This is a genomic window from Campylobacter armoricus, assembly GCF_013372105.1.
Lineage (GTDB): Bacteria > Campylobacterota > Campylobacteria > Campylobacterales > Campylobacteraceae > Campylobacter_D > Campylobacter_D armoricus.
Map to the genome: position 1 here is coordinate 1,382,115 of NZ_CP053825.1, position 115,343 is coordinate 1,497,457.

Below are 115,343 nucleotides of genomic sequence, written 5' to 3' on the forward strand. Positions count from 1 at the left end.
ATTTGCCAAGTTATCTTCAATTGTTTCAAATAAAATAGGAACATTATAAAGCTTTGCTGCAATTTTAGAACAAATTGCAGCTGAAGAAATATCTTGTGAAGCAAGGTAAGCTGCATGAGCTGTCGATTTACTTGCTACAAATTCAACTTCACTTAAATCATGACTTTCTAAAAAATTTCTACATTGATTATAACCTTGAGGGTGAGAATATATGCGTTTAATATCTTTTAAGTTCTCACTCATACTTATAAAAGAATGATGTATATCCATATAAATTTCAGCAAAAATCTTTACATCTTCGTATTTTCCAAGACAATCAAGCGTAACACCGACTGCACCTGCTGTATTGTTTTCTATAGGCACCACTCCATACTTTGCTTCTTTGTGAGACAATTCTTTAAAAACATCTTCTATGTTTGCAAGTGGAATATAACGACTCATTGCACCAAAACGAGTTCTTGCTACTTGGTGTGTATAACTTCCTTCAGGTCCTAAATAAGCTATACTTTGAGGCATTTCTAGATTTCTTGATACGGCAAATATTTCTTGATAAATCGCTTCAATAGCATTTTGATCTAATAAACCATGGTTGTAATTTTTAAGTCTATTTATAATAGCTCTTTCGCGCTCAGGTCTATAAATACTCCCACCTAAATTTTGTTTTATCACCCCTATGTCTTTAACATGGAGCATTCTTTCATTAAGCAAAGTCAAAATTTTATCATCAATAGTATCGATTTTATTGCGTAATTTTTCTATCTCTTTCATTTAAACCTCGATATATAGTAATCTTTAATACTATCATATACAAAATTAAGTTTAGCTATATCTAAACCTTGGGTGTTAGAAATTTTACCACTTAAAACTAAGGCCGTTTGCATACCAAGCTCATAAGCACCAAGCAAATCTCCTTTAAAATCATCACTAACAATCAAAGTTTTTTCAAAATTTGCATTTATATCTTGCCGTTTTAATAATTTTAAAGCACTTTCATAAAAAGCCTTGCTAGGTTTTCCTATTACCTTATAATTAAACTCATATGCATTTTTAAGCATAGCCATAATACTCCCAACACCTGGATAAAGCCTCGAGTTTTTCTTGTAAATACTGCTTTCATGCATTGCTATAGCTTGCACACCATCTTTAATATATTCTATCATGCTAGCAAAATCTTGAAATTTAAAATCATCATAACTTGCTATTAAAAACGCCTTTGGAGATTTATAATCTAGCTCATAACCTAGCTCTTGAAGCGAATCTAGAAATTCTTTTGCTCCAAAAGCTGCTATTTTACAAGGCTTTAAATGATCTTTTAAAACACAAAAAGGATCAATATAAACTTTTTCATTAATTTCAAAACCCAAATTTTTCAAATAGTTTAAAAAATCTAACTTTTTAGTGTTATTAGTGATAATTACATAAGGAATTTTTTCTTTATTTAGAGCTTGTATAAGCTCTAATGCACCATCAATGGGTTTTTTATCATAATCTGAAATCAATGTCCCTTGTACATCTAAAAATAACATTTTAATCCTTTAAACACTCAAGTTCTAAAGCGATTTGCTCCTCATAACTTTCTCTTTTTCTAATCATTTTTACTTTACCATTTTCACAAGCTAATTCACAAACTCTATTGCGTGAGTTATAATTACTACTCATACTAAAACCATATGCACCAGCACTTTTAACTATAACCAAATCCCCCGCTTTAGTTTTACCTAGCATTCTATCTTTAGCTAAAAAATCTCCACTTTCACAAATTCCACCTACAATATCACAAAGACTTTTTTCGCTATCTTCATTTAAAAGTTTAATTTCATGATAAGCACCATATAAACTTGGTCGCAACAAGTCATTCATTGCTCCATCAACAACCACAAAACGCTTTTTATCATTAAATTTTTCATATAAAACTTTAGTTACAAATTCACCTGCATTTGCTACTAAAAATCTCCCAGGTTCCATACCTACACACACATCAAGACCTTGCAAGCTTGCTAAAATGCCTTGAGCAAATTCATATAAATTTGGCTCTTGTTCATCTTTATAGCAAACTCCTAAACCACCACCTATATCAAAAAATTTAATATTAATCTTTAAAGCTAAAAGTTCTTTTACTAATTTTGCTACAATTATCGAAGCTTCATGAATACTACTAATATCAAGAATTTGAGAACCTATATGAAAATGCACACCAACTGGTTCTAAAAATTGTGAATTTTTAGCATAAATATACATTTTCTTAGCACTTTCTATATCTACGCCAAATTTGTTTTCATGCAAACCCGTAGAAATATAAGGATGTGTTTTAGCATCAACATTAGGATTTACTCTAATGCTGATACGAGCAACTTTTTGATTTTCTTTAGCAATTTGTTCCAAAAGAAGCATTTCTTCTTGGCTTTCTAGATTTATATATAATATATTTTGATCTAAGGCATATTTCAACTCATCAGCGCTCTTACCCACCCCACTAAAAATAATTTTGTAATTTTTAGCACCTGCTTTTAAAGCTCTATAAATTTCTCCTGCACTAACACAATCAAATCCGCTATCCAAAGAAATTAAAAGCTTTAAAATACTCAAATTAGAATTTGCTTTAACTGCATAAAAAATTTGTGATTTTCTTGCCTTAAAGGCATCTTTTAGCATTATAAAACGCTCTTTGATTTTATCAAAATCATAAATATAAAAAGGTGTATTGTAGTCTTTTGCTAATTTCAAATAATCCATAAAAACCTCACTTGCAATTATTTGTGTTTAAAATAATAAAAACTTCCCATACTCATTAAAATAAATACTGGTAAAATTATACCAAGCTCTGGAAGTAAAATTTCATTTGAACTTAACTTTGTAAGTAAAAATAATAAACCCCAAACCAAAAGTATGCATACGAAAAATACAAATGCTAAAAGTGCGAGATTAAAAAATCTTGCTGTAATAGGAAAATAATAATAAATAATCAACATCAAAAAAGGTGCAAAAAAAGGCGTAAAAACTAGAGAATACAAACTACTCCTGAGTGTATTAGTGGAAATATTTTGCTTTGCAAAAATTGCTATACTTTCTAATGCATCTAAAATAGAATAAGAGGGATTACTCTCTATCAAAGAAATTCTTTCTAAGATTTTTGGAGAAAAATCTTCCAACCCCTTGATATTTTGAAATTCTTCTATACTTAAACCTTCTTTTGATACAATCAAATTTTGTGGGATATCGACAACAATTGCATTATTTAACTCCCACGAGACACCATTAAAATTAGCAGTTTTTGCATTTATCATATTTTTAATATCTAAATTATTAATATCAAATATTTTAACATTATATAAAACTTCATTTGTAGTTTTTTCTATATAAATAAATTTATCATTATATTTAATCAGAACTTCACTACCTTCTCTATCCACGGCTCCTCTTTTGATAATATTACTTTTATATTCATCTGCGTAAGCAAATGAAGTAAAATTTAAACCTATATATACAACACAAAAAAACATAGCCCAAATAAAAGGATAAAAAATTACTTGATTTTTACTTAAACCCAAAGCATATAAACTTACAAACTCATTTGATCTTATCATATTAAAAATACATAAAACCAAGGCAAGAACGATAGCCAAAGGTAAAATATAAGAAATTGCAGAGCAAGTTAAAAAAAATATATATAATAATTCTAAATTTGCACTTTTTGGTAATTTGTTAAAATTTACTAAAAAATCAATTGCTATAAAGAAAAATGTAAGAGAAAAAAATAAAATAAAAAAAGATTTTAAATATAAAGATGAAATATAGCGAAAAAATATATTCATTGCTTAACTTTTTAATGAATATTTTGAAGCGATTTTTTCTATATCAGAATTTAAAAGCTCAAATAAGGCTTTTTTGCTATGCTCTAAAACCTTAGTTAAACTTTCTTGCTCTTCTTGTTTAAATTTCCCCAAAACATGAGAAATCACATCTTGTCCTTTTCCTACTCCTATGCGTACTCTCTCATAAGCATTACCACAAAGATTATCTATACTTTTAAGCCCGTTATGTCCACCACTACTCCCACCTATTTTAAATTTCAAAGAACCTAAATTTAAATCAATATCATCATGAATTACAATAATTCTATCACATTTGTAATATTCACTAACAGCTTTTACACTTTCTCCAGACAAATTCATATAAGTGGAAGGTTTTAAAAAAAGAGTAGAAGAGCTTTTAAAAAGCTCTCCCTTAAATTTAGTATTTGAAAGCTTAGTTGTTTGCAAATCTTCTAAAAGTAAGTCAATCAACATAAACCCTATATTATGACGAGTTTGGGCGTATTCTTCTCCTATATTACCAAGTCCTACGACTAAGGTCATCTATCTTGCTTTTTCTACACCAACTACAGCCACTCTATCAGCATCTACCATAGTTACACCTTCAGGCACAACTACATCACGAACTAAAAGTGCATCGCCTACATCAAGTTTAGTTACATCTAATTCAAAATAATTTGGCAAGTTTTCAGCTGTACATTTTACTTTTAATCTTCTTTTTGATTGGATTAAAACACCTTTATTTTTAAGACCCATAGCTGTTCCTACGATTTTAACAGGAACCATGTATTTAGAAATTACACCTTTTTGTGCTACTTTTAAATCTACATGCTTTAACTCAGCAGTTACTGGATCTTTTTGATAATCAACTACTACAACATTTAATACTTTATCTCCAACTTTCACATCAAAAGCTAAAGTAGTTTTTTTACGCACTTCTTTAATAAAATCATTGATTTTAAAAGCAGCATTGATATTTTCCAATCCCTTTCCATAGATATTTGCGATTAGATAACCATCTCTTTTTAAAGCTTTAGCAGCTTTTCTACCGATACTCTCTCTAATGATACCTTCTAACATCTTTTTTCCCTTTTTTATAAAATAAAAAATTTAATAATATCAATTTCTGGCTTAGTAAAGTATAAATTTATTTAAAAAATCACAGATATCTATTTCAAAAATCTCAGCCATTTGAAATAAATGGTTTAAATTAAAATGTGTGCCCCCCTATAATGTCTTTTTGCATCTGCAACTATTGAAACACTTTTATGTTCCAATAATAATGATAATTCCAATTGAGAAATTCCTTTTTCTTTTCTTATTTTTACAACTATTTTACCTATTTCTCTATGTTTATCAGATATATCTTGTTTCATATAACCAAGCCTTATAATTCTTTATTTATAAGTCTAGTTTTTATATATTTTTTACAATCGTTTATAACACTAAGTGTTATAAAGCTATAATTAAAAACGAAAGGAATAATATGTCTACTATATTATTATAAAATTGGATTTAGAACCAATCATAGTAAAAATAATTGACAAAATAAAGGATTAGGGTGGAGTTTAGAATACACTAAATTCATTGAAACTAAATATAGAAAATTCTTCTTTTATGTCAAGAAAATAAAGAAGCTTCAATAGTACCACCAGCTGATGTTGATAAATTTTGTCATTATCATATTTAGATACATTAAAATATGCTTATACTCAAGATTGTGAAAATATTTTTGGCTACTTCTTGCATCATTTTCATTATTTTGGAATGAGAGGTGAGGAAGATTTCAAAAATCTTAATAAATCTTGGGAAGAAACATGTATTCTATACGAAAAAAGATTTGGAAAACCTTCAAAATATATAAAAGAAAATTTATTGAAAACAATAGCTAGATGTCCAAATTGCGGTAGAAATCTCCATCTAATGTTTTTTCACTAAAAAGACCAACTTTAGCAAGCATTAGTGCTTAATCTCTCTGAGATTAAGCCACATTATAAAGATTTTAAAATATCTTCATAAGCTATGCAAAATTGCTCTAAACCATCATCAAGTAAATCTTTGCAAGCTTTACTTAAAGCTTCTTTTGAGATATTTGCATTCAGTTTTTTCTCTATACACTCATCTTTTAAAGGCTCTTTAAATATAATTTGCTTACCCTTAAAAGCTTTGATAGCATCCAGTGGTGCAGTATTAATAGCTTTATCATAGAGTAATTCTTTAATATAATAATCTTTCTCTAAATCATCACCCTTAACACCAGTGCTAGCAAATAAAGCTCTAATATTTCCTTCGTTTTGTTTTACAATATAATTATAAGCCTTGGTCGCGGTAAGAATTCCTATATAGTTTTTATCCAAAACTTGATTATTTAAAAGCCTATCAAAGCGACTTACAAAAATGCTAATGACTGCTTGTGGTTCTTTTCTACCCAAAATATTATTTTTTCTAAATTCTTTTAAACCTAAATTTAAAGCTTCGAAGCATTTTTTAGTTTGTTCAAAATCAAAAATCAAAGTAGCATTAACACTAATGCCATTTTTCATTAATTCTTGCATTACCTCATAAGAAGCTTCTGTGGAAGGAATTTTCATCATAACATTTTCTTTTGAAATTTGAGTATATAGTCTTTTTGCTTCGGCCAAAGATAAGCTAGTATTATCTTTTAATCTTGGATCAATTTCTATGCTAATAAAACCATCGTTATTTTCATAATAATTAATGGCAAGTTTATCCGCTGCTTTAGCTATATCTTCTATAGCAAGATACTCATATAATGCTTTTTTCTCTTTAAGATTTGATTTTTTTATTTTTTCTTTATAAATATTTGAACTTAAAATTGCATTTTTAAAAATAGCAGGATTTGAAGTAGCACCATTAATTGTTTTTGAATAAATTAAATCTAAAAATTCATGATCTAAAAATACATTTTCTATAAAATCACACCATAGAGAAAATTTTTTCATTATATCACCTTTATTATTTCTTTTAAGTCTTTTTTGTCTATACAAATATCTGCATGAGATTTTAAAATTTCTTTGGCACAAAAAGCTATTTTCAATCCACACTCTTTAAACATAGAAATATCATTAGCTCCATCACCTACACACATTATCTCTTCTGTTTTTAAGTTTAAGAATTTCTTAAGTCTTTGTAGTATAATACCCTTTGAGTTATTAAACATAATCTCTCCGCCAACTTTTCCTGTTAATACACCATATTTACTATGTAAAAAGTTAGCAAACCCAAAATCAAAATGAAGTTTATTTTGTATTAAATCAATTCCTTCGTGAAAACCGCCACTAAAAACAATTATTTTTATATTTTTACTTTTTAAGTATTCGCATAATTCTTTAGCACCGTTCATCAAAGGTAAATTTTCACAGCATTTTTTTACTTGCTCAACAGACATACCTTCGAGCAAAGCTACCCTGGCACTTAAACTTTCAAAAAAATCAAGCTCACCATTCATTGCTTTGTTGGTGATTACTTTTACAGCATCACCAACATTATATTCATCTGCTAATATATCGATAGTTTCTCCATCCATTAGCGTAGAATCAAAATCAAAAGCACAAAGCTTTATCATTAAAACTCACGCTTTAATAAAGCTTCAGCTTTTAATATGGTTAAGATATTTTCTTCTCTTTTACCTATACCAAAAATCATACCTTTTTCTTTTAGTAAAGTTTCAGGTGGCGGATCAATTCTACTTCTATGAATTTTAATAGCTTCTGTTAATCTATCTATCACAAAACCTGCATTACCTGCAGGAGTTTGATTACCATTAGCCATACCTTTTAAAACAATATATCTTGTTTGAGGGGTCATTTTAGAACTACCTTGATTAAATCTTCTAGCAAGGTCAATCAAAGGCATAACATTACCCCTCATATTAAACACACCTAAAACATAATCAGGCACACTTGGCACCCTAGTGTATTCTATAGGTTTGATGATTTCTTGAATATTAAGAATTGGAATAGCATATTCCTCATCTCCCACCACAAAACCAACAAGCTGAATAATATCCTCTTCTTTATCCACATCTGGTTCTGCAATTTGTGATTGTTGTTTTTGCAAAACCTGGCTTAATTTATCATTCATCTTCTTATCCTAGTTTTAAATTTTTTCTAACTACATTTTCTAAGTACTCTGGAGAGTAAGGCTTAGTAATATATTCAGTCATTCCTACTTCCACACCTCTTAAACGATCTGATTTACTAGTTCTTGAAGTTACTGCAATAAGTGGAAGGTTTTTGTATTTAGAATACTTTCTAATTTCTCCTGCTAAAGTATAACCATCCATTCTTGGCATTTCAATATCAATTAATACTGCATCAATGTCATGCTCACCTGATTTTATAGTATTTAAAGCTTCAACACCATTTGTTGCTTCTATAACACTAACTCCTAATGGCTCTAAAGATTTTTGCATAATATTTCTATCCATCTTAGAATCATCCACTATAAGCACTGTATAATCACTTGGTTTTTCTTTTACATTTTTCTTAGATTGAGATTCTATTTGAGCTTTAATATCTACTTTAATTTCTTTAGCAATATCCATCATAGCTGCAACATCAATAATCAAAGTAACTCTACCATCACCTCTAATAGTTGCTCCAGCTATACCTTGAATGTTTTGTAAATACTCACCCATAGATTTAATAACAATTTCTTCTTGACCTATTAAAGTATCTACGATAATACCAAGCTTACTTTCAGCTACTCCAATAACAACTACATAAGTTTGATCTGTATTTTCAAGTACTTGTTTTACACCAAATACATCTGAAAGTCTTACCAAAGATAAGACTTCATCTCTTAATCTTAATACATTCTTACCTTCAATAGTATAAATATCATCAATTGGCACTCTAACTGTTTCAAGAACGCTTGCAAGTGGAATAGCATAAAATTCTTCTTGAGTTCCAACAAGTAGCGATTGAATAATTGCTAATGTGAGTGGGATTTTAAGCTTCATAACAGTGCCTTTTCCAAACTCACTATCAATTTCAATTACGCCATTTAGTTTTTCAATATTAGTTTTTACGACATCCATTCCAACGCCACGACCTGAAACATTGGTAATTTTTTTAGCGGTTGAAAAACCTGGTTTGAAAATCAATGCAAACGCTTCTTTGTCACTCATTTGATCGGCTTCACGCTCTGTGATAAGATTTTTCTCCATAGCTTTTGCTTTTAACACATCAGCATCCAAACCTTTACCATCATCAGCAATTTCTACAACGATATGATTTCCTTCATTGTATGCTTTAAGATTAACCGTTCCTTTTTCTGGTTTACCATTAGCTACACGCGTTGCTGGATCTTCTATACCATGATCACATGAGTTTCTAATCATATGCATGATTGGATCACCTATTTCTTCAACGATAGACTTATCAAGTTCAGTTTCTTCACCTGAAATTTCAAGTTCCATTTGCTTGCCAAGCTCTCGTCCTAAATCACGCACAACTCTTGGAAATTTATTAAATACTTTTGCAATAGGTTGCATTCTCGTCTTCATCACCGCAAGTTGAATATCTGTAGTAACAATACTAAGTTGGGATACAACTTGATTTAATTCTTCTAAGAATTTTTCACCATCATATCTTTCTTCAACATCATCATAAATTTTTAACAAGCGATTTTTGCCTAATACTAGCTCACCTATTAAGTTCATCAAGTGATCAAGTCTTTTTACCTCAACCCTAATAGTTTGATCCATATTAGCACCGCTACTTCCACCACCTGCTGCTGGAACTTTTTTCTCTGCAGAAGCTGGAGCTGTATTTTGAGTAGTAGCTGGTTTATTAGAAGCTGGGGTTGATTCTTGTGCTTTTTTCTTTTCAGCGCGTCTTGCTTGATCTTCGGCTTTTCTTACTTTTAAAAGTCTCTCAATCTCTGCTTCAACTTCATCATCACTTAGTTTATTAACATCAACATCTGGCTCTTCAACTTTTACTTCTTCTTGAACTTCTTCTTTTGATTCTTCTTGTTTAGCTGGTGCTACAGCTTCTAAACTTTCACCTTCTGAAATTGCTGTCAATCTTGCACAAATTGGAGCTATATCAAGACCAATTGCTGTATCATTTCCATTATCTCTAATAGAATTTAATAAAGTTTTCATCATATCAATTGATTCTAAAACCACATCCATTACTTCCGGAGTAATTTTAAGCTCATTATGTCTTGCTTTATTTAAAACATCTTCCATATGATGGGTAAGTTTTGTTAAAACATCAAAATTTAAAAAGCTTGATGAACCCTTAACTGTATGTGCAACACGGAAAATTCTATTTAGTAATTCTAAATCTTCAGGATTTGCTTCTAATTCAACCAAATCATGATCTATTTGTTCAACAAGTTCAAAGGCTTCAACTAAAAAATCCTCAAGTATTTCTTGAATATCTTCCATTTTTACTCCTCACCTTTTTCATGTTTTTTAATAACACGAGAAATTTCAGCAAAGAAATCACTTGCGTTAAATTTAACCAAATATCCCTCTCCACCTGCTTCTTTAACGCCTTTATCACTCATAAATTCATTCGATAAAGATGAATTAAATACGATAGGAATATTTCTAAATCTTTCATCATTTCTTACTTTTGCTGCAAAGTGAAAACCATCCATTTGAGGCATTTCAACATCACTAACAATAATTTTTAGATGCTTATGTAATTCTTCTGCTCCATAAGTATTATAAAGCTCTTCTAATTTTTGCAAGCCTTCAACACCATCTTTTGCCTCTACTACTTTTAAACCAATTTTGTTTAAAAGATCTTTAACAAGTTTTCTAGCAGTAGAACTATCATCAAGCGCCAATGCTATACCATCTATTTTTTGAATTTTATCATCTTCAATATCAGTTTGTGGAGTATAAATTCCAAGTTCTTGCACAATACTTTCTAAATCTAAGATAAGTAAAACTTCATCACCTTCAATTTTAGTTACACCCGTAATTTTACTCTTATCTAAACTACCTGCACTCGTTGCAAAAGTAGCTGGTTCGATATTTTTCCAATTAATTCTACGAATTCTTTTTGCCTCATGAACAATAAAACCAATCAAAACATTACTAAATTCTGTAATAATAACCCTAGGTTTTATATTAGTCATTTCTGGTTCTTGAATTTGCATCCATTTTGCTAGGTTGATTACAGGAATTACCACTCCACGAAGATCAAAAATACCTTCCACATAGTCAGGTACTCCTGGAATTTCAGTCAGAAAAGGAATTTTAATGATTTCTCTAACCTTAGAAACATTTACACCATAAATTCCCTCATAGACTTTATCCTGGCCTTGCTTAAAGATGCGAAAATCAACAAGTTCCATTTCATTTGAACCTGTTTTAACGACATTCTCATCAAACATTATGCCTCCTTAAGTTCTATTTTGTGAAATCTGATTTCTAGTCCGTATTTTACTATAAAAAAACTTTCCTTGTATGCAAAAGTAGCCAAATTTAAATATTTTGTATTTTCGTATTCTAAAAATACATCTTGATGATAATGCCCTTCTATTATAAAGTTTGTATTATAATGGCTTATACGCTCTTTTATCAAAATAGGAAAATAAGGAATTTTTCTAACAAGTTGTTTTTTGTTTTGATTTTTTAAAATTTTTTGTGTTATCTTAAAACCACAAAGATTATTGATAAAATCTAAAAAGCAAAGTAAATAATGATTCCTTAAACTTTTTAAGCAAAATTGCAAAAATGGCTTTAAAAAAATATCCCCATGAGCTAACTCTGCAAAAGTATGTGCATTATCTTCAAATTTGCAAAGTAAAGGTTGTTTATCTATGCTATAAACTTTTACTTTTTTAAAAAATTTAGCTAAATTAAAATCGTGATTTCCTTCTAAATAAATGATTTCAATTTCATTGGCAAGCTCTTCAAGTAAATCTATATATATTTTAGCAAAACTATGTGTAGCTTTTATCTCATAAATTAAAAGATCAAAAATATCACCCATTAAAAAAAGTTGTGGGGTTTGAATTTTACCATTTTTTAAAGCTTGTAAAAATTTCCAAAAACCGCGTCTATTTTCATTTTCATGAGCATCAGCTATAAAAATAGCATTTTCTTTAATACTAATCAATACTTAGCTTTCTCATATTTTAAAATTTTATCATAATCAATTTCACCATTAAAAATTCTCACTCTTTTCTCGTTAAAACCATCACTTAAAATATCTCTAGTTTCATTATAATCTTTTACTTTAATTCCTGCTATAGTTGTCATAGTATGAATTAAATCATCACTCATGAAAGGTTTATCTTTTGCTTTGATTATTTTATCTACTAATTTTGGATTATTTTTCTTAAATTTATCACTAATTATAATAAAAAATGGAATTTCAGCAGTAAATCTTGAAGTAACAAAATGTTCAGCTCTATCCCTAAATTCATAAACACTCTCTCCATGATCACTTATATACACTATAATCGCTTCCTTATCTTTAAACAAATTAAAAATTTCATTAATAAAATAATCATTATACAAAACTGCATTTGCATAATCAGCAACATTTTGTTTTTCTTTATTATTAAGAGTTCTATTAATATCTTTATTTTCAAATTTTGCAAACCCTTTCTCAAATCTTCTACTATATTTAAAATGAGTTCCCATAAGCTGAACAATAAAAAAATTTTTTGAATCAATGTTATCTTTTATAATAGGCAACATTACTCCATCTGTTTGTTTTGTAAAAATTTTATCATCAGTAGAAAACTGATCAATAAATATAGCTTTATTCGCCCTATTGGCTACAGCTGTTGTGATACTTGTGTGGCCGGATAAAGGTTCATGATTTGATATAAATATGCTTTTATAACCTGCCAAATTAAATAAATCAACCATATTTAATTGATTAAACCATTCTTCTTCATTTTCTATATTTGAAAAATTTAAAACCCTTCTTAAAGAAGCTTGAGTACTTGCAAAAGGAGCTATAACATCACTAAATTTAATCAAATATCCTTTTTTCTCTAACTCCTCTAGTTTTGGAGTTGTTTGAAGATTATATCCATATAAACTCATATAATTTCTTTGAGTACTTTCTCCAATAATAAATATTATATAAGGAATTTTCTTTTGAATACTTACCCCCCCCTTATATAAATTAAAAATACGCTCATAATTTTTCAAATAAAAATTATAACTTGCCCATATACCATTGTTAGCGTAATATCTTAAAAACTGCTCTGGAATATCAATAAAAAAACTAAAATTTATCTTATCAATAGAATTTATTCCATGTTTTTTAATAAAATATCTATTAGCACAATCTACAAATAATCCAAAAATACATAAGATATAAATGATTCCTATAGACTTTTTTATTATTTTATTTTCAATATTAAGTTTTTTTTGAATGGATTTAAAAATATAAAAAAACAAAAATACTATACAAAAAAATAAAAACAAATAAACAATATAGCTTTTATTGATATAAGTTTCTATAAATTCAAAAATTTCAATCCAAGTTGTTTGTAATAACACATCTATAAACAAAGGATTAAATTTGGCAGAATAATTTAACAATAAATAAGTTTGCAACAAAAAAACTAAAATAGCAAATAAGGTTAAAAAATAAACTATGAATTTTGTTTTGTCTTTAAAGAAAAGAAAAAATACTTGAATAATAAAAATATTTAAAACAAGCACTATAAAAATATTTTTTATAGCTTTAAATATAATCCATTCAAATATTTCTCTTTCAAAAGTTAAATAACTCCACCACAATGATATAATCGTATCTAAAATAAAAATTAATGCTATATAAGGAAAAAATTTAATGATAAAATCAAAAAAATTTTCTTTTTGCATTAAAATTCCAAAGTTTTATACTCTATAGAAATGATTTCAAATTCGCTCTCGCCTTTTGGCAAACGCACTTTAAAGTCATCTCCTTCTTTTTTACCAAGCATAGCTTTAGCAATAGGCGAACTAATAGAAATATAACCTTTTTCTAAATTTCCTTCATTCACTCCTACTAAAGTATAAGTACTTTGCTTTTCACTTTCTAAGTCTTCTACAACCACAGTAGAGCCAAATTTTACACTATCGTGCTCATAAGAAGATGGATCAATAATTTGTGCTCTTGAGATCAAACCGCCAAGCTCAGCAATCTTACCTTCTATAAAAGCTTGTTTTTCTCTAGCTGCGTGATATTCTGCATTTTCTTTTAAATCTCCATGGCTTCTTGCTATATCAATCTCTTCTACAACCTTTGGACGCTCAACTTTTTTTAAATGTTCTAATTCTTTTTCTAATTTTTCATAGCCATATTTACTCATAGGTTCTTTTTGCATTTTTATTCCTTTAAATTTCATATAATATTTTTGCAAGATTTTTAGCACTTGCAAATTTTAAATAAGATTTCAAAAAAGAAATTTTATCAAAAAATCCTTGATAATCATAATCTAAATAAGCATCATATAAATTTTTTACATTTACTTCATCTTGTAAAAATTCAGGATTAAGCTCATCTTTTCCTGCAAAATCTAAAAATATATTTGCAAGTCCTATATGTTTTAATTTTACAAAAATTTTAGCTATAAAAATATCTATAGCTTTTGCTTTATAAGCAAGCACAAAAGGAGTGCCAACTAAAGCTGCTTCAAGAGTAGCTGTGCCACTACAAATAAAAGCAAAATCAGAATTTTTAAGCACTTTTGGAGTATTGCTTTGAATTTCAAAGCCATTTATATCGCCATAAATTTCTAATCTTTTTAGATTAAACTCAGGCACGCAAAGGATTTTCTTACCACTAAATTTAGCACTTAAATCTTTAAAAATAGGCATCAAACGCTTTATCTCGCTTTTTCTTGAACCTGGCAAAAAAGCTATAATTTTTTCATTATCTTTTTTTGAAAGTGTGTCTTTTATATCATCTTCATTTTTAAATTCTTTTATCTCATCTAAAAGCGGATGTCCTACATAAGTGCTTTTGCCAAAAAATTTATCATCAAAAGGTAAAATAGAAGCTAACACATCAAAATGACTTTCTATGATGGGAATGCGTCCTTTTTTCCACGCCCAAACTTGAGGCAAGATATAATAAATTCTTTTTATTTTAGAATTTGCTTTTTTTAAAGCTTTTGCAAAAGGTATATTAAAAGCTGGAGAATCTATACATAAAATCGCATTTACATTTTTTTCAAAGCTTAAATTTACAAGCTCTTTTATAGCTTTTTTCGCTTTAAAAATAAGCGGTAAAATCTCTATAAAACCCATAGCACTAAATTCATGCGAGCTATAAAGTGGCTTAGAATTTAGACTAAATTCTTCACACAAACTCTCATCATAAATTCCAACTAAATCAAATTCTTTATACTCATCTTTATAAGCTTTTAAAACTTCTTTTAAATGTAAATTTGCTGAGGGCTCTAGGGCACAAACTAAAAATCTTTTCATTATCATTCTCTATAAAATTTAAAAAATATTACCTAAATTCTACTTAATTTTTTACTGATCTCAATATTTTTGATAAAATTGTTGTTTAAATATTTTTAGTAATTTTCACCATAATCTATTTATAAAATTTTCATTAATTTTAAAAAAATGATAATCTTAAAATACTTTTTTGTGTTTGATTTTTATACTAAAGTGGTGATATATTTCTTTTAAAAAATTTTATTCTCTTGCTTTTTATAGATTTAAACAATATTAAAAATTCAAATTACAATAATTTTATAGAGCTTTTATATTTTACATTGTAAATACATTTTAATATTGCTTATTAAATAAATACAATAATTTAATTCTAGCAATAACTTTTGCTATGTAACAATAAGAGTATGATATTTATCTTTTGATGAATTATTTCCTATGATAGAATTTGTAATAGTTTTTATATTAATCTTAAGAAATAATCATAAAGACTATAAGTCTCATTTTATTAAATTCTAAATTGAAATTTAAACTTATTGTAAAAATTAAAAAGCATGCAAAATTTTATTTCTTTAAAATAAAACCAATAATAGGATAAATTTTATCCTTAATTGTCGATATAAATACATATTTTACTAAAAAGGATAAAAAATGAAAAAAATATTTCTCATATTAATCATAGGATTATGTAGCTCTATAATGGCACAAAGCGAATTAAAAACTACAAGCACAAAACACGAAGAAACATATAAAAAATTTACTAGTGGAGAAGATGTAATCAATTGGTGGAGTGAATTGTATAATGGTTTGATATTATCAAAAGAAGAAAAAGATATTATTTATCAATATACTTTTGGAGATTTTGTAGTAATTAACGATAAATTAAGAAATGGATTTTCTGTATCTTCTTTAGATGAAAAACAAAAAAATATGGTATCAAGACTTGATAAAGCATTATCCAAAACTATAATTTTTGAAAATATTCAAGTATATAGATATGAAACTTTAGGATTTTTAACAAAATTGATAGACAAAAATTTATTACATAATATTTATAAAAATGGCAAATTCACAGACAAAGCTCAACACTACTTAGAAGCTTTAAATCATAAAAAATATAAAGACTATGGATTTATGTCAACAACTGCTATTCGTAATAGTGTATTTCAAAGTAGACCTATAGAACTTATCATAAAAGTTCCAAAATATTCTAGTACTACTTTTGTTTCACTTAAAGATTTAGCAGCTTTTCCAACACAATATGAGCTTTTATTTCCAAGAGATAGAGTCATAACCATTGAAAAATATGAAATCTCTAATGATAAAAACAAACTAACAATTTATACTAAAATGACTCCTCCTTGCTACATTAACCAAAAATGCGAGGAAGAAAAAGTAGATAATTTAAAACAACCAAAAAATTAAAGCACACATTTGTGTGCTTTATCAAAATTATTTTCTCCAGCCATACTTTGCAAAAATTTTACTAGCTTCATCAGTACTTAAGTAATTTATAAAATCTTGCACTTCCTTGCTTGAATTTTCTTTAGCAACGACATTTAAAGTTCTATAAACTACTAAATCTTTCTCTATAGCTACCGCTGTTCCTATATCAGGATTACTTTTTGACCAATCAATCCATGTGATCCAAGCATCAGCTTTATTTTCAGCAAAAAGTTTTCTAGCGCTACCGCTATTTGGTGTGAAAGCAACAATATTTGATCTAAAATTAACTATAGTTTGGATATCTTGAGTTCTTCCTATCATATCTTCCCAAACTCCCGTTCCTGAAGTATTGCTTTTTCCAGCACCTTCAGGTACTACTACTCTTACTTTTTTATTTGCCAAATCTTTCAACCCTTTAATATTTAAAGGATTACCTTTTTGTGTCAATATAATAGCTTCTCTAAAATATAAAGGTTTAATCTTAGACACATTAAAATCACTCCCAAAATCAGTTGCAATAGCTAATGCAGATTGATCTGAAGCACCAAATAAAATATCTGCATTCATTTTTGCTTTTTCAAACCAAGTTGCTTGAGGTCCAAAATTTACATTAATCTTAACTCCTGTCTTTTCGCTATATTTTACCGCAACATCTTTTAAAGCAGTATGAGGACCACCTGGACCATATAAATTAATTTCTGCATTTGCCAAGCTTAAAAACAAAGCACAAGCACCAAATAAACTAAGAATTTTTTTCATCATTTCTCCTAAAATTAAATTAAGAGTGAAATTATATGATTTAAAAATTAATCTACTAAAAACAAATACAAAAATTAACTTGTCTAACAACAGACAAGTTAATAAACCGGAGTAGCTTCTACTATAGCAGGAGTAAAAAACATAAGTTCATTCAAGTCTAAAAACAATCCAGGATCTAAAGTGCATTTTTGAATTCCAAAACGATTTTCTATAGGAACATTTGGATTAAAAAAAGTAACCATACATTCTTCTCCACCTTCCACTAAAGATCGAATTTGAACAGCTGGAGTTGTAGTTGGCATTATAGAAAAAACGGTTTCTAATTTACCATCTTTTAAATCTTCTTTACAAGATTTTCCACCAAAAAAACCACTTTCTAATATAGCAAGACATAAATCATCATCACTTGGATTTACAAATTGAACATAACCAAAAGGCAATCTTTCTGCCAACCTATCTTTCTTTTTAAGATCATCACTAAGTATTATTTCTCTTAAAATCCAATTTTGATCTTCTAATTTATCTGAAGTATCCCTAAAAGGACTTAAAGATATACCCGTTTCAACTGACCTAATAGCAAACATTGGTGTAAAATCAGATAAATCTCCTTTAGATGGAAGAGCGCTAAAAGCAACATTAAAAAGAAGTATATATAAAATTATAATTTTTTTCATTATATTTTCTCCTAAAATCTTCTAAAATTTACCGGAAAATGATCAGATGCTAAAAAAGTTCTAAGTCCTGCTAAAGCCAATACGGCAAGTATTGCAGGAGGATTATAAAGTCTTGTTGTATCTGAATTTCCTGTTATAGCATAATCAATAGTATTGCCACTAGCTTGTGTAAAAGATTGCGGAGCTACTATATTGATACGCGATCTTAATCCAGAATCTAATAAAGTAACAAGACTTCCTGGATTTCTATTAAAATCCCCCATTATCATCCAATTGATATTAGGCATATTTCTAAAATGCATATCTACAGCTGTTACTATAGCTCCAGCATCATTGCCACCTCTTGCAAGTGCATGGATTGAAAAAAATACATCATTCCCTATACGAATTCCAATTATAGGTCGAGATGCAACTGTTGGTGGTGGTAATACAATAACCTCATCAGCTTGCCTTCTACTTACTATAGCCATATTCACACGATTTGCCCCAACATCAACTCTAGAATAATAAACAAATACAGAGTTAGGTCGTGCCGAAGAACCTAAATTCCATGTATATTCGTGTATAGGTATACCCACTCCTGGTGGTTGAACTTGTCTTGGGGTCATTGTAGCTGTAGCAGGTAAAATCCCTGCTTCTTGAACTGCTAAAATATCTAAAGGATTATCTCCACTAATTAACTGCCTAACACTAATATTCCACTTACTTTCAGTAGCAGCAGACGAACCTTGCAAATTCCAAGTTCCAACATTATAATCTTCCAAAGCTCCAAAAACTAAGCTTGCACTTAAAATTAAATATAATATTTTTTTCATTTTACACCCCCAAATCCATAAGGTAAATTTGCTGAAAAAGCAGGTACTGTAATATACCATTGTCTATCCAAATTCTTCTCTCCTGATTTTAAACAACTTGTCAAATAAATATTGAAAAAACTAGTATTAAAATCCCTCATAACATCTACAACAGGTGTTTGTATGCATTGTTGAGTAGCAAAATTTTGAATTTGAAACGAACCATTACTCATAGGAAAAAGACTCCAAAATTGCGCATAATTACTTTGATCACAAGGATAATGCACTATACCTGCACCATAAGCATTTAAACAAGTATTAGTTTTTGCATTTTTAATCATTACCATATTGTTTGGAAATTCTATTAACTGCCATGCTCTTGCATCTCCAAAAGGTATACTATTAAATAAAGTATATCCCCATATCCAATTACCTGCTGCCAAAGCCCATACGGTCAATGCTGCACCATTTGGATTCATAATAGTTACAAAATCACTTGGAAAACCTCTATTTTCAAATACTGATACATCATTAAAATCACCATTAGATTTAAGTCTTGGCATAGGACCTTTTAGAGCATTATCACCTTTAAAGGTATTTGTTTTAACAAATGGAGGGTCTAAAGGTATAGCCGGAACTAAATTTTTACCTTCGACCAAAGCGGGAACTTTTTGCTTTGCTGGCGGAGTTGGATTCTTTCCTATTTTTAAAGGATCACTATCATTCATAGCGCCAAAAGAACGGCCCAAAGGATTAATATTTTGCTCTTTTGTAGAGCATGCTGTAAAAAATACAATAAAACCCAAAATAAAAAACAACCATCTTTTATCAAACAAACTCATTTTTATTCCTTATAAAATTAAAATAATTTTCAAAATTTCAAAGATTGTATCATAATATTTCTTTAAAACAAAGAGAAGTATAATTATTAATAAAATAGACCAATAAAAAGGAATTTTCATGGATATTATTCAAAGATTTATTAATTATACTAAAATAAACACTACCACAAGCAGAGAAAATGGAGCTGCTGGTATAATGCCCTCAAGTCCAAATCAAATGGAACTTGCAAAATTATTAGAAAAACAATTACAAGAATTAGGATTAAAAGACATTAAAAGAAGAGAAAATTCTATAACAACTGCTCTTTTACCTGCAAATACACAAAATGCACCAAAAATAGCTTTTTTTGCACATTTAGATACAAGTATGGAACAAACAAATGATACAAATGCAAAAATTACAAATTATAAAGGTGGGGATATTTGCTTAAATGAGAATTTGCAAATTTATTTAAAAGAAAGTGAATTTAAAGAGCTTAAAAACTATGTAGGAGATGATATTATCCACACTGATGGCACTAGTTTGCTTGGAGCTGATGATAAAGCTGCTATTGCTGCTATTATGGATATGCTTGAATTTTTTGTTAAAAATCCTGATATTAAGCATGGTGATATTTATGCTTGCTTTTTACCTGATGAAGAACAAGGCTTAAGAGGTGCTAAAGCTTTTGATATAAAAGAAATAGATGCTGATTTTGGGTATTGTTTAGATTGTTGTGGAATTGGTGAATTTATTTATGAAAATTGGAATGCTGGAGATTGCGAAGTCGAATTTATAGGCAAATCAGCTCATCCTATGAGTGCTAAAGGAAAATTAATAAATTCTTTAATATTAGCTCATAAATTTATCTCTATGCTTCCAAATGGAGAAGCTCCAGAATATACAGAAAATAAAGAAGGATATTTTTGGGTTAAAGAGCTCAAAGGAAATAGTGCTAAAACTATTTTAAAAATAGACATTAGGGAATTTGATGATGAAAAATATACTCAAAGAATGCAATTTTTACAAAATTTATGCGATAGTTTTAAAACTCTTTATGGAGAAGAAAGAATCAATATAAAATTAAGTAATAGATATAAAAATGTATTTAATTCTCTAAAAAGCACAGATTCTTTACCTATAAAACTTGCATTACAAGCTTATGAAAATTTAAACATACAAACAAAAATAATTCCTATGCGTGGTGGTTATGATGGAGCTGTTCTTTCACAAAAAGGATTGCCTTGTCCAAATATCTTTACCGGAGCACATAATTTTCACTCAATTTATGAGTATTTACCTGTTAAATCTTTAAAAGCAGCAAGCAAAGTTATACAAGAAATCATTATTTTAGCTGCAAAATAAATTTAAGCCTAAAAGGCTTAAATTTATAACAATACAAAAGCAATTATAACTACAGAAACTACACAGCCCAAAGCCGTTCTTTTAACAATTTCTAAAGGACTAACCCCTGCTATAGCTGAAACGATAATACAAGCTCCCAAAATAGGAGAAAGATATCTTCCAAGCACAGCTGACATTGCCACAGCTGTACCAAGTTTAACTTGATCAAAACCAAGATCTTGAGCATGAATTGTAACTGCCTTATTAAAAGCCATAGCAGCAGCATCTCCACTACCAGTAACCATAGCCATTAAAAATGGTATGAAAGTTCCACCAAAACGCACATAATGTTGTTCATTTTTTAACCATTCTATGATGATATCAATCACACCACAAGCTTTTAAACCGGCAACAAAAACACTAGCAGCTATGATAATCCCTATAATTTCTGCATAAGATTTTCCCATACCATTAAAAAATTCTTTAAAAATATTATCAGGCTTGCTCATAGTTACCACCAAAGCTATAATTGCTCCTAAAAGCATAGCTTCAGCAACCCCAACTTGTTTTGTCCATGTTAAAAACTCATAATTATGCAAAGGACTTGCACCTATAATTAACACAACTAAAGGAACTAAAGGCATAAGCGCATAAAATACATTCACTTTTTCAATATTATCTTCAACTTTATTTTGATTAGTCGCTTCAAAAACTTGTCCTTTTTGATAATCTTTAAAAACTATTGCCATAATCATTAAAGAAATCATCACTATCACTCCTGCTGTTAATGCATTTGGAGTTTGAGTTAAAACAATTTCTTGTATATTTTTTCCAGAAATTTCTGAAATCAAAGCCGTATGAGAAACACCTGGACTTAAAATTCCTCCTATAGTTCCACAAAGAACTGTTGCTGCTGCCATAGCAGGCTTTATACCCGAAGCCATTAAAAGCGGTATCAAAGTCGCACCAACTGCAGCTGCACATCCTGCTGCTGAAGGTATAGCTATGGCGATGAAAAAAGTCACCATAAAAGCAAGTGGGATTAAGAAAAATCCTACATTTTTTAAAGGTGTTGTAAGTAGTTTAACCAAATGCTTATCACATTTTGTAACTTTCATCACAAAAGCAAAACCCATACTTGCACAAATTGCTTTAATTAAAGCAGGTTGCACCATAGCATGCGTAAAAGCACTTAAAGCTTCAATGGGCTTAAGTGAAATCAAGCACAAAATAAAACCAACACTAATTAAAGCTGTTTTTGTTTCTACTTTTTTAATAAGCAAATAAACCACAGCCACAATACCAAAAATCGCAGCTAAAAGATAAAAAGTTTGCATTTTTCTCCTTTAGATTTTAGTTATTTGATTGACTTTTAAATACTCTATATTAAAAGGATAACTTAGTTTTAACACATCATGATGACCTATAATTTTTAAATTGTCATCTTGTATTTTTAAAGCCGAACCTTCAGGTATAGCATAAACAATATCTTTTGGATTAGTTAATAAAAACTCTTCCAAACGCTCCTCTCTGCTTTCTCCATTGTGTCCAGGAATTTTCCCGCTAATAAAATGCGGGTTGATTTGATAAGGAAAAACCCCTAAACTATCAAAGCTTTTTGGCATGATTATAGGCATATCATTAGTTGTTTTTATACTAAGTCCTGCTATGTTTGAGCCTGCACTCCAGCCTATATAGCAAGCTCCATTTTTAATACGCTCTTTTAAAATTTCAAGCAAATCTTCTTCATATAATTTATGCAAAAGCATAAAGCTATTGCCTCCACCCACTAAAAAAACCTTTGCGTTTAAAATTGCTTCTTTTAAATTCTTAAAATGATGCAAAGATTTAATATTGTCTTTTTTCAAACCTTCTTTTACCTTAGCTTCATAAGCATCATAAGTTCTTCTAACTCCAGCATAAGGTATAAAAAGAATTTCTTCATCATTCATAGCATTTTCTTTTAGAAAATCATCTATAAAATCTCGAGTATGGCTTAAATATAGACTATCTTTATAGCCTGAAGCACTAAAAAGTAAAAGTTTTGACATTTTTTTCCCTTTATAGTTTTTAGTTAAATTATAATTTTAATATTTAAAAAATGAAAAAACAATTTAAAAACAAAAAAATATTGTATTACTTGTGTTAAAATTTAAAAAAGGAATAAATATGAAAGAAATTTTATTAACAAACGATGATGGCTATGAGAGTAAAGGATTAAAAAAACTTATTAAAATGCTAAGAAAACATTTTAAAGCTAAAATCACCATAGTAGCCCCAGCTAATGAAAAATCAGCATGTTCGCATTCTATAACACTAACCAAGCCCTTAAAATTTCACAAGGTTGGCAAAAGATTTTATAAACTTGATGATGGCACACCTGCAGATTGTGTTTATCTAGCTTTACATGCTTTATATAAAAAGCGTTTGCCAGATCTTGTGATAAGCGGGATTAATAAAGGTGCTAATGTGGGTGAGGATATAACCTACTCAGGAACTTGTGCAGGTGCTATGGAAGCAGTTCTTCATGGAATTCCTGCTGTTGCTTTATCACAATTTTACAAAGATAACCAAAAAGAGCTTGATTATAAACTTGCTCTAAAACTTACTAAAAAAATAGTCAAAAATATCTTTGAAAAAGGTTTTCCTTTGGATAAAAAAGAATTTTTAAATATCAACTTTCCTTCTAGCAAAACAGCCTTTCAAGGTTTAAAAATTTGCAAAGCAGGTAAAAGAATTTACAGCTATGAAGCACATTCAAATACAAATCCAAGGGGAGTAGAATACTACTGGCTAGCTGCTGCTAATCTTGATCATGAAAATGAAAAAAACTCAGACATAGCACTTTTAAAACAAGGCTATGCCACAATAACCCCTATAATGCTTGATCTAACAGCATATAAGCAAATGAAAAACCTCAAAAAATGGATGAAAAATGGATAGATACACGCGTATAAAATGGCTTGTTAATGAAGAAAATTTTATCAAAATTCAAAATACCAAAGTTTTAGTTTGTGGCTTGGGTGGAGTTGGTGGAATTTGTGTTGATGCACTTTTTAGAAGTGGCTTTAGCAATCTAACCTTAATTGATGCAGATAGATTTGAAACTACTAATCAAAACCGCCAACTTCATAGCGAAAATGTAGGCGAAGAAAAAGCTAAGATTTTTGAACGCATTTATAACGCCAAAGGCATAGTTGGTAAAATCGATAATGAGTTTTTAAAAAGTTTTAATCTAAGCGAATTTGATCTAATAATTGATGCGATTGATGATATACCTGCTAAAGTTGCTTTGGCTAATTTGGTTGATTTAAAAAAGCAAATTTTTATCTCATCAACCGGTGGTGCTAGAAAGCTTGATCCAACGCGTATTAAAACGACAAGTATATTTAAAACACACGGTGATGCTTTAGCTAAAAAATTCCGCTATGAGCTTAGAAAATCAGGCTTTAAAGGGGATTTTGATGTGGTATTTTCAGATGAAGAAGCTCATTGTAAAGATCTTGGTTCCTTTATGGGCGTAACAGCTTCTTTTGGACTTGCTCTAGCTTCTTTGGCTCTAAGGAAAGTACTTGATAAGAAGGCTTGATATAAAAGACTTACCCTCTTGTATCGAGCTTTTTAAACAAAGTGTATCAATGCTTTGTAAAAATGATTACACAAAAGAACAAATTCATGCTTGGATTAATATAGACCAAGAAGTTTGGGAAGAAAAATTTCAAAATCAACTAGGCTTTGCCTATGAAGAAAAAGATAAAATCATATCTTTTATAAGTATAAATTTAAAAGAAAAAACACTCGATCTTTGCTTTACTCATGTAAATTTTGCATATCAAGGTTATGGCAAAGCTTTGTTGGAATTTGCTCTTAAAAGCTATCCTTATAGTGAAATTTATACTTTTGCTAGTCTTAGTGCTAAAAGCTTCTTTTTAAAAGCAGGATTTAAAATCATCAAAGAAAACATTGCTATAAGAGGCCAACAAGAATTAAAAAATTTTTTCATGAAAAAGGAAATAAATTGAAAATAATACTTTTACTTTTTAGTCTTTTTTGCTCTTTTACTTTGGCAAATGAAAATTTAAAAGATTTTTTTAAAGATTACAATGAAAGTGGAGTTTTTATAGCTTATGATGGTAAAAAGTATTATAGTAATGATTTTAAAAAAGCAAACAAACGCATTTTACCTGCCTCCACTTTTAAATTTTTTAATGCTCTAATCGCACTTAATGAAGGTATTGTGAAAAATACTAATGAGATTTTTTATCATTATAAAGGTGAAAAAGTATTTTTACCCTCTTGGGAAAACGATGCAAACTTAGCCCTAGCTATACAAAGATCTCAAGTTCTTGCTTTCAAAGAACTAGCTAAAAAAATCGGCTTAGAAAAAATGCAAAAAAACCTAAACAAACTTAACTATGGTAATAAAAAAATAAGTAAAATCGATGAATTTTGGCTTGATAATTCTTTACAAATTAGCCCTAAAGAGCAAGCCACCTTACTTTTTAAACTAGCAAATTTAACACTAGATTATCCTAAAAATATACAAAAAGAAATTATAAATATAATAAAACTTAGTGAAAATGATCGTTATGAGCTTTTTGCAAAAACAGGCTGGGGTTTAGATAAATATGGACAAATCGTAGGTTTTATAAAAGATAAAAAAACCTATCAAATTTATGCTTTTGCTTTATGTATGGATATAAGTGATTTTAACAAGCTTTATCTAAGAGAGGAGTTAGCAAAAAAATTCTTCGTGTTTTTCATAAAAAGAAATTATAAATATAATAAAACTTAATGAAAATGATAATTATGAATTTTATAAAAAACAGGATAGGTTTTAGATAAATATGGACTTATAGTTGGTTTTATAAAAACAAAAAAAGACAATAAAATCTTTTCTTTTGCTTTATACATGGATATAAAAATTTTAACAAGCTTTACTTAAGAAAAAATAGCTCCGTGTTTTTCATAATTTGTTATTTTTGTGGCAGTGTTATTTTCATCTACAAAAACAACTTTTGGTTTAAATGTTTTTGCTTCTTCTTCGTTAAAATCAGCATAAGACATGATAATAACTTTATCTCCCACTTCAGCAAGACGAGCAGCAGCGCCATTTAAGCATACAACCCCTTCTTCTTGTGTGGCGATGGTGTAAGTTTCAAATCTAGCACCATTATTGACATTAACTACTTGAACTTTTTCGTATTCTAAAATTCCACTAGCTTGCAATAATTTTTCATCTATACTTATGCTTCCTACATAATCAAGTCTAGCTTCTGTTACGCTTGCACGGTGTATTTTTGATTTGAGCAAAGTAATGTTCATTTTAATCCTTGTACTAAAAAATTATCAATAAGTCTTGTTTTTCCAACAAAAGCAGCCACCGCTCCTAAAACATTATCGGCGATATTTTCAATATTTTCCATAGTGTTAAAATCAACTAATTCTATATAATCGATTTTGATTAATTTTTCTTTTTCTAAAATATCTTTCATAGCTTGAATAATTTTAGAAGTATCTTTTTCTCCTTCTAGGACTAATTTTTCAGCTAAAAAAATACTTTGAGATATAGTTAGTGACGCTTTTCTTTCTTCTTTACTAAGATATACATTTCTAGAGCTTTTAGCTAAGCCATCTTCTTCTCTAATGATAGGACAAATTTTAATTTTTAAATCAAAATTTAAATCATCAACCATATGTCTAACGACTACACATTGCTGCGCGTCCTTTTGCCCCATATAGACTACATCAGGATTTAGGATATTAAAAAATTTAGCCAAAACCGTGCAAACGCCTCTAAAATGCCCTGGTCTTTTAGCCCCACAAAGTTTATCCGTGATCGTGTTCATATCCACATAGGTGCTAAAATTCTTAAGATACATTTGAGTTGCATCGGGGATAAAAACCATATCAACGCCATTATCTTGACACATTTTAATGTCGCGTTCTAAATCTCTTGGATAACTAGAAAAATCTTCATTAGGCCCAAATTGCATAGGATTTACAAAGATGCTTACTATAACTTTATCTTGTGTTTTGGCATTTTTGATTAAACTTAAATGCCCATCATGCAAAAAACCCATGGTTGGAACATAGCCTATGCTAAGATTATGTGATTTCCAATTTTTTGCAATTTGTTTTGCCTCTTTGACAGAAGTAATGACTTCCATATTTGTATCCTTAGTATAATTTATCTAATAATTCATCATCTAAATAATCAAAGCTGTGCTCTTCGGAAGGAAAAATGCCATTTTTTACTTCATGAATATATTCTTGAACTGCCATTTTAGGATTTATTGTATCAAAATGTTTTACAAATTTTGCTTTAAAGTCTTTATTTATACCTAAAAGATCATAATAAACTAAAACTTGTCCATCACAATATTTTCCAGAGCCTATACCAATTGTAGGAATTTCTAAAATAGAAGTTATTTTTTGTGCTAATTTTAAAGGTATGCATTCTAAAACCAACATACAAGCACCCGAATCTTGCACAGCTTTTGCATCATCTATAATTTTTTGTGCCGATTGTAAATTTCTTCCTTGAACTTTATATCCGCCTAACATATTTACAGCTTGTGGAGTTAATCCTAAATGAGCAACAACAGGTATTCCTGCTTGAGAAATTGATTTAATTTTGCTAGATACCTCAGCTCCACCTTCTAGTTTTACTCCATTTGCATGAGCTTCTTTAATAAATCTTGAAGCGTTTATAATAGCATCATAATCTGAACTTTGATAAGACATAAAGGGCATATCAGCTAAAATGAAAGATTTTTTAGCTCCACGCCAAACAGCTTTAGTAAAAATAAGCATTTCATCCATAGTAACACTTAAAGTATCTTGCATACCCAACATTACCATAGCTAATGAATCTCCTACTAAAATAATATCAACATCACTTTCATCTAAAATTTTTGCACTATGATAATCATATGCACTTACCATAGTTATTTTTTCATTTTTGGTCTTTTTTTCTAAAAAACTAAGAATATTTTTTCTCATAACATGCCTTATCTTCACTAATAATATATAATAAATAAAAAATTAACATACCATTATGCATAAAAAGTAAATAGGATGGTAAGTCAAAGTATTTTGAAATTCTTTTTCATAGTTTTTTAAAAATGTCTTGCTTATGAAAAATTTATCACCCAAGGCATTTACCCCACTTAGTTTTAAATGCCTAAATAAATCCAAAGTTTGATCAAATTTTAGATTTATTAAATCTTCTTTGGCTTTTATAATTTTAAATTTTTTAGAAAGTTTTTGCGAAATTTGCTCTAAATTAAAATAATCTAGTGATAAATTTGTGCTTTGCTTAATTTGAGCGAAATTTTTTTCTCCAAAAGTGGAAAAAAGTAAAATCCCATTTTTATTTAGCATATTTGCAAAATTATTCAAAGCATTATCAATATTTATCCACTGCATACAAGCATTTGAAGCTATAAGATCAAATTTTTTCGTATAAAAATGATGATTTTTAAGCTCATTCATATCAAAAACACCAAATTCATCAAATTTACAAGGATTTTTAAAAGGATAAATATCATTTAAAAAATAATGCTTAAATTTAATACACTCTTGCAAAGCCTTACTAAAAACCCCTACCCCACAGCCAAATTCAAATACCGCTTCAAAATCGCTCAAATCATTCTCACTAAGCATTTTGCAAAGTTCTTTAGCCATGTCTTTTTGCACAGGTGTATTTGCGCTATAAGTATCTTTTGCTCTTATGAAAGTTTGCAAAGCTCTTCCCAAGTATGGTATTTAAAAAATACAAAATGTGGTTCATCGATAAACATTGCCTTTTCTTTGAAAAAATTAAAAGCATGCTTTGGTGGAAAGATTTTATCATCTTTGCTAATTATGGCTTTATCCCAAGTGAAATTTTCATTTAAGTTTTTAGTACAAAACTCATACAAGCTTAAAAGCTCTGCTTTTAAATACTCGTTTTTTTCAAAATAAAATCCATCACTTAAACTCATTCTTTTTTCAAGCAAATTTGCCTTAAAATCCTCTAAAGCAAATCTTTTCATCGTAAGTTTAAAAATGGCTTTTTTAATCCCAAATTCATCATTTATAGGTAAATTTGTGCCATTTATGGCTATTTTTTTATCAAATTTTATATCTTTTAAAATTTTACTCGCTACACAAACTCCCATAGAAAAGCTAACAAGAGTGATTTTTTCAAATTTATTAAGATCAAATTCCCAACCAAAACTCGTATAATCATACACCATTAAAACATTTACATCACTTTTTAAATGCGTAAAATGGCTAAAATGCGAGCAAAATCCTGAAAAAAATAAAATCAACTCAGATGAATTTGCATTTTCATGTAAAAAATGAGTTTTCAAAGTACCTCCAAAACTTTTTCTAAGTCTTTTTTTACCAAACCAGCATGTAAAGAAAAGCGAATTCTAGCTGTATTTTTAGCCACGGTTGGCTCTTTAATAGCAGGTGCAAAAATGCCATTTTCTAAAAGTTTTTTAGAAATTTTACTAGCTAGTGCATTTTGCCCTAAAATAAAAGATATCACATAAGCCTCGCCTAAAACTGCACCTTTACTTGCCAAGGCATTTTTAAACCAAGCACTTAATTCTAAAAGCTTTTTTCTTTGAGTATTAAATTTGTGCAAATGCTTAAAAACATGTAAAGTCCAAGCTACATTGATAGGCGCAATAGCAGTTGAGTATATAAAAGCTCTTGCTTTGTTGATAAAAAAATCTTTTTCATTACTTATCATGCAAGCTCCCATAGAAGCTATGGCCTTACCAAAGGTAAAAACTAAAAAATCCACTTCCTTTTCTAAGCCTAAAAATTTCACATAACCCAAACCATCATCACTAAAACACCCTATGCTATGAGCTTCATCAATGTAAATTTTGATATTTTTAAACTCTTTTTTTAAATTTATGAATTCTTTTATAGGTGCAAAATCTCCATCCATACTAAATAAAGCTTCACTTATGATGATGATATTTTCAAATTCTTTATAATGCTTTTGCGCTAAGCTTTGTAAATGCTTTATATCATTATGCTTAAATCTTATAAATTTAGCCCCGCCAAGCCTTAAACCATCGATGATACTTGCATGCACTTGCTTATCTGCTAAAAACAAAGTATTTTTAATGCTTGCTAAAGCTTGCAAACAGCTTACATTTAAGGCGTAACCATTGTTAAAATGCAAGATTTTTTTGCCTAACTTAGCTTCTAAAAAGCTTTCAAATTCATCAAAAATCGCATAATTTCCACTCAAGCTTCTAGAACTTGAACTAGAAAATTCAAATTCTTTCAAATGCGTTAAAAAATCTTGCTTTAATACTTTTTCATTACTTAAATTTAAATAATCATTCCCCGCTAAATTCAGCAATTTTTGCCCATTATAAACGACATATTTTCCCTCATGTTTTAATGAGCGTAGAATTCTAAAATTATCTTGTTGTTTTAACTCATCTAAAATTTGTGCAATTTGCATATTTGAACCTAAAATTGTTCTTTAAAATTTGCATAAAGCATACACCCATCTTCATTTTTTAAGTCACAAGCTTTGCCAAAATACTCTAAAGCTTTGGAAATATCTTTTTTAACACCATTTCCAAATCCATACATAAATCCAAGGCGAATACAGCCTAATCCATCATTTAAAATACAAGCTTTTTGATATAATTTGACTGCTTTAAAATTATCTATTCTTACACCTTCTCCACTTACATACATAGCACCAAGATTGGTACAACCTATGCCTATATTTAAATCACAAGCCTTTTGATACAATTCTACCGCTTTAAAATTATCTTTTCTTATACCATAACCATTTCTATACATAGAGCCAAGATTAGAGCAACCCAAGCCTTCATTTAAATTACATGATTTTTGATACAATTCTACCGCTTTAAAATTATCCTTTTTTACACCAAATCCATTTTCATACGTAACTCCAAGATTAAAACAACCCAAACTACTATTCAAATCACAAGCTTTTCTAAATAATTCAGCTGCTTTAAAACTATCCTTTTTTACGCCGAATCCATTTTCATATATAATTCCAAGATTAGAACAGCCATTTCCACTATTTAAATCACAAGATTTTTTTAAGTATTTTAAAGCTGTTGGGTAATCGCCTCTATCATAGGCTTTAATTCCTTTTTCAACCAAATCCTCTTGTGCGTATGCAAAATTTAAAAATAAAATCGCTAAGATAATCAATACTTTTTTCATACTTTACCTTTAAATTTAAGATAAAAGCTAATTATATAAATATTTTCTAAATAATCCTTTTTCATTTTAAAGCATAAATTTGAGTAAAAATTGTAGTATCATTAGTAATAAAAATCAAAGAAGTAAAAATGAATTTAAAAGAACTAGACTTAAAACACATTTGGCACCCTTGCACACAAATGAGCGATCATGAGTTTTTACCTTTAATACCTATAAAAAAGGCTAAGGGAGTGTATTTGTATGATTTTGATGAAAAATCCTACATAGACTGCATTAGCTCTTGGTGGGTAAATATCTTTGGCCATTGTAATGAATACATCAATGAAAAAATCAAAGATCAGCTTCAAAATTTAGAGCATGTTTTACTTGCTGGTTTTTCGCATGAGCCTATCATAAAGCTTTCACAAAGACTTTGTGAGCTTTTACCTTTTGATAAATGCTTTTTTGCAGATAATGGTAGTTCAGCCATAGAAGTGGCTTTAAAAATGAGCTTTCAATACCACTTAAACAATGGCTCTAAAAAGGATAAATTCTTATCACTTAGCAATTCTTACCATGGAGAAACCTTAGGTGCATTAAGCGTTGGCGATGTAGCGCTTTATAAAAAAACCTATGAGCCTTTACTTTTAAAAAGTATCACAACGCCTGTGCCAACTAGCAAGGACTATGCAAAAGAACTTGAAATTTTAGAAAGTATTTTAAAAAATCATCATCATGAAATTTGTGCTTTTATACTTGAGCCTTTACTTCAATGTGCGGGCAATATGCATATATATGAGCTTGGGTATTTAAATGAGGCGGTTAAGCTTGCTAAAAGTCATGGCGTGCAAGTGATATTTGATGAGATAGCCACAGGTTTTGGACGCACTGGGGAGATGTTTGCGCTTGATTATTGCTCGCAAGGCATTGATTATATATGTCTTTCTAAGGCTATCACGGGTGGGTATTTGCCACTTTCAGTGGTGCTTACTAAAGATGAAATTTATGAGAAATTTTATGATAGCTATGAGAGCCAAAAGGCCTTTTTACACTCTCACTCTTATACGGGTAATGCCCTAGCTTGTGCAGCGGCTAATGCGACTTTGGATATTTTTGAAAAGGAAAATATCATCACAAAAAATAAAATCAAAAGCATTTTTATAAAAACGCAATGGGAGAGTTTAAAAGAATTTGATTTTTTAGGAAATTTTAGAAATTTAGGCATGGTGAGTGCATTTGATATACAAAAAAGCAAATACCAAAGAGCAGGACTTGAAGTCTTTCAAAGAGTCTTAGAAAAAGGCTTACTTTTAAGACCGCTTGGAAACACAATCTACTTCATGCCACCATATATTATAAATGAAGATGAGATTGCTTATGTAGTGCAGTCTTTAAGAGAGATTTTCAATGAATTCTAATTTTGATTAATGTTAAATTAATACAATAAAAGGACGATTAATGATGAGAAAAATTAATCAAAATGCTTTTTTTATGAACTACTTGCAATGTATCTTTATAAAAAAGGATCTATTAGTACGCTTGATATTGAAAACTTATTTGGCAATGAAGATGACTTTCAAAATTCTAACAATCCAGCTTCAAATCGGGATAACAAGGTAACTTATATAAATAAAGACTATATAGAATATGACGAAATTACAAGAGAATTGAAAATTATAGAAAAAGGTAAAGAATATATAAGAAATAAATTTCCACCAAAACCGAGAAGAAATTAATAAATAATTTTCAAAAGTTTTTCGCACACTTTATCATCAAATTCTATAATGGGAATTGAAGCATATTTGCTTATAAAATCTTTGCTAAAATTATCTTGGGTTTTTAAGATTAAAGCGAGGATTTTAATATCTCTTTGTTTTAGCGCTTCTATGCTTAAAAGCGTATGGTTGATACTTCCTAGATAATCTTTTGCTACTAAAATCGTAGGGTGCTTAAACGCACTCATATAATCAATCATCGTTTTTTCATCATCAAGTGGTGAAAAAAGCCCACCAGCTAGCTCGATGATGAGTTTATCGCTTTGTGGAATTTGTATATCAAAGGCTTTATAGCTTAAATTCTCTAAAATCCTGCCTTTGTGTGGGGAAGCAGGAGTTTTTAAAAATACGCCTTCTTTAAAAATCTTAGTTTTTGGACTAAATTTAGCTACTACATCACTATCTTTTGGCGTCCCTGCTTGGATAAGTTTAAAATAATCAAAACCTAATTCCTTACAAAGTCTAGCACTTAAGTAAGTTTTACCAACATCTGTATCTATACCACTAATATATATTTTCATTTTAAACCTATGAAAGTATTTTTAAACCCACAGTGCAAGCAATGATAAGTGCAATTAAAAAAAGTTTTAAAAAGCTTTTACTTTCTTTGTAAAAAAGCACACCTATGATAACCCCACCTGCAGTTCCAGCTCCTGTCCATATAGAATAAGCCACACTCATAGCAATGTTTTGCATACTAAGGCTTAAAAATCCAAATGAAAAACCAAAACACACTATCAAAGCTAAAAGATAAAGTTTATTTTTAGTGCTAACAAGTTGCTTCATAATAATCACACCAAAAATTTCAAAAGCAGTTGCTAAAAATAAAAAAAACCATTCCATTATTTAGCTTCCTTGCTAATGATTTTAAGACCTATAATGCTTAAAAGCAAAATAGCTATTAAAGCAAGCTTAGTAATAGAACTTGGTTCATCAAAAACAAACATTTCATTTAACACTACTCCAACCGTGCCAATACCTACAAAAACACTATAAGCAATGCTTACTTCAAGTCTTTCACAAGCTTTTAAAAAACAAGTAAAAGATATACAAACCCCAACAGCTGTTAAAGCATAATGCCAAATTTCAGTTGAATACTTTAAACCACTCACCCAAAAGCATTCAACCAAACCACCTAAAATAACCATAAACCAACCAAAATTAGAGCTTATTTTTGTTCTTTCTATCATAATCTACCTTTTTAAAAAGTGCAAATTATATCAAAAATTTACATTTATAATCAAAATATTTTTTAACTATATTTTATAAACAATTTAATAATATTAATTTATATTTAATTTATATTATTATAAAATTTCAATAAATATTACAAAACAAAAAGGAAGTAAAATGAATTTATTAACATGTAGCAAAAAAACTTTATTAGTTTTAGCTAGTTTAGCATTTTTAGCAAGTAATAATTTTGCAAAAGATTTTGAACCTATTATAGTCATACATGGTGGAACAAGTGGTCTAGGACTTACAAAAGAAGAATTTTCCAAAAGAGAAAAAGTGATGAAAGAATCACTAAAAGCTGGACAAAAAATACTCGAAAAAGGTGGAAGTTCAGTTGATGCAGTTATAGCTGCCATTAAAGTAATGGAAGATAGTCCTGAATTTAATGCTGGAAAAGGTGCTGTTTTTACATCTGATGGATTTAATGAACTTGATGCTTCTTTAATGGATGGAAAAAATTTAAAAGCAGGTGCAATTGCTATGGCTAGGACCATTAAAAATCCTATAGAAGCAGCAAGACTTGTTATGGAAAAAACACCTCACACTTTAATAGCAGGAGAAGGTGCTGATAAACTAGCTAAAAAACATGGTTTAGAAATAGTAGGACAAAAATATTTCTTTACAGAACACAGATATAAACAACTTCAAGAAGCTAAAAAAAGCAAAGAAGTGTTATTAGATAGTGATAAAGCAAAAGCTCATCTTGGTATAAGCACAGAGCCATACCTAGGAACAGTAGGTGCAATAGCTTTAGATAAAAATGGAAATTTGGCAGCAGGAACAAGTACAGGTGGAACTACAAATAAAATGACAGGTCGTATAGGTGATTCTCCTATCATAGGAGCAGGAAACTATGCAAATAACGACTCTGTAGCAGTTTCTTGCACAGGAACAGGGGATATTTATATAAGAGTAGCTGCAGCACATGAAGTAGCATCTTTATATGAGTATAAAAAACTTCCTATTCAAAAAGCAGCGCAAGAAACTATCAAGCAAGTTGCAAAGCTTGGTGGAACAGGTGGAATCATCTCAATAGATAAAAATGGAAAAGTTGGTTATGCTTGGACTAAAGATAAACTCGGAATGTATCATGGTCAAGCAAAAATTGGTGAAGAACCAAAAGTATTTTGGCCTGTTGAAAAATAATTAACGCAATTTAACTTTTTTTGTGCCTCGAAGTTTAAAAATTTTCGAGGCTCCACTTTCAAAAAATTTTTCATCTACTATTTCATCTACATTTTGTATAGCCCAATTTAAATCAAATTTTTTCCCATGAATATTTGCAGAAGTCGAATAAATCCAGTCAAATTGTTTTAAAAATTCCTCATGTTTGCAATTTTTTACAACACGAATTGCCTTAGCATTTGGATATAAAAAAGTAGTTTTTTTAGCTTTTCTTATGGTATTTTTGAATTTATTTGGCACTCTTGTAAGTTTTTTAAGCTCACTAAATTTAGCTGTAGTGATTAAACAATCTTGATTTTGCGGTCTTTTTTTTAAAACATTAAGGGCTTTTAAATCTTTACTTAAAAGCCCTGCTGTTGTATCAGTTTGGGCAAGATAAATCATACTTTCAAATATTCTTGCAAGCTCTTTACTTCAAGGAAAGATTGATCTTGTATAGCCTTAATGGCTTTAGCACCTGCATACGCTGCCCTTAGGTTTGTAAAATAAGGCGTTTTAAAGCGTAAAATATTAGCTCTAATTTTTTTAGTATCATCTTTAAAGCTATGCTCATCACTGGTATTTATGGCAAGTTGTATTTGAGAATTTTTTAACTTATCTTCCACATTCGGACGCCCTTCTGAAATTTTATGCACAAACTCACACTCTAAACCCGCTTCTTGTAAAATTTTATAAGTCCCGCTAGTTGCTATAATTTTAAATCCTAACTTAATATACTCATTTGCTAAATCCACTGCGTATTTTTTATCTTGTTCTCTTAAAGATAAAAACATATTTCCGCTTTTTGGTAAGAAATTTGAAGAGGCAATTTGACTTTTTGCATATGAATTTGCAAAATCTTTACTTACACCCATAACTTCACCAGTTGAACGCATTTCAGGTCCAAGCTCAAGATCACTTCCACTTAATTTTACAAAAGGAAATACAACAGATTTTACACTAATGTGTTTTGGTTTTCTAGGTTTTAAAATACCATTTTTTTCTTCTACCACCTTAAAGGTATCGTAAAATTTTAAACTCTCTCTTAAATTTCCTTGCCACATTATGCGTGTTGCAACTTTTGCTAAAGGAACTCCCGTGGCTTTACTTACAAAAGGAACGGTTCTACTAGCTCTTGGATTTACTTCTATCATATAAAGTTTATTTTCATGAATAGCAAATTGTATATTTAAAAGTCCTACTACGCCTAAATTTAAAGCAATATCTTTGGTTTTTTGCTCAATCATTTCAAGCATAGTCTCATCAATATTTACAGCAGGTAAAGAACAAGCGCTATCACCTGAGTGAATTCCTGCTTCTTCAATGTGCTCCATAATACCTGCTACATATACTTCTTTTCCATCACTTATCGCATCTATATCAAGCTCAGTTGCATTGTCTAAAAATTGATCTATTAATACTGGGGATTTATCACTTACATCAACTGCTTCTTGCATATAAAGTCTAAGCTCACTCTCATCATGCACAACACGCATTGCACGACCACCCAAAACATAACTTGGTCTAACAAGCACAGGATAACCTATCTCATTTGCTTTTACAATTGCTTCTTCTACACTTACCGCTGTGCCATTTTTAGGTTGATTTATCCCTAAATCTTCAATAAATTTAGCAAATTTCTTTCTATCTTCAGCTAAATCTATTACTCTTGCACTTGTTCCTATAATCTTAGCTCCAAAAGCACTAAGGCGTTTAGCAAATTTAAGTGGAGTTTGGCCACCAAAATGCACTATCACTCCATCTGGTTTTTCTTTATCAATAACCGCTCTTAAATGCTCAAAGTCAATAGGTTCAAAATATAAAATATCACTTGTATCATAATCGGTTGAAACCGTTTCTGGATTGCAATTATACATTATGGTTTTTACGCCCATATCTTTTAAGGCAAAAGAGGCATGCACACAAGCATAGTCAAACTCAATACCTTGTCCTATGCGGTTTGGTCCCCCGCCTATAATCATTACTTTTTTGTCTTTTTTATCTTTGCTTTCTTTTGTTTGGGTTAATTCACTTGCATTAATACTTGAGTATAAATATGGAGTTAGTGCTTCAAATTCTCCTGCACAAGTATCTACTTCACTATATTGGGCAATAATTTTGTGCTTAATTCTTGCATAATAAATATCATTTTGGCTTAACTCAAGATTGTCTTTTTGGTTAATCAAGCTAGCAATTTTTTTATCTGAAAAGCCTAAAGTCTTAGCTTTTCTTAATAGCTGTTTATTGCTTAAAATATCCATATCTATTTGATTTTCAAATTCCACTAGTTCTTTTATTTGATTTAAAAACCAAGGATCAATTTTACAAAGCTCAAAAAGCTCTTGTGTGCTAAAGCCTTCTCTAAAAGCTTGTGCTATATAAAGCAAGCGTTTTTCATTAGCATGGCGAACTTTTGCTATAAGCTCATTTTTATCACAATTTATTACATCAAAACCACTTAAATTTCTCTCAAGTGAGCAAAGTGCTTTTTGCAAACTTTCTTTAAAAGTGCGTCCTATAGCCATAACCTCACCCACACTTTTCATAGCAGTGCCAAGCTCAGTACTTGCATTTGGAAATTTTTCAAAAGTAAAACGAGGAATTTTAGTTACTATATAATCAATCACTGGTTCAAATGAAGCAGGAGTTCCTGTAATATCATTTTTGATTTCATTTAAACTAAAGCCAACTGCTAAAAGTGTAGCAACTTTGGCTATAGGATAACCCGTTGCTTTACTAGCCAATGCTGAAGATCTAGAAACTCTAGGATTCATCTCAATAACTATCATTCTACCATTAGTTGGATTGACAGCAAATTGAACATTTGATCCACCTGTATCAACGCCGATTTCTCTTAAAATTGCAAATGAAGCATTACGCATTGCTTGATATTCTTTATCAGTAAGCGTTAAAGCTGGTGCTATGGTTATGCTATCGCCCGTATGTACTCCCATAGGATCAACATTTTCAATAGAACAAACGATAATACAATTATCATTTCTATCTCTAATGACTTCCATTTCGTATTCTTTCCAACCAAGCAAGCTTTCTTCGATTAAAATTTCATGGATAGGGCTTAGTGCTAAAGCAGTATTTGCAAGTTCTGCAAATTCATCCATATTATACACCACACCGCTTCCTGCACCCCCAAGAGTAAATGAAGCTCTAATCATCAAAGGAAAACCTATCTCATCAACCGCTTTTAAAGCTTCTTCATAATTATATGCATACATAGATTTTGGCAAATCCATACCAATTTTTTTCATACATTCTTTAAAAACTTGTCTATCTTCACCTTTTTTAATAGCTTCTGGGTTGGCTCCTAAAAATTTGATATTCCCTAATTCTCCACTCTCATATACTTCCATAGCGACATTCAATGCTACTTGACCACCCATTGTAGGTAAAATCGCATCAATTTTTTCTTTTTTTATGATACTTAAAATACTTTCTTTAGTAATTGGTTCTATATAAGTTGCATCAGCAAATTCTGGATCTGTCATGATAGTAGCCGGATTAGAATTAATCAAAACTACCCTATAACCTAATTCTTTTAAAGTTTTAGCAGCTTGGGTTCCTGAGTAATCAAACTCACAAGCTTGACCTATAACTATGGGCCCACTGCCTATTAATAATATATTTTTTATATCTGTTCTTTTTGGCATATATTTTCCTAAGCTGAATTTTCAACTAAATTATAACAAATATAAGTTTTTTAGAAGTTAAAATTTACAAAAATAAATAGCTAAAAATTAATTTTCTACCATATAAAAATAACTTGGTACTTTCATTTTTACATAAGGCTTAACATAAGCATTTTGATAAGCACCTTCTTCTTCTATTTTAAAAATTTCCCCAACAGGAATTCCTGAAAAGAAAATCTCATCCAAACCACTTGTATAAACCTTTTCCCCCATTTTAAGCTCTAGCCATTTAGGGATATATTTAACTATTATATAATCATTTCTACCATGAGCAATACCTGGCACTTGTTCCCTACCTATAAAAACAGAAAATACACATTCTTCATCACCAAGCAAAAGACCTAAAGCTCTACCATTTTTTTCTATTACAATTCCTGCTGTATAGCCATTATAAATCAAACCTTTGATTTTTCCTTTATAATCAATATCAAGCCATACTTTATGATAATCACTAATTTGTGCATAAGAACTTGCTTTAACCAAACTAACATTAGGATAATAAAAACTTGAATTTTTATCACTTAAAAGATTATTTAATTCATTAGCAAAATTTTTCATATAGATATTATTTTTTTCAAGCTCAGCATTTCTTTCTCTTAAATTTCTAATTTCTTGAGCTTGATTAAAATGCTCATTGAATTTATTATCTAAAAGATCAATGCTTTGTGAGAAATAATTTACAATAATAGTATTTAAATTTAAGACATTTCGTTTTATTATATCTCCATAATAAAACGAAACAAATACCAAAAAAGATAAAATTAATACGCTAAAGATTTTACTCTTCATTCGTTAGCTGATGTAATAATGAAATTTCTTCTAAAGCTTTACCTGTGCCTTTTGCAACTGCTAAAAGTGGTTCATCTGCTACATATACTGGAAGTTTTACAACTTCTGATAAATATTTATCAAGTCCGCGTATCAAAGCTCCACCGCCTGTTAAAACAACACCATTTTCAACAATATCAGCCGCAAGATCAGGTGGCATCATCTCAAGAACAATTTTTAAAGCATCAGCAATTTCTTTTAAATGCTCACGCATAGCTTCTCTTACATCTTCACTAGTCAGTTCGATTCTATTTAATAAACCTGTTACTTGATCACGACCCTTAACTACCATAGAAAGTTCTTTTGGAAGCTGAACTGCTGAACCTATAGCTATTTTTATCTCTTCACCGGTTCGCTCACCTATTACAAGATTATATTTTTCTTTTACATAATTTACTATACTAGTATCAAGCTTATCACCAGCTGTGCGAATTGATTTTGATATTACAAGTCCGCCTAAAGAAGTAACACCAATTTCAGTTGTACCACCACCAATATCGACCACCAAACTCCCTTGAGGCTCTCTGATTGGTAAATTTGCACCAATAGCTGCTGCCATAGGTTCTTCTATCAAAAATACTTCTCTAGCACCTGCACTTAAAGCACTCTCTCTAACTGCTTTTCTTTCAACTTGAGTTAAACCATAAGGCACTGAAATAATAATTCTAGGTCTTAAAAAAGATTTTCTTCTATGAGTTTTTTCTATAAAATAACGGATCATTTTTTCAGTCATATCAAAATCTGCAATAACTCCATCTTTCATAGGACGGATTGCTTCGATATTACCTGGGGTTTTTCCTACCATTTCTTTAGCTTCTTTTCCAACTGCTAAGATTTTAACCCTTCCATATCTTTCGCGCTCTACTGCAACAACCGATGGTTCATCAATCACTATACCCTTATCTTTTACTAAAACTAAAGTATTTGCAGTACCTAAATCTATCCCCATATCACTTGAAAAGAATCCAATTATTTGATCTAAAATCATTATTTATCCTCAACTTTTCTTATTTTTTATAAATAAAGGCTTGGCACCTTCTTTAATCACTTCTTTTGTAATTACTATAGTATAACCATTATACTCTGGCAATTCAAACATTAAATCAACCATCAATTCTTCGATAATACTTCGCAATCCCCTAGCACCTGTTTTTCTCTCAAGTGATAATTTTGCGATTTCTCTTAAAGCATCATCTTCAAATTTTAATTCCACATTATCAATAGCAAAAAGTTTTTGATATTGTTTAATAATAGCATTTTTTGGCTCTGTTAAAATACGAACCATACTTTCTTCATCAAGCTCTTCTAAAGAAGCTAAAACATGCAATCTTCCTATAAGCTCTGGAATCAATCCAAAATGCACTAAATCATCAGGCTCTAATCTTTGAAGCAAGGCTTCTTTTTCATCTTTTTTATCATCAGTAAAAAAGCCCATGACATTATCGCCTAGTTTTCTTTTAATGATATCACTAATGCCATCAAAAGCCCCACCACATACAAATAAAATATTAGTAGTATCTATTTGTATAAAATCTTGATTTGGGTGTTTTCTACCACCTTTTGGTGGGATATTTACTAAAGATCCTTCGATGATTTTAAGTAAAGCTTGTTGCACACCCTCACCACTTACATCTCTTGTAATGGAGCGATTTTCACCCATTCTTGCGATTTTATCTATCTCATCAATAAATATAATCCCTTTTTGAGCTCTTTGCACATCTCCATCAGCAGCTTGTAAAAGACGAGTAAGGATATTCTCAACATCTTCTCCCACATAACCTGCTTCAGTTAAAGAAGTCGCATCACAAATTGCTATAGGAACATCTAAAAATCTTGCTAAAGTCTGCGCTAGTAAAGTTTTTCCACTTCCTGTTGGACCTACTAATAAAATATTTGATTTTGCTAATTCTGTATCATCATCTTCTAAGTCAGATCTAAAAAGTCTTTTATAGTGATTATAAACACCCACGCTAAAGATTTTTTTAGCTCTATCTTGACCGATGACATATTTATCTAAATATGCTTTTAACTCCTTAGGAGTAATATCTTTAAAATCTTCTTTATCTACTTCTTTATTTTTTAACTCTTTTTCTTCTCCAAAAAAAATATTACAAGCACTTTCAGCACAATATTCGCATATAAAAGCGTTATTATAATCATTTACTAAAATTCTTCTTTCACTTGTTTCTATTTCATTACAAAAACTACATCTTTTAACCATGGTTTTTTTCCTTGTATATAGGAATTCCTCTTTTTGTTTCTAAGATAAAATTACACATTTTTTTTACATTTTCACTAGAAGTACTTTCTAATAAACTTAAAGCATTATCTTTTAGATTTCCTTGTCTGAATAAAAATTTAAAAGCCTTACTTAAAGTATCTACTTCTTCTTTATCAAAGCGTCTTCTAATACCTACCAAATTTAAGCTTTTGATACTTGCACGATTTCCCTCAGCCAAACAAAATGGCACTATATCTTGAGAAAGTGCGCTAGCACCTGCTATCATACACCCCTCACCCACTTTTACAAATTGATGTATCGGAGTAAGCCCACCCACTACGGTATAATCTCCAAGTTCTACATGACCTGCTAAAGTAGCATTATTTGCTAAAATGATATTGTTTCCCAAAGTACAATCATGTGCAATATGTGAATAAGCCATGATAAAAGCATTATCACCTATTCTTGTAAAGCCATCTCCTTTTGCTGTGCCTGAATTTATTGTAACAAATTCTCGAATTACTGCATTTTTACCTATAATAACACCTGAGTTTATCTCATCTTTATAAGATATATCTTGCGGGATGTCTCCAACTATAGCATAAGAAAAAACTTTAGAATTTTCACCTATACTTACATTAGGTAAAATTCTTGCGCCTTGTTTGATAATAGTATTTGCACCTATATTTGCATTTTTTCCAACATAAGCATAAGCTTCCACTATAACATCATCTGCTATAATAGCACCATCTTCTATAACCGCACTTGGATGAATTTTACTCATTATTTATCTACTATCATAGCTTTAAGTTCAGCTTCTGCAACTAATTGTCCATCTACAAAAGCTTTTCCTTGGAAAATCCACATATTTCCGCGATTTTTTACCACACTCATTTCATAATCAAGCCTATCACCCGGACGCACAGGATTTCTAAATTTAGCATTATCGATTCCAGTAAAATAAACCACTTTAGTGCTTGGATCTACTTTATCATCCATACTTTCAAATGCTAAAACTCCTCCAGTTTGTGCCATACCCTCTAAAATTAATACACCTGGATAAATTGGATGACCTGGAAAATGTCCCATGAAAATATGATCACTTATACTAATATTTTTATAACCTCTAACAATTTCTTTATTTTTTAGTTCTACAATTTTATCTACAAGTAAAAATGGATACCTATGTGGTAAAATTTTTTGAATTTGCATTACATCTATCATAAATTTAGCCTTAAAATATATTCAAAATTTAGATTTTACAAAAAAAATATTAATAAATTAATTAAGTTTTATAACTTCACAATCTTTTCTTTTATATCAAAATAAATTTCACTTTTTGCCATGAATTCATAAGTGCCTTTAACAATATTTTTCACAATAATCACCGGAGAAAGATCATAAGCACCAAAATACTTTTGTCTTATTTTAATTTCTTGTCCTATTTTTAAAGGATTTTGTAAAAACTCATCAAAATCTTTAAATTTCATTTTACACAAAGCATTAAAATACTCAAAACTCCATAAATTAATCTCATCTTTTACACTTTTATAGTGTTTTAGTCCTTCATCTAAAATACTAAATTTAGTATAAGAATTTTTAAAATGTGAATAAAATAAAACATAAGCTTTTATAGCATTTTTATTTTCTTTTATTAATGCTTTTAGCAAACGATAATTTAAAAATTTCTCTCTTTGAATTTCAAATTTAATACCCTTTTTTTCTAAATTTTTTACTTGATTGTAAAAATTTATTTTTTCTTCTATACTTGAAGGTAATATTTGTTTATTTATAGGATTCATAAGTTCATCTATAAAAGCTTTTTGATTTTTTTGTTTAGAAAGTGCGTAGATACATCCGCAATAATTTTGATGATAAAGCATATCTTGCTTAGCTAAGGCAAATTGTCTTTGCGTGCCTCCATTTTTTCTAAAATCAGGTGCTAAAAACTCTATATCAAATTTATCACATTCTCTTTGCAATGCTAGTTTTAATTGCTCTAAATTTTTTTTAGGAGAAGTCAAAAGCGTTGTTGTTAGTTTTTTTTCTCCTATTTTTTGGGCAAATTCAACGCTTTTTTGTATTCTAAAATCAAAGCAAATTTGACATCTTGCACCTTTTTCAGGTTCATCTTCATAACCCTTTACACTCTCAAGCCATTTTTCATACTCATATTCACCCTTATAAAGTTTAATACCTAGTTTATCACAACTGCGTTTAACATCTAAAAATCTAAGCTCATATTCACTATATGGATGAATATTTGGATCATAAAAATAACCTATAATTTTCTCATTAGGGTAAGCCTTGCTTAATTCTTGTATAAAATAATGACTATCGACACTACAACAAATATGCACTAGCATAATTCTTTTAATACCCTAGTAGCATGATCTTTAACTTTTACATTTTTATAAATTTTTGTAATATTTCCATTTTCATCAATTACAAAAGTAGATCTTATAAGCCCTTCATACTCTTTTCCGTAATTTTTCTTTAAACCCCACACGCCATAGAGCTTACAAATTTCTTTTTCACTATCACTCAACAAAGTATGTTTTAAATCATATTTTTTTATAAAATTTTCATGTGATTTTACACTATCTGGGCTAATACCTATAATCACAGCATTTTGCTCTAAAAAATTTTCATAATTTTGACTAAATTCACAAGATTCTGTAGTGCAACCTGGAGTATTATCCTTTGGATAAAAATACAAGATAATCTTTTTGCCCAAAAAATCACTCAAAGAAATTTTTACGCTATCTTGATTTAAAAGTTCAAAAAATGGAGCTTTATCACCAATTTGCAATTCTTTCATTTTTTAACCTTTCGATCTTAATTTTTCTACATTTTCACCACCAAAAGCGATATTATAAGGTTCTATATCTTCAAGCATTATAACTATATTTTGTTTTGGCTTATTATATTTTATATGCAAAAGCTCTGTGATATCTGCTATCAACTCTTCTTTTTGTGCTTTACTAAATTCTGGTTTAGCTAATTTAATATTTACAATTGGCATTGTTTTTCCTTGCTTTAAATAAATAATTTTACTATATTCTAGCAATTATTAGTATATTTTTGATAAAATTAGTTTTATTTTTGATAAAGGCTTACTTATGATTAGGGCAAAAAAAATTTGGATGGATGGAAAAATCATTGATTTTGATGATGCAAAAATCCATGTTCTAACACATTCATTACACTATGCAAATGCGGTTTTTGAAGGAACAAGAGCTTATAAAACACAAAATGGTTTAGCAATTTTTAGATTAAAAGAGCACACCAAAAGACTTTTAGAGTCTGCAAAAATCACTTTAATCAACTCTCCTTTTTCTCAAGAAGAGCTTGAAAATGCACAAATTGAACTTTTGAAAGCAAATGATTTTCAAAACAACACCTATTTGCGCCCATTAATCTTTTTAGGCGATGGAACTATGGGGGTTTATCATGCCAAAGCTCCTGTTAGAGTGGCTATTGCTGCTTGGGAATGGGGTGCGTATTTAGGCGAAGAAGGCTTAGAAAAAGGTATTAAGGTTAAAATTTCTTCCTTTGCTAGAAATAGCATAAAATCTAGCCTCGGTAAGGCAAAAGTAAGTGCAAATTATCTAAATTCTCAAATGGCTAAGTATGAAGCTATCGAAGCAGGATATGAAGAAGCATTAATGCTTGATGAAGAAGGTTTTATAGCAGAAGGAACAGGTGAATGTTTTTTTATGGTTAAAGATGGTAAATTAATCACTCCGCCAAATGATTTTTCATTAAAAAGTATCACTCAAGATATGGTTTTAAAAATTGCACACGATCTAGGTATAAATGTGATGCGTCAAAGAATTTCAAGAGATGAAGTTTATGTAGCCGATGAAGCATTTTTCACAGGAACCGCAGCAGAAATAACACCGATTAATAATATAGATGCAAGGATTATAGGCAATGGAAAAAGAGGTGAGCTAACAACAAAGCTTCAAAATGCGTATTTTGATGTAGTTTATGGACGCAATGAAAAATACGCTTCAATGCTAACTTATATTTAACAAAGGAATTAAATGCCAGCTGATTTGAATGATTATTTTAATAAAAAAAACAATCAAAGCAATAATAAGCAAAACTTAAATTTTAAAACTCCAGAATTTAATTTTAAAGGTTTTGGAAAATTTTCTCCACTTATTTATAGTGCAATTACAATTATTTTAGTTTTTGTACTTTTTAAGCCATTTGCAATCGTTAATTCAGGTGAAATGGGGATAAAATCTACTACAGGTAAATATAGCCCTACTCCACTTGAACCAGGACTTCATTTTTTTATGCCAGTATTGCAAAAAATTACTATTATAGATACAAGAGTAAGACAAATTAATTATGCTTCCATTGAAGGTGTGAATGAAAATTTACAAATAGGATCTGGAGTTGTAAATAAAAATAGTATTTCAGTACTTGATTCAAGAGGTTTGCCTGTATCTATTGATGTAACAGTTCAATATAGATTAAATCCTTTACAAGTCCCTCAAACAATTGCTACATGGGGACTTAACTGGGAAAATAAAATTATTGATCCAGTAGTTAGAGATGTGGTTAGAAATGTTGTAGGTCAATATACCGCTGAAGAGCTTCCAACAAATCGCAATACCATAGCAGTACAAATTGATCAAGGCATTAGAAAAACTATAGAAAGCCAACCAAACGAACCTGCTGAACTTCAAGCTGTTCAACTTAGAGAAATTATCTTACCTATTAAAGTAAAAGAGCAAATAGAAAGAGTTCAAATTGCTAAACAAGAAGCTGAAAGAACTAAGTATGAGGTTGAAAGAGCTAACCAAGAAGCACTGAAAAAAGCAGCTTTAGCTGAAGGGGAGGCAAATGCAACCATTATTAGTGCTAAAGGTAGAGCAAGTGCTGTGAAAATTGAAGCTGATGCACAAGCCTATTCAAATAGAGAAATAGCAAAAAGCTTAAATAATCCTTTACTTGATTTAAAACAAATTGAAACCCAAAAACAATTTAACGAAGCTCTTAAAGTAAATAAAGATGCTAAAATTTTCTTAACACCTGGTGGAGCCGTTCCAAATATATGGGTAGATAGCAAGGATAGCAAAAGAACAAGTTCTATAGCAAATTAAATTTAAAGAGTGATAATGAATATTCAACATATTCGAGAGCAAATGATTTTTTATACCACTCATTTGCACTTAATTGATTTTTTACTAATGGCTTTAGTTATATTTTTTTTCATTATCACTTTATTTACCGCTTTAATCATTAGAAATAAACCAACTTTTGCCTTTATTGTTATTTTTTTAGGTATTTTATGTTCTGCAAGTATTGCTTATTTAGGATATTTTTTAATTGACACTAAAGTTAGATCTAGAATTGCAAGTTTAGATAGTGCACAATTTTTTGTATATGATAATTCGCTAAGTATTAATTACAGCTTGACAAATACTTCCAAAAAAAGCTTTAAATACTGCAAATTAAAAGTTGCAGTATTTAAAAAACTCGACAATAATAACACTTTGCAAAATATACTATACACTTTAAAACCCATAAGAACTAAATCAACTTTTATAGAAAAAACGATAAAGCCAGATCAAACTATCAATCTAAAAACAAAATTTTCCGATTTTAAAGATGGTCAAAATTTTGATATAAAAATAAATTCAAAGTGTTTCTGATGGGATATTTTACATTTTTTCATTTTTTAATTGTTTTTATCATGTTAGCTTCTACTGCATTAACTTGGGTTTTAATTTACTTAAAAGTTCAAAATAAAAAATATATGATTATATTTTGTATAGTTAGTTTTATACTTGCTTTGATTTTAACCATATCTCTATTACTAACCATAGATCAATATACAAAAAAAGCAAGTTTAAGTAATTTTTCAACCTATAGACGCCTAGCAAATGAAAGCATTATTATTAAAGGTAGGGTAACCAACGATACCAATTTTAAAATTTCTAAATGCTATTTGGAACTTAGAATTATAGATGATAATAAAAAACACGAAGTTAGTGGTGAAATTTTCAATCAACAAAATTTTAATAGTATAAAGAAAGCAAATCAACAACAAAGAGATGTTTCTTATAATATTAATATTGCGAGTCAATTACCAGGCCATACATATAAAGATTTTTCTTTTGAAGTAGCATTACCACCTCATTTCCAAAGTTATAAAATTTTTAAACAACTAAAATGCAAATAGAGATTATTTAATAAAATAATCTCCATCAAAACTAATTAAAGAATATTTTCTTTCATCGCCTATACTTGAAACTAGCTCATCAATATCCAAAAATGTTAAACTATCTGCACCAATATATTCTTTAACCTCTTCTATATTTTTATTTGCAGAGATTAATTCCTCGAATGTAGGTGTATCTATACCATATATATCAGGAAATTTAATCTCAGGACAAGCTATAGCTAAATGGATTTTTCTTGCGCCTGCTTGCTTTAAAAGTGTAATTATTTTTTTGGAAGTAGTTCCTCTTACTATACTATCATCAATTACCACTATGTCTTTACCCTCTAAAACTTTTTTCATAGGATTTAATTTGAGTTTTACTTTTAAATTTCTCATTTCTTGAGTTGGCTCTATAAAAGTTCTTCCCACATAATGATTTCTTACTATTGCCATTTCAAGCGGAATTTTTAAATGTTGTGCAAAGCCTATAGCAGCACTCACTCCACTATCAGGCACAGGAACCACAAAATCTACTTTTTCTTTAAATTTCTTAGCTAAAGTTTCACCCATTTTTTTGCGTATTTCATATACGCTTTTACCTTCTATAATACTATCTGGTCTAGCAAAATAAATATATTCAAACGCACAAATTCTCGGATCAACTTGATCAAAAACTTGAATACTTTCAAACTCATCACTACCTTGTGTAAAAATCAACATCTCACCTGGTTTTACATCACGAATAAATTCAGCCTCTATCAAATCAAAAGCACAAGTTTCACTTGCTACAATATATCCACCATCTTTTAATCTTCCCAAAGACAATGGTCTAACACCATATGGATCTCTTACCACAAAAAGTTGATTTTTGCTAGCTAGTATAAAGCAATATGCACCCTTATTTTGCTTTAAACTCTCTATAAATCTATTTTTCAAAGTTTCTTTTTTGCTTTTAGCTATTAAATGCACTACATTTTCTGTATCCATATTTGAGTGAAAAATTGCACCATTATCAATAAGCTCTTTTCTCACTTTTTCCTTGTTGATTAAATTACCATTATGCACCAAAGAAATATCACCCAAAGAACAAGTCGCAGCAATAGGTTGTGCATCATGTAAGGAAGAATTTCCAGCAGTAGAATAACGATTATGCCCAATGGCTATCTCACCTTTTAATCCTGCTAAAATTTGAGTATTAAAAATTTGTCCTACTTCGCCTTTAGCTTTATAAGTTTTTATATTCAAACCATCACTTACACTAATTCCACTTGCTTCTTGTCCACGATGTTGCATAGCAAATAAAGCATAATAAGCCACAGTACTTGCATTTTTTGAATTAATTACTCCAACTACTGCACACATTTAAATTCCTAAACAATCATCTATATCATATAAACCATTTTCTTGAGAAACTAACCATTTTGCACATTTAATTGCACCTTTTGCAAAAGTTGCCCTTGAAGTAGCCGTATGATTTAATTCTATAAATTCACCCTCATTATAAAAACCAACCCTATGAGAGCCTACTATATCACCGCCTCTTAAACTCATGACTGCAATTTCTTCCTTACTTCTTTGTCCAACCATTCCATCTCTACCACTAACTCTAACCTTTTCTAAATCCAAATTTCTAGCTTTAGCAACACTTTGGGCTAAAGTCATTGCGGTTCCACTTGGTGCGTCTTTTTTCTTATTATGGTGCATTTCTAGTATTTCTATATCAAAATCTTTTAAAGTCTGACTAGCTAAATAAGAAAGTTTTTTTAAAACAGCTATCCCTAAAGACATATTAGTCGCATAAAGAATGGGCATAGTAATACTTGCGCTTTGCATCAATTCATTTTGTTTAACATCTAAACCAGTTGTTCCTATTACTAATGGTTTTGGGTTACTCCTTGCATACAAAAGCAAATCTTCACAACCCTTTGGAGTTGAAAAATCTATAATCACATCACATTTATTAAAAAAATCTTCATAATCTGATCCTTGATCAAATAAAGAATTAATTTTTGCTTGTTCATCATTTTCTAGACAAAGTCTTATTTGCGTCCCCATACGCCCATTACTTCCATGAATTCCGATATTAATCATTATAAAACTCACCTTTTAGATTTTAAGAAATTGTAGCGTTAATTTATTTAAAAGCAAATAACAATTTTAAATAATCATTCCATTTTTAATCTAAAAATTTCCATTTCTATTAAAAAATCTTTTCATATTATTGTTTAATTAATTTTATATCCAAAGCATTCACAATCTACATCCATAATAAAAGCTCTAGAAAAGATTTTTGTTTTATCCATAATAACTTTTTTAGAAAGCTCATAAAGATTTTGTATAAGGATTATGTTAAGATATATTTTGTTGATATGAATTAACATTTTGCTGTGTAATATTTGCACTAGCTATTAGTGCTAAAGTTGTGCTTAGAATTAGTATCTTTTCATTTTAGATTCTCCTTAATTTTTCTAGGAGAATCTTAATTATTTTTTTGTGAAGTTTATATGAAAAATCAATGCAAGCTTTCAATATACGCTAAAGCACTAAGTGCTGCGACTGCTCCATCGCCTGCTGCACATATTACTTGTTTTGGTGCATCTTTTCTTAAATCACCTGCTGCAAATAATCCCGCGATGCTTGTTTGCATTTTAAGATCCACATTTACCTGACCACCTTCCTCCATTACACACAAAAACTCACCATTATCTTGTTTTAAAATTTCATTTCTAACATTTAAACCAACAAAAGTAAAAATCCCAGGTACATTAAGTTCTCTTTTAGAGCCATCGTTAAATACTATTTTAACTTTATTCACACCCATATTATCACCACATACCTCATCAACTATTGCATTGGTGATTAATTCTATTTTATTATTGTTTTTTACTTTTTCTACAGTTGAAGGTGCTGCCCTAAATTCATCTCTTCTGTGGATTAAATATACTTTTGAACAAATATTAGCTAGATACAATGCTTCTTCTAAAGCAGTATCACCACCACCTAAAACTGCCACTTCTTTATTTTTGTAAAAAAACCCATCACAAGTTGCACAAGTACTTACACCCTTACCAAAAAATTCATCTTCACCCTTAAAACCAGCACGACGCGGCGTAGATCCTGTACAAACAATAACAGCTTTTGCTTGTTCATTTTTTCCACCTTCAAGTTTTATAGTAAAACTACCATCTGAATTTTTAAAAACTTGTTCAACTCCAACCATTTCATGTTTTAAACCAAAACGCATACATTGTTCATTCCAAGGAGCCATAAAAGAAATTCCATCTAAAACTTGTGCAACTCCTGGATAATTTTCTATTTCAGAACTTGAAGTAATTTGTCCTCCTGGCATACCTTTTTCAAACATAACGACATTCTTCAAACCACCTCTTGTAGCATATAAACCAGCACTTAATCCAGCAGGACCACCACCTATAATAGCTAAATCTAACATAATATTTTTCCTTGATAATTTTATTTGCAGTTATTATACAAATTTTTCTTTAATTATAAATAATAAAAATTATTAAATAGTAAAAAATATAGTAAGAAGCCACCTTAGGTGGCTTTTTGAAATTACAAAAGCGAGTTTAATTTATCTGATAAGGCTTGTTTTGATTGAGCACCAACTAGCTGATCTACAATTTCACCATCTTTAAAGAAAATGATAGTAGGTATAGATCTTACACCAAATTGAGCTGCTAAATCACCTTGCTCATCTGTGTTTACTTTACAAATCTTGGCTTTACCATCAAAATCATTTGCAAGCTCATCAATAACAGGGGCAAGCATTCTACAAGGTCCACACCATGGAGCCCAAAAATCAACTAAAGCTACACCTTCTTTTGCTTGAGCAAAATTTTCAGTTGTTAAATCAATATATTTTCCCATTTTTTCTCCTTTATTTTTACAAATTTTATTGAATTAGAATAAATATTCTCTTAATAACTAATATTCTCTAAAAGTTTTATATCATCTTTATATACACAAAGTAAATCTAATTGATAATTTTCTTCACTTTCATGTTTCATAAAGTAATATTTTATAGCTTTAATAATTTTGTTATACTTTTTTAAATCAAGCCTATAAGCTACCTCATAATTTCCTTGTGTGCTTTTAACTTCTATAAAATGCAAAATCTTATCTTTTCTAGCAATAATATCAATTTCTCCAAATTTAGAATGAAAATTTCTTTTTAAAATTTCAAATCCTTGGTTTTTGAGATATTCACAAGCTAAATCCTCTCCTTTTTTGCCAAAAAGATACTCTATAAGCGCCATTAATCTTCTATTCTCATCATAAAAATATCACTTTTAATAAATTCTTGCTCTTTAAGTTTTTGAATTAAAATTTGTATATTTTTTTCATAAGTTTGATGAGTAATAAAAAACAAAGTGCTACAATCTTCTTTTTCTTTTTTGGATTTTTGTAAAAAAGTATCAATTGAAATTTGATGTTCGCTCATCAATTGTGTGATTTTTGATAAAACTCCAATTTTATCTAGTACTTTTAATCTTAAATAATATCTTGTATAAATTTCATCTTTATCTAAAAGTTTATAAGAAGTATCATTTAAATATCCAAAAATAGCACTATTTTTTTCTTTTCTTGCTATATCAATTAAATCTGCTATAACAGCACTTGCAGTTGCTTTTCCTCCAGCTCCTGCTCCATAATACAAACTTTCACCTAAAATATCTCCATAAACACTAATAGCATTCATTACTCCATCAACTTTTGCTAGCATTTTATCTTTATCTAGCATAGCAGGATGAACCCTTAATTCTATTTTTTCATCTTTAATTTTGGCAATACCCAAATGTTTTATGGTATATTCAAATTCTTTTGCAAAATAAATATCTTCATCGCTTACTCTGCTAATACCCTCAATTAAAATATCCTCAGGCTTTACTCTTAGTCCATAAGCAATATTTGCTAAAATCAAAAGTTTATGTGCGGCATCATAACCTTCTATATCAAAAGTTGGATCAGCCTCAGCATATCCTAATTCTTGAGCCTTCTTTAATACTTCTTGAAATTTAGCATTATCTTCTGCCATCTTGCTTAAAATATAATTACTCGTTCCGTTTAAAATACCTTTAATAGAAAAAATATTATTAGCACTTAAACCTTCTTTTAGAATTTTAATAATAGGAATTCCACCCGCCACACTTGCTTCATATCCAAAAGCTGTATCTTGTGCTAATTTTTCAAGTTCATCACGATGATAAGCTAACAAAGCTTTGTTAGCAGTAATTACAGCTTTTTTTCTTTTTAATATCTTTGAAATTAACTCAAAAGGCAAATCTATACCACCCATTAATTCTACAAATACATCAATATCTTCACGCTCTAAAATTTCATCAATATCACATACTACAGGAATCAAAGCATTTTTTTTTGGACTTCTTGCTAGAGCTATTACAGGAATGATTTCTTCATCACATCTTGCTTTAATTAAATCTTGATTTTTCAATAAAGTTTCTACAACAGCACTTCCTACAGTGCCATAACCTAAAATTGCAACTTTCATTTTATTCTCTTAAATATTTTTTAATATTTCTTGCAGCTTGGCGAATGCGATTTTCATTTTCTATTAAGGCTATTCTCACATATTCATTACCCGCTTCACCAAAACCAACTCCAGGACTTACCGCAACATTTGCTTTTTGTAAAAGTTGTTTGGAAAATTCCATACTACCAAGATGAATTTTATTTTGAGGTAATTTTGCCCAAACAAACATACTAGCATTTGGTCTTTTTAAATTCCATCCAGCTTGTCCAAAAGCTTCAATCAAAACATCTAATCTTTTGGCATAAACACTCTTAATTTCTTCAACACAAGTTTGATCTCCATCTAAAGCTATAGTAGCAGCTACTTGTATAGGCGTATACATACCATAATCAAACCAAGATTTGATTTTTTTCAAAGCTCCAATCAAGCGTTTATTTCCTACTACAAAGCCCACACGCCAACCTGCCATATTATAAGATTTTGAAAGTGTATAGGTCTCTACTGCTACATCTTTAGCACCTTCAACTTCAAGAATAGAAGGAGTTTTATAAGATCCAAAAGTCAAATCTGCATAAGCAATATCAGAAATAATATAAAATCTTTCTCTTTTTGCCATAGACACTAATCTTTCATAAAAACTTTTTTCCACCGTAATTGTTGTAGGATTATGTGGAAAATTTACCACTACATATTTTGGGCGAGGAATACTCTCATGTAATGTTTTTTGTAAATTTTCAAAAAATGTATTCTCGTTCAATTCATAATTTTCATTAAAATCAAATTTCATGGTCGCTACATTACCACCTGCTATAATAAAAGCTTGAGTGTGTATAGGGTAAGCAGGTGTTGGGACAATAGCTACATCGCCAGGATTTATCACAGCTCTTGCTAAATTTACAAAACCTTCTTTAGAACCCATAGTAGCAACAACTTCACTTTCGGGATCTAAATCAACATTATATTTTCTTTTATACCAATTGCAAATTGCAAGTCTTAATTTATAAATTCCACTAGAAGCAGAATAACCAGAAGTTTTGTCTTTATTGGCACTTTCACAAAGCTTATCTATAATATGTTGTGGGGTTTTTCCATCAGGATTTCCCATAGAAAAATCAATTATGTCCTCTCCAGCTCTTCTTGCTGCCATTTTAATCGCATTAACTTCGGCAAAAACATAATTTGGAAGTCTTTCTATAGTATTAAAATGAATTTCCTCAAACATTTTCCATCCTTTTTAGCGTCTTAAATAAATTTTTAAACCCCTTTTGATATTATCAAGGCTAAACATATCCCCTATAATAGCATATTTTGCACCTAGAGGAATACTTACACTTATTTCATTTTGTTTGTGTGTATTTTCTACACCTTGAATAAAATTTAAATTTTTATCTAAAAATTGTATTTTACAAAACCACGAATCAAGATTATGAGCACTTAGCTCTATACCTTTAGCACCTTGCAAATCAATAACATACTCTCTTAAAGGTTTATTAAGTTGAGTGATAGTATTTAAAGAAATTTGAGTGTTAATTTTTGGTTTTGCTTTTGAAAAATCTAATTCATATTCATAATTTAACTCTGAAATTTTAGAAATATCTTTGATAAACACGGAACTTGAAAGCAAAGCTTTGTAAAATATTCCTGGATCTAGCATATATTGAGAATCAACAGCTAATTTATAAGTAATGTAGTTTTCTCTTAATGTCAGCTCAATAGGTATAAAATATACATAACCTAATTCATTTAAAGTATCATTAATAGTTTTAAAAAACAAGACAGAGTCAGCTTGTGCTTTAAAACTAAAAGTCAAGGTTTTTGGTTCATTAAGTATAAAATTTGCCAAAGAGTTAGTTTTTAAAATTTGCGAAATAGTGTGAATATCCACATTGCCGCGTTCATCTTTATAATCATTTCTAGCAAACAAAAGTTCTAATTTTGTATCCTTAGAATTATCATTTACAATATGTTTTGCTACTTCTAAAGCACTTAAAGCAAATGCATTGAGAGATAAAAAAATAGAAAATATAAAAATTTTTACCATAATTTCCCTCTATTTTCTTTTATAAATTCAGCTTTTGTAATTTGTTTAATCTTACCATTTTTAATCATTAAAAACTTAGATATGCCATTTTTAAATTCCAAAGTTTTATTACTCTCATCGTTTAAAGTAAAGGCAGCATGTCCTGTAGTAATTAGCATATCTTTATCTAAAGGCAACACATAATCATTTTTTATAGTCATAGAATTTTTCTTAAAAGTTTTTAAATCTACCATACCAATCCAAAGTTCAGCATTTGGTTTTATAATACTTTCACTAACTACATTTTCATTATTATCAAAATCAAGCGTAGAATTACTTTCTGTAACTTCATTTAATTTTGTATTGTTTTCATCTAAGGGCATTAAGATCTCAATACTTGTATTTGTTTCATTATTATCATTTACAATAGAAACATCATCTGCGAAAAAATTAAGTGTTTTTGTACTATTTATATCATTTGTTTCTTCTAATATAATTTGTTCTTGATTTAAAACATTAGTAATATTTTCATCTATAGAGCTTTGAAAAAATCTTGAAACACCCCAAGCTAAAGCTACTATTAAAAGCGCTACTACTATGATCACAATATACCAAATACTAGAACCTTCTTTGGTATATGAATTCATCCTAGGTGAAATATGCACATGATTTTTCCTCTCTATACCATTTTCTTCTAAATATGTATGGTATTCTTCTAAAAAATTAGAAAAATCAAGCTCATATTCTCTTTGTAAAATTTTAATGAAACCATTTACATTAAAACGGGATAAAGACTTAAAATCTTTTTTGATGATATATTCAAGGCAAGCTATTTCTATTTGTGTTCTTTTTTGAACTTCTAATAAATTTAAATCTTCTAATTTTTTCCAACTATCCATTTTTCATCCTATCGCAAAGTATTGCAAATGCTGCACTAACATTTAAACTATCAAAATCATTGTGCATTTTTATACCTACACATTCATCACTTCTTTTAAGCACCTTTGGCGCTATGCCAAAACCTTCACTTCCCATAATCAAAACTTTTTTATCTTTGGCCTTGATAGTGTGTATATCACTACCTCCGCTTGCACTAGCATAGATATAAAAACCTTTTTGTTTTAACTCATTTATCATGCTTAAAATATCATCATTTAAAACTATCTTCATATCCAAAGCAGCAGCACTACTTGCTCGTATAACCCCGTCTATTGCAACATTTTTTGCTACTATAATCACTCCATCAACGCCCAAAGCATAAGCACTGCGAACAATAGCACCTATATTTCCCACATCACTAATGTTATATAAAATGGTTATAAAATCTTTATCTTTTAAACTTTCAAAAGAGCTAAATTCAAAATCTTTAATATCCATTAAAAAGCCCTGATGGTTTCCACCTCTTGCCAAACTTTGTGCAGCTTTAAAATCAAGCTTTTTAATCTTTTTGGATACTTTAGCTATCTTGGAAAATTCAGACTTTTCACATTCTTTTGCTAAATAAATTTCATTAATTTTATCTTTGTGTTTTTCTAAAATATAAAAAAACACTTGTTTTCCATATACTATCATTTTTTAATAATAGCCAAAATCAACTTAAAAGCAGTTTTTGATAATTTTCTTTTGGAGATTTTGCATTAATTTTTGAAAGCAACTTAGCTTTTATCTTCAAGGGCAAATCAAGCTCATAAATATCTTGCTCACATATAGTGTTTTGGATAAATTCTTTTTCCCTTGCATCAACTACTACACACCATTCTCCACGCAAATTCATTGTTTTTAATCTTTTTAATACTTTTAAAGCACTTGATCTAAATTTACTTTCAAATTTTTTTGTAGCTTCTTTTATGATAAAAATTTCTCTTAAAGGATCTATTTTAACAATTTCTTCTATCAAATTAAATATTCTTGTAGGTGCTTCATAAACTATACTAGGATAAGGATTAAGCATTAATCTCTCAACATCTTTTTGTCTTTGTGGATTTTTATTAGCCAAAAATCCCATAAAAATAAATTCTTTTTTACAAAGAGCACTTGAAACTAAAGCAAGTAAAGCAGCATTTGAACCAGATAAAATCTCATAACTAATATTATTTTTTATAGCATATTCGATTAAAAATTGTCCTGGATCGCTAATACCTGGCATACCAGCATCGCTTAAATACGCAATATCTTGTTCGAAAAAATTCTCATCTATATTAGCCAAAAAATCCTTTTCATTGTGAGTGTGTAAAGGTAAATATTTTTGAGGTGTAATTTCTAAATTAAATTTTTCATTAAGTAAGTGGATTAAAGTTTTGCAAACTCTTGTATCTTCACATAAAAAGAGTCTGCATTTTTGTAAAATTTCTAAAGAATGAAAAGAAATATCGTTTAAATTTCCTATAGGTGTAGGAATAAAATATAACATTATTGCATTGCGTATTTTTTCTTAAATTTCTCTACACGACCTGCCGCATCTACTATTTTTTCACTACCTGTGAAAAATGGATGGCAATTTGAGCAAATATCTACTTTAATTTCTGGTTTATTTGACTTAGTAGTAAAAGAATTTCCACAAGCACAACTAACTTTACATTCTACATATTCTGGGTGAATTTCTTTCTTCATTGTTTATCCTTTTTGAAAACATTAAGGCGTAATTATATAAATTTTTATATAAAAATTAGATAAATTTAAGCATTATTTTAAATTATAAATTTCGAAGCAACCCCTACAAGAGCTGTTTGTGCTTTAAGTATAAAATTAGCATGCAATTTTGCTTTTTTTATATTTTTTTGTTTTTCTTTTTGAGAAAATCCTCCTTCAGCACCTATCAAAAATACATATTTATTTGGATTAAAATTTGTTAGCTCATCCCCTTCAAAATCAATCAAAACTATATTATTGTATTTTTGTCCAAATTTGTCAAAATTTTCAAAAATTTCAAGCTCCATCAAAGAAGCACGGCCACATTGTTGAGATGATTCTATAAGAATTTTTTCCATTCTTTGAAAATCTAATTTAAAATTTTTTTGCGAATAATCCATATAAACAAGAGAAAGTTTTGCCACTCCAAGCTCATTGAGAAAAGGTAAAGTTTTTTCTATAATCTTTGGATCTATTACAGCTAAAGCTAGATGGATATATGATTTTAATTCTTGTTTTTCTTCTTTCTTATCTTGCAAATTCAACACACACGATCGTCTAGAAATTTCAATACATTTATAATAATAAGCAAAAGAATCTTTTAGATTTTTAAGCACCAATGTGTCGTTAATTTTAATCCTTCTAGCTCTTAAATGCAAAAAAGCTTCATTATCTATCACTAAGCTTGCATCACCACTTTTAGAATGATATAGAAATTGCATTAAAATAAAACCTTTGAAGTAAATAAGGCACAAAAAGTAAAAATATACCCAAACATAAAATAAAAAAGCTTAAGAATCTAAATTTAGCATAACGCTTAAATAATCTTGCTTTTTTAAATAATATAAATTGATAAATAGCTAAAGCAAAAATAAAAATCCAGCAAATCCACATAGAAATTATATATAGACTAAACTCAAAATGCTTTAAAGCCCAAAGCAAACTTCCAGTAAAAAGCGTGATCGCTAAAAATAAATAATAAATTGGTAAAAATAAACGAATTCTTTTTATAAATATAAATTCTTGAGAAAAACTACTTTGAGTTAAATATAAATAAAATAGCATCAAAAAACCACTTGTATATAGACTATATATATGCAATGCCAAAAAAAATTCATAACTTTGATCCATCACTATCCTTGTGTGCTATTTTCATCTTTTATATCATCATCTACGGGTATAGGAAGTGTTTCATCATCTATAATAACATTAGAATCGCTCTGTTCGATTTGAACTTGCTCAGTTTGCACTTCTTTTTTTATACTTTTGCTTTCTTCATTTGAGCAAGCAAAGAAAAACAAAATCGGAATAATCAATAAAACTTTCTTCATCATATCTCCTTTTTATTGATAAATACAAAACTTTCATCTTGCAATTTTTTAAAAAAATTTTTATCTTTCCATTCATCACAAATAGCTCTTGAAAATTCAATATCTGCTAAGGTAATTTTTGGCAACAAATCACTATAAGCATCTTCTTTAAAACCTTGTGCATATCCCGTTCTTGTTTCATGCACTATAATGCTTTTCAAGCTAACACCTTGTTCGCCATTAATCATTTTCGTTTTAGAAAGCAAAGCGTCGATAAGCACAAAAAATACTCTTACAAAATTTTCTGCACTTACATTTACAGGCAAAATCACCCATCTTTGTGAGTGCTTTTTCATATCTTCTAAATAAGCTTTATCATCATCCTTAAAAAGAGTGATGGCATGATCAAAACTATCAATAATTTGTTTTATTTCATCTTTCAATAAACCAAAATCATACACCATTCCAGCATTATCAAGATATTTACTCTCAAGCAAAATTTCTACTTTATAAGAATGACCATGTATGCTTGTTTTGCATCTTTTAGAACTACAAAATCTAACAATATGAGCATTTTCAAATTCAAATATTTTTCTAATAATCATACGCCTTCTTTGTCTCCCCAAATTCTAATATGCAATCTATCAGAGTAATTATATCCATTTTTTATACAAAATTCAGCAACACTTAAGGCATTTTTAGAAATTTCTAACTCATTTGCTCCCATAGGCATACAAAATACCTCATTTTCACAAATTTGTAAAATTTCATTAATTTCTTCTAAGGCTTTATTTTCTTGTAAAAAATTCTTATCTAAAACAAATTTATAAAAACTATCCTTGGCATAGTTTTTAAATGCTTTTAAAGCTTTTTCATTAATCCTTTTTTCTTTTTTTACACCACTATTACTAAGCTTTACGCCTAAAGCAAAATAGCATTCTTTATATAAAGGATATTTTTCAAAATCAACTTCAATACTTGCATTAGTTTCAAAATGCGTTTTAAATCCACTTTGCAAAAGCACATTAATAAAATTTAAAAATTCTTTATCTTTATAATACAACAAAGGCTCTCCACCGGTAATTACAACAATAGGTTTATACGCATTAGATAAGTTTAAAACCTCATCGAAAAGCTCTTTAGCCGTATATGTTTTATAGCAAGATTTAAATTCTTTAGTAAAAACAGCTCTAATAGTATCACAACCTAAAAGCATTTTAGAATTTTTTTCTTTTTTTACACCAAAACCCACACAATTAAAATTACATCCAGCAAATCTTATAAAAATAGCTAAATTCCCGCTATATTTTCCTTCGCCTTGTAAGCTTAAAAAAGTTTCAACAATATCCATTATCCACCTATTTGATAAAAGGCTCTTGTAGAACTTTGGTTATTTTCGTTTTCTGTCCATCTATTTTTTTCTGATTTATTTTTAATCACGGTTCTTAAAACTTCACAAGCTCCAGCTATATCTTTATTGCGTATAGCTTTTTTAATACTTAAAGCCTCATCATAATATAAACATGGGATCAAAAGCCCTTCAGCAGAAAGTCTTATACGATTACAGCTATCACAAAAATCATGACTATGTGGATCAATAATGCCAAATTTATATCCGTCTTCAAGCTCATAAATAGTTGCGGGAGCATTTGGAGTTTTTTCTCCTTCTTTGAAAGAATATTTTTGAGCAATTATTTTTAAAATTTCTACAGATTTTAATCCTTTTAATTCACCATAGGCATGATAATTTTCCATAAATTCTATAAAACGAATTTGAGAGTTTCTTTCCTTTGCAAAGTCCAAAAGTTCTATAAATTCACCATCGTTAATTCCTTTAAGTGCCACGGTATTAAATTTCACATTAAATCCCAATTTCAAAGCTTCTTCAATGCCACTTAATACATCTTTAAGTATATTCTTTTGGGCTAATTTAAAAGCTACTTCTTCTTTTAAAGTATCAAGTGAAATATTAATTCTTTTTAAGCCAGCTTGTCTTAAGTTTTTTGCTTGCTGTTTGAGCAAAGAAGCATTTGTAGTAAGTGCTAAATCTAAATTTTGCTTATACTCATTAACCATAGCAATAAATTTATATAAATCTTTTCGCACTAAAGGCTCACCTCCAGTAATTCGAATTTTATTAACCCCCTCATCAATACAAACTTTTACAAACATAAAAAGTTCTTCAAATGATAAAAGATTTTCTTTGGCACTCCATTCAAAAGGGGTTTTAGGCATACAATAAAGACAACGAAAATTACATCTTTGTGTTACAGAAATTCTTAAATAATCAATCACTCTCCCATAACTATCTATTAGCATTAAATACCTTTATATCAACTTATTAAATTTTAAAATAAGCTCAACTCTGCCCATACCTATGCGTAAGTCTTTTGCAATTTGTTCTATAGATTTTTTCTGATTAAAAAGCTCTATTACTTTTTGCTCTTCATTATCATAACTTGGACTTAGTTTTGTAATACTTTGGGTTTTTTGCTCTAAATTTAATAAACGATTTTTTTGTTCGTTTTGAAATTCTTCAATAACTTCTTCTACTTCTTTTAAAGCACTTAAAATAGGTAAGATATTTTGATTAATCTTTTGTTCTAATACTTGTAAAAGTTCTTCTTTTAATTCTTCTTTTATAACTTCAATATCTATTTCTTCTTTCTCTTGCTCTTGTTCATCTAAGCTTTCTTTTTTTAAATAATGATATTGCTTATTTAAATCTTCAATCATTTTACCAAGTTCATTAATTTTAGCAATACTTTCTTTTTCTTTAATCATCATATAAGCAAATATAGCAAAAATCAACAAAGCCACAACTAGCCATAACAACAAATCACTATTCATTTTCTTGCTCCTTTAAAATCTTAATCATTGTTCTTTGCATATTTGCTACAAAATTGTCATACACAAGCTCATCTTCAGCCTTTATCTGTATAATTTTTGCCTCGTTTTCATTTAAGGCTTTAAAAAAAATACTAATTTTTTGACCATTAATTTCAAATCTGGCATAATAATCTTCATCTTGCCTTAAACATTTATCTTTAAATTGAAGATGTGCAAAATTTACACCTATTACAAAAGCCTTGTATTTTAAATCTGTAAATAATTTTGTTTTATTAATATCATTTTTTATCAAATACAATTCTTGCTTTATATCCATAAGTAAATCAAAAATGATTTGCTCGCCTTCGCTAAATTCTACCCGTGATGCAAGTTTTTTCCATTTACTTAAATTAACATAATTATTGCTTGAAAGATACTCTTGCAAAAATTCCTCATATCTTTCCTTACTCTCTTCAAACTCAAGCTCTAAAGAACTTTTGAAAAATTTTATCTCCATAAAAGATCAACCCATATAAAAATAAAAAATACTATACTTAAATATCCATTTAAAGTAAAAAACGCTTTATCAATTTTTTCAAAATTTTTTCTAACAATGCGATGCTCAAAAAACAAAATTATAGCACTAACAATTACACCAAAAAAAGCAATATTTCCCGTTGGAGCTACCCAAACAAATAAAAGCCAAAAAAGCACAGCCAAAATATGACAAAACGCTGATATAAATAAAGTTGCTTCGAGTCCAAATTTAGCAGGTATAGAATGTAAGCCTGTTTTTTTATCATACTCCATATCTTGTAAAGCATAAAGCAAATCAAAACCAGCAGTCCAAAAAGTAACACCTAAACATAAAATAACACTATAAATTTCTATACTTCCCAAAACCACAATACTACCAGCAATAGGGGCAAGTCCCAAACAAAAACCAAGAACTAGATGCGCTAAAGAAGAAAATCTTTTAAAAGCTGAGTAAATAGTCAAAATAAACAATACCGGTAAAGAAAGAGCAAAAGCTAATTTATTGATAAAATAGCTTGTTAAAACAAAAACAATAGCATTTAAAATTATAAACAGCAAAATACTAACTTTTCCTATACGCCCATCAATATTAGGACGATTTGCACAACGGGGATTGTTTTTATCAATATCTTCATCCATTAAACGATTAATCGCCATAGCAAAATTTCTTGCACTTACTGCACAAATAATTCCTAAAAATAAAGCTTTAAAACCAAACCAAGTGCTATTGTTTAAAATAACAGAGGCGACCAACATCGAAACAAATAAAAATGGTAAGGCAAAAATAGAATGCTTAAAAACAATCAAATCTAAAATATCTTTTAATTTTTCTTTCAATAATAAAGGCATTTTTTCTCTTTATAATATATTTTTGTTATGATTTTACTAAAATAATTTTAAATTTAGGATATTTTTACGATGTTTTTCGAATTTGCTCTCATTGGAACCACCGCAAGTGGAAAAACAGAACTTGCAAATAAATTAGCTTATGAATTTAATGGGAGTATTTTAAGTCTTGATAGTCTTTGTGTGTATAAACAAATCAATATTGCTTCTGCAAAAACTGATAAAAAGACTTTAAATGAGCTTGATTATTTTGGTATAAATTTATTAAATGTTGATGAGCATTTTAATATTGCTTTATTTTTTGAAGAATACAAAAAAGCAAAAGATTTTGCTCAAAAAAATAATCAAATGCTCATTATCACCGGTGGCACTAGTTTTTATTTAAAAGCATTAATAGATGGATTAAGTATGGATTTTAAAGAAAGTCAAAGCACTTTAAGTAACGATGAAATTTATAATTTAATGATAGAAATTGATAAAAATGCCAAAATAGAAAAAAACGATACCTATCGTTTAAAAAAATGGCTTGGAATTTATGAGCAAACCCATAAAATTCCAAGTGAAGTCTTAAAAGAAACCAAACAAGAACCACTTATTAAAAAACTTGATATTTTTGAAATTTCTTGGCAAAAAGATATTTTAGAAAAACGCATTATTAAACGCACAAAAAATATGTTTAAAGAGGGTTTGTTAGACGAAGCCAAAATGCTATTTGAAAACTATGATAACAATTTAAAAGCATTAAATTCGATAGGTTTAAAAGAATGTAAAGATTTTTTAGATAAAAAAATTAATCAAAAAGAACTTGAAGAACTTATCATTATCCACACAAGACAACTTGCTAAAAGACAAAGAACTTTTAATAAAAAATTCACTAAAAAGATTCTAAGTCATGAAAATACTTATGAAAATTTAAAACAATTTATTTTAAATAACTATGGTTGAGTATTTAAAATATTTAATTTATCTTTACACAAACTTTGCCAATTACTTGTAGTATTAATATCAATACAATTTTGCAAGCTTTGCTTTTGATTTTTTACATCTTTTAAATCTTCATATACATCACTTTGTATATAAAAAGTTCTCGCGCGCTCATCATCTTTCAAAGGATTAGCTAATAAATCTTTAAACAATCCTAAGGCTTTTTGGGCTTGATTATTTTGTTTTAAAGCTTTAATATATATAAATTCAAGATCTGGTGTAAAAAGGTTTACCCCTTTTAAATTTTGATAATCAATCGCTTTTGGTGCATAAGTTAAAATACTTGTAGAAAAATTATTTTTCTCACAATATCGCAAAAACTCATAATATAACTCAACCATACGATAATTCATAGGGAATTGTTCTAATTTTTGTAAAGTTCTTATCATAGCGTTATAGTCTTCAAGTCCGAGTTCTGCAAAAAATTTAATATAATTTGCTTCAAATTTTTCATTATCACTAATAATAGTTCTTGTATTTAAAATATCATTTATAGTCTTAATTACAAAAGAATAACGCTTATCCTTTAAAGCCAAATCAGCGCTTTGAAGCTTATAAAAAATTAGATCATCTTTCTCATTTTCTACTATATATTTTTTAGCTTCTTCAATACGAGTTGTTCGTTTAAAACACTCAAGCATTTGCTTTTTATTGTGAATTTTACCCCCGACATTATAGGCTTTGAAATCATCATATATTTCAACTGCATCCAAACATTCATCGTTTTTTAATTTTTTTTCTAAGACAAAAATAGCAGATTGCTCTAAAAGATTTTTTACTTCTTTATTGGAGTATTTTTCTATATCTTTTTGATAACTTACAACTTTTTCATAATTTTTTTCTTGAAAATATAATTTTACATTGTCAGACAAAGCTTTACTAGAAATTTCACCTGCATATTTTCGCATAATTTCATCATATTTTTGATGCAAGAAGCTTGCATTAGCATCTTTTAAATATAAAAAATTTTCATCTTGTGCTTCTTTGATTAAATTTATATATTCACCCAAAGGAAAATCATCTGCATAAATATCAAGATATTTTTGAGCCTTAGTATATTCACCTGCATTTAATAAAGATAAAGCAAGATCTTTTAAAACTTTTTCATATTCTTTATCTACTTTAGAAAGATTTGAAAAAATATACTCATAAATTTTAGAACTCAAATCATAAATTCTATTATTGCTAAAAGCTTTTGCTAATAATAAAGAATTATCTAATTCACTTATAAAAAATTTAGGGTTTGATTCTAAAATTTTACTAGCCAATTCTTTAGCTTCTTTTGTATTTTTGGTTTCTAAATAATTTTTTGATAAAAACAAAGCAGCCCTACTAGCCAAATCTGGATTTAGCGTAGAATAATACACATCTTGATAAATATTATTAGCTGTGGTTTTTTTACCTAAATTATATAAATAATCTGCATAATCGAGCAAAGCCATTGTGGTAAATTTATCATTTTTATGCTCAGTAGTTAAAGTATTTATAACATATTCCACATTAGATCTTTGAGATAAACCCATATAAATTCTCATCATAATATACATCACTTCTGTATAATCTTTATCGTTAATATAAGTTCTTACCCATCTTTTAGCATCATCTAGCATTTGCTCTAAAATTTGCTGATCTTTATCTAATTCATAAGTGTATAATTTATTTTGTGCCCTTAGCTTATAAAGCTCAAATTCATTCATAAAGACACTACCTTGAAAACGCTTTATAGCATTATTTGAATCTCTTAAAACTTGATCGTATTTTTTTGCTTCATATTCTTGTTTAATATTAAAATAAGTATTAAAATCCGCACTTTTTGAAGTCTCCATAGGATTAGAATTTAAATCTAAAGCTCCAATATATGGCATCAGTGCATCTTCAAAATAAATATTAAAATCAAGACCATCGCTTGGTTTATAATATCTCAAATCTTCTGTAAAAATAAAAACAAAGTGCTTAGATGTATCACCATTTTGTGCTTGAATATCTTTAGCATTAAAGATATTCTGAGAGTAATTAAACATTTTTGCTAAAATTTTAGGATATATTTTGATTGTTAAAAAGGTTTGCTGTTTTTCAAAATAAAGAGAAAATGTATCGAATTCTTTATTTTGAAATTGCATATTACTCACACCTAAAATATTACACTCAAAATGAGTTTTTTCAAATTCAAAAACACTCTTACAAGTAAAGTCTTTATCATCTTTTAAGTGCAAAAGAGTAAATGGGCGTTTATTTTCTTCTCCCTTATTAACAACAATCTCAAAGGACAATGCGTATATTACACTTAAAAAAAATAAAACAATTATTCTTATCATAAGCGTGATTATAGCAATATTATTTTACAAAAGCAAAAATATGCAAAGAAAGACTTCCTATAAAACATATACTTAAAATAATTTTTTGCCTTATATTTAAATTAACACTTTCTATTGCCTGTTCTTGTTTAAAAAATATATAAATTAAAATTTTTAAATAAGCATAAAGCATAATCATAGAACTTAAAGCTACAGCAAATACAAGCACATAATAACCTGAATTTAAAATAGAAGCTAAGATCAAAATTTTACCCCAAAAAATTCCAAAAGGTGGAATACCTGCGATACATAAAATAAATATGGCAAGCATTATAGATAATACAGGTCTTTGATCGAATAGACCTGAAAAACTTTCAAATGAGCTTTTTTTAAATAAACTTAATATCAAGAAAACTCCATAATTTGCAAAAGCAAATGAAATCCAATATACAAACAAAGCAAAAACTGATAACAAATAAGAAGTACCATCACCTTGAGAACTTACACTCATACTAGAAACAATAGCTGCCAATATAAAAGAAGAATGAGTGATAGAGCTGTATGCGAGCATTTTTTTTACATCTTTTTGAATGAGCGCTACTATACTTACAGCTAACATAGAAAAAATTGCTAATAGCGCTACAATATATTCAAATTTTACCCCGCCACCTAAAGCAGAAAAAATTCTTAACACTACTATAATCATAGCAATTTTTGGCACTATAGAAATAAATGCTATAAAATTCGTATGCACCCCACAATATACATCTTTTAACCAAAAATGAAAAGGTGCGATAGAAAGTTTTACTCCAACAATAACCAAAAACATTACTCCAGCACAAAGCAAAATAGGGTCTGAAATATACTCTGAATGCAATAAAATATCCAAATCCAAAGATTTGATTTTTAAATACACAAAAGCACATGCAAAAACAAAAAATCCAGCGCCAACAGCTGCCAAAGCAAAATACTTTATACTAGAACTAATAGCATTGTGAGTTCCTCTTAAAGCAATAAGCGTATAAAGAGCCAAAGAAGAACCTTCTAAAGCCAAGAAAATCACGATTAGATTAGTGCTTGATACCATTAATATTAAAGAAGCTACCATAAACAAAAACAAAGAGAAAAATTCTGCCTTTTGTTCATCTTTATCCATTAACAAATAAAGCATAGAAAAAACTAAAATAACTATTTGAGTAAAAATAGCATAATTATCACTTACAAATAAACCAAAAAAAGCATGAGAGTCATTTAAAACAAAGCCATTGTAAAGCAATAAAAAACACAAGGCACTAAGCAAAGCTATAACACTTGCTCCTATATAAAAATTTCTAGAGAGTTTTTTAAACGCTCCTAATAAAAGCAATACAATAGCCCAAAAAAGCAATGACAACACAGGAAATAATAATACAAAATTTAATTTTTCTAGACTAAAACCACTCATTAAAAACCTCTTATATTGTCTATGATTTTTTGATTTTCTATTGCAATATTTCTTGTTTGCATAACATCAAGAATACTATTTACATTAGAAGCAATTTGATCAAGCATAACACTTGGGGCTATTCCTAAATAAAGCACTAAAGCACATAAAATACCTAAAACAAAAATTTCACTCTTTTTTAATACTAACTTTTCTATATTTTTTTCACAAGTAGCAAAGAACATATTTCTATAAATATTTAGCATATAAATAGCTCCTAAAACAATCACACCGCCTGCAAACAATGCATACCACAAATTTACACTTGCTACGCCTTGTAAAATTAAAAATTCCCCAACAAAAGAAATAGTTAGTGGTAATGAGATAGAAGAAAATAATAATACTGCAAAGAAAAAGCTAAATAAAGGAGTTTTTTTAGCTAAATTTTTATAAAAATCTAAATCGAAAGTATAATATCTTGTATAAAGCATATAAGCAGCTAAAAATAAACCACCCGTTACTATACCATGTGCAAACATATAAAAAATAGAACCACTAACTCCATTATATGTAAAAGTAACTATTCCTAAAATAATCACACCCAAATGTGAAATAGAACTATAAGCAATCAACTCTTTTAAATCTTTAGTTTTAAAAGCAATCAAAGCTGCATATAAAATCCCAACTATGCACAAAATAGCAAGTAAGGAATGATAATGACTTAAAGTATCAGGTGTTAAAGGCAAAATAAATCTTAAAAATCCAAAAGGCGCCATTTTAAAACTTACAAGCATTATAGATACCAAAGTTGGACTTTTTGCATATACTTTAGGCGCCCAAGTATGAAATGGAAATAAAGGACTTTTGATTGCAAAAGCAACAAAAAAGCCTATGAATATTAGATTTTGTATATTTTCAGATATTGTAAAATCATTTTTATACCAAGCAAGTAAATCAAAACTCCAATATCCAAAACTCTGATAATATAAAAATCCGGTATAAACAATAGATAAAAGCATTAGCATAGAACCACAAAATGCGTAAATAAAAAATTTAATCCCTGCTTTATAATTATCTGAATATCTTCCTATTAAATAAATAAGTGGTATAAGAGAAAATTCCCAAAATACATAAAACAACAATGCATCTAATGAAGCAAAAAGTCCTATAATGCAAAATTGTAATAAAAATATACTCATCACTACACTTTTATCTTGTATATCTAAACATACAAAAGATAAAAAAATCATTATAGAACAAAGCAATATCAAATAAAGCGCTATGGCATCTACACCTATATGAAAATTAACTATCAAAGAATTCAAACTAAACTCATAAGCCACACCGCCTTGATAGTTTACTAATAAAAAAATATTTAAAACTAAAATTAAAAAACTAACCAAAATTGCAAAAGATTTACTATCTTCTTTTTGCAAAAATAAAGCTATAAAAAAAGCAAAAAAGGGAAATAACATCAACAAACCGAGCATTCTACACCACCAAAGTTAAAAGAAATAAACAAACAAAAGCAAGGATAGAAATTCTTAAAGCTAAGGAAAAATCTTTATCTACGCTGAGTGTCCTTGCTAGTATTTTTAAAAAAAATGCTATACTATTTACTAAAGTATCCAAAACTTCTTTATCTGTTTTTCTTAAAAAATCACAAAACAAAGTATATTTATCAACTAAAAAATGATGATAAAATTTAGGTATATAGTATTCATTAAACAAGAGTTTATATAAATTTGTTTTCGCAAGCGAAGGTTTAAACCAATTTTTCCTATAAGCAATAATTGCCAAAAATACACCCAATATAGCAACAATGCTTGAAATCACCATTACTAAAATAGTTTGAGCATTAATAAAAGCTAATTGTGTGCTTACAAATTCCATAAAATCATGTTCAAAAAAACCCATAAAAATCGCAAATAATGCCAAAGGACTCATAGCAAATAAAGCAATTTTACTTGCTTCATGAGGATGTAATTCATGTCTTTTTGGAGTAAAGAAAACAAGCATTAAAAGTCTAAAACTATAAAAAGCTGTCATAAAAGCTGTTATTAAAAGTATTAAAAATATTCCATGGTGATGACTTATAAAAGAAAAACCTAAAATCAAATCTTTAGAGAAAAATCCAGCAAAAGGATAAATTCCTGATAAAGCCAAAGAACCAATAAGCATTAAAATAGCACTAGTTTTCATACTTTTATAAAGCCCACCCATTTTACTAATATCAAGCTTATCGTTCATTGCATGCATAACATTACCAGCACCTAAGAATAATAAAGATTTAAAAAACGCATGAGTTGCAAGATGAAATAAAGCTATAGCATAAGCGCCAAGACCCGCCGCAACAAACATATATCCAAGTTGCGAAAGTGTTGAATAAGCAATAATTCTTTTTAAATCTTTAGCAACCATAGCCATAGAAGCAGCAAAAAACGCTACAAATGTTCCAATAAATGCGATGATATAACCTACTTCAGGAACTTGCAAATAAAGCTCTCCTATACGGATAATCAAATACACACCAGCTGTAACCATAGTCGCAGCATGAATTAATGCAGAAACTGGCGTAGGTCCAGCCATTGCATCAGCAAGCCAGGTGTGAAAAGGAAATTGTGCGGATTTTCCCATAGCACCTATAAACAACAAAATAGCAATTAAAACCAAAATCTTGTTATTTTCATAATCTAAATACAACAACGCAAAAAATTCGTCATATCTTAATGAATTAAACTCTATGTAAATTAAAAAAATTCCCAAAAGTAAAGCCAAATCAGCAATTCTATTCATAATAAAAGCTTCATTAGCAGCAAAAGTGTATTTTTCATTATGATACCAAAAGCCAATCAAAAGCCAAGAGCAAAGTCCAACACCCTCCCAACCTATGAAAAGTCCTAGAAAATTATCACTCATAATCAAAAACATCATAGAAAAAACAAAAAGTCCTAAATAACTAAAATAGCGATTAAATCCTTTATCTTCTTTCATATAAAATATACTATATAGATGCACAAATGTCGCAACAATGCTAACAACATTCATCATAATAAGTGTTATAGAATCTATTTTAAAACCGAAATTTACATCTATTAAGGAAATCCATATCCCAAGTTTAAAATCAAAAAATACACCTTTAATAAGCAAAATCAACGAAGCAATAGCTGATACTGCTATTAATAAGGTAGCCACATAACCCAAGAAAATTCTTTTAATACCAAAAGAAAAAGCACCTAAAACAATAGCCGATACTAAAGGAGAAAAAAGTGCAATTAAAGCTAAATTTTGCATTTTATATCTCCTTTTTCTTCCAAAGAATTAAGCTCTAAAGTTCCTGTTTTTCTATACCATAAAACACAAAGTGCTATCCCAACAGCTACTTCACAAGCTGCAACCCCCATAACAAAAAGAGCAAAAATTTGTCCTTCTATGTCTTTATGTGAAGCTCCTGCGGTAACTAAAGCTAAATTTGCAGCATTTAGTAAAATTTCACTTGAAATAAAAAGCATAATTAAATTTTGGCGTTTTATTATACCTATAAGACCAATGATAAACATTATAATAGCCACAATATAATACTTTTCTAGCATCATTGCTCATCCTTTTTGATGTTTTTTTGGGTTAAAACAATTGCACATACTAAAGCTATTAAAAGCAAAATTGCCATAAATTCAAAGGCGAGCATATATTTTGTAAATAAAGCAAAACCTATTTGCTGGGTAGAATCAAGACTATAAATTTCACTTGTTTCATTTAAGTCAAAATTATAGCCCATAATAATGCTAATTAACAAAATCGCACTAAAAATCACAGCAAAGATAAATATTCTCTTTCCTTTTAAACTCTCTTTTACTTTTATAGAAGCATCAAAAAACATCATAGCAAAACTATAAAGACCCAAAATAGCTCCACTATAAACGATAATTTGTATTGCTCCAATAAATTCAGCATTAAGTAAAAAATAAAATCCACTTAAAAAAATCATAGCAGCAGCCAAAGAACTAATAGCATAAAGCACACTGGTGCTTAAAACGCTAATTAAAAAAAATCCCAACACCAAAACACTTAATAAACAAAAAGCTATAGTTTCAAACATTTTCTTCCTTTGGAGCATCTTGTTGTCTTTGTAAATCTATTTCATAATAATTTGGAGTTTTCTTCACTAAAATATCGGCATCTTTTCTAAGACTACCGCTTCCTTCAAAAATAACTTGATTTTTTAGCTCATCAATAGGGGTTAAAAAATCTTGCTTTTGACCAAAATAAGATCTTTGTTCTGCTGCATTTTCATACTCCTTACCATGCACAATGGCTAATTCAGGACAAACATCAGCACAAAATCCACAATAAATACAACGCCCTAAATTAATACTATAATTTTCAACCTTTTTACGCCCATCTTCGCCTAAAGATGTTTCCATTCTTATACAATTGCTAATGCAAATTTTTTCACACAACCCACAACCAATACAGCATTCATTTTCACTTTCAATAAAACGCATTAAACGATGTACTGCACGGTAGCGATTATCTAGCGAAACTTTTTCTAATGGGTATTTAATCGTTGCACTATTATTTTTTTTAAACATTTCTCTTAGCACTACAAACAAACCCACAAAAAGTTCTGTATTTAAAGAACGCTTAATTACTTGTATAAATTTTTCATAAGCATTTTGAGGATTTTTACGCTCAAAATCTACTTTAAAATAGCCTTTTTTCATTATTTTTTCCTATATAACAAGCACTAAAGCACTAATTAATAAATTTAAAACTGCTAAAGGTATTAAAACCAAATAACACATTCTCATTACTTGATCAGGGCGTAATTGCGGAAAAGCACCTCTAGCCCAAAAATACCAAAAAAACACAAAAGAAACCTTCAAAAGCATCATAAGAGCTCCTGGTATAATCCAAAAATCATTAAATCCGCCCAAAAATAAAAGCGATATCATAATCGCTCCAGTGATCATAGCTGTATATTCACCTATAAAAAACATACCCCATCTAAGTCCTGAATACTCTGTTCCATAACCTGAAACAAGTTCAGTTTCATTTTCACTTAAACAAAGCGGGGTTCTATTGGTTTCTATAAAAATTGCTATAACAAATAAAATAAAAGCTAAAGGTTGTTTAAAAATAAGCCAAGAAAGCATGCCTTCACTTTGATAATTATTAATATCTACTAAAGATAAAGATCCTACAAGCATCACCACACATACCAAAGAAAGTCCTGCAACACTCTCATAAGAAATGATAGAAACAAGCCCTCTAGCTCCACCTAACAATGACCATTTATTATTACTAGCTAAACCACCTAAAAAAATTGCATAAAAACTAACCCCACCCATACCTATAACAAAGAGTAAAGCCACATTAATATCAGCTACAATAGGGCGAATTACCCTACCAAATAAAGTAAATTCAGGAAAAATAGGTATAGCTGCAATTGCTATAAAAGCACAAATTGCCGCTATTAATGGAGCAATTAAAAATACCACTTTTTGAGCATAAGTTGGCACTATATCTTCTTTAGTAAAAAGCTTAATCATATCAGCAACCACTTGAAGCAAACCAAAAGGACCTACCATATCAGGCCCCAAACGACGATGAAATAAAGCTAAAGCCTTTCTTTCAAGGTAAGTTGCTAAACCTGCTAAAGTAGCAAAAATAGCTATAACAAGCACACATTTAATAATAGTTTCTATAATAAAAAAAGTAATATCGCTCATATTTTAGCTCCTGCTTTTTCAAGCCAAACTTTTACATATCGAGTATTATCAAATAAAGATTTATAATCAATCTTACTATCATAATCGCCCAAATATGCACCATTTTCTAAAGAATCATCACTTTTTACACTTATAGCAATTTGAATTTTTTCATTTTTTAAAATAACACTATCATCTTGATTTAATTCAAATTTTTGCATTAAATCAGATGATAAAAACAAAACTCCAACTTCATTGAAAGCTCTATTACTAAGCTTTGAAAACTGATGAATACTATTTGCATGATATAAAGTTAAATTTCCTTCATTTTGCGCTTTGACTTCTTGAGTGTTTAAAGTTTTTTCAAACTCAAAGTGAGAAAAATCAAGCTCATAGCCACGATAGTTTTTTCCACCATTGTCATAATAATTGCTTAAATCATCAAAATCAATTGCTCTAAAGCCCTTATCTTGTGGTAAAAGCTTAGTATAATTGATGGTAAATTCTTCATTAAATCCTAAAGCATTTGCCAAATCATTTAAAAAATATCCTTTAAATTCCAAAGCTGCATTAGTAGGAACCAATCTTTTATCATAATTTACAAAACTTCCTTCTTGCTGATTTAAACTAGAGCTTGCTAAATCACAATGTCCATCATAAGAAAAGCTAAAATCACCCTTTTCATTATAACCTAATGTTTTTCCTGCTTGAAAATCTTGATTTAAATCACAAATTAAACTCACACCCAAAGTATTAGTACAAGTTGGGATTAAAAACACTTTAAATTCGGTATATTTTTGCACCATAGCACAAAGTTTTGCTAATTTAGCACTTTGTTCATCATAATAAAAATCACTTCCTATAATAAGCGTAAATTTTTGTTTTTTTATTAATAAATTTTCTAAAATATCCTCATCTACACCAAGATTTTTTGCATAGCTTGATCTTTGCACTTCTATGCTTTTTTTAATCTTTTTAGGCACCATTTTTTTAACTTCTTCTATGATAGTTTCACCATTTTCGTTTTGTTTTTCTATCTTTTCTATCACTTCTTCATTGATAGTTTCTTCTATTTCTTTGCTATCTTCATAGTATGCTTTTTCAACAATAGTTTGCAAATCTAGCGGGAGTTCTTTTGCAAATTTTTGCAAGATAAAAAGCAAAATATCTTCATTATTTTTAATATCATGGTTAATTTGCAAAAGATTTTTAGAATATTTATCAACACCTTTATCTTTAATAGGATGAAAATAAACTCCCGCACCTTTATTCATCACTAAAGCATTATTAACCTTATATCCAAGAGTTGGCGCATCATATCTTAAAAACGAACCTGCTATGATTAAAAAATCACTTTGGGTAATATCATCTGTATTTGCATTATACATTGCATTTGCATTTTGATAAAAATAAACTAGAAAATCTTGGAATTTTTTAGCTTCGTGGTTGATAAGGCAGAGTTTAAATTTTTTACTAAGATTTTGCAAAATTAAAGCTTCTTCATTAGTTATAAAACTATTAAATAAAATATTTTTTATTTCACTATTTTTTATCATTTCTACTAATTTTCCAAAAGCTTTTTCATCTTTACCTTGAACTTCATTTTGAGTGTTAAAACCATATCTTGCGGCTTTATTTAGCGTAGCGAAAGCAAAGTCATTACTCACTCTATAAATTTTTTCCTTTTGATTATTAATGCTAGTTTGTTTTATATCATAATACATCAACTCACAATCACTAGAATGTGGATTACTAGCTGGTATTTTCTTTAACTCCCAAGCATTAGATGTATATTGAAAAGCTGAACCCACCAAAGCTCCAGTTGGACATACACTCGTACATTCTCCACAAAAAGAACAATCAAGCACATCTTTATTACTTGGAGCAATTAAACTCTTTTGAAATTTAGTCCAAATTGCAAGTGCGTCTTTACTCATGCTCTCTTTAAAGCTTACATCAGGAGCATCTGCTCCTCTTGGAGTAGTTTTTAAAGCACTTTCGCCTATCTTATCTTTACAAACCGTGATACATCTTTCACATACTATACATAAAGCAGGATCATAATTAATCTCACCCCATTTTTTACACTCTTTATGAGTATCTTTGATCCAATAATTTTGCAAATTTACTCTTGCTTTGTGTGTAAAATTTTGAAGCTCACACTCACCGGATTTATCACAAACTCCACATTGCAAAGGATGATTGACACAATAAGCTTGCATAATAGCATTACGCTCATCCCATAAATTTGGTAAATCACTTTCTACTACCATACCTTCTTTTACTTTGGTATTACAAGAATAAACCTTTTTACCATCAGCCTCAACCATACACATACGGCAAGCAAGTGTTGGAGAACAGCCATTTAAATAACAAATTGCAGGAATGAAAATATCATTTTTTCTAGCTACATTTAAAATATACTCACCCTCATTGGCTTCGCACTCGATACCATTAATGATGACTTTCATTTTATAACCTTAATCTGAGCTTTTGTAAAAGCAAAATCATCGCTTTTGTAATCATACAAAGCCACAGTGCCTTTTAAATTTAAATCAATACAAACTTTAGTTTTAAAAATTTGATTATTGAGTTTTAATTCTATATCATCTTGATCTTTTACTTTAGCAATCAAAGCAAAAGAAGCAGAACAATGTAAATTTAAATCTTTAAGCGAATTTTTTAAAACAACAATACCATCAAAATTATCAAGTTCTAATAAATCATCAAAATCTTTTTGCACATTTAAAACACTTTCTTCTTCATCTGTACAAACTAAAGCAAGATTAAATTTTTCACAAAGCTTAGTTAAAAAATATTTGATATTTTCAAAATCTTTGTGTTGTTTTAAATTTTCATCAAAGATTATACATTTAGCATTTTGCAAAAATTCTAAAACCTCTAAAGCCTCTTCTTCTCCAAAGCAAGATTCAGCACTCAAATATCCTTCATCTAGCTTACCAAATTCATCTTCTAAGCTCATTTTGCAAAGTAAAGCAAGCACAAAAGAAATGCTTGCAATTTCACACTTATAAAATCTTGCATTTAAATTTTTATCTTCAATACAAGAAATATTATAATTTTTACTTTTATTAAGCTTAGCACAAAGTGAAGGATTTTTTAAAGAAAGTAAATCCACAAAACATAAAGCATTTAGACCTTCTTGATATTTTACTAATTTCATTGTCCTACCTTTTTAAATACTATAGTCCAATCTACTTGATTAAATTTTAAAGAATTTAAAAGCTCACAATTTTGCTCTTTAACAAAAGCAAAGCTTTTTTCTACATTAGAAAAATCCCCTATTTCAAACAAAACCACTAAAACTTCATCCATATAGGCATTTTGAATGGTTTGCTCCAAGTCTTTAAATAAATTTTGGCTTTTTCTTAAATCTACGCGTCTCACCTGTCTATCTCACCTAAAACTATATTAATACTTCCTAAAATAGCCACCGCATCAGCTAAATATGACCCAACAAGCATTTCCTCTAAAAATGCACAATGAAAAAAGCTAGGGGTTCTAGCTCTTAATCTATAAGGTCTACCACTTCCATCTGAATGGATAAAAAATCCAAGCTCACCTTTAGGACTTTCAGTAGGTACATAAACCTCTCCTTTTGGAGGTTTTAAGCCTTGAGTAACCAAAACAAAATGTTGCATTAAAGAATAATTTTGTGTCATAATCTGCTCTTTTGAAGCACTTACATACTCAGGATGTTCGCATAAAATTTGAGGCGGAGTATCTTTATATAAAAAAGCACATTGGGTTAAAATTTTCAAACTTTCCCTAAATTCTTGCATATAAACTTTATATCTTGCATAAGAATCGCCCATTTTAGCCACAGGCACACCAAAATCTATCTCATCATAAAGCAAATATGGCTCTTCTTTTCTAATATCATAAGCAATACCACTTCCCCTTAACATAACTCCACTACAACCCCAACTCAAAGCTTTTTCTTTGCTTACAACACCTACATTTTCAGTTCTTGCTCTCCAAATCCTATTATCATCAAGCAAAGCTTCATAATCTTTTATATCGTTTGGAAATTTATTGCAAAATGCTAAAAGCTCATCTAAAAATCCATCTGGCAAATCAAGCATAACCCCACCTATTCTCATAGATGAATGTGTAAGTCTTGCACCACAATACTTTTCTATCAAATCAAGCACATATTCACGCTCTCTAAAACAATATAAAAACACCGTCATAGCACCAATATCAAGTGCATGTGTGGCAAGCCATAATAAATGCGAAGCAATGCGATTTAACTCGAGCAAAATCATCCTTATCACACTTGCCCTGCGTGGGATTTTTAAGCCACAAAGTTTTTCTACAGCGGCTACATAAGCATAATTATTTGCACTAGCTGCAATATAATCCATTCTATCAGTAGTTGGGATAAATTCTTGATAAATCATATTTTCAGCCATTTTTTCCATACCACGATGCATATAGCCTATGCAAGGTGTAGCTTTGGTGATTTCTTCTCCATCAAGCTCTAAAATAAGGCGTAAATTTCCATGAGCACTTGGGTGTTGAGGGCCAAGATTGACTATCATTACCCCATCTTCACGCTCAAAGCTTATATTTTCATAATAAGGTTTTAATTTAGTAGAAATTTGCATTTTATCTTCTCTTATCTAAAATTTTAGCTTGATTTCTTTTAACTTTTTTCACAAACACAACGCCATCTTCTTCTTGATAATCTTGCAAGTATTTATCTTCTCTTGGAGTTTGACCCTTAGATACTTCATGATAAATTCGGCTAAAATTTAAAGTATCTTTTTCATCAACAAAACCTGGATCTCTATTTTCTTCACCCACTACTTGGCGGTATTCTTTACCAAAAATTTTATCAATCTCATACCATTTGGCAAATTCATCACCCTCTAAAGGATAAGTCTTTAAAAAAGGATGACCATACCAATCATCAGGCATCAAAAGTCTTTTTAAATTCGGATGATTGATAATGAAAATCCCGAACATATCATATATTTCTCTCTCACACCAATTTGCCCCTTTAAACACACTCATAATACTTTGAAGCTTTTCTTTTACACCTACAAAGGTTTTTACCCTAACTCTTAGATTTTTATCCATATTTAAAAGCTGATAATACACTTCAAATCCATTTTTTTGCGCCACAAAATCAATAGCACTTGCATCGGTAAAACAGCTATAGCCTAAATTTTTAAGCTCATTTAACAAAACAACATTGTCATCTTTTTCTATTTCAATCACCCAAAAATCAAGCTCAATAAAAGAATTTTTAATCTTAAATTTTTGAGAAATTTGAAGAAAATCTTGCTCAAAAACACTATTTTCTAAATTTAATTTTTGAGTTTTTGGAGCATGATAAAATCTATCTTCATAGTAATTTTTCAATTGAACATTTTTTTTATCGCTATATTTTCTCATCATATAAGCCTTTTTGGAGCGATTTTTCTGCTTGCTTTTTCTTTGCGAATTCTTTTTTGAAGTATCATTAGTGCAAATTGAAAAGTCTCAGGGCGTGGCGCACAACCTGGCACATAAATATCTACAGGTATTATTCTATCTACACCTTGAACAGTAGAATAAGTATTAAACATACCACCCGTATTTGCACAAGAACCCATAGAAATAACCCATTTAGGATCTGGCATTTGATCATAAAGCCTTCTTGTAAATTCAGCATGCTTTTTACTTAAAGTACCTGCTATAATCATCACTTCAGATTGTCTAGGACTTGCCCTAAAAATCGTCCCAAATCTATCAAAATCATATCTTGCACCGCCTGCTGCCATCATTTCAATAGCACAACAAGCAAGCCCATAAGATAACGCCCATAAGGAATTACTCCTACCCCATTGCACTAACTTATCAACCGTGGTTAAAACAACAGGTGCTGTGCTCATTTTTTGATACTCTGCCACTCAAATGCTCCTTTTTTATAAGCATACAAAAAGCCTATTGCAAGCAATAAAATAAAGACAAATACTTCCACTAAAGCAAATAAAGATAAACCATATTTTGCAAGTTCTGTAGTTAAATCTTTAAAAATCACCGCCCATGGAAATAAAAAAACCACTTCAATATCAAGCAAAATAAAAATTAAAGCAAAAACAAAAAATTGAGAATTGATTTTATTTGCTTGCTTAGAAGCCATAGGTCCACACTCATAAATTCCAAGTCCAAGTTTTTTTCTATTATGAGAAGCTAATTTGGATCCTATTTTGGAAGAAATATATACTAAAGTAAAAAATATAACACTTGCAATAACAAGCATTGCAAATATACCAAAATATTGATGCTCTATAGTTGCGTGCGTCATAATAAACCTTTTTCAAGCATAATTAGAATTTATTTTACTTTAACTTAGCTATATAAAAACTTATTATCAAAAAAATAAATTTTATAATATTTCAAAATGAAACAATTTTTATCTTTTTACAAAAGCACTTTTTTATGACATATATTTTGCAAGATTTTTTCTTGATGCGAAATAAAAATATAGGTAATATCGTGCGCTTTTTGAAAAGCGTGCAAATAGTTTAAAATTTTATAAGCAGTCACTATATCAAGCGCTGCTGTGATTTCATCCAAGATAAGTAATTTTGGCTTTAAAAGCAAAGCTCTAATCAAACCTAGTCTTTGACTTTGACCACCACTTAACTTAGAAGGTTTCAACTCTAAAATATCTTTTTCAAGTTCAAACGCATCAAAAAGCTTAAAAAGTTCTTCAAAATTGGGCTTAAATTTAAAATTATCATACACATCAAGCAAAAGTCTTTTGGCTGTTTTGTATGGATTTAAAGCTAATTTTTGATCTTGAAAAATGTATTGAATTTTTTGGCGTAATTTTCTTTGAGAATTAAAATCTAAATTTAATATATTTTTATCTTCAAATAAAACTTCTCCAGCATTTGCACATTCAAGCATACAAAGAATTTTAGCTAAAGTACTTTTACCACTACCACTTTCCCCACAAAGCAATAAATTTTCATTTTGATTTAAAGAAAAACTCACATCTTTAAAAACAAAATTTTCTTCTTCCTTTAAATACCAGTGTTTTTTAAATTTATAAGATTTGCTTAAATTTTTAACTTCTAAAAACATTTTCACTCTCAAAAAGCTCTAATAATTCTTTAGCAAAAACACCTTTTGGATTGTTTAAAAAATCCTTTATAGACATTTGATACATTAAAGTTCTTTCTTCTATGATGACTACCTCATCGCAAAGCTCTTTTGCTAAATTTACATCATGGGTGATGAAAATGAGATTTTTAAATTGTGTTTTTAGCTCTTTTAAAATTGCAATGATTTTTTCTTCATTGGCTCTATCAAGCGAGCTTGTAATCTCATCACATAATAAATACTGCGCCCCGCTAAGCAAAGCCAATGCTATTTGAATTCTTCTTGCCATACCACCACTTAATTGATATATAAAAGAATGCCACAAAAGGTCATGATTTTTAAGTCCCAGACATTCAAAAAAATAAAAAGCCTTTTCTTTAATTTCTTTTGCACTTAAATCAGTATGAGTTTTTAAAACTATATTAAAATAACTCCCTATATCAACAAGTGGATAAAAACTCCCATATACATCTTGAAAAAGTAAATTTACCTTAGCTCTTAGAGCGTTTAGTTCATTTTCTTTTAAATCTAAAATATTTTTTTGACCAATCTCAAATTTTTGTGCAGAAAGTTTATAGTGCTTATCAAAAAGTTTAATCATGCTTTTTAAAAGCAAACTTTTACCTGCGCCACTTTTACCCATAATAGCCAAAGATTTACCTTCATCTAGACTAAGATTTAAATTTTTTAATAAAATCTTATCTTTAAAACTAAGATTTAAATTTACAATTTTTATCATGCTTTTATCTCTTCTTGTAAATCATTACCCAAAGCAAGCAAAGGTAAAATAAGCATAAGTATAAAGGCTACTGGAAAAACTATCATCCACCAAAATCCTAAAAATACAGCCTTGCTTGCTTCATTTAGCATATTACCTAAACTTGGAGTCCAAAGCTCTACACCTAAACCAAAAAAACTTAAAGTGGCTTCACTTGTAATAGCATGGGCGATATTTAAAACAAAAAGCACAAAAAGCAAATTCCAACAAGCAGGTAAAAGCTCACTAAATAAAGCTTTCATCTTACTAGAGCCTAAAATAATAGCATTTTGATAAAATTCAAGTTTTTGAAATTTATTAAGCTGGGTATCAAGTACTTTTGCCACAAATGCAAAATGCCCCAAAGCAATAATAAAAATCATACTCCACAAAGATCCTGCCAAAAAGCTTTGAAAAAACATAATTACAAGTAAAGATGGTAATGCCAAAAGCATATCAATCACTCTAGCAAAAAAAGCATAGGCAAAAAATCTTGTTAAAAATACATAAACACAAGCAAAAAACACGCTAAAAAATGCTGCCATTACTCCAACAAATAAAGAAATGCGTAATGCATACAAAATGCGCGTAAAAACATCTCTACCAAGCATATCTGTACCAAAAATATGAGTTAAATTTGGAGCTATTTTAGCTTTACTTAAATCCACTAAATTTGGATCATATGAACTAATCAAAGGTGCAAAAAGTGCTAAAATCAAGCTTAGTAAAATCATCATCACACAAAATTTACGCATTAGCAAACCTTGGATTAATCATCTTGCAAATTAATTCTACAATCAAATTTACAAACACTACCACCAAAATACTAAAAATCACCACAGCCAACACCACAGGATAATCTTTAAACAATATGCTTTTAATCACCAAATTTCCTACACCCTCATAAGAAAACACGCTTTCTACTATATAAGTTCCCATTAAAAAACTCACAAAAGAGGCACCAAAATATGCAAGTATAGAACCAAAAGCATCTTTTAACACAAAATGTAAATAAATTCTTTTTTTACTAAGCCCTCTTGCAAAAGCACTTTCTATAAAACTTTGATTTAAACTATCAATCAAGCTTGTTCTTATAAAACGCACAAAAACTGCTAAATGCGAAAGCACTAAAGCACATACAGGTAAAAATAAATGCCACAAACGATTTAATACATCATCTTCAAAACCAATATCAGCAATTGCTGAACTTGGAAAAAATTTAAAAAATACTGCAAAAATCATAATAAGCATTAAAGACAAAGAAAAAGCAGGTAATGCAAAAAAACTCATCGTTAAAAAGGTAATAGTTTTATCTAAAAAACTATCTTTATAAATCACACACAAAAGTGCTAAAAACAAAGATAATACAAAAAGCACCAAAAAAGCTAAACTTCCAAGAATGATAGTATAGGAAAGTTTTTCTTTTAAAATTTCACTAACCTTTTCTCCGCTGATTAAAGAGTAGGAAAAGTCGCCTTTCAATGCTTTAAAAGCCCAATTTTCATACTGCTCTAATAAAGGTTTATCTAAATTTAAATTACGCTCGATTTCTTCTTTTACTTTAAGGCTAGTTCCTTGAGGTACGCTAGCAAAAACTACACTTCCTTTAGCATGATAAATCATCACAAAACACAAAAAACTAGCAAAAAACATCAAAAAAAACGCCCACAAAAGGCGTTTAAAAATGAGTTTTATCACTAATTTTTGCTCCACTCATAAGCATTCCAAGTAAAACCTACTCCATGATGACCTAAAATATGAGGTTTTATACCTTGTATATTTTTAGCAAAAACTAAAGGATAATCAATATAAGCTATAAACAAAAACGCAGGATCTTCATATAAAGCATTAATAAATTCTTTATAGTATTTTTTTCTCTCATTTACATCAAGAGAATTTCTAGCCTTTGCTAAAGTCTCATCTACTTTGGTATTTTGATAATGACCAAAATTCCATCCGCTTGAATTTAAAGTAGTATCTTCAGAACTTGCAAAAACTCTAAATGTATGAAAATCAGGATCATAAGGACTGCCCCAACCTACTAAAAAGCTATCAATTTTAGTATAATCAAAACTTCCACTTGGTCTAGCTACTGCTTTTGCTTTAATGCCAAGTTTTAAAAACTCACTTTGTAAAATATTTACCAAAGCTACTCTTAAAGGATCTTCACTCATAGCATACATTTCAAAGCTAAATTCTTTGCCATTTTTTTCTAAAATGCCATTTTTGTTTTTTACAAAGCCTGCTTTTGCTAAAAGCTCATTTGCCTTTTTCATATCATAAGTATAAGTAGAAAATTCTTTAGGGTTTGCCCATGATTTTTCTAAAGGATGGTTAGCAACTTTTCCAAAAGAGTGCAAAAGTGAATTTATAATAGCTTGTTTATCAATAGCATAATTTAATGCTAAACGCACATTTTGATCTTTTAAAAACTCATGATTAAGATTAAACATCAAAGCACGATAATCAGCTGAAGGCTCTATAAGCATTTTAAAATTTTTATCATTTTCAAAATTTGAAGCTAGTGCAAAATCCACCAAGGCTACATCTATAGAACCATTTTTAAGCTCGATAGAACTAATGCTTGGATCTTTAATGTGTTTTAGTATAAGTTTTGGAGTTTTTACCTTAGCTAAATGATAATTTTCGTTTGCTTCTAAAGTCATATACTGACCTTGTTTCCATTGTTTTAGTTTATAAGAACCTGTTCCTATAGGCATTTGGTTAAATTTGGTAGTATTTAAATTTTCTTTTTCAAGTAAATGTTTTGGTAAAACTCCCACGCTTAAAGCATCTAAAAATGCTGGAAAAGGCTTTGAAAGAGTAATGATTAAATGATAATCATCAATGATTTTTACTTCTTTAACCGCATCAAAATTTACCTTTGATGGTGAGTTTAGTTTCTCATCTTTTAGAGCATTTATACTAAATTCTACATCTTTAGCACTAAATTTAACACCATCATGCCATAATACATCTTTTCTTAGTTCAAACTCATATACCAAACCATCTTTACTAACTTTCCAAGAACTAGCTAGATCAGGTGCTAAGCTCATGTTTTCATCAAAGCGTGTAAGTCCTGAAAACACAAGAGCAATCGCCACATCATGATCTTCACTAAAAAGTGGGTTGATGCGCTCTGGCTCATTTTCTACTGCGATGATGATAGTATCTTTTGGCGTAGCGGCAAAAAGATTTAAAGCACAAAAAAGCATTATAAAAAATCGCAACATAATCTTCCTTTTTTTATTTAAAATAGAATTTTTATTTTACCATTGTTTTTTTTTTTTTTCAATTTAAAACTTTAAAATTTCACTCTAAAAACAACAAAATACAAAGTATTTTTTAATTTAACTAATTTGGCACTATAGAATTTTTTCGTGCGGTTTTTTGGAGTGAGAATATCACTAAAGCTACAAGTATAAAATACACCACCGATAAACTAAGTAGTAAAGGATAAGTAGTATTAGTGTCTTTTTCTAAAAAGCTTCCGAACACAGGAAGCATTAAACTAGGTTTTACAAGTAGTGTAAAAATACAAACCACATAAGAAATACCAATGATAATTTTTCTTATAATTTCTTGTCTATCATCAAGTAAAATAAATTTCAAAGCAAAAATTACAAAAAGACCTATAATAACAATATGTATATATAAAGTTACCAAATCTAAAAAATTAAAAATCACATAAAAAAAGCTGCCAAAAATATATAAATTGGTAAAAATATTAAAGGAAAGTGGCAATAAAGCTATAAATAATAAAATCAATACATAAGCAAAATTGTTTTTTATGAATTCATCTAGCTTGTTACTTTCTTTGTTTATATTTAAACCAAAGATATTATAAGTCGTTTTGTTATGTTCTTTAAAGATATAACTTTCGTTAGTATCTACTTGAACGATGTGGTATTTCACATTATTTTCTACACTAGGTTGTTTAAATTTATCAAGTGCAAAAGAAAAAACACCAAAAAGCATGATGATTATAAGCAAATTATGAAATACCTTTAACAAGTCAGTATGATGATCACAAAGTTTGCGATAAAAGAAAAGTTGCCATCGTTCGACTTTTTCTTTTAAGCTTTTATTTTCTTTATGTTTTAGTTCTAATTCTCTAGCGTAAAGCTCTTGAACTCTTAATTCTGAAGCATCGATTAGATTGTGATGGGCTATACGATTGCTTTTTAATTTTCTAAATAAATCTCTCAAATTTAGCAAGGCATGAAATTTATCATTTTCATTTTGTATATTATTTATCTTATTTTCTATATCTTTATCACTATATTTGATATATTGATGTTCTATGTTAAATTGATTAGAAAAAGTGCAGTTTATAAATTGCGGTTTGATCTTGAGCTTTGTATCGCTAAAAGTTATAACACCATTAAACAAAACATTATCAAATCTTAATCTTTCAAATTCCATTCTTTCAAAGCTTAACATATCTTTAAATACCGAGTATTGAAATAGACAAGAAGTGATATTTGTAAGAGCTTTACAAGCAAACTTTGTTTTGTTAAATTCCACATTATAAAATATAAGATTACTTGGATTTATATCTAAAAAGAGTGTTTCATCTTTAAATGTTGAAAACAAAAAGCTAATTCTTGCTTTAAATACGAGACTATCAAAAGTTATCTTTCCTCTAAAGTTAGCTTCCCTAAATTCATTTTCTACAATTTTACTATCATTATCTTGCTCTGCTAGAAATTGAGTTCCTATAAATCTTGCTTCATCTTCAAACTGCGAAATTCCAAAACAAACTCTTGCTTGAAATATAGCTTCATCAAAAGTTACTTTTCCTGCAAAAATGACTCCTAAAAATTGATTTTCAATTATATTGCTATCATTTTGATTTGCTTGAAATTTGGTTTTTGCAAAACTTGCTTCGTCTTTAAATTGTGAGAGTGCAAAATTAACTCTTTCCTGAAATATGGCATTAGAAAAAGATACTCTCCTTTCAAACATAACCTCTCCGAAATCATTTTCTATTATTTTATTATCGCTTTGCTTTGCCTGAAATTGAGTTTCTATAAATCTCACTTCACCTTTAAATATAGATGTTAAAAAATCAATCTTGCATTTAAATTTTGTTTTAGAAAAATCTACGACAACATCAAATATACATTGCTGAAATATAACTTCATTTTCAAAATATAACTCTCTAGCGATAATCTGATTTTTAAAATTACAATTCCTAAAATCTATTTTTATAGTATTTTTTTTAAAAAAGTAAAGATATTTTATTTCACTTCTAAGTATGCAAATTTCTTTTATATCTTTTTCTTGCAATTTTTGAAAATTTATCTCTTCTATTTCAGCGTCAAATATAGTTATTTTATTGTCTTTTACATTTTGCTTACCATTTTTTACAAAAATACCATATATCGTTAGTTCTTTGTCAAATTTTTCCATCACTTACCTTCAATTATTTTTATTTCTTCTTCACTTAGATTGTAAAGTTTATAAACGATAGAGTTTATTTTGTCTTCTTGGGGTTTTGGTGTTTGCATTTTTGTCTTGTTCTTTTAAATTTAAAATCTCATTGACTAAGCTTATAAGCTCGTTTGCTAGTTTTTCATTTTTAGAATTTATTTTTGATATATGAAGTCTTTCTAAAAACGCCTTTTTATATCTAAATCCATTTTCACCTAAGTTTCCACCAGCATAAAATATCTAAAAAATAAAAGCCGCAAAATCATTGTTTAAAAAAGCAATGAGATATTTTAGATTTTCCCCTGTTAAAATAAAACAATCTAATTAAAAACAAAAAAGTATATAAAACATTAAACTAAAAAATATAAAAACAAAGATTAATTTAAATAAAAATATATATGAATTATAATTAAAAGTAGTAAGAATAATAAGAAACTAACAAGTCCGCAATGAGCTACTTTCCCCCTGCCAGTAAGGCGTAGTATCATCACCCACGATGTGCTTAGCTTCTTGGTTCGGGATGGGACAAGGCGTCTCCACATCTGTATAATCACGGACATTGTTATTTAAATATTCCATTAAAAGTATAAAAACATAGTAAAATAAAAATAATCAAATAAAACTATTTTTATTTTAGTTTTCTTTAGTCTTGTATTTAGATATTTTATTTATCTTAAGCTAAATACTTTATTGTTTTACTTTAGAATACTTAAAAAACAATGTTAAGAGCAAGTTCTAATATAAACTTTACTTGAAAGATTATTATCAAAGCTAAGCTATTGTTTAATAACTGAATATAAATTCTAAAGCTTTAAGTAAAAACCTTAACAAGGAAGTGATGCTTAAAAAAGATAAGCCAAACGCTCTATTAGTACTGGTCAGCTAAAGGACTTTCATCCATTACACACCCAGCCTATCAAACTAGTAGTCTTCTAGAGAGCTTAGAGAAGATTCATCTTAGAGTTGGCTTCACGCTTAGATGCTTTCAGCGTTTATCCGTTCCAAACTTAGCTACGCTGCGATGCTCTTGGCAGAACAACAGCTACACCAGTGGTTTGTTCAACCCGGTCCTCTCGTACTAGGGTCAAATCTCTTCAATCTTCTTACGCCCACGGCAGATAGGGACCGAACTGTCTCACGACGTTCTGAACCCAGCTCGCGTACCGCTTTAAATGGCGAACAGCCATACCCTTGGGACCTGCTCCAGCCCCAGGATGCGATGAGCCGACATCGAGGTGCCAAACCTCCCCGTCGATGTGAGCTCTTGGGGGAGATCAGCCTGTTATCCCCGGGGTACCTTTTATCCTTTGAGCGATGGCCCTTCCACACAGAACCACCGGATCACTAAGACCGACTTTCGTCTCTGCTTGACTTGTATGTCTTGCAGTTAAGCTGGCTTATACCTTTATACTCTACGAACGATTTCCAACCGTTCTGAGCCAACCTTTGTAAGCCTCCGTTATTATTTGGGAGGCGACCGCCCCAGTCAAACTACCCACCAGACATTGTCCCACTTGAGGATAACTCAAGCTGGTTAGCTACCCAAATAAGAAAGAGTGGTATCTCAACAACGGCTCATATACAACTGGCGTCATATACTCAAAGCCTCCCACCTATCCTGCACATTCTTATCCAAATAGCAGTGTCAAGCTGTAGTAAAGGTCCACGGGGTCTTTCCGTCTTGCCGCGGGTAGGAGGAATTTTCACCTCCACTACAATTTCACTGGATCCCTCTTTGAGACAGCTCCCATCTCGTTACGCCATTCATGCAGGTCGGTATTTAACCGACAAGGAATTTCGCTACCTTAGGACCGTTATAGTTACGGCCGCCGTTTACTCGGGCTTCGATCAAGAGCTTCGCTAATGCTAACCCCATCAATTAACCTTCGAGCACCGGGCAGGCGTCACACCCTATACATCCTCTTACGAGTTAGCAGAGTGCTGTGTTTTTGGTAAACAGTCGGGAGGGACTCTTTGTTGTAAGTTTCTTTGCTTTCGAAGTAAATTCTAATACAAAGCGAACCACACCTTATACCGAAGATACGGTGCTATTTTGCAGAGTTCCTTAAAGAGAGTTCTTCCACGCGCCTTAGAATACTCATCCCACCCACCTGTGTCGGTTTACGGTACGGGCAACATTAGCTAAACTTAGAAACTTTTCTTGGCTCGACGGCATCAGCAATTCTCCTCGCTGTCCGAAGACTTTGAAGAGCCTTTAAGATCTCGGAGTATTCTTATACGGATTTGCCTATATAAGCTCCTACATCCTTAGACTAGCACTTCCATCCGCTAGCTTGCTTAGCCCTAAGCGTCCTTCCATCGCACACTAATGTTGGTATTGGAATATTAACCAATTTGCCATCACCTACCCCTTTCGGACTCGGCTTAGGACCCGACTAACCCTACGATGACGAGCATCGCGTAGGAAACCTTGGGTTTACGGCGTTAATGATTCTCACATTAATTATCGCTACTCATGCCTGCATGCTCACTTCTATTCGCTCCAGCACTCCTTACCGGTATACCTTCGACGCAAATAGAACGCTCTCCTACCACTTAGTAAAACTAAGTCTATAGCTTCGGTGCTTACTTTAGCCCCGTTATATTTTCCGCGCAAAATCACTAGACCAGTGAGCTATTACGCTTTCTTTAAAGGATGGCTGCTTCTAAGCCAACCTCCTGGTTGTTTAAGTAACTTCACATCGTTTTCCACTTAAGTAAGACTTGGGGACCTTAGCTGATAGTCTGGGTTGTTTCCCTCTTGACGACGGATTTTATCACTCGCCGCCTGACTGCTGTGATTACACTAAAGGTATTCGGAGTTTGATAGGGTTTGGTACATTGGTGTATGCCCTAGCCCATTCAGTGCTCTACCCCTTTAGTTACGACACAACGCTATACCTAAATATATTTCGGAGAGAACCAGCTATCACGAAGTTTGATTGGCCTTTCACCCCTATCCACAAGTCATCCCATAGCTTTTCAACGCTAGCGGGTTCAGTCCTCCACTAGTTCTTACACTAGCTTCAACTTGCTCATGGATAGATCACTTCGTTTCGGGTCTGCAGCATCTGACTTAATCGCCCTATTCAGACTCGCTTTCGCTACGGCTTCGCGTGTGCTTAACCTTGCCAGACACCACAACTCGCAGGCTCATTATGCAAAAGGCAGTCCATCACACTGTATTGCTACATAGTGCTCTGAATGATTGTAAGCAAATGGTTTCAGGTTCTATTTCACTCTGATCACCTCAGTTCTTTTCACCTTTCCCTCACGGTACTTGTGCACTATCGATCTGGTATTAGTATTTAGGGTTGGATCGTGGTCGACCCAGCTTCAGACAAAATTCCACGTGTTTCGCCCTACTCAGGATACTGCTAGCTAAAGTTTGGTTTTCGCATACGGGACTATCACCCTCTATGGCTATACTTTCCAGAATGTTCTGCTAACCTCACTTATTGCACATTGCAGTCCTACAACCCCCAGTGCAAGCACTGGGTTTGCCCTCTTACGCTTTCGCTCGCCGCTACTGACGCAATCTCTATTGATTTCTTTTCCTGTAGGTACTAAGATGTTTCAATTCCCTACGTTCGCTCCATTATGGTAATGTATATCTCTATACATTGGGTTGCCCCATTCGGAAATCTACGGATCAAAGCTTCTTGACAGCTCCCCGTAGCTTATCGCAGTCTAGTACGTCCTTCATCGCCTTTACCAGTCAAGGCATCCACCATTCGCTCTTAGTAGCTTACCTTTTTTACCTTTTATTCTAAAACGCATCACTTCCTTGTTAAAGTTTTTATGATAAGACTTTACTATCTCAAGACGGAAAGCATTTAAACACTTAATAAAACTAAATAAAAATTAGTCTAACTAAGCTGTGAGTTTAAAACTTCTCTTTAACTAAAAGCTAAAGAAAAGATAGCTAGGTTTTATCCTTTAACAAGTCCTGTAAAATTGTTTTTATTAAAACTTGCTTGTGACTCTTAACAATGATAATTCAAATAACATTAAATAACTAATCTAATATAAAATATTTTATTATTTATTTAGCTTAGGTCTTAAAACCTAAAGAAAGTATATATAAAGAGTTTAAATAATTTAAAAATATAAGAAGTATTATATTTTATGTTGTATTTATATACTTACTTTAAGTTTTAAAACTTTAATTTAAGATCGATAAACAAATCTTTTTTATGGTGGGCCTAACAAGACTTGAACTTGTGACCTCACCCTTATCAGGGGTGCACTCTAACCAGCTGAGCTATAGGCCCTTAATAAATGGTGGAGAATAGCGGGATCGAACCGCTGACCTCCTGCGTGCAAAGCAGGCGCTCTCCCAGCTGAGCTAATTCCCCAAAATTAGCTTTTCATCAATCTTTGAAATCTAAACAAGAATCAATTGAGTTTATATATTGAAGTAATAGTTGTGAGACTTATTACTTTGTACTCTAGAAAGGAGGTGATCCAACCGCAGGTTCTCCTACGGTTACCTTGTTACGACTTCACCCCAGTCGCTGATTCCACTGTGGGGGATAACCAGTTTAGTATTTCCACTTCGAGTGAAATCAACTCCCATGGTGTGACGGGCGGTGAGTACAAGACCCGGGAACGTATTCACCGTAGCATGGCTGATCTACGATTACTAGCGATTCCGGCTTCATGCTCTCGAGTTGCAGAGAACAATCCGAACTGGGACATATTTTATAGATTTGCTCCACCTCGCGGTATTGCGTCTCATTGTATATGCCATTGTAGCACGTGTGTCGCCCTGGGCATAAGGGCCATGATGACTTGACGTCGTCCACACCTTCCTCCTCCTTACGAAGGCAGTCTATTTAGAGTGCTCACCCGAAGTGTTAGCAACTAAATACGTGGGTTGCGCTCGTTGCGGGACTTAACCCAACATCTCACGACACGAGCTGACGACAGCCGTGCAGCACCTGTCTCTAAGTTCTAGCAAGCTAGCACCCTCATATCTCTATAAGGTTCTTAGGATATCAAGCCCAGGTAAGGTTCTTCGCGTATCTTCGAATTAAACCACATGCTCCACCGCTTGTGCGGGTCCCCGTCTATTCCTTTGAGTTTTAATCTTGCGACCGTACTCCCCAGGCGGTATGCTTAATGCGTTAGCTGCATTACTGAGATGACTAGCACCCCAACAACTAGCATACATCGTTTAGGGCGTGGACTACCAGGGTATCTAATCCTGTTTGCTCCCCACGCTTTCGCGCCTTAGCGTCAGTTAAGTTCCAGCAGATCGCCTTCGCAATGGGTATTCTTGGTGATATCTACGGATTTTACCCCTACACCACCAATTCCATCTGCCTCTCCCTCACTCTAGATTACCAGTTTCCCAAGCAGTTTAATGGTTAAGCCATTAGATTTCACAAGAGACTTGATAATCCGCCTACGCGCCCTTTACGCCCAGTGATTCCGAGTAACGCTTGCACCCTCCGTATTACCGCGGCTGCTGGCACGGAGTTAGCCGGTGCTTATTCCTTAGGTACCGTCAGAATTCTTCCCTAAGAAAAGGAGTTTACGCTCCGAAAAGTGTCATCCTCCACGCGGCGTTGCTGCGTCAGGGTTTCCCCCATTGCGCAATATTCCCTACTGCTGCCTCCCGTAGGAGTCTGGACCGTGTCTCAGTTCCAGTGTGACTGATCATCCTCTCAGACCAGTTAAGCGTCATAGCCTTGGTGAGCCATTACCTCACCAACTAGCTGATACTATATAGTCTCATCCTACACCGAAAAACTTTCCCTACTCAACTTGTGTTAAGCAGGAGTATAGAGTATTAGCAGTCGTTTCCAACTGTTGTCCTCTTGTGTAGGGCAGATTAACTATACCTTACTCACCCGTGCGCCACTAATCCACAACTAGCAAGCTAGTTGCTTCATCGTTCGACTTGCATGTATTAGGCACGCCGCCAGCGTTCACTCTGAGCCAGGATCAAACTCTCCATAAAAATATAGATAGTTTAATCTTTTTCTTCAAAGAAAAAGTATTTTAAAGATTAATAAAAATAATCTTTAATTATTTAATTGATAGATTTACATTATTTAAAGTAAATCTCTGGCTCAATCGATCACTTATTTAGATTTCAAAGATTGACTATAAGATTTGATTAACAATATTAATAATTTAAAGAACAATTTAAAAATTAGAGATTGAAATATCTTAATTTTTACTTACCTTTTTTTAAAAAAGGAAATGAAATTATATCAATATAAGCTTAAAGTTTTATTAATAAAATTAGGAAAATTTTTGGATTTATTTCTTGTATTCTCACTAAGATATAAATAAATATAAATAAAATAGTATATATTTCATTGTAAGTATTGTAGCGTAAAAGTTATGGTTGATAATTGATAAAGCAAAATAAGGATTGATAAGGATTGATAAGGATTGATAAGTTTTATTAATCCTTATAATATATACATATATTAATATTAATCAATAATCTAATAATTCAACATTAATATGTTTATTATCATCACTAAGTTGTACTCTATAGTATAAATTTAATTCCACTATACCATCTCCATTAACAATAGTTTTATATTTGTCTTTTAATTCTTGTCCTAATAGATTTTTTACTAAATTAGAAGGTGATTTTAATTCAAAGTAAGAATACTAAATTAATATATAAACAAAGAATATAAATGAGCTAATTTTCTAAAATTAGCTTTATCGATAATAAATGAACTAAGTTAAAGTAATGATTAATAATAATGATAAAAACAAAGTTATGATATTTGTTTTACTTTTTAGTATTAATTTTTGTTGTTAGTGTGAGTGGGAAAAATAAAAAAGAAAATGTAATCAATATGATAGATTGATAAATTATAAGAGTAGGAAAGAAAAAGAAATGGCAAAAAAGGGATAATAAGTGATAATTAAGAAAAAGAATATGGTTAAATGATAGATATAAAAATATAATTAATAAAAATAGATATTATGATAAGTTTAAAAAAAGGGAGGGGGTCGGAAGTAAGATAGAGTAAGATAGAGTAAGATAGAGTAAGATAGAGTAAGATAGAGTAAGATAGAGTAAGATAGAGTAAGATAGAGTAAGATAGAGTAAGATAGAGTAAGATAGAGTAAGATAGAGTAAGATAACATTTCGCTTAAAAAACTCTTGGCTTGGAGTGAGTAATGATACCTTAGAAAGTGTAAGCGAATATTCTGATCGTTGTATTTATTTTATGCTAAAAGGAACATTTAAAACCACAAATTGTGATTTTGCTTTAGCAATTAGTGGTGTAGCAGGAGAAGATGATGATAAAAACACAAAAGCAGGCACCATCTATATAGGAGCTATGTATAAAGATGGAACCTTTTTACAAGAATGTATTCATATACAAGGTAATAGAAACTACACAAGAGAGCAAGCTAGTTTAGCTGCTTATAGCTTAATGCTTAAGTTAAAACCTGAGATTTTCCTTGGTATTTAATTTATCTAAAAAATATATTTTAAGTGATGATTAAAACAAAGGGTTAAAAATACACCCCACCACTTAAATATAATTTCATTCTATGTTCATCATCGTGTTTGTATTTATGTAATGCTCTTGCTCCATCAAGTTTTATATAATACTCATTAGCTTTATTATAAAGTATTTGCAAACCTAGCGCATCTAAGAAATGTTCATCATCTCTTCTATTACCTGAATCTTTTTCATACCAAGCATAACCTACATCATAAAAAGGAGTAAAGTAAAAATTCGTATTTGGTATATTTATTCTTACACCAAAGTTAGCTATGATAGTATTATCTCCATCACCATCTCCATTATCATAAGCTCTTACTCCATAAGCTCCACCTAAAGATGAACTCTCAGAAGAATCAAGTTCAAAATTTCCTAATACCTTTTGATAGTTTATATTAATCGTATGGGTAATGTATTCATTAAAACTATAATAATTATTCACACTAGCATTAAGTTTTCTAAACCAACCAAAGCCTTTAGAATCACTTTTAGAAGTATCTCCAAATATAGTAGTTCCATCATCATTAACCTTACCTACACTTATCTTAGCACTATAGCTTAAGGTATTGTTTTCAAATCCTCTAAATAAACCTTCTAAACCTACACTTCCTACATTAGAGCTTTTATCAAAGGTTAAAAGATCTAAGGTTACATCACTAAGTATTTTATGATAAATACTAGAAGTAAAATATAAAGATGAATTTGTATTTATCCATACAGGATAAGAAAAGTCTATACCAAAATTCCTAGAAGTACCACTAAAACCTAAACCTTCATATTCTCCACCTAAAGAATATGAACCTTGAGATATGCTTGGAGTAACTTTTAAATTTCCTATAAAGAAAGTATAACTTGCTCCATAATTGATTTGTCTTTCATCACTAGTTTGTAAGTAAAAATTATAATAATCTCCCATATTAAGTATAGAATTAAATCCCATACTAATACCAGCTCTATATTCTCCTGCACTCTTAATACCATAATTATCAGCATATAATAATACATTAGCCTTGCTATCAGGTTCTACTTCTATAACTATATCAGTTTCTCCTACATTCTCTCCTGCTTGTAAGCCTGCTAGGGTTTGAACTCCATACATTTCATTGACTTTATATACACTATCTTCTATTAATTTAGTAGAAATGATTTTGCCTTTGATTCTTTGATTTAGCTTACTTTCTAAAAAATGATCTTTGATAGTAGTTTTATTTTTAATAATATATTTGCCTAATACTCCTAAAGAAATATTTATTTGAATACTTTCTTCATCAAATTCTTGTTGAGGAACATAAGCTGTTGCTGCAGGATAACCATTTACTTGGAAATAATAAGCAATGATATTAGATATATCTTGTAAATCTTGTAGGCTAAATTTTCTAGCACTAAATTCACTTACTAAGTTTTGTAAATCTTCTTCTTTAATACCTAGCTTTTCAAAGCTAGTATCTTTATTAGTAAGAACAAACTTATATTTGGTTATAGCTATTTTATTAGTAGTAGTATTGGTATTAGTTTGGCTAGTTGGGTTGTTGTTAGAATTATGATTGGTATTAAAGCTATTATTAGTTGAGTTAGAATTATTATTTGTTTTATCTTTTATACTAGAGTTGGTGTTAGTTTTATTATTGTTTGTTTTAGTGCTTTGGTTAGTTGAGTTTTTATTAGTAGTATTAGTGCTTTGGTTATTAGTTTCTTCATTAGCTTCATCTTCTTGTTTTAGCTTTTCTTTTAATTCTTCTTTTTTTTCTTCAAAGTCTTTTTTAGCTTCTTGCCCTTTTATATAGTCTTGTTTGGTTTTTAGATTTTCTTTGATGGCTTTATTTTGAGGGAGGTTTCTATCAGGGGATAATTCTATAACTTTTTCTATATCATTTTTAGCTATGCTAATACTTCCTTCATTAGCATAGATTAAAGAGCTAATTGCTATGGTGCTAAGTAAAAGTTTTTTCATGGTTTTCCTTAATTTTATATTCTTTAAATTAAAATTATTGTTTTTATTATTAGTTGATAAACACAATTATGCTTATATTTATTATAAACACTAGGATAAATCCTAGTGTTTGTTTTATATGTTTATTAGACTACATTCCCCCTACCACACAAGGATTCATAGTTTTAAAATTATCACTTACTATGCAAGTTCTTGATCTTTGTTTCATAGAAGCTTCTTCTACTTCTTGCTTTTCATCTTCTTCTTCTAAAGCTTCATCACCTATTAGATTAAGTGAGGCTGTTTGTTCAAAATTCATATCAGTTTCAGGAAGTTCAGGTTTGTTTGGATCTTCCCCATCGCCACCACCGCTAATTGGTTTATTTACATCAGGTGTAACAAGTAATGATATAGTCTCAAAATCACCTACAACACTTACATTAGGAGTATTATTTGTAGTTTTAAAATTATCAAGTTGTTCTTTAGAAACTAACAAATTAGTATAAAGCTCTTTAGCTTCTTTGTTTAGTTTTGTAATATTATCTTTTATGATAACAAAAGCTGGATCGTTTTCATTTTTAAGTCCTTTTTCTATTAGCATTACAAAATCATTATAAGCTTTTATTGCTTGAGCTAATTTATCTTGATTGCTTTTAAGCAATTGTTCTAGCAAAAGACCATTTTTAACCGTATCATTATAAAGAGAAGTTAATTTAGTATGCCATGTGTTTTTCTTAGTATTAAAATCATTAACTTTATCTCTAGCATTATTAAACGAAGTTTCAAATTTTGTTTTTATACTATCATCTTTAAAATTAACATTAGTTGTTGTGTGGTCTTTATATGCATTTAAAAAGCTTAAACTTTGCAATAATGCCCTAGCATCTGTTTCATTAACACCTAAATAAGAAGTCATAAATTTAACTTGCTCATCTTCTGTTTTACTAGCAATTCCTGGATATTCATTTAATAGCTTAGCTAACAATCTTATGTCTATTTTATATTTAACCTTATCAATATCGTTGATAATAAATCCATTATATATATCATCACTAATTAAATCATCATTGTCTAATTGTGCTTGTTCGCTTTTAATGCTATCAATATCAGGTAAATATACTGGTGTTTTATCGATAGTAAAATCTGTAGTAAAAGTAAAACTATCTCCATCTTGGTGCAAACCATGATCTTGAAATTTTTCTTGAATCTTGTTCTTAAATTGTGTATAAAAATTTTGCTCTTGACTATCTGCATATGATTGTAAATTAAAATCAACATCTGATGGCATCTCTACAACCTTAGTAGCTTCTGATGTTGCTAGTATATTATTAGGTGCCCACATAAAGACATTTTTATACTGATTTTTATGTTGTGGTTTATTACTGCTGATTGTAAAATTTCCAATTAGCTTATAATATTCAGCCACTGAAGATTTAATTGTAGCATCTTTATTAAAAAACATATAAATATTATTAAAGCTATTTTTATTTGTATTCACAACAAAACCAGCAGCTCCTGTTAGTTGATCTGGATGATATGTCGTAGAGCCTTCTGCTATTATACCTCCCATGTTATTCATAATTATATTAAAATACCTTGAATCACTAGAGGTAGATACAAATCCAGCAGCATAACTAATTTCAGAATCATTTGTTGCTACGGCATTTATTTTTCCTATATTGTTTAAAACTATATTAGAAAGATCGCTAGTTGTCATTCTTCCAGCAAAACCAGCAGCATAAGATAAGTCGTTTTCAGAAAACCCATGCTCATCGTTGTATTCTCCATTATTAAATGCTTTTATTAATTTTATATTATTTAAAACTATATTGCTATAACTATCTCTTCTTATGTTATCTCCTGTTTCACCCTCTTGTTTAAGCTGAAGATCATTATATGCATGACCTACAAACCCACCAGAATATGCAAACCTTTTGTGTGCAAAAGCTTCAATTTCATCTATATCATTAAGAATAATATTATCAAAGCTATTTCCAACTTTGTTATAATTATAATTTCCTGTCCATATTTCACCGGTAAAACCACCTGAATGAGCGACATTGGTAGCTTTTGCTGTTATTTTATTGATATTTTTTAAATAAATATTATCTAAAGCACTTGCAGGTATATAACAATAAGGATTACTAGCATCATCACCGCAATTACGCGACCATTCTAAAGTATCGATAATAGCACCAGCAAAACCACCTGCACGAGAATACCCTCCATTTGCTGTTGATGTAGCTTTTATTTCATTTACATTAGAAAGTTTTATATGCGATGCAGAACTTCCACCTAGCATAACTCCTACAACACCCCCAGCATATACATGACCTTTGTTACTCTCTCCTATAACACTGCCGTTTTTATAATCTACATTGAAATTTTTTAGTGCTCCATTAGATATAACTCCAAATATACCCAAATACATATCATCATTAGAACCTTTTATATTGATATTTTTTAAAGTATATCCTTGTCCATCAAAGATTTTATTGAAAGCACCTGTATCAACAGGGTTGCCATATTGTAAATCGTATTGATTTCCAACTATCATAGAAGTACAACCTAAACCATCTATACAATAATTAGCATAGTTTTTACCACTACTTGCTTTAAAATCTATATCATTTGTAAGTCTATATTCACTAGCACTAGTTCTAAATCCTTTTTTGTTTTCATTCCACCCTTTAGCAAAGTGCCACCAATCTATATCAGAACCTATACCTACATATGCATCTTTTTTAAAGTTATTATTTCCACTAATCTTTGAAAACACACTAAAAGAATTAGGATTATAATAATATCCACTAGCATTTAAATATGCATTACCTTTTGTTTTTGCATCAACATTTATATTTTCTAAAGTATCACCATCTATACTAGCTATATCTACATAAACTTCATTACCTTCTAGTTTTATATTTTTAGCTATAACTTTATTTATGTTGTTATAGTTTTCAGAGCCTAATACTACCTTATTACCTTGTAGGGTAATATTATTTGCATTAATATTACCCATATTGACTACATTACCTAATTTGTTAGGTTTAAATACTGGTGAAAAAGTTAAGCCATCATTAAAGCTTAACTTTGCAAATTTATTCATATCTTCATTACTCATCGATGAAGTAGAAGCTACAAAGCGATTAGCATTGATAGTTCCATTTTTAGTAATGATTACTCCATTAGGATTGATTAAAAATACATTATTACCATTTGCATTTAATAATCCATCTATAGTAGATTTACTTGTTCCATGAGCAATGTTTAGGTAGTTTTTATTGTTTCCATTAAAATTTACACTTTCACCTTTACCTATACTAAATCCCCCCCCCCATTGAATGACAGAGTTTGTTCCATTACCATGTATATTTAAAGTATTGTTGTTTGGTTTGTTTATAGTTCCTGTTGTTCCATGAGTAAATTTACCTCCACTAGGTAGAGCCATTAGTGGAGAAAAAAGCATTGATACAGTTACACCTGAAAGTATGATATGATTTGCTAACTTTTTCATAATTAATCCTTTCTAGTTTTTATCTTTGTTGTTTAATTTAAATTCACTACTATGCTTTTTGCATCTTTACTTACACTTAGAGTGTATTTAGCCTTTTGAACTTTTGTTTTAATGTTTTTATGTAAGCTTTGATGGTTTTTAGTGATAATGTCTAATAAGCTTTGTAAATCTTTTTGATTTAAGTGTTTATTGTTTTCATCTACAAAGCCTTTTTCACTTTGCATTAGAATAAAGCTTTTATTTTTTAAAGTATTGCTGGTATAAACATTAATAGAAGTTTTTTCACTTAGATGAATAGCTTCTTTAGTATTTAGATAATTTTTAGTATTATCTTTTAATATAAAGCTATAATGATCAAAGTAATTAACTAATTTAGCTTTTATATTAGTATTTAAATAAAGATGATTATTAGTGCCACTTTTATGAGTAAGAGCTTTTGAGTAAAATTTATTATTATCATCTTGAGTATGTATAAAGCTTCCTGCTAATACATCTATATAAGTATTATTAAATATATTAGTATTACCACTTAAATATAAAGTATTATCATAGCTTTTATCATCTTGATGATAAATAGCTGAAGCACCTATAAAAATAGCATCATTGTTTTTATACTCATCTATATTTAAATTAGCTATATGAGTATAATTATCATGAGTGTTTTTAGCAATACCTGCACTAATAACAGCTGTTCCTTCTCTTGTATCAGAAGCTGTTCCTAAAGCAAGGTTTATAAAAGACATATTATTATTAGCACTTTCGTTATAAGCTCTAATAATATATATATTATCATGAGCTGCACTTGAATAATCTTTAATATTTAAAGTATTTTCATTAGCATTTTCATTAGCTCTTAAAATGATTTTAGAGCCTTTATCTATATTAGAAGCATTAGATAAAGATTGCACTAAATCATAATTGATAGTATTTTTTTCTAAATTATCAGCTTCTATAATAGTGGTTAGGTTTTTACCTGATTTTACTTCTTTTAGATTGATTGAATTATTACTTGCTGTTTTAGCATAATAATCTTTATCATCTAAAGTAGTTTTACTAACCCCATAAATATATAAAGGTATAGATACATTAGATGAGCTTAGATTAATTTTATTATTATCTGCTTTACCACTTGATACTTTAGCAGCTGTAATTTGGATTTGATCTTGATAGTTTTCTACTACACTTTCTTGGGTTAAATCCCCTTTTATATTCACACTATTTCTATTAGCACCCTTACTAGCATAAGCTCCATAAAGATTAAATTCATTCTTACCTGTATAATTAGCATTAATCTCAAAAGGCTTTTTAAGATGAACATTAATAGTATTATCATTAGCATAACCATTATTTGCAAATCCTGCATAAAAGTCTAGGAGTGCTTTTACTTCTATATTAGTATTTAAAGCTAATAAGGTTTGTAAGTCTTTAATCTCTATAGTGTTTTTATTAGCACTACCTTGTATGATTTTACCACCATAGATTTCTCCATTTAATATAGCATTATAAGCTAATGGGGTATTTTTAGTATCTACTCTTAAATCAAGTTTTAAATCATTGATTAAAATAGAGTTTTCACTAACTTCATAGTTTTGATTATTATTAACATCTACAAAGGCTCCACCCAAATGTGTAGCAGCTGAAGTTGAATATGCTCCACTTGGTCCATGAACTACTAAAGAAGCTCCATCTATAATAAGTTTATTTCTTTTAGCATTCCCATTATAAGTAATAGCACCTAATATATGAGTCATTCTTTCATCAAATACACTCTTACCCATTAAGCTTTGTCTATAAGGGGTAGTATGAAAGTCTATCTTTACTCCCTTATTTAAAATAACACTATTATTATTAGTATTTGCATCTATACCAAAAGCACCCACTACATAAGGAGCTCCATTTAAAGGTAAGGTATAGGTGTTTTCAACACCCATATTCACATAAGCATCTTTTAAAAAATTTAAAGTATTATTGCTAGCTTCACCTTTTCTTGCTATAGCTGGAGTGATTAAAAAATTATATTTATTATCTAAACCTGTAGCTTTAGGATTCATTACTTCTTTATTGCTAGGTTTTAAATAATATACTGAAGAAAGCTCTCCTGCTTTTAAGGTTAAGGTGTTATTGTTTGCTTTAGCATTAAATACATAAGCAGAAGCTAAAAAAGGTATATAGCTTACTTGATTAATGGTTTCATTTATTGAATATGCCCCATGAAAGCCATTTACTACAAAGATATCTTCTTTAATACTTGGAGTAAGGATTTCTTGTTTTAATTTCATATCACTATAATTCATAGCTTTAGATTTGGGATTATCATAAATTAAAGTGATATTAGAAAGATTTTTATTAGTAGCCATTTGACCATAAAAGTTTATACCATTTAAGTATTTATAAGTATTATTAATACTATCATATACACTTTCATCATTAAAACTATGCTTTTTAATTACATAAGCTTTTAAAGCATTATCATAATTTGCTTGTGTGGCTGCTTGCAAAGAGCTTAGTGAAAGAATGGTTAGTAAAGAAAGTTTTAAAATTTTAGAGTTTTTAAAAGACTTAAAAGAGTTATTACTTAAAGAATGTAGGTTAAAACAAAAATTACCATTCCCCCCCCCCATAGGGTGTAAGTTAGTTTTACACATAAAAAATCCTTTTATAAATTTGTTAATGTTTTTTTTGTTTTTTATTGCTTTTATTGCTTTTTTAAGTAAATTAGTAATGTAACTACTAATAATTTATAAATATACTTAGAATGTTAATATTATGTTTATAAATTTAAGCTTAAATATAAACAATAATAAAATATTATAATAATCAAAAAATATTGTAAAAATAGAATGAGGTTTTATGGTATGAGATTTTAAGATGGTTGGTTGAAAATATTTGTATAGAAAAGTTTAATAAAAATTTATTAGAGCTTATTTATGATATAAAATCTACCTTGCAAAGTAATTTTAAATTTTTAGGTATAAATTGAAGTGGTGCGGATGAAAGGACTTGAACCTTCACGCATTGCTGCACCAGATCCTAAGTCTGGCGTGTCTGCCAATTTCACCACATCCGCGAAAGTGGTACGCTCAAGAGGATTCGAACCTCTGACCTACGGCTTAGAAGGCCGTTGCTCTATCCAGCTGAGCTATGAGCGCATAAAGAATAATCAGGCTTATGGTGCGCCCGATAGGAATCGAACCCATAACCTACAGATCCGAAGTCTGTCGCTCTATCCAGTTGAGCTACGAGCGCTGATGGGGTGAGTGATGGGAATCGAACCCACGACCCTCAGGACCACAATCTGATGCTCTAACCGACTGAGCTACACTCACCATTTATATAAATGGTCGGGGTGAAAGGATTCGAACCTTCGGCCCCTTGGTCCCAAACCAAGTGCGCTAACCAGACTGCGCTACACCCCGATATATAAAAATAAAGCGTTATTCTACATAAAAATAAATCAAAAGTCAAGAAAAAAAATAACATTTGGTATAAAATATACCAAATGCTTTAAGAACTAGAATTTTGTTTTTTTTGTGAAATAATATTTAAAATTTCTACAACTAAAGAAAAAGCCATTGCCACATAAATATATGCTTTATCTATATGTATATCAAAGCTCTCACATACCAAAACAACACCTATCATCACTAAAAATGCTAAAGCTAGAATTTTAATACTTGGGTATTTTTCCACAAAATCAGAAATCGGTTTAGAAGCAAATAACATTACTAACACTGCAATAATCACTGCAATAATCATAATTTCTATATCTTGAGCTATCCCAACAGCTGTTATAACACTATCTAGTGAAAATACTATATCTATAATAGCTATTTCAGCTACCACTATCCAAAGTTTATTGCTTATTTTTATATTATTTTGGTTTTCTTCTTTGTGATTTATACTTTCTTTAATTTCTTTAATGGATTTAATGATTAAAAATAATCCTCCCAACAAAAGCACCAAATCTCTTCCAGAAATTTCATTACCTAAAATACTAAATAAAGGCGTAACAAGCTTCATAACCCAAAAGAGCGAAAGTAATAATAAAATCCTAGTAATCATTGCAAAAGCAAGGCCTAAAATTCTACCTTTATCTCTATGTTCAGGTGGTAATTTAGAAACTAAAATAGCCAAAAAGATGATATTATCGATTCCTAAAACTATCTCTAAAGCTGTAAGAGTAAATAATACTATCCAAGCATCTACACTAAAAATCCATTCAAACATTGAACTCCCTTAAAAATAAAAAGTGTAATTATAATAGTGAAAAATTAATCATTCTCAAAAATTTTAACAATAGTTGCTGGTAAAATTTCATGCTCTATTTTATGAATCTTAGTTTCAAATTCTTCAAAACTTAACTTTTCTTTTTCAAAGGCTTTTTGAGCTATGATTTTACCCCCATCTAATTCTTCATTTACCCAATGCACACTCACTCCAGCCACTTTCATATCACTTTCATAACTTTCTTTGATAGCATGAGCACCTTTAAATAAAGGCAATAAAGAAGGATGTAAATTGATAGCTTTTATATTTTGTGTAAAAATAGGGCTTAAAATTCTCATAAATCCTGCTAAAATAGTCAAATCTACTTGATTTTCTTTTATATTTTTTACTAATTCTGCGTCAAATTCTTCTCTTGAAGTAAATTTTTCGTGTTCTATGATTTTAGTATCAAGACCATATTTTAAAGCTCTTTGTATGCCATAAGCTTCTTGTTTATTACACAAGCACAAAACTACTTCGAAAGTATTTTTTCCAAAGGTTTTTTTATGTAATTTTTCTAAAATATTTTCTAAATTACTTCCATTCCCGCTAAATAAAACTGCTAATTTTATAAGCATTTTAACCCCTTTATTAATTTTAAAGCATCAAAGCTATTTTTGTTTTTCTCATAATTTTTAGCCACCAAAGCATGGGCTAATACTGCATTTTTCGCAGCTTCTAAGGCATTAAATCTTGCTCCAAGTAATGCTACTATCATACCGCTTAATACATCACCACTTCCACCTTTTGCTAAAGCTTCATTGCCACAATTTACTACAAAAAGTTTTTCATTTTGCGTGATGATTGGATTAGCCCCTTTTAATACCAAAACACATTGAAATTTAGAACTAAACTTTCTTGCATAAAAAAAGCGTTTATTTTGAATTTCTTCTACACTTATATCCTCATTAAAACAAAGCTTTAAAAGCATAGAAAATTCTTTTGGATGAGGAGTTAAAACGACATCTTCTCTATCAAGGTATGAAAGTAAATTAGCACTTTGAAAGCAATTTGCATCAAGCACTAAAGGAGTATTTTTTAACCTTTCATCTTTTAATATGCTTAAATCTTCAAGCCCCATACCTATAACAACTGCACTTACTTTAGCTTCAATATCATCTTTTAACATAATCAAAGGTGAAAAACTTTCCTTTGCCACTAAAGATACTAGCCCTGCTCCAAACTTTAAAGCTCCTAATCCTGCTAGAGTTCCTGCACTTTTACTAGCAAATATATAAACATGGCCAAAATCGCCTTTGTTTGAATTAGTCTTTTTTGTGATGAGTTTTAAGTCTTTTTTTTCTAATAAAAAAGATTGTGAATTTTTAGTTTTTAGTTTTAATCCTAAATTTGCGTATTTTATTTTCCCTACAAATTCTTTTGCAAAATCCTCTAATAAAATTTCTTTTAAAACACCCATACAAATGGTATAATCGGCTTTAAAACATACTTTTTGCCCAACCCCACTAGGTATATCACAAGCTATTTTCAAAGCTTTGCTTTTGGCAATTTTTTTAAAAATTCTTTGTAAATTTTCATCTAAAATTTTATTTAAACCACTACCAAAAACGCAATCAACAATAATATCAAAATCTTTAAATTTAGGTTCTTTTTTTAAAAATTTAAAACCAGTATTTTTTAGAATTTGTTCTTGCTTGATAAACATTGTATTTTTTTTATATGGCATAACATAAGCATATGCTTTTTTAAGGTGTCTAATAGCTACCAAACCATCAGCGCCATTTCCACCACCACCAAGTAAAAATAAAATCTTAGCATTTTTAAATTTTTTACTTTTTTTCTTTATGAAATTTGCAAGTTCTATACCTGCATTTTCCATCATCAAAAACTCATCTAAGCCTTTTTCGATTAATTGTTTTTCATAGCAAGAATTATCTTTAAATATTACTTTCATCATTCATCTCACATTTTATAAGCTTTTGAGTTTTAGCACCAAGTTCTTTTAGCTTAATCACTCTTGTAACGATATTTCCACTTCCATGTGTTAGTTTTTTTTGCATATCATCTATATTTGAATTCAAACCATTTAGATTTTTTTTAATTCTCTCAAAATCTTCCAAAACCCCTGCAAATTTATCATGAAATTTACCAAGCTCATCAAAAGCTTTTAATATATTTTCATTACTTTGAATATTTTTCCATGAAATATTTATAGTGTTTAAAGCCATAAAAAGTGTATTTGGCGTAGTTAAATAAACCTTTTTTTTATAAGCATATTGATAAATTTCAAGATCTACATTTAAAATCAAATCTAAGATATTTTGATAAGGTATGAAAAGTAAAACAAATTCGTAAGTATGTTTATCATACTGCATATAAGGCTTTTTAGCTAGTTCATCTATTCTTGATTTTAGATTATAAGCTAGATCAAGACAAGTATTCTTACTAATATCATCAAAAGTAAAATCACTTGGTAGGGAAAATTTCGCATCTATAACTATACTTTTTTGCTTGTCTAAAAATACCACTGCATCAGGAATATAAGTTTTTCCATCTTCTTGAAATCTCTCTTGCAATTTATACTGAATACCTTCTACTAAACCGCTATTTTCTAAAACAGATTTTAGTTGTAATTCCGCAAAATTACCACGAATTTTTTTATCACCCTTTAAAATTTTTGCTAGTTTATCTGCATTTTCTGTCATATTTTGACTAAATTTAAACATATTATCAATATGAGTCTTAAGGCTAATTTCATTAGAATTTAATCTTTCATTATATTCTTTTACGCTTTTTTTAACAGGTATGAAAATTTCTTCTAGAATTTTTTTTGTGTCTTCATTCAGCATAAGTTTATTTTGATTTAAAATATTAATATTTTGTTTTTGAAAATTTTGTTCTAATTCTTGTTTTAATTGTGCTAAATTTTGTTTGTATTTTTCTTCTAATTTAACCAAAGTTTGTGTGTATTCTTCTTTTAAATTTGCACGCTCTTTTAAGTGTATATTTAAAAGTTCTTGTTGATTTTTTTCATATTGAGCCAAAGTAGCTTCTAAGGCTTCATTTTTTGATAAATATGCTATTTTTTCTTCTAAAAGCTTATTATTTTTATCTAAAAGTGAAGTATTTTCTAACTCTAAAGATGAAAGTTGATTTTGTAAAGAAGCATTAGTCTGGGTTAAAAATTCAAATTTTACCTTTTCTTTTTGGCTTTTAAATATAAACCATATAAAAGCAAAAATCACAACAATCAAAAAAGCTATTAAAAAATTTTCCATTTTCAACCTTTTGCTTTTTCAAGAAAATAAATATTTTTTTCATTTGCCTCTTTAAACTGCTTCATTTTTGGCAAGAATTCTTTTACTAAGGCTCTAAAATTTTTAAAACCAAAATTTTGAGGGATAAAATTTGCATGTTTCCTGCTCATATTAATACGAATCTGAGCATATTCTGCTCGCCCTTTTTCTTCTATTAAAGCTTCTGTGATATTGATTAAATCTTTTATATATTCTTTAGTACTTAATACTTTTTCCTTGGAATCTTCTTGATCTAAATAAAAAAACTCACTAAAAGAATTTACATAAGATTTTACAGCTTGTTTTAAACCCATACCTATGACTTGTTTTTTACCCTCTTTAAGCCTTTGAATCAAACTAGTATAATCACTATCACTTGAAACAATCACAAAAATATCAATATCTTTTTCATAAAAAACACTCATAATTTCAGTAATTAAATACATATCGCTTGAGTTTTTATTAGCTATAAAATTAAATTGTTGCATTGCAATAATAGAATATTGTGCGATTTGTTCTTTCCAATTTTGTATATTTTTTTGAGTCCAATCTCCATAAATTCTTTTTATAACTATCTCTCCATAATCAGAAGTAATATCAAAAATAGATTTTGCGTATTTTGATGGGATATTTTCAGCATCTATAAAAATCGCTATACTTTTATTTTCCATTTTTTTACTCCTATATTGTTTTCATTCTAAAACTTAGTGCTTTTAAAATATGAGTTTTTAAAATCAACTCACTTTGCTCTAAATCAGCTATAGTTCTTGCTACTTTTATGGTTTTATTTACTCCTCTTTGGGAAAGATTATATGAGCTTATAGCCTTTTGTAAAATTTCATTAGCAGTAGGATCTAAAACACAAAATTGTTTCATTTGCTCATCATTTAATTTGGCATTAAATTCTTCTTGCTTTCTTTGTTTTTGAAACAAAAACCCTTTAAACACCATATCACTCATTTGCTCTGAATTTAAACTTGTTTTATCTTCGGGTGAAATTTCATCCATAGCCACATAAAGATCAATCCTATCTAAGATAGGTGAGGAAATTTTGTTTTTATATTTTTTTATCTCTATTTCCTGGCAACGACAAGTTTGGTTTTTAGAAAATAAATTTCCACAAGGACAAGGATTTTGCGCACAAGCAAACAAAAACTTAGTTTCATAAATAACTTTAGTATTAACCCTTGAAATAAGAATTTTAAAATCTTCTAGTGGTTCTCTTAAACTTTCTATGATTTGCTTTGAAAAATGTGGAAACTCATCAAAAAACAATACTCCTCCGTTTGCTAAAGCCAATTCACCTATTTTTGCATTTTTAGCACCTCCACCGAAAATACTAGCTCTTGTACTTGTGTGATGAGGACTTCTAAAAACCCTGCTAGCGCTAAAATCATCATCCAAAGAATTTAAAGATTTATAGGCATTTTGGGCTAAAATTTCTTTTAAACTTTGTGGTGGCATAATAAATGGAAGCCTTTTAACACACATACTTTTACCACTTCCTGGGCTACCTTCAAATAAAATATTATGCATTCCTAAAGCTGCTATTATACAAGCGTATTTAGCATTTTCTTGACCCTTAACTTCTTTAAAATCATAAGGATAAATAGTATTTTTAATATATTTTTGATGGTTAATCTCTATAGCATTTTCAAATAAAGGATGGCCGTTAATGATTTTATAATTTTCATAATTTTTTTCTTTAAAAAAAACAATAGCTTCGTTTAGATTTTCTAAAGCATAAATTTCTAAATTTGGGATCATAGAAGCTTTCTGTGCTATAGCTTTTGGCACTACAACTTTCGCATTTTGTACTTTTATACTTAAAAAAAGTAAAATAGAAAATAAACTAGCAGTACTTTTGATACTCCCATCTAGTCCAAGTTCTCCAAATACAAAAAAATCATCTAAATTTTCTTTTTGAAATAAAATTAAAATCGCAATAGCCAAATCAAAATGAGAGCCATTTTTAGGGATATCAGAAGGACTAAGGTTGATAGTAATTTTTTGTGCTGGGAAAGTAAAATTTTGGCTTAGTAAAGTGGCTTTAACTCTTTCAGTGCTTTCTTTAATGGTGGAATTTGCAAGACCTACTATACTAAATCCTGGCAAGCCTCTTGTGAAAGTTGATTCTACATCAATTATATCAAGCTCTGTAGAAAAACTTGCACATTTTAGTTTTTTCATTTTTTCTTTTTAGATTTTTTCTTAAAGTCTTTATCAAATTTTTGACGCTTTAAAAAAGAAAGTTTTTCTATAAATAAATGTCCATCAAGATGATCTACTTCGTGTTGAATAGCCACTGCTAAAAAATCATGTGCTTGTAAGGTTTGTAGATTACCAAATCTATCTTGATAATCAAGTTGTATATTTTTATAACGCATTATATCTTCATAAAAACCTGGAATACTTAAACAACCTTCATTGCAAGAAATTTTTTCATCATCTAAAGGAGTAATGATGGGATTAATTATCTCCAAAAGCGTTTGTTTGTCTTCTTTTTGCTCGCCTTCTTCATCACCAATATCTACAAGCAAAGCTCTAATTGGCACATTAACTTGAATAGCTGCTAAACCTACACCTTTATTGGCTATCATTGTTTCATACATATCATCTAAAAGTGTATGCAAATCTTTATCAAAATTTTCTACTTTCTTTGATTCTAAAAATAATCTTGGGTTAGGATAGATAATTATCTCTCTTATCATTTTTCTTTTTCCACTATCACAAAAGACTCTAAATTTTTACCAGAATCTTTTAAAGCTTCAATGCATTTTTCTATTAACTCTTCACTTTTGCTATCTTGATTAACTGCACTTATAGCAACCTCAACATCTACTTCTATTTCTTTATCTGCTAAGAAAAAATTTGAATTTTCTAAAGATTCTAAAATTTTATTGCAAATTTCTTGTGTTTTTTCTAAATTAGTATGAGAAATCATCATAGCAAAAATATTATTTCCACAATGTGCTACTATATCACTTGATGATATATTTTTACTAAAAATTTTACAAACACTTTTTAAAAATGCGTTTTTTTCTTTTTGGGTATAAGTTTGCTCTAAAATTTCTTCTTTTACTCTAAAAAATATTAACGATGTATGATAATTATATTTTGCATTGCTTTCTATACTTTTTTCTAAATTTTCTAAAAAGTATTTTTTATTATAAACTCCAAATTTAGAATCAAAATCACTTTGTTCTTCTATATGTTTATAAGTTTGTCTAACCTCATCAAAATTCTCTTTAATTTCATCTGAATACTTATCTAAAATACTTGAAAATCTTGAAAGATCAGCTTCTAAAGCGTGAATAACATTAGAAACTGCTAAATTTCCAGTACTTACCGCTAACTCTGAATTACGCCTTCTTAGCACATCTTTAACCGTTTCAAGATGTCTATAAATCATAGCAATATATTGCAATAATGCTGAAGTTGAACTAAAGCTTTTTTTAATCTCTTGTTCTATATTTGCTCGTTTGATACCATCATCTTTTTGCTCAAACTCCATAATTTCATTAATCTTCTTTTTAAATGTAATTGGACGCTCTTCAAGCATTTTTTGAAAATACACTCCATAGTTCATAGGAGTTGGGGGGATATTATCTTTTATAAGCTCACTTAAAATAGATTTTGCAAATTTTTCAAATTCCCCTCCACTAATCTTTTGGATTTTTGGAGCTTCTTTAACCGAAGTTGGATCACTACTTAAATTTAAATCAGCAAATAAATCATCATCTAGCATTGCTATTTTTTTCCTTATTTAAAACTTTTTTCCAAAACCTTATCGATTAAACCATATTCTTTAGCTTCTACAGCACTCATAAAAAAATCTCTATCTGTATCTTTTTCTATTTTAGAAAGTTTTTGCTTGGTATTTTTAGCTAAAATATCATTTAAAATTGCTTTTAATCTTAGAATTTCTTTTGCTTGAATTTCAATATCTGTTGCTTGTCCTCTTGCACCACCCAAAGGTTGATGAATCATAATTCTTGAATTTGGCAAAGCAAATCTTTTACCTGGGGTACCACAACTAAGCAAAAACGCACCCATAGAAGCAGCTTGCCCAATGCAAATAGTGCTTACATCTGCTTTAATATAATTCATAGTATCATAAATACTAAATCCACTTGTTACAACTCCACCTGGTGAGTTAATATAAAGATAAATATCTTTTTGAGGATCTTCTGCTTCTAAAAATAAAAGTTGAGCTACAATAGAGGCAGCAAGATCATCATTAATCTCACCGCTTAACATAATAATTCTATCTTTTAAAAGCCTTGAGTATATATCATAACTTCTTTCACCTCTACTGGTTTTTTCAACTACATAAGGTATGTATGAACTCATTATTTTTCACTTTCTTTTTCAGTTTTCTTTTTTTCATTTTTTTTGAAAATATCAGCAAAAAGTTTTTCTTCTATCAAAGACATTTTAATCGCTGGTAATGCACCTTGTTTTTTATAATTTTCTAAATGTTCTTGCGGATTAAAACCATATCTATAAGCTTCAAAATAAATTGCTTGGATTAATTCTTGATCACTTACTTGAACATTTCTAAGTTTTGCTAACTCATCTATAATGAAAGTTAATTTTACACTTTTTTGTGCATCTTCTTTAAAACTTTCTCTTTTTTCTTTATATTTTGCTTCATCTTTAAATTCTTTTAGTTCTTCTTCACTTAAATTTCTCAAAGAACTTCTAAATTGCATATCTGTTTCTTGTTCTACTATATTTCTTGGTAAAACAAAATCAAACTTAGCTACTAAAGCTTCTGCGAATTGATTTTTAAGTTCATCGTTGATAAGTTTAAATATTTTTTCATTTTTTAATTGTTCTTTTAATTTCGCGTCTAATTTTTCAACACTTGGTTCTTTTTCTTCAGGGAGTAAGCTTTTTAAAAGCTCTTCATTTAATTCAGGCATTTTAAGTTCTTGAATTTCATGAATTTTTACTTTAAATATCGCATCTTTTCCTGCTAAATGTGTTGCTCCATATTCTTTTGGAAAAGTTACATTAATATCTTTTTCCTCACCCTTTTTAAGACCTATCATACCTTCTTCAAATCCAGGTATAAACTGCTTTGAACCAATTTCTAAAACATAATTTTGAGCTTTTCCACCATCAAAAGCTTTACCATCAACAAAGCCTTCAAAGTCAAATTTAGCAAAATCTCCTTCTTTTAACGCTCTTGTCTCTTTGATTGTTTCAGGAGTTGCAAATCTTTTTAATAATTCCTCTTTTTTTGCATCAATTTCTTTTTGAGTTACTTTTGGTGTATTATAAGTTGGGATTAATTCTTCATAACCATCTAATTTTACTTCCGGTTTAAAAGAAAGCACCATTTGAGCCTCAATATCACCATCTTTTCTATCAAATTTCTCAAAATATGGCTCACCTACTAAATCTTTAGCTTCTTTTTTGACTTCCTTTAAAGCACCATCTACAGCATTTCTTAAAAGATCTTGCTCCGCATCTCTTGTAAGCTCTTTTTCATATCTTTTAAGTATAGCAGCAACAGGAACTTTTCCTGCTCTAAAACCATCCATCTTCATAGTTTTAGATGCTTTTTTAGCTAATTTTTCAACTTCTGCTTTAATGGCTCCTTGAGCAATTTTCACAGTAGCATTTGCATTTGCAAAATCAATTAGTTTTGCTGTAACTTCCATAATATTTTCCCTTTTTTAATAAAATTTTTTGATAATATACCAAAATTTTCCTTATCACTTTATATAAAAATAAAAATATGTTAAAATTTTAATTTTTATGGAGAAAAAATGCAAGAAAAATTTGAACAAGCAGTAAAAAATATGCTAGAAATTATTGGAGAAAATCCTCAAAGAGAAGGACTTTTAAAAACTCCTACAAGAGTATTTAAAGCTTTTGAATTTTTAAGCAGTGGTTATAAACAAGATCCCAAAAAAATATTGAATGATGCTTTGTTTGAAAGTTCAAATAACGAAATGGTTTTAGTAAGAGATATAGAATTTTATAGTCTTTGCGAACACCATCTTTTACCATTTTTTGGTCGTGTGCATGTTGCGTATATACCAAATAAAAAAGTCATAGGGCTTAGTAAAATTCCACGCCTTGTAGAAGTTTTTGCAAGAAGATTACAAATTCAAGAACAACTCACAGAACAAATCGCAGAAGCTTTAATGGAATATGTAGGCGCAAAAGGTGTTGGGGTAGTTATTGAAGCAAGACATATGTGCGTTGAAATGCGTGGGGTGCAAAAGGCAAATTCTACTACTAGCACTTCAGCTTTAAGAGGAAGTTTTTTAAAAAATGAAAAAACTAGAAAAGAATTTTTCTCTTTGATAAACTCGTCTAGACAGGTTAGATTCTAATGGGTTTAGAAAAACTTCGTAGCAAAATAACCTCACAAAATCTTGCTAGTGTGTTTGGTCAAATTACTAAAATTTCAAGCACAAGCATAGAGATTAATGGTTTAAAAACTAGCATAGGTGATATCATTAAAATAGTTTCTAGTGAAGATGAGAGCAAAGAAGCTATGGCTATGGTGGTAGAAGTTGATGAAAACTTAAGCTATCTAAGTCCTTTTGGTTTTGTAGAGGGTTTTAAAATAGGCGATCGTGCATTTATAAACGATGCAGGTATGCAAATTGGCGTTAGTGATGAACTTTTAGGAAGAGTAGTTGATCCTTTTATGCGTCCAAAAGATGGCAAAGGGTCTATTGAGGCGAGTAAATTTATGCCTATTATGCGTGCACCTATTGATGCAATGAAAAGAGGTTTAATAGAAGAAGTTTTTCCAGTTGGAGTAAAAACCATAGATGCGCTTTTAACTTGCGGAGTGGGACAAAAGCTTGGAATTTTTGCAGGTAGTGGAGTAGGAAAATCAACTCTTATGGGTATGATAGTAAAAAATTCCAAAGCTCCTATAAAAGTTATAGCCTTAATAGGCGAACGCGGTAGAGAAATTCCTGAATTTATACAAAAAAATTTAGGTGGAAAATTAGATGATACTGTTATCATAGTAGCCACAAGTGATGATAGTGCTTTGATGAGAAAATATGGTGCATTTTGTGCTATGAGTGTAGCTGAGTATTTTAAAGAGCAAGGAAAAGATGTGCT

113 protein-coding genes, 7 tRNA genes, 3 rRNA genes and 2 pseudogenes (2 of these 125 cut by a window edge) are annotated in these 115,343 nt (G+C 29.6%); 17 read left to right on the forward strand and 108 right to left on the reverse strand.

What is annotated here, in order from left to right:
- The 16 genes from pheA to lpxB all read right to left on the reverse strand — a co-directional run.
- On the reverse strand, nucleotides 1-768 hold the 5' portion of the coding sequence (gene pheA / locus CARM_RS07040; protein WP_139426052.1) for a prephenate dehydratase. 306 nt of this gene lie to the left of the window's left edge; 768 of the gene's 1,074 nt are visible here — the first part of the coding sequence; the start codon lies at nucleotides 766-768; the stop codon falls past the left edge of the window.
- Nucleotides 765-1,526, reverse strand: coding sequence for an HAD-IIA family hydrolase (locus tag CARM_RS07045; RefSeq protein WP_139426054.1), 762 nt, complete (start codon nucleotides 1,524-1,526; stop codon nucleotides 765-767). The genes pheA and CARM_RS07045 overlap by 4 nt, the downstream gene beginning before the upstream one ends.
- A gap of 1 nt (nucleotide 1,527) precedes the next feature.
- Nucleotides 1,528-2,733, reverse strand: coding sequence for a diaminopimelate decarboxylase (lysA, locus tag CARM_RS07050; RefSeq protein ID WP_139426056.1), 1,206 nt, complete (start codon nucleotides 2,731-2,733; stop codon nucleotides 1,528-1,530).
- 17 nt (nucleotides 2,734-2,750) lie between these two features.
- Entirely contained in the window at nucleotides 2,751-3,812 is a 1,062-nt protein-coding gene (locus tag CARM_RS07055; RefSeq protein WP_139426059.1) for an LptF/LptG family permease, read from the reverse strand.
- A 3-nt stretch (nucleotides 3,813-3,815) separates the two neighbouring features.
- Nucleotides 3,816-4,355, reverse strand: coding sequence for an aminoacyl-tRNA hydrolase (gene pth, locus CARM_RS07060; RefSeq protein ID WP_139426061.1), 540 nt, complete (start codon nucleotides 4,353-4,355; stop codon nucleotides 3,816-3,818).
- On the reverse strand, nucleotides 4,356-4,892 hold the full coding sequence (locus tag CARM_RS07065) for a 50S ribosomal protein L25/general stress protein Ctc (RefSeq protein ID WP_139426063.1): 537 nt from the start codon (nucleotides 4,890-4,892) through the stop codon (nucleotides 4,356-4,358).
- Between the two features lie 125 nt (nucleotides 4,893-5,017).
- Nucleotides 5,018-5,188 (reverse strand): XRE family transcriptional regulator, encoded by a 171-nt coding sequence (locus CARM_RS07070; RefSeq protein ID WP_139426065.1) that lies wholly within the window; start codon nucleotides 5,186-5,188, stop codon nucleotides 5,018-5,020.
- 615 nt (nucleotides 5,189-5,803) lie between these two features.
- A complete protein-coding gene (locus CARM_RS07075; RefSeq protein WP_139426067.1) occupies nucleotides 5,804-6,775 on the reverse strand; it encodes a transaldolase in 972 nt (323 codons plus the stop codon).
- Entirely contained in the window at nucleotides 6,775-7,398 is a 624-nt protein-coding gene (gene serB / locus CARM_RS07080) for a phosphoserine phosphatase SerB (protein WP_139426069.1), read from the reverse strand. Before serB ends, CARM_RS07075 begins: the two co-directional genes overlap by 1 nt.
- Nucleotides 7,398-7,916, reverse strand: a complete 519-nt coding sequence (locus CARM_RS07085; protein ID WP_139426071.1) for a chemotaxis protein CheW — start codon at nucleotides 7,914-7,916, stop codon at nucleotides 7,398-7,400. The genes serB and CARM_RS07085 overlap by 1 nt, the downstream gene beginning before the upstream one ends.
- Nucleotides 7,917-7,920: 4 nt before the next feature.
- Nucleotides 7,921-10,233 (reverse strand): hybrid sensor histidine kinase/response regulator, encoded by a 2,313-nt coding sequence (locus CARM_RS07090; protein ID WP_139426073.1) that lies wholly within the window; start codon nucleotides 10,231-10,233, stop codon nucleotides 7,921-7,923.
- 2 nt (nucleotides 10,234-10,235) lie between these two features.
- Complete coding sequence (locus tag CARM_RS07095) at nucleotides 10,236-11,192, reverse strand: chemotaxis protein (RefSeq protein WP_139426075.1); 957 nt, start codon at nucleotides 11,190-11,192, stop codon at nucleotides 10,236-10,238.
- Nucleotides 11,192-11,920, reverse strand: coding sequence for a metallophosphoesterase (locus CARM_RS07100; protein ID WP_139426077.1), 729 nt, complete (start codon nucleotides 11,918-11,920; stop codon nucleotides 11,192-11,194). Before CARM_RS07100 ends, CARM_RS07095 begins: the two co-directional genes overlap by 1 nt.
- Nucleotides 11,917-13,650 carry a phosphoethanolamine transferase gene (locus tag CARM_RS07105; protein WP_176301017.1) on the reverse strand — a complete coding sequence of 578 codons (1,734 nt, stop codon included), beginning with the start codon at nucleotides 13,648-13,650 and terminating at the stop codon, nucleotides 11,917-11,919. The genes CARM_RS07100 and CARM_RS07105 overlap by 4 nt, the downstream gene beginning before the upstream one ends.
- Nucleotides 13,650-14,135: a transcription elongation factor GreA gene (gene greA, locus CARM_RS07110; RefSeq protein ID WP_139426083.1), complete on the reverse strand. Its 486-nt coding sequence runs from the start codon at nucleotides 14,133-14,135 to the stop codon at nucleotides 13,650-13,652. The genes CARM_RS07105 and greA overlap by 1 nt, the downstream gene beginning before the upstream one ends.
- Before the next feature lie 10 nt (nucleotides 14,136-14,145).
- Nucleotides 14,146-15,240, reverse strand: coding sequence for a lipid-A-disaccharide synthase (gene lpxB / locus CARM_RS07115; protein WP_139426085.1), 1,095 nt, complete (start codon nucleotides 15,238-15,240; stop codon nucleotides 14,146-14,148).
- A gap of 627 nt (nucleotides 15,241-15,867) precedes the next feature.
- Between lpxB and CARM_RS07120 the strand changes: the two genes are divergently transcribed.
- A complete protein-coding gene (locus CARM_RS07120) occupies nucleotides 15,868-16,641 on the forward strand; it encodes an ADP-ribosyltransferase (RefSeq protein WP_139426087.1) in 774 nt (257 codons plus the stop codon).
- Between the two features lie 27 nt (nucleotides 16,642-16,668).
- On the opposite strand, the gene peb3 is transcribed toward CARM_RS07120, so the two are convergent.
- From peb3 to CARM_RS07140, 4 genes are all read right to left on the reverse strand, one after another.
- Nucleotides 16,669-17,421 (reverse strand): AcfC family glycoprotein adhesin PEB3, encoded by a 753-nt coding sequence (gene peb3, locus CARM_RS07125; RefSeq protein ID WP_139426089.1) that lies wholly within the window; start codon nucleotides 17,419-17,421, stop codon nucleotides 16,669-16,671.
- Nucleotides 17,422-17,519: 98 nt separating this feature from the next.
- Nucleotides 17,520-18,095 (reverse strand): RICIN domain-containing protein, encoded by a 576-nt coding sequence (locus CARM_RS07130; RefSeq protein ID WP_139426091.1) that lies wholly within the window; start codon nucleotides 18,093-18,095, stop codon nucleotides 17,520-17,522.
- Between the two features lie 11 nt (nucleotides 18,096-18,106).
- On the reverse strand, nucleotides 18,107-18,910 hold the full coding sequence (locus tag CARM_RS07135) for a cytolethal distending toxin subunit B family protein (RefSeq protein WP_139426093.1): 804 nt from the start codon (nucleotides 18,908-18,910) through the stop codon (nucleotides 18,107-18,109).
- Nucleotides 18,907-19,731, reverse strand: coding sequence for an RICIN domain-containing protein (locus CARM_RS07140; protein WP_139426095.1), 825 nt, complete (start codon nucleotides 19,729-19,731; stop codon nucleotides 18,907-18,909). Before CARM_RS07140 ends, CARM_RS07135 begins: the two co-directional genes overlap by 4 nt.
- A gap of 118 nt (nucleotides 19,732-19,849) precedes the next feature.
- Between CARM_RS07140 and pepT the strand changes: the two genes are divergently transcribed.
- A complete protein-coding gene (gene pepT, locus CARM_RS07145) occupies nucleotides 19,850-21,076 on the forward strand; it encodes a peptidase T (protein WP_139426097.1) in 1,227 nt (408 codons plus the stop codon).
- Between the two features lie 23 nt (nucleotides 21,077-21,099).
- Here pepT and dcuC read toward each other — a convergent pair whose 3' ends face one another.
- Nucleotides 21,100-22,392, reverse strand: a complete 1,293-nt coding sequence (dcuC, locus tag CARM_RS07150) for a C4-dicarboxylate transporter DcuC (RefSeq protein WP_139426099.1) — start codon at nucleotides 22,390-22,392, stop codon at nucleotides 21,100-21,102.
- A 9-nt stretch (nucleotides 22,393-22,401) separates the two neighbouring features.
- Nucleotides 22,402-23,106: a dipeptidase PepE gene (pepE, locus tag CARM_RS07155; protein WP_139426100.1), complete on the reverse strand. Its 705-nt coding sequence runs from the start codon at nucleotides 23,104-23,106 to the stop codon at nucleotides 22,402-22,404.
- A 118-nt stretch (nucleotides 23,107-23,224) separates the two neighbouring features.
- On the opposite strand from pepE, the gene surE reads away from it, so the two are divergent.
- Genes surE through blaOXA form a run of 4 tightly spaced genes read left to right on the forward strand, consistent with a single transcriptional unit; the run spans nucleotide 23,225 to nucleotide 25,850 of the window.
- Nucleotides 23,225-23,998, forward strand: coding sequence for a 5'/3'-nucleotidase SurE (surE, locus tag CARM_RS07160; protein ID WP_139426102.1), 774 nt, complete (start codon nucleotides 23,225-23,227; stop codon nucleotides 23,996-23,998).
- Nucleotides 23,991-24,644, forward strand: coding sequence for a ThiF family adenylyltransferase (locus CARM_RS07165; RefSeq protein WP_139426104.1), 654 nt, complete (start codon nucleotides 23,991-23,993; stop codon nucleotides 24,642-24,644). Before surE ends, CARM_RS07165 begins: the two co-directional genes overlap by 8 nt.
- Entirely contained in the window at nucleotides 24,628-25,077 is a 450-nt protein-coding gene (locus CARM_RS07170; RefSeq protein WP_139426106.1) for a GNAT family N-acetyltransferase, read from the forward strand. The genes CARM_RS07165 and CARM_RS07170 overlap by 17 nt, the downstream gene beginning before the upstream one ends.
- On the forward strand, nucleotides 25,074-25,850 hold the full coding sequence (gene blaOXA, locus CARM_RS07175) for an OXA-493 family class D beta-lactamase (RefSeq protein ID WP_139426108.1): 777 nt from the start codon (nucleotides 25,074-25,076) through the stop codon (nucleotides 25,848-25,850). The genes CARM_RS07170 and blaOXA overlap by 4 nt, the downstream gene beginning before the upstream one ends.
- Before the next feature lie 146 nt (nucleotides 25,851-25,996).
- Here the strand turns inward: blaOXA and panD are convergent, their stop codons facing one another.
- From panD to CARM_RS07210, 7 genes are read right to left on the reverse strand one after another with little or no spacing between them, the layout of a single operon-like run.
- Complete coding sequence (gene panD, locus CARM_RS07180) at nucleotides 25,997-26,380, reverse strand: aspartate 1-decarboxylase (protein ID WP_139426110.1); 384 nt, start codon at nucleotides 26,378-26,380, stop codon at nucleotides 25,997-25,999.
- Entirely contained in the window at nucleotides 26,377-27,225 is an 849-nt protein-coding gene (gene panC / locus CARM_RS07185) for a pantoate--beta-alanine ligase (protein WP_139426112.1), read from the reverse strand. The genes panD and panC overlap by 4 nt, the downstream gene beginning before the upstream one ends.
- A gap of 10 nt (nucleotides 27,226-27,235) precedes the next feature.
- On the reverse strand, nucleotides 27,236-28,060 hold the full coding sequence (gene panB / locus CARM_RS07190; protein ID WP_139426114.1) for a 3-methyl-2-oxobutanoate hydroxymethyltransferase: 825 nt from the start codon (nucleotides 28,058-28,060) through the stop codon (nucleotides 27,236-27,238).
- Nucleotides 28,061-28,102: 42 nt separating this feature from the next.
- Nucleotides 28,103-28,804 (reverse strand): malonyl-ACP O-methyltransferase BioC, encoded by a 702-nt coding sequence (gene bioC / locus CARM_RS07195; RefSeq protein WP_161593867.1) that lies wholly within the window; start codon nucleotides 28,802-28,804, stop codon nucleotides 28,103-28,105.
- Nucleotides 28,789-29,415: a pimeloyl-ACP methyl esterase BioG family protein gene (locus tag CARM_RS07200; RefSeq protein WP_139426117.1), complete on the reverse strand. Its 627-nt coding sequence runs from the start codon at nucleotides 29,413-29,415 to the stop codon at nucleotides 28,789-28,791. The genes bioC and CARM_RS07200 overlap by 16 nt, the downstream gene beginning before the upstream one ends.
- Entirely contained in the window at nucleotides 29,412-30,536 is a 1,125-nt protein-coding gene (locus tag CARM_RS07205) for an aminotransferase class I/II-fold pyridoxal phosphate-dependent enzyme (protein ID WP_139426119.1), read from the reverse strand. Before CARM_RS07205 ends, CARM_RS07200 begins: the two co-directional genes overlap by 4 nt.
- 8 nt (nucleotides 30,537-30,544) lie before the next feature.
- On the reverse strand, nucleotides 30,545-31,279 hold the full coding sequence (locus CARM_RS07210; protein ID WP_139426121.1) for a tetratricopeptide repeat protein: 735 nt from the start codon (nucleotides 31,277-31,279) through the stop codon (nucleotides 30,545-30,547).
- Between the two features lie 128 nt (nucleotides 31,280-31,407).
- On the opposite strand from CARM_RS07210, the gene CARM_RS07215 reads away from it, so the two are divergent.
- Nucleotides 31,408-32,676 carry an adenosylmethionine--8-amino-7-oxononanoate transaminase gene (locus CARM_RS07215; RefSeq protein ID WP_139426123.1) on the forward strand — a complete coding sequence of 423 codons (1,269 nt, stop codon included), beginning with the start codon at nucleotides 31,408-31,410 and terminating at the stop codon, nucleotides 32,674-32,676.
- An 87-nt stretch (nucleotides 32,677-32,763) separates the two neighbouring features.
- Complete coding sequence (locus tag CARM_RS07220) at nucleotides 32,764-32,994, forward strand: hypothetical protein (RefSeq protein ID WP_139493270.1); 231 nt, start codon at nucleotides 32,764-32,766, stop codon at nucleotides 32,992-32,994.
- Here the strand turns inward: CARM_RS07220 and bioD are convergent.
- Genes bioD through CARM_RS07235 form a run of 3 tightly spaced genes read right to left on the reverse strand, consistent with a single transcriptional unit; the run spans nucleotide 32,991 to nucleotide 34,223 of the window.
- Entirely contained in the window at nucleotides 32,991-33,554 is a 564-nt protein-coding gene (bioD, locus tag CARM_RS07225; RefSeq protein ID WP_139426125.1) for a dethiobiotin synthase, read from the reverse strand. The two genes, CARM_RS07220 and bioD, sit on opposite strands and share 4 nt — an antisense overlap.
- A gap of 7 nt (nucleotides 33,555-33,561) precedes the next feature.
- Nucleotides 33,562-33,876, reverse strand: coding sequence for a DMT family transporter (locus CARM_RS07230; RefSeq protein ID WP_120760094.1), 315 nt, complete (start codon nucleotides 33,874-33,876; stop codon nucleotides 33,562-33,564).
- On the reverse strand, nucleotides 33,876-34,223 hold the full coding sequence (locus CARM_RS07235) for a DMT family transporter (protein WP_139426127.1): 348 nt from the start codon (nucleotides 34,221-34,223) through the stop codon (nucleotides 33,876-33,878). Before CARM_RS07235 ends, CARM_RS07230 begins: the two co-directional genes overlap by 1 nt.
- A 160-nt stretch (nucleotides 34,224-34,383) precedes the next feature.
- Between CARM_RS07235 and CARM_RS07240 the strand changes: the two genes are divergently transcribed.
- Complete coding sequence (locus CARM_RS07240; RefSeq protein ID WP_139426129.1) at nucleotides 34,384-35,415, forward strand: isoaspartyl peptidase/L-asparaginase family protein; 1,032 nt, start codon at nucleotides 34,384-34,386, stop codon at nucleotides 35,413-35,415.
- Here the strand turns inward: CARM_RS07240 and CARM_RS07245 are convergent, their stop codons facing one another.
- The 10 genes from CARM_RS07245 to CARM_RS07290 all read right to left on the reverse strand — a co-directional run bounded on the left by CARM_RS07245 (nucleotide 35,416) and on the right by CARM_RS07290 (nucleotide 45,211).
- The gene (locus tag CARM_RS07245) at nucleotides 35,416-35,838 is read right to left on the reverse strand and encodes a Sua5 YciO YrdC YwlC family protein (protein WP_139426131.1); all 423 of its coding nucleotides are present in this window, start codon (nucleotides 35,836-35,838) and stop codon (nucleotides 35,416-35,418) included. It abuts the gene before it with no gap.
- The gene (gene carB / locus CARM_RS07250; protein WP_139426133.1) at nucleotides 35,835-39,098 is read right to left on the reverse strand and encodes a carbamoyl-phosphate synthase large subunit; all 3,264 of its coding nucleotides are present in this window, start codon (nucleotides 39,096-39,098) and stop codon (nucleotides 35,835-35,837) included. Before carB ends, CARM_RS07245 begins: the two co-directional genes overlap by 4 nt.
- Before the next feature lie 87 nt (nucleotides 39,099-39,185).
- A complete protein-coding gene (gene mreC, locus CARM_RS07255; RefSeq protein WP_139426135.1) occupies nucleotides 39,186-39,926 on the reverse strand; it encodes a rod shape-determining protein MreC in 741 nt (246 codons plus the stop codon).
- Complete coding sequence (locus CARM_RS07260; RefSeq protein ID WP_133389104.1) at nucleotides 39,916-40,953, reverse strand: rod shape-determining protein; 1,038 nt, start codon at nucleotides 40,951-40,953, stop codon at nucleotides 39,916-39,918. Before CARM_RS07260 ends, mreC begins: the two co-directional genes overlap by 11 nt.
- Before the next feature lie 9 nt (nucleotides 40,954-40,962).
- Entirely contained in the window at nucleotides 40,963-42,186 is a 1,224-nt protein-coding gene (clpX, locus tag CARM_RS07265; protein ID WP_139426137.1) for an ATP-dependent Clp protease ATP-binding subunit ClpX, read from the reverse strand.
- Nucleotides 42,179-42,970 (reverse strand): acyl-ACP--UDP-N-acetylglucosamine O-acyltransferase, encoded by a 792-nt coding sequence (gene lpxA / locus CARM_RS07270; protein ID WP_139426139.1) that lies wholly within the window; start codon nucleotides 42,968-42,970, stop codon nucleotides 42,179-42,181. Before lpxA ends, clpX begins: the two co-directional genes overlap by 8 nt.
- The gene (fabZ, locus tag CARM_RS07275; protein ID WP_139426141.1) at nucleotides 42,970-43,410 is read right to left on the reverse strand and encodes a 3-hydroxyacyl-ACP dehydratase FabZ; all 441 of its coding nucleotides are present in this window, start codon (nucleotides 43,408-43,410) and stop codon (nucleotides 42,970-42,972) included. The genes lpxA and fabZ overlap by 1 nt, the downstream gene beginning before the upstream one ends.
- 68 nt (nucleotides 43,411-43,478) lie before the next feature.
- A complete protein-coding gene (locus tag CARM_RS07280; protein WP_139426144.1) occupies nucleotides 43,479-44,552 on the reverse strand; it encodes an epoxyqueuosine reductase QueH in 1,074 nt (357 codons plus the stop codon).
- Nucleotides 44,546-45,007, reverse strand: coding sequence for a thioredoxin-dependent thiol peroxidase (gene bcp, locus CARM_RS07285; RefSeq protein ID WP_139426146.1), 462 nt, complete (start codon nucleotides 45,005-45,007; stop codon nucleotides 44,546-44,548). The genes CARM_RS07280 and bcp overlap by 7 nt, the downstream gene beginning before the upstream one ends.
- Nucleotides 45,008-45,010: 3 nt before the next feature.
- The gene (locus CARM_RS07290) at nucleotides 45,011-45,211 is read right to left on the reverse strand and encodes a tautomerase family protein (protein WP_139426148.1); all 201 of its coding nucleotides are present in this window, start codon (nucleotides 45,209-45,211) and stop codon (nucleotides 45,011-45,013) included.
- A 97-nt stretch (nucleotides 45,212-45,308) separates the two neighbouring features.
- Here CARM_RS07290 and ilvE point away from each other — a divergent pair, with 97 nt between their 5' ends.
- Genes ilvE through CARM_RS07310 form a run of 4 tightly spaced genes read left to right on the forward strand, consistent with a single transcriptional unit; the run spans nucleotide 45,309 to nucleotide 48,388 of the window.
- Nucleotides 45,309-46,223, forward strand: a complete 915-nt coding sequence (ilvE, locus tag CARM_RS07295; protein ID WP_139426150.1) for a branched-chain-amino-acid transaminase — start codon at nucleotides 45,309-45,311, stop codon at nucleotides 46,221-46,223.
- 12 nt (nucleotides 46,224-46,235) lie between these two features.
- Nucleotides 46,236-47,306 carry a prohibitin family protein gene (locus CARM_RS07300; RefSeq protein WP_139426152.1) on the forward strand — a complete coding sequence of 357 codons (1,071 nt, stop codon included), beginning with the start codon at nucleotides 46,236-46,238 and terminating at the stop codon, nucleotides 47,304-47,306.
- A 15-nt stretch (nucleotides 47,307-47,321) separates the two neighbouring features.
- On the forward strand, nucleotides 47,322-47,858 hold the full coding sequence (locus CARM_RS07305) for a DUF2393 family protein (RefSeq protein ID WP_139426154.1): 537 nt from the start codon (nucleotides 47,322-47,324) through the stop codon (nucleotides 47,856-47,858).
- A complete protein-coding gene (locus CARM_RS07310) occupies nucleotides 47,858-48,388 on the forward strand; it encodes a DUF2393 family protein (protein WP_139426167.1) in 531 nt (176 codons plus the stop codon). Before CARM_RS07305 ends, CARM_RS07310 begins: the two co-directional genes overlap by 1 nt.
- 3 nt (nucleotides 48,389-48,391) lie before the next feature.
- On the opposite strand, the gene purF is transcribed toward CARM_RS07310, so the two are convergent.
- The 21 genes from purF to mqnP all read right to left on the reverse strand — a co-directional run bounded on the left by purF (nucleotide 48,392) and on the right by mqnP (nucleotide 64,055).
- On the reverse strand, nucleotides 48,392-49,732 hold the full coding sequence (gene purF / locus CARM_RS07315; protein ID WP_139426169.1) for an amidophosphoribosyltransferase: 1,341 nt from the start codon (nucleotides 49,730-49,732) through the stop codon (nucleotides 48,392-48,394).
- Nucleotides 49,733-50,461, reverse strand: a complete 729-nt coding sequence (dapB, locus tag CARM_RS07320; RefSeq protein WP_139426171.1) for a 4-hydroxy-tetrahydrodipicolinate reductase — start codon at nucleotides 50,459-50,461, stop codon at nucleotides 49,733-49,735. It abuts the gene before it with no gap.
- Between the two features lie 421 nt (nucleotides 50,462-50,882).
- Entirely contained in the window at nucleotides 50,883-51,821 is a 939-nt protein-coding gene (gene trxB, locus CARM_RS07325) for a thioredoxin-disulfide reductase (RefSeq protein WP_139426173.1), read from the reverse strand.
- Between the two features lie 122 nt (nucleotides 51,822-51,943).
- Nucleotides 51,944-52,258, reverse strand: coding sequence for a thioredoxin (gene trxA / locus CARM_RS07330; RefSeq protein ID WP_139426174.1), 315 nt, complete (start codon nucleotides 52,256-52,258; stop codon nucleotides 51,944-51,946).
- A gap of 50 nt (nucleotides 52,259-52,308) precedes the next feature.
- The gene (locus tag CARM_RS07335; protein WP_139426176.1) at nucleotides 52,309-52,647 is read right to left on the reverse strand and encodes a YraN family protein; all 339 of its coding nucleotides are present in this window, start codon (nucleotides 52,645-52,647) and stop codon (nucleotides 52,309-52,311) included.
- Complete coding sequence (locus tag CARM_RS07340) at nucleotides 52,647-53,900, reverse strand: homoserine dehydrogenase (RefSeq protein WP_139426178.1); 1,254 nt, start codon at nucleotides 53,898-53,900, stop codon at nucleotides 52,647-52,649. The genes CARM_RS07335 and CARM_RS07340 overlap by 1 nt, the downstream gene beginning before the upstream one ends.
- Nucleotide 53,901: 1 nt before the next feature.
- Entirely contained in the window at nucleotides 53,902-55,104 is a 1,203-nt protein-coding gene (locus tag CARM_RS07345) for an LL-diaminopimelate aminotransferase (protein WP_139426180.1), read from the reverse strand.
- A gap of 12 nt (nucleotides 55,105-55,116) precedes the next feature.
- The gene (locus CARM_RS07350; protein ID WP_328591426.1) at nucleotides 55,117-55,926 is read right to left on the reverse strand and encodes a hypothetical protein; all 810 of its coding nucleotides are present in this window, start codon (nucleotides 55,924-55,926) and stop codon (nucleotides 55,117-55,119) included.
- On the reverse strand, nucleotides 55,917-56,801 hold the full coding sequence (locus tag CARM_RS07355) for a hypothetical protein (RefSeq protein ID WP_139426184.1): 885 nt from the start codon (nucleotides 56,799-56,801) through the stop codon (nucleotides 55,917-55,919). Before CARM_RS07355 ends, CARM_RS07350 begins: the two co-directional genes overlap by 10 nt.
- Nucleotides 56,794-57,474 (reverse strand): TrmH family RNA methyltransferase, encoded by a 681-nt coding sequence (locus CARM_RS07360; RefSeq protein ID WP_139426186.1) that lies wholly within the window; start codon nucleotides 57,472-57,474, stop codon nucleotides 56,794-56,796. Before CARM_RS07360 ends, CARM_RS07355 begins: the two co-directional genes overlap by 8 nt.
- Nucleotides 57,475-57,493: 19 nt before the next feature.
- Nucleotides 57,494-58,312 carry a 16S rRNA (cytidine(1402)-2'-O)-methyltransferase gene (gene rsmI / locus CARM_RS07365; RefSeq protein WP_139426188.1) on the reverse strand — a complete coding sequence of 273 codons (819 nt, stop codon included), beginning with the start codon at nucleotides 58,310-58,312 and terminating at the stop codon, nucleotides 57,494-57,496.
- Nucleotides 58,312-58,512, reverse strand: a complete 201-nt coding sequence (rpmE, locus tag CARM_RS07370; RefSeq protein WP_039668879.1) for a 50S ribosomal protein L31 — start codon at nucleotides 58,510-58,512, stop codon at nucleotides 58,312-58,314. Before rpmE ends, rsmI begins: the two co-directional genes overlap by 1 nt.
- 77 nt (nucleotides 58,513-58,589) lie before the next feature.
- Complete coding sequence (locus CARM_RS07375) at nucleotides 58,590-59,252, reverse strand: 16S rRNA (uracil(1498)-N(3))-methyltransferase (RefSeq protein WP_139426190.1); 663 nt, start codon at nucleotides 59,250-59,252, stop codon at nucleotides 58,590-58,592.
- Nucleotides 59,230-59,661 (reverse strand): hypothetical protein, encoded by a 432-nt coding sequence (locus tag CARM_RS07380; protein ID WP_139426192.1) that lies wholly within the window; start codon nucleotides 59,659-59,661, stop codon nucleotides 59,230-59,232. Before CARM_RS07380 ends, CARM_RS07375 begins: the two co-directional genes overlap by 23 nt.
- A 2-nt stretch (nucleotides 59,662-59,663) precedes the next feature.
- Nucleotides 59,664-59,861, reverse strand: a complete 198-nt coding sequence (locus CARM_RS07385; RefSeq protein ID WP_139426194.1) for a cytochrome C — start codon at nucleotides 59,859-59,861, stop codon at nucleotides 59,664-59,666.
- Nucleotides 59,861-60,445, reverse strand: a complete 585-nt coding sequence (locus tag CARM_RS07390) for a 6-pyruvoyl trahydropterin synthase family protein (protein ID WP_139426197.1) — start codon at nucleotides 60,443-60,445, stop codon at nucleotides 59,861-59,863. The genes CARM_RS07385 and CARM_RS07390 overlap by 1 nt, the downstream gene beginning before the upstream one ends.
- On the reverse strand, nucleotides 60,442-61,191 hold the full coding sequence (locus tag CARM_RS07395; RefSeq protein WP_139426199.1) for a 7-carboxy-7-deazaguanine synthase QueE: 750 nt from the start codon (nucleotides 61,189-61,191) through the stop codon (nucleotides 60,442-60,444). The genes CARM_RS07390 and CARM_RS07395 overlap by 4 nt, the downstream gene beginning before the upstream one ends.
- Complete coding sequence (moaA, locus tag CARM_RS07400) at nucleotides 61,191-62,159, reverse strand: GTP 3',8-cyclase MoaA (protein ID WP_139426201.1); 969 nt, start codon at nucleotides 62,157-62,159, stop codon at nucleotides 61,191-61,193. Before moaA ends, CARM_RS07395 begins: the two co-directional genes overlap by 1 nt.
- Nucleotides 62,160-62,168: 9 nt before the next feature.
- On the reverse strand, nucleotides 62,169-62,690 hold the full coding sequence (locus tag CARM_RS07405; RefSeq protein WP_139426202.1) for a DUF6115 domain-containing protein: 522 nt from the start codon (nucleotides 62,688-62,690) through the stop codon (nucleotides 62,169-62,171).
- On the reverse strand, nucleotides 62,683-63,186 hold the full coding sequence (locus tag CARM_RS07410) for a hypothetical protein (protein ID WP_139426204.1): 504 nt from the start codon (nucleotides 63,184-63,186) through the stop codon (nucleotides 62,683-62,685). The genes CARM_RS07405 and CARM_RS07410 overlap by 8 nt, the downstream gene beginning before the upstream one ends.
- Nucleotides 63,177-64,055: a menaquinone biosynthesis prenyltransferase MqnP gene (gene mqnP / locus CARM_RS07415; protein WP_139426206.1), complete on the reverse strand. Its 879-nt coding sequence runs from the start codon at nucleotides 64,053-64,055 to the stop codon at nucleotides 63,177-63,179. The genes CARM_RS07410 and mqnP overlap by 10 nt, the downstream gene beginning before the upstream one ends.
- A 69-nt stretch (nucleotides 64,056-64,124) precedes the next feature.
- On the opposite strand from mqnP, the gene miaA reads away from it, so the two are divergent.
- Nucleotides 64,125-64,997 carry a tRNA (adenosine(37)-N6)-dimethylallyltransferase MiaA gene (gene miaA / locus CARM_RS07420; protein ID WP_139426208.1) on the forward strand — a complete coding sequence of 291 codons (873 nt, stop codon included), beginning with the start codon at nucleotides 64,125-64,127 and terminating at the stop codon, nucleotides 64,995-64,997.
- On the opposite strand, the gene CARM_RS07425 is transcribed toward miaA, so the two are convergent.
- The 27 genes and pseudogenes from CARM_RS07425 to CARM_RS07550 form a co-directional block, all read right to left on the reverse strand.
- Entirely contained in the window at nucleotides 64,988-67,351 is a 2,364-nt protein-coding gene (locus tag CARM_RS07425; RefSeq protein WP_139426210.1) for a tetratricopeptide repeat protein, read from the reverse strand. The two genes, miaA and CARM_RS07425, sit on opposite strands and share 10 nt — an antisense overlap.
- A 19-nt stretch (nucleotides 67,352-67,370) precedes the next feature.
- A complete protein-coding gene (locus CARM_RS07430; RefSeq protein ID WP_139426212.1) occupies nucleotides 67,371-68,774 on the reverse strand; it encodes an NADH-quinone oxidoreductase subunit N in 1,404 nt (467 codons plus the stop codon).
- Entirely contained in the window at nucleotides 68,774-70,243 is a 1,470-nt protein-coding gene (locus tag CARM_RS07435) for a complex I subunit 4 family protein (protein ID WP_139426214.1), read from the reverse strand. Before CARM_RS07435 ends, CARM_RS07430 begins: the two co-directional genes overlap by 1 nt.
- 1 nt (nucleotide 70,244) lies before the next feature.
- Nucleotides 70,245-72,047, reverse strand: a complete 1,803-nt coding sequence (gene nuoL / locus CARM_RS07440) for an NADH-quinone oxidoreductase subunit L (RefSeq protein ID WP_139426216.1) — start codon at nucleotides 72,045-72,047, stop codon at nucleotides 70,245-70,247.
- Nucleotides 72,035-72,346 carry an NADH-quinone oxidoreductase subunit NuoK gene (nuoK, locus tag CARM_RS07445; protein ID WP_139426258.1) on the reverse strand — a complete coding sequence of 104 codons (312 nt, stop codon included), beginning with the start codon at nucleotides 72,344-72,346 and terminating at the stop codon, nucleotides 72,035-72,037. Before nuoK ends, nuoL begins: the two co-directional genes overlap by 13 nt.
- Nucleotides 72,346-72,852, reverse strand: a complete 507-nt coding sequence (locus CARM_RS07450) for an NADH-quinone oxidoreductase subunit J (protein ID WP_139426218.1) — start codon at nucleotides 72,850-72,852, stop codon at nucleotides 72,346-72,348. The genes nuoK and CARM_RS07450 overlap by 1 nt, the downstream gene beginning before the upstream one ends.
- The gene (gene nuoI, locus CARM_RS07455) at nucleotides 72,845-73,477 is read right to left on the reverse strand and encodes an NADH-quinone oxidoreductase subunit NuoI (protein WP_139426220.1); all 633 of its coding nucleotides are present in this window, start codon (nucleotides 73,475-73,477) and stop codon (nucleotides 72,845-72,847) included. Before nuoI ends, CARM_RS07450 begins: the two co-directional genes overlap by 8 nt.
- 9 nt (nucleotides 73,478-73,486) lie before the next feature.
- Nucleotides 73,487-74,485 (reverse strand): NADH-quinone oxidoreductase subunit NuoH, encoded by a 999-nt coding sequence (nuoH, locus tag CARM_RS07460; RefSeq protein ID WP_139426222.1) that lies wholly within the window; start codon nucleotides 74,483-74,485, stop codon nucleotides 73,487-73,489.
- Entirely contained in the window at nucleotides 74,482-76,935 is a 2,454-nt protein-coding gene (locus CARM_RS07465; RefSeq protein ID WP_139426225.1) for an NADH-quinone oxidoreductase subunit G, read from the reverse strand. The genes nuoH and CARM_RS07465 overlap by 4 nt, the downstream gene beginning before the upstream one ends.
- Nucleotides 76,932-77,648 carry a hypothetical protein gene (locus CARM_RS07470; protein WP_139426227.1) on the reverse strand — a complete coding sequence of 239 codons (717 nt, stop codon included), beginning with the start codon at nucleotides 77,646-77,648 and terminating at the stop codon, nucleotides 76,932-76,934. Before CARM_RS07470 ends, CARM_RS07465 begins: the two co-directional genes overlap by 4 nt.
- Nucleotides 77,645-77,872, reverse strand: a complete 228-nt coding sequence (locus tag CARM_RS07475) for an NADH-ubiquinone oxidoreductase subunit E family protein (protein WP_139426229.1) — start codon at nucleotides 77,870-77,872, stop codon at nucleotides 77,645-77,647. The genes CARM_RS07470 and CARM_RS07475 overlap by 4 nt, the downstream gene beginning before the upstream one ends.
- A complete protein-coding gene (nuoD, locus tag CARM_RS07480; RefSeq protein ID WP_139426232.1) occupies nucleotides 77,869-79,095 on the reverse strand; it encodes an NADH dehydrogenase (quinone) subunit D in 1,227 nt (408 codons plus the stop codon). Before nuoD ends, CARM_RS07475 begins: the two co-directional genes overlap by 4 nt.
- Before the next feature lies 1 nt (nucleotide 79,096).
- On the reverse strand, nucleotides 79,097-79,888 hold the full coding sequence (locus tag CARM_RS07485; protein ID WP_236633039.1) for an NADH-quinone oxidoreductase subunit C: 792 nt from the start codon (nucleotides 79,886-79,888) through the stop codon (nucleotides 79,097-79,099).
- Entirely contained in the window at nucleotides 79,888-80,367 is a 480-nt protein-coding gene (locus CARM_RS07490; protein WP_412842202.1) for a NuoB/complex I 20 kDa subunit family protein, read from the reverse strand. Before CARM_RS07490 ends, CARM_RS07485 begins: the two co-directional genes overlap by 1 nt.
- A complete protein-coding gene (locus CARM_RS07495; RefSeq protein ID WP_139426239.1) occupies nucleotides 80,364-80,783 on the reverse strand; it encodes an NAD(P)H-quinone oxidoreductase subunit 3 in 420 nt (139 codons plus the stop codon). The genes CARM_RS07490 and CARM_RS07495 overlap by 4 nt, the downstream gene beginning before the upstream one ends.
- 116 nt (nucleotides 80,784-80,899) lie before the next feature.
- Complete coding sequence (locus CARM_RS07500; RefSeq protein WP_139426241.1) at nucleotides 80,900-81,568, reverse strand: ATP-binding cassette domain-containing protein; 669 nt, start codon at nucleotides 81,566-81,568, stop codon at nucleotides 80,900-80,902.
- Nucleotides 81,552-82,325, reverse strand: a complete 774-nt coding sequence (locus CARM_RS07505) for an ATP-binding cassette domain-containing protein (RefSeq protein WP_139426243.1) — start codon at nucleotides 82,323-82,325, stop codon at nucleotides 81,552-81,554. Before CARM_RS07505 ends, CARM_RS07500 begins: the two co-directional genes overlap by 17 nt.
- A complete protein-coding gene (locus CARM_RS07510) occupies nucleotides 82,322-83,098 on the reverse strand; it encodes an ABC transporter permease (protein ID WP_139426245.1) in 777 nt (258 codons plus the stop codon). Before CARM_RS07510 ends, CARM_RS07505 begins: the two co-directional genes overlap by 4 nt.
- On the reverse strand, nucleotides 83,091-84,029 hold the full coding sequence (locus CARM_RS07515) for an ABC transporter permease (RefSeq protein WP_236633248.1): 939 nt from the start codon (nucleotides 84,027-84,029) through the stop codon (nucleotides 83,091-83,093). The genes CARM_RS07510 and CARM_RS07515 overlap by 8 nt, the downstream gene beginning before the upstream one ends.
- A gap of 11 nt (nucleotides 84,030-84,040) precedes the next feature.
- Entirely contained in the window at nucleotides 84,041-85,576 is a 1,536-nt protein-coding gene (locus tag CARM_RS07520; RefSeq protein ID WP_139426251.1) for an ABC transporter substrate-binding protein, read from the reverse strand.
- A 121-nt stretch (nucleotides 85,577-85,697) separates the two neighbouring features.
- Nucleotides 85,698-87,758 carry a hypothetical protein gene (locus CARM_RS07525; RefSeq protein ID WP_139426254.1) on the reverse strand — a complete coding sequence of 687 codons (2,061 nt, stop codon included), beginning with the start codon at nucleotides 87,756-87,758 and terminating at the stop codon, nucleotides 85,698-85,700.
- Nucleotides 87,758-87,959, reverse strand: a pseudogene (locus tag CARM_RS08625) (hypothetical protein); the annotation flags it as partial. The gene CARM_RS07525 and the pseudogene CARM_RS08625, both read right to left, overlap by 1 nt.
- A 261-nt stretch (nucleotides 87,960-88,220) precedes the next feature.
- Nucleotides 88,221-88,337 (reverse strand): 5S ribosomal RNA (rrf, locus tag CARM_RS07530).
- A gap of 289 nt (nucleotides 88,338-88,626) precedes the next feature.
- Nucleotides 88,627-91,533: ribosomal RNA gene (locus CARM_RS07535) — 23S ribosomal RNA — on the reverse strand.
- A gap of 443 nt (nucleotides 91,534-91,976) precedes the next feature.
- Nucleotides 91,977-92,053, reverse strand: a tRNA-Ile gene (locus CARM_RS07540).
- Nucleotides 92,054-92,061: 8 nt separating this feature from the next.
- A tRNA-Ala gene (locus CARM_RS07545) sits at nucleotides 92,062-92,137 on the reverse strand.
- A gap of 97 nt (nucleotides 92,138-92,234) precedes the next feature.
- Nucleotides 92,235-93,747, reverse strand: a 16S ribosomal RNA gene (locus tag CARM_RS07550).
- Together the 16S, 23S and 5S rRNA genes with 2 tRNA genes alongside form the textbook arrangement of a ribosomal RNA operon.
- A gap of 1,159 nt (nucleotides 93,748-94,906) precedes the next feature.
- Between CARM_RS07550 and CARM_RS07555 the strand changes: the two are divergent.
- Nucleotides 94,907-95,236 (forward strand): annotated as a pseudogene (locus tag CARM_RS07555) (CinA family protein); the annotation flags it as partial.
- A 43-nt stretch (nucleotides 95,237-95,279) separates the two neighbouring features.
- Here CARM_RS07555 and CARM_RS07560 read toward each other — a convergent pair.
- The 18 genes from CARM_RS07560 to tig form a co-directional block, all read right to left on the reverse strand.
- Nucleotides 95,280-97,223 (reverse strand): ShlB/FhaC/HecB family hemolysin secretion/activation protein, encoded by a 1,944-nt coding sequence (locus tag CARM_RS07560; protein ID WP_139427343.1) that lies wholly within the window; start codon nucleotides 97,221-97,223, stop codon nucleotides 95,280-95,282.
- Between the two features lie 130 nt (nucleotides 97,224-97,353).
- Nucleotides 97,354-100,719 (reverse strand): two-partner secretion domain-containing protein, encoded by a 3,366-nt coding sequence (locus tag CARM_RS07565; RefSeq protein ID WP_176301018.1) that lies wholly within the window; start codon nucleotides 100,717-100,719, stop codon nucleotides 97,354-97,356.
- A gap of 32 nt (nucleotides 100,720-100,751) precedes the next feature.
- Complete coding sequence (locus CARM_RS07570; RefSeq protein WP_139427341.1) at nucleotides 100,752-103,364, reverse strand: hypothetical protein; 2,613 nt, start codon at nucleotides 103,362-103,364, stop codon at nucleotides 100,752-100,754.
- 337 nt (nucleotides 103,365-103,701) lie between these two features.
- Nucleotides 103,702-103,786 (reverse strand) — tRNA-Leu (locus CARM_RS07575).
- Between the two features lie 5 nt (nucleotides 103,787-103,791).
- Nucleotides 103,792-103,868, reverse strand: a tRNA-Arg gene (locus CARM_RS07580).
- A gap of 20 nt (nucleotides 103,869-103,888) precedes the next feature.
- A tRNA-Arg gene (locus tag CARM_RS07585) sits at nucleotides 103,889-103,965 on the reverse strand.
- A gap of 3 nt (nucleotides 103,966-103,968) precedes the next feature.
- Nucleotides 103,969-104,045: transfer RNA gene (locus tag CARM_RS07590), tRNA-His, on the reverse strand.
- A gap of 12 nt (nucleotides 104,046-104,057) precedes the next feature.
- Nucleotides 104,058-104,135 (reverse strand) — tRNA-Pro (locus CARM_RS07595).
- An 88-nt stretch (nucleotides 104,136-104,223) separates the two neighbouring features.
- Nucleotides 104,224-104,946 carry a TerC family protein gene (locus CARM_RS07600; RefSeq protein WP_139426405.1) on the reverse strand — a complete coding sequence of 241 codons (723 nt, stop codon included), beginning with the start codon at nucleotides 104,944-104,946 and terminating at the stop codon, nucleotides 104,224-104,226.
- Between the two features lie 44 nt (nucleotides 104,947-104,990).
- Nucleotides 104,991-105,563, reverse strand: coding sequence for a phosphoribosylglycinamide formyltransferase (purN, locus tag CARM_RS07605; RefSeq protein WP_139426407.1), 573 nt, complete (start codon nucleotides 105,561-105,563; stop codon nucleotides 104,991-104,993).
- On the reverse strand, nucleotides 105,554-106,900 hold the full coding sequence (locus tag CARM_RS07610; RefSeq protein WP_139426510.1) for an NAD(P)H-hydrate dehydratase: 1,347 nt from the start codon (nucleotides 106,898-106,900) through the stop codon (nucleotides 105,554-105,556). Before CARM_RS07610 ends, purN begins: the two co-directional genes overlap by 10 nt.
- Nucleotides 106,884-108,224: a DNA recombination protein RmuC gene (gene rmuC / locus CARM_RS07615; RefSeq protein WP_139426409.1), complete on the reverse strand. Its 1,341-nt coding sequence runs from the start codon at nucleotides 108,222-108,224 to the stop codon at nucleotides 106,884-106,886. Before rmuC ends, CARM_RS07610 begins: the two co-directional genes overlap by 17 nt.
- Nucleotides 108,225-108,226: 2 nt before the next feature.
- A complete protein-coding gene (locus CARM_RS07620) occupies nucleotides 108,227-108,913 on the reverse strand; it encodes an NYN domain-containing protein (RefSeq protein WP_139426411.1) in 687 nt (228 codons plus the stop codon).
- A gap of 10 nt (nucleotides 108,914-108,923) precedes the next feature.
- A complete protein-coding gene (locus CARM_RS07625; protein ID WP_139426414.1) occupies nucleotides 108,924-110,432 on the reverse strand; it encodes a YifB family Mg chelatase-like AAA ATPase in 1,509 nt (502 codons plus the stop codon).
- Entirely contained in the window at nucleotides 110,429-110,953 is a 525-nt protein-coding gene (gene def / locus CARM_RS07630; protein ID WP_139426416.1) for a peptide deformylase, read from the reverse strand. Before def ends, CARM_RS07625 begins: the two co-directional genes overlap by 4 nt.
- Nucleotides 110,950-111,990 (reverse strand): GGDEF domain-containing protein, encoded by a 1,041-nt coding sequence (locus CARM_RS07635; RefSeq protein WP_139426418.1) that lies wholly within the window; start codon nucleotides 111,988-111,990, stop codon nucleotides 110,950-110,952. Before CARM_RS07635 ends, def begins: the two co-directional genes overlap by 4 nt.
- 14 nt (nucleotides 111,991-112,004) lie before the next feature.
- Nucleotides 112,005-112,595 carry an ATP-dependent Clp endopeptidase proteolytic subunit ClpP gene (gene clpP / locus CARM_RS07640; RefSeq protein WP_139426420.1) on the reverse strand — a complete coding sequence of 197 codons (591 nt, stop codon included), beginning with the start codon at nucleotides 112,593-112,595 and terminating at the stop codon, nucleotides 112,005-112,007.
- Nucleotides 112,595-113,914: a trigger factor gene (gene tig / locus CARM_RS07645; protein WP_139426422.1), complete on the reverse strand. Its 1,320-nt coding sequence runs from the start codon at nucleotides 113,912-113,914 to the stop codon at nucleotides 112,595-112,597. Before tig ends, clpP begins: the two co-directional genes overlap by 1 nt.
- A 108-nt stretch (nucleotides 113,915-114,022) precedes the next feature.
- Here tig and folE point away from each other — a divergent pair, with 108 nt between their 5' ends.
- On the forward strand, nucleotides 114,023-114,595 hold the full coding sequence (folE, locus tag CARM_RS07650) for a GTP cyclohydrolase I FolE (protein ID WP_139426424.1): 573 nt from the start codon (nucleotides 114,023-114,025) through the stop codon (nucleotides 114,593-114,595).
- Nucleotides 114,595-115,343 carry the 5' portion of a flagellar protein export ATPase FliI gene (gene fliI / locus CARM_RS07655; RefSeq protein ID WP_139426426.1) on the forward strand. Its footprint extends 562 nt past the window's final position, so 749 of the gene's 1,311 nt are visible here — the first part of the coding sequence; the start codon lies at nucleotides 114,595-114,597; its stop codon lies beyond the right edge, outside the window. The genes folE and fliI overlap by 1 nt, the downstream gene beginning before the upstream one ends.

Coding starts and splice junctions, on each gene's coding strand:
- rmuC (WP_139426409.1), bottom strand. CDS start 108,224: ATGGAAAATTTTTTAATAGCTTTTTTGATTGTTGTGATTTTTGCTTTT.
- panD (WP_139426110.1), bottom strand. CDS start 26,380: ATGAACATTACTTTGCTCAAATCAAAAATACACCGTGCAAGCGTAACA.
- CARM_RS07430 (WP_139426212.1), bottom strand. CDS start 68,774: ATGAGTGGTTTTAGTCTAGAAAAATTAAATTTTGTATTATTATTTCCT.
- panB (WP_139426114.1), bottom strand. CDS start 28,060: ATGAGAAAAAATATTCTTAGTTTTTTAGAAAAAAAGACCAAAAATGAA.
- CARM_RS07510 (WP_139426245.1), bottom strand. CDS start 83,098: ATGCGTAAATTTTGTGTGATGATGATTTTACTAAGCTTGATTTTAGCA.
- CARM_RS07560 (WP_139427343.1), bottom strand. CDS start 97,223: ATGAAAAAACTTTTACTTAGCACCATAGCAATTAGCTCTTTAATCTAT.
- folE (WP_139426424.1), top strand. CDS start 114,023: ATGCAAGAAAAATTTGAACAAGCAGTAAAAAATATGCTAGAAATTATT.
- CARM_RS07165 (WP_139426104.1), top strand. CDS start 23,991: ATGGATAGATACACGCGTATAAAATGGCTTGTTAATGAAGAAAATTTT.
- nuoI (WP_139426220.1), bottom strand. CDS start 73,477: ATGAAAAAAGGCTATTTTAAAGTAGATTTTGAGCGTAAAAATCCTCAA.
- CARM_RS07435 (WP_139426214.1), bottom strand. CDS start 70,243: ATGCTCGGTTTGTTGATGTTATTTCCCTTTTTTGCTTTTTTTATAGCT.
- CARM_RS07635 (WP_139426418.1), bottom strand. CDS start 111,990: ATGCTAGATGATGATTTATTTGCTGATTTAAATTTAAGTAGTGATCCA.
- def (WP_139426416.1), bottom strand. CDS start 110,953: ATGATAAGAGAGATAATTATCTATCCTAACCCAAGATTATTTTTAGAA.
- bioD (WP_139426125.1), bottom strand. CDS start 33,554: ATGAAAATATATATTAGTGGTATAGATACAGATGTTGGTAAAACTTAC.
- CARM_RS07090 (WP_139426073.1), bottom strand. CDS start 10,233: ATGGAAGATATTCAAGAAATACTTGAGGATTTTTTAGTTGAAGCCTTT.
- lpxB (WP_139426085.1), bottom strand. CDS start 15,240: ATGAAAAGATTTTTAGTTTGTGCCCTAGAGCCCTCAGCAAATTTACAT.
- CARM_RS07260 (WP_133389104.1), bottom strand. CDS start 40,953: ATGATTTTAGATCAAATAATTGGATTCTTTTCAAGTGATATGGGGATA.
- CARM_RS07120 (WP_139426087.1), top strand. CDS start 15,868: ATGAAAAAAATATTTCTCATATTAATCATAGGATTATGTAGCTCTATA.
- clpP (WP_139426420.1), bottom strand. CDS start 112,595: ATGAGTTCATACATACCTTATGTAGTTGAAAAAACCAGTAGAGGTGAA.
- CARM_RS07380 (WP_139426192.1), bottom strand. CDS start 59,661: ATGGATCAAAGTTATGAATTTTTTTTGGCATTGCATATATATAGTCTA.
- trxA (WP_139426174.1), bottom strand. CDS start 52,258: ATGGGAAAATATATTGATTTAACAACTGAAAATTTTGCTCAAGCAAAA.
- CARM_RS07105 (WP_176301017.1), bottom strand. CDS start 13,650: ATGCAAAAAGAAAATTTTTTTGATTTTATCATTAAATTTTTTCCTTAT.
- rsmI (WP_139426188.1), bottom strand. CDS start 58,312: ATGTTATATTTTATTCCTACACCTATAGGAAATTTAAACGATATTTCT.
- CARM_RS07065 (WP_139426063.1), bottom strand. CDS start 4,892: ATGTTAGAAGGTATCATTAGAGAGAGTATCGGTAGAAAAGCTGCTAAA.
- ilvE (WP_139426150.1), top strand. CDS start 45,309: ATGATTAGGGCAAAAAAAATTTGGATGGATGGAAAAATCATTGATTTT.
- pepT (WP_139426097.1), top strand. CDS start 19,850: ATGGATATTATTCAAAGATTTATTAATTATACTAAAATAAACACTACC.
- miaA (WP_139426208.1), top strand. CDS start 64,125: ATGTTTTTCGAATTTGCTCTCATTGGAACCACCGCAAGTGGAAAAACA.
- dcuC (WP_139426099.1), bottom strand. CDS start 22,392: ATGCAAACTTTTTATCTTTTAGCTGCGATTTTTGGTATTGTGGCTGTG.
- CARM_RS07130 (WP_139426091.1), bottom strand. CDS start 18,095: ATGAAAAAAATTATAATTTTATATATACTTCTTTTTAATGTTGCTTTT.
- CARM_RS07470 (WP_139426227.1), bottom strand. CDS start 77,648: ATGAAATTAGTAAAATATCAAGAAGGTCTAAATGCTTTATGTTTTGTG.
- CARM_RS07235 (WP_139426127.1), bottom strand. CDS start 34,223: ATGATAGAAAGAACAAAAATAAGCTCTAATTTTGGTTGGTTTATGGTT.
- CARM_RS07600 (WP_139426405.1), bottom strand. CDS start 104,946: ATGTTTGAATGGATTTTTAGTGTAGATGCTTGGATAGTATTATTTACT.
- moaA (WP_139426201.1), bottom strand. CDS start 62,159: ATGCTAATAGATAGTTATGGGAGAGTGATTGATTATTTAAGAATTTCT.
- CARM_RS07280 (WP_139426144.1), bottom strand. CDS start 44,552: ATGCTAGTGCATATTTGTTGTAGTGTCGATAGTCATTATTTTATACAA.
- surE (WP_139426102.1), top strand. CDS start 23,225: ATGAAAGAAATTTTATTAACAAACGATGATGGCTATGAGAGTAAAGGA.
- CARM_RS07355 (WP_139426184.1), bottom strand. CDS start 56,801: ATGGATAGTTGGAAAAAATTAGAAGATTTAAATTTATTAGAAGTTCAA.
- purN (WP_139426407.1), bottom strand. CDS start 105,563: ATGCTTATAAAATTAGCAGTTTTATTTAGCGGGAATGGAAGTAATTTA.
- CARM_RS07070 (WP_139426065.1), bottom strand. CDS start 5,188: ATGAAACAAGATATATCTGATAAACATAGAGAAATAGGTAAAATAGTT.
- carB (WP_139426133.1), bottom strand. CDS start 39,098: ATGCCAAAAAGAACAGATATAAAAAATATATTATTAATAGGCAGTGGG.
- tig (WP_139426422.1), bottom strand. CDS start 113,914: ATGGAAGTTACAGCAAAACTAATTGATTTTGCAAATGCAAATGCTACT.
- pepE (WP_139426100.1), bottom strand. CDS start 23,106: ATGTCAAAACTTTTACTTTTTAGTGCTTCAGGCTATAAAGATAGTCTA.
- CARM_RS07045 (WP_139426054.1), bottom strand. CDS start 1,526: ATGTTATTTTTAGATGTACAAGGGACATTGATTTCAGATTATGATAAA.
- CARM_RS07625 (WP_139426414.1), bottom strand. CDS start 110,432: ATGAAAAAACTAAAATGTGCAAGTTTTTCTACAGAGCTTGATATAATT.
- CARM_RS07205 (WP_139426119.1), bottom strand. CDS start 30,536: ATGCAAATTGCACAAATTTTAGATGAGTTAAAACAACAAGATAATTTT.
- CARM_RS07240 (WP_139426129.1), top strand. CDS start 34,384: ATGAATTTATTAACATGTAGCAAAAAAACTTTATTAGTTTTAGCTAGT.
- nuoK (WP_139426258.1), bottom strand. CDS start 72,346: ATGCTAGAAAAGTATTATATTGTGGCTATTATAATGTTTATCATTGGT.
- CARM_RS07220 (WP_139493270.1), top strand. CDS start 32,764: ATGTATCTTTATAAAAAAGGATCTATTAGTACGCTTGATATTGAAAAC.
- bcp (WP_139426146.1), bottom strand. CDS start 45,007: ATGAAAGAATTGCAAATTGGTGATAAAGCTCCATTTTTTGAACTTTTA.
- CARM_RS07570 (WP_139427341.1), bottom strand. CDS start 103,364: ATGTGTAAAACTAACTTACACCCTATGGGGGGGGGGAATGGTAATTTT.
- lysA (WP_139426056.1), bottom strand. CDS start 2,733: ATGGATTATTTGAAATTAGCAAAAGACTACAATACACCTTTTTATATT.
- CARM_RS07490 (WP_412842202.1), bottom strand. CDS start 80,367: ATGAGCACAGCACCTGTTGTTTTAACCACGGTTGATAAGTTAGTGCAA.
- CARM_RS07390 (WP_139426197.1), bottom strand. CDS start 60,445: ATGATTATTAGAAAAATATTTGAATTTGAAAATGCTCATATTGTTAGA.
- CARM_RS07085 (WP_139426071.1), bottom strand. CDS start 7,916: ATGAATGATAAATTAAGCCAGGTTTTGCAAAAACAACAATCACAAATT.
- CARM_RS07375 (WP_139426190.1), bottom strand. CDS start 59,252: ATGCAATTTCTATATCATTCTAAAAGTGGTGATGCAAGCTTAGTGATA.
- CARM_RS07620 (WP_139426411.1), bottom strand. CDS start 108,913: ATGGAAAATAAAAGTATAGCGATTTTTATAGATGCTGAAAATATCCCA.
- CARM_RS07135 (WP_139426093.1), bottom strand. CDS start 18,910: ATGAAAAAAATATTATATTTAATTTTAAGTGCAAGCTTAGTTTTTGGA.
- CARM_RS07335 (WP_139426176.1), bottom strand. CDS start 52,647: ATGGCGCTTATAGAGTATCTTTTTGGCAAAAAAGGAGAGGATTTAGCT.
- pth (WP_139426061.1), bottom strand. CDS start 4,355: ATGACCTTAGTCGTAGGACTTGGTAATATAGGAGAAGAATACGCCCAA.
- peb3 (WP_139426089.1), bottom strand. CDS start 17,421: ATGAAAAAAATTCTTAGTTTATTTGGTGCTTGTGCTTTGTTTTTAAGC.
- CARM_RS07425 (WP_139426210.1), bottom strand. CDS start 67,351: ATGATAAGAATAATTGTTTTATTTTTTTTAAGTGTAATATACGCATTG.
- CARM_RS07360 (WP_139426186.1), bottom strand. CDS start 57,474: ATGATAGTATATGGAAAACAAGTGTTTTTTTATATTTTAGAAAAACAC.
- CARM_RS07485 (WP_236633039.1), bottom strand. CDS start 79,888: ATGAGAAAATATAGCGATAAAAAAAATGTTCAATTGAAAAATTACTAT.
- lpxA (WP_139426139.1), bottom strand. CDS start 42,970: ATGAGTAAAATTCATCCAAGTGCGGTTATAGAAGATGGTGCTATTATA.
- nuoL (WP_139426216.1), bottom strand. CDS start 72,047: ATGCAAAATTTAGCTTTAATTGCACTTTTTTCTCCTTTAGTATCGGCT.
- CARM_RS07345 (WP_139426180.1), bottom strand. CDS start 55,104: ATGTTTGAGGAAATTCATTTTAATACTATAGAAAGACTTCCAAATTAT.
- mqnP (WP_139426206.1), bottom strand. CDS start 64,055: ATGCCTTTATTATTGAAAGAAAAATTAAAAGATATTTTAGATTTGATT.
- CARM_RS07215 (WP_139426123.1), top strand. CDS start 31,408: ATGAATTTAAAAGAACTAGACTTAAAACACATTTGGCACCCTTGCACA.
- CARM_RS07385 (WP_139426194.1), bottom strand. CDS start 59,861: ATGAAGAAAGTTTTATTGATTATTCCGATTTTGTTTTTCTTTGCTTGC.
- CARM_RS07565 (WP_176301018.1), bottom strand. CDS start 100,719: ATGAAAAAGTTAGCAAATCATATCATACTTTCAGGTGTAACTGTATCA.
- CARM_RS07210 (WP_139426121.1), bottom strand. CDS start 31,279: ATGAAAAAAGTATTGATTATCTTAGCGATTTTATTTTTAAATTTTGCA.
- CARM_RS07500 (WP_139426241.1), bottom strand. CDS start 81,568: ATGTTTTTAGAAGTTAAAAATTTAAGCAAATCTTATAAATTTAAAAAA.
- CARM_RS07290 (WP_139426148.1), bottom strand. CDS start 45,211: ATGCCAATTGTAAATATTAAATTAGCTAAACCAGAATTTAGTAAAGCA.
- CARM_RS07495 (WP_139426239.1), bottom strand. CDS start 80,783: ATGACGCACGCAACTATAGAGCATCAATATTTTGGTATATTTGCAATG.
- CARM_RS07520 (WP_139426251.1), bottom strand. CDS start 85,576: ATGTTGCGATTTTTTATAATGCTTTTTTGTGCTTTAAATCTTTTTGCC.
- CARM_RS07305 (WP_139426154.1), top strand. CDS start 47,322: ATGAATATTCAACATATTCGAGAGCAAATGATTTTTTATACCACTCAT.
- serB (WP_139426069.1), bottom strand. CDS start 7,398: ATGATAAAGCTTTGTGCTTTTGATTTTGATTCTACGCTAATGGATGGA.
- CARM_RS07300 (WP_139426152.1), top strand. CDS start 46,236: ATGCCAGCTGATTTGAATGATTATTTTAATAAAAAAAACAATCAAAGC.
- fabZ (WP_139426141.1), bottom strand. CDS start 43,410: ATGATAGATGTAATGCAAATTCAAAAAATTTTACCACATAGGTATCCA.
- nuoD (WP_139426232.1), bottom strand. CDS start 79,095: ATGCAAATTTCTACTAAATTAAAACCTTATTATGAAAATATAAGCTTT.
- clpX (WP_139426137.1), bottom strand. CDS start 42,186: ATGGTTAAAAGATGTAGTTTTTGTAATGAAATAGAAACAAGTGAAAGA.
- purF (WP_139426169.1), bottom strand. CDS start 49,732: ATGTGTGCAGTAGTTGGAGTAATTAATTCAAAAAATGCAAGTACTGTG.
- CARM_RS07505 (WP_139426243.1), bottom strand. CDS start 82,325: ATGATAAAAATTGTAAATTTAAATCTTAGTTTTAAAGATAAGATTTTA.
- CARM_RS07095 (WP_139426075.1), bottom strand. CDS start 11,192: ATGTTTGATGAGAATGTCGTTAAAACAGGTTCAAATGAAATGGAACTT.
- CARM_RS07230 (WP_120760094.1), bottom strand. CDS start 33,876: ATGGAATGGTTTTTTTTATTTTTAGCAACTGCTTTTGAAATTTTTGGT.
- CARM_RS07450 (WP_139426218.1), bottom strand. CDS start 72,852: ATGTTTGAAACTATAGCTTTTTGTTTATTAAGTGTTTTGGTGTTGGGA.
- CARM_RS07525 (WP_139426254.1), bottom strand. CDS start 87,758: ATGGAAAAATTTGACAAAGAACTAACGATATATGGTATTTTTGTAAAA.
- rpmE (WP_039668879.1), bottom strand. CDS start 58,512: ATGAAGAAAGAAATTCACCCAGAATATGTAGAATGTAAAGTTAGTTGT.
- CARM_RS07340 (WP_139426178.1), bottom strand. CDS start 53,900: ATGAAAGTTGCAATTTTAGGTTATGGCACTGTAGGAAGTGCTGTTGTA.
- CARM_RS07055 (WP_139426059.1), bottom strand. CDS start 3,812: ATGAATATATTTTTTCGCTATATTTCATCTTTATATTTAAAATCTTTT.
- dapB (WP_139426171.1), bottom strand. CDS start 50,461: ATGATTAATATCGGAATTCATGGAAGTAATGGGCGTATGGGGACGCAA.
- CARM_RS07610 (WP_139426510.1), bottom strand. CDS start 106,900: ATGAAAGTAATATTTAAAGATAATTCTTGCTATGAAAAACAATTAATC.
- greA (WP_139426083.1), bottom strand. CDS start 14,135: ATGCAAAAAGAACCTATGAGTAAATATGGCTATGAAAAATTAGAAAAA.
- nuoH (WP_139426222.1), bottom strand. CDS start 74,485: ATGAGCGATATTACTTTTTTTATTATAGAAACTATTATTAAATGTGTG.
- CARM_RS07310 (WP_139426167.1), top strand. CDS start 47,858: ATGGGATATTTTACATTTTTTCATTTTTTAATTGTTTTTATCATGTTA.
- CARM_RS07140 (WP_139426095.1), bottom strand. CDS start 19,731: ATGAGTTTGTTTGATAAAAGATGGTTGTTTTTTATTTTGGGTTTTATT.
- CARM_RS07410 (WP_139426204.1), bottom strand. CDS start 63,186: ATGGAGATAAAATTTTTCAAAAGTTCTTTAGAGCTTGAGTTTGAAGAG.
- CARM_RS07395 (WP_139426199.1), bottom strand. CDS start 61,191: ATGGATATTGTTGAAACTTTTTTAAGCTTACAAGGCGAAGGAAAATAT.
- CARM_RS07075 (WP_139426067.1), bottom strand. CDS start 6,775: ATGAAAAAATTTTCTCTATGGTGTGATTTTATAGAAAATGTATTTTTA.
- CARM_RS07405 (WP_139426202.1), bottom strand. CDS start 62,690: ATGAATAGTGATTTGTTGTTATGGCTAGTTGTGGCTTTGTTGATTTTT.
- trxB (WP_139426173.1), bottom strand. CDS start 51,821: ATGTTAGATTTAGCTATTATAGGTGGTGGTCCTGCTGGATTAAGTGCT.
- CARM_RS07245 (WP_139426131.1), bottom strand. CDS start 35,838: ATGATTTATCTTGCCCAAACTGATACAACAGCAGGGCTTTTAAGTAAA.
- panC (WP_139426112.1), bottom strand. CDS start 27,225: ATGGAAGTCATTACTTCTGTCAAAGAGGCAAAACAAATTGCAAAAAAT.
- mreC (WP_139426135.1), bottom strand. CDS start 39,926: ATGAAGAGTAAAATCTTTAGCGTATTAATTTTATCTTTTTTGGTATTT.
- CARM_RS07465 (WP_139426225.1), bottom strand. CDS start 76,935: ATGAAAGTCATCATTAATGGTATCGAGTGCGAAGCCAATGAGGGTGAG.